Annotated in this window: 94 protein-coding genes, 4 pseudogenes and 1 CRISPR repeat array (1 of these 99 running past the window's edge); of the genes and pseudogenes, 47 read left to right on the forward strand and 51 right to left on the reverse strand. The window is 42.2% G+C overall.

Going from position 1 to position 115,343, the window contains the following annotated elements:
• Nucleotides 1-337 precede the first annotated feature (337 nt).
• Together V7L01_RS02915 and V7L01_RS02920 are read right to left on the reverse strand one after the other, a co-directional pair.
• Complete coding sequence (locus tag V7L01_RS02915) at nucleotides 338-2,674, reverse strand: response regulator (protein WP_335031760.1); 2,337 nt, start codon at nucleotides 2,672-2,674, stop codon at nucleotides 338-340.
• An 18-nt stretch (nucleotides 2,675-2,692) separates the two neighbouring features.
• Nucleotides 2,693-2,810 (reverse strand): annotated as a pseudogene (locus V7L01_RS02920) (transposase); the annotation flags it as partial.
• Nucleotides 2,811-2,859: 49 nt separating this feature from the next.
• On the opposite strand from V7L01_RS02920, the gene V7L01_RS02925 reads away from it, so the two are divergent.
• The 4 genes from V7L01_RS02925 (at nucleotide 2,860) to V7L01_RS02940 (ending at nucleotide 7,223) form a co-directional block, all read left to right on the forward strand.
• Nucleotides 2,860-3,021 carry a hypothetical protein gene (locus V7L01_RS02925; RefSeq protein ID WP_335031762.1) on the forward strand — a complete coding sequence of 54 codons (162 nt, stop codon included), beginning with the start codon at nucleotides 2,860-2,862 and terminating at the stop codon, nucleotides 3,019-3,021.
• Nucleotides 3,022-3,086: 65 nt separating this feature from the next.
• Nucleotides 3,087-3,896, forward strand: coding sequence for a tryptophan-rich sensory protein (locus V7L01_RS02930; RefSeq protein ID WP_335032164.1), 810 nt, complete (start codon nucleotides 3,087-3,089; stop codon nucleotides 3,894-3,896).
• Nucleotides 3,897-4,236: 340 nt separating this feature from the next.
• Complete coding sequence (locus V7L01_RS02935; protein ID WP_335031764.1) at nucleotides 4,237-4,413, forward strand: hypothetical protein; 177 nt, start codon at nucleotides 4,237-4,239, stop codon at nucleotides 4,411-4,413.
• Between the two features lie 41 nt (nucleotides 4,414-4,454).
• On the forward strand, nucleotides 4,455-7,223 hold the full coding sequence (locus V7L01_RS02940) for a TIGR02921 family PEP-CTERM protein (protein WP_335031766.1): 2,769 nt from the start codon (nucleotides 4,455-4,457) through the stop codon (nucleotides 7,221-7,223).
• Between the two features lie 405 nt (nucleotides 7,224-7,628).
• Here the strand turns inward: V7L01_RS02940 and V7L01_RS02945 are convergent, their stop codons facing one another.
• The 3 genes from V7L01_RS02945 to V7L01_RS02955 form a co-directional block, all read right to left on the reverse strand.
• Nucleotides 7,629-8,594, reverse strand: a complete 966-nt coding sequence (locus tag V7L01_RS02945) for an aldo/keto reductase (RefSeq protein ID WP_335031768.1) — start codon at nucleotides 8,592-8,594, stop codon at nucleotides 7,629-7,631.
• Between the two features lie 505 nt (nucleotides 8,595-9,099).
• Nucleotides 9,100-13,995 (reverse strand): non-ribosomal peptide synthetase, encoded by a 4,896-nt coding sequence (locus tag V7L01_RS02950; protein WP_335031769.1) that lies wholly within the window; start codon nucleotides 13,993-13,995, stop codon nucleotides 9,100-9,102.
• A 379-nt stretch (nucleotides 13,996-14,374) separates the two neighbouring features.
• Complete coding sequence (locus V7L01_RS02955; protein WP_335031771.1) at nucleotides 14,375-15,499, reverse strand: LLM class flavin-dependent oxidoreductase; 1,125 nt, start codon at nucleotides 15,497-15,499, stop codon at nucleotides 14,375-14,377.
• A 46-nt stretch (nucleotides 15,500-15,545) separates the two neighbouring features.
• Between V7L01_RS02955 and V7L01_RS02960 the strand changes: the two genes are divergently transcribed.
• The 4 genes from V7L01_RS02960 (at nucleotide 15,546) to V7L01_RS02975 (ending at nucleotide 19,586) form a co-directional block, all read left to right on the forward strand.
• Complete coding sequence (locus tag V7L01_RS02960; protein ID WP_335031773.1) at nucleotides 15,546-15,815, forward strand: hypothetical protein; 270 nt, start codon at nucleotides 15,546-15,548, stop codon at nucleotides 15,813-15,815.
• A gap of 69 nt (nucleotides 15,816-15,884) precedes the next feature.
• Nucleotides 15,885-16,334: a beta-lactamase hydrolase domain-containing protein gene (locus tag V7L01_RS02965; RefSeq protein WP_335031775.1), complete on the forward strand. Its 450-nt coding sequence runs from the start codon at nucleotides 15,885-15,887 to the stop codon at nucleotides 16,332-16,334.
• 63 nt (nucleotides 16,335-16,397) lie between these two features.
• Nucleotides 16,398-17,615, forward strand: coding sequence for a chromate efflux transporter (chrA, locus tag V7L01_RS02970; RefSeq protein ID WP_335031777.1), 1,218 nt, complete (start codon nucleotides 16,398-16,400; stop codon nucleotides 17,613-17,615).
• 753 nt (nucleotides 17,616-18,368) lie between these two features.
• Complete coding sequence (locus V7L01_RS02975) at nucleotides 18,369-19,586, forward strand: glutathione S-transferase family protein (protein ID WP_335031779.1); 1,218 nt, start codon at nucleotides 18,369-18,371, stop codon at nucleotides 19,584-19,586.
• Nucleotides 19,587-19,797: 211 nt separating this feature from the next.
• Here the strand turns inward: V7L01_RS02975 and V7L01_RS35305 are convergent.
• From V7L01_RS35305 to V7L01_RS02995, 5 genes and pseudogenes are all read right to left on the reverse strand, one after another.
• A pseudogene (locus V7L01_RS35305) lies at nucleotides 19,798-20,019 on the reverse strand (DUF3011 domain-containing protein); the annotation flags it as partial.
• Between the two features lie 328 nt (nucleotides 20,020-20,347).
• Nucleotides 20,348-20,668, reverse strand: a complete 321-nt coding sequence (locus tag V7L01_RS02980; RefSeq protein ID WP_335031780.1) for a hypothetical protein — start codon at nucleotides 20,666-20,668, stop codon at nucleotides 20,348-20,350.
• Between the two features lie 403 nt (nucleotides 20,669-21,071).
• Nucleotides 21,072-21,393: direct repeats of the CRISPR family, unit length 37 nt; unit sequence GTTTCAATCCCTAATAGGGATTTTAAGTAATTGCAAT.
• Nucleotides 21,394-21,870: 477 nt separating this feature from the next.
• Nucleotides 21,871-22,194 (reverse strand): hypothetical protein, encoded by a 324-nt coding sequence (locus tag V7L01_RS02985; RefSeq protein WP_094328612.1) that lies wholly within the window; start codon nucleotides 22,192-22,194, stop codon nucleotides 21,871-21,873.
• Between the two features lie 173 nt (nucleotides 22,195-22,367).
• On the reverse strand, nucleotides 22,368-22,547 hold the full coding sequence (locus tag V7L01_RS02990; RefSeq protein ID WP_012407782.1) for a chlorophyll a/b-binding protein: 180 nt from the start codon (nucleotides 22,545-22,547) through the stop codon (nucleotides 22,368-22,370).
• A gap of 228 nt (nucleotides 22,548-22,775) precedes the next feature.
• On the reverse strand, nucleotides 22,776-23,066 hold the full coding sequence (locus V7L01_RS02995; protein WP_335031782.1) for a hypothetical protein: 291 nt from the start codon (nucleotides 23,064-23,066) through the stop codon (nucleotides 22,776-22,778).
• Nucleotides 23,067-23,087: 21 nt separating this feature from the next.
• Here V7L01_RS02995 and V7L01_RS03000 point away from each other — a divergent pair, with 21 nt between their 5' ends.
• Nucleotides 23,088-23,294, forward strand: coding sequence for a GmrSD restriction endonuclease domain-containing protein (locus V7L01_RS03000; protein ID WP_442936931.1), 207 nt, complete (start codon nucleotides 23,088-23,090; stop codon nucleotides 23,292-23,294).
• Nucleotides 23,295-23,450: 156 nt separating this feature from the next.
• On the opposite strand, the gene V7L01_RS03005 is transcribed toward V7L01_RS03000, so the two are convergent.
• Nucleotides 23,451-25,934 (reverse strand): VIT domain-containing protein, encoded by a 2,484-nt coding sequence (locus V7L01_RS03005; protein WP_335031784.1) that lies wholly within the window; start codon nucleotides 25,932-25,934, stop codon nucleotides 23,451-23,453.
• A 325-nt stretch (nucleotides 25,935-26,259) separates the two neighbouring features.
• Between V7L01_RS03005 and V7L01_RS03010 the strand changes: the two genes are divergently transcribed.
• From V7L01_RS03010 to V7L01_RS03020, 3 genes are all read left to right on the forward strand, one after another.
• Nucleotides 26,260-27,420, forward strand: coding sequence for a hypothetical protein (locus tag V7L01_RS03010; RefSeq protein ID WP_335031786.1), 1,161 nt, complete (start codon nucleotides 26,260-26,262; stop codon nucleotides 27,418-27,420).
• A 67-nt stretch (nucleotides 27,421-27,487) separates the two neighbouring features.
• Entirely contained in the window at nucleotides 27,488-27,832 is a 345-nt protein-coding gene (locus V7L01_RS03015) for a hypothetical protein (protein ID WP_335032168.1), read from the forward strand.
• A gap of 5 nt (nucleotides 27,833-27,837) precedes the next feature.
• Nucleotides 27,838-29,358, forward strand: coding sequence for an NB-ARC domain-containing protein (locus V7L01_RS03020; RefSeq protein WP_335031788.1), 1,521 nt, complete (start codon nucleotides 27,838-27,840; stop codon nucleotides 29,356-29,358).
• Between the two features lie 375 nt (nucleotides 29,359-29,733).
• Here V7L01_RS03020 and V7L01_RS03025 read toward each other — a convergent pair whose 3' ends face one another.
• From V7L01_RS03025 to V7L01_RS03040, 4 genes are all read right to left on the reverse strand, one after another.
• Complete coding sequence (locus V7L01_RS03025) at nucleotides 29,734-31,320, reverse strand: alkaline phosphatase D family protein (protein WP_335031790.1); 1,587 nt, start codon at nucleotides 31,318-31,320, stop codon at nucleotides 29,734-29,736.
• 216 nt (nucleotides 31,321-31,536) lie between these two features.
• Nucleotides 31,537-32,094: a PEP-CTERM sorting domain-containing protein gene (locus V7L01_RS03030; RefSeq protein ID WP_335031792.1), complete on the reverse strand. Its 558-nt coding sequence runs from the start codon at nucleotides 32,092-32,094 to the stop codon at nucleotides 31,537-31,539.
• Nucleotides 32,095-32,703: 609 nt separating this feature from the next.
• A complete protein-coding gene (locus tag V7L01_RS03035; RefSeq protein WP_335031794.1) occupies nucleotides 32,704-36,006 on the reverse strand; it encodes a type 2 lanthipeptide synthetase LanM family protein in 3,303 nt (1,100 codons plus the stop codon).
• Between the two features lie 415 nt (nucleotides 36,007-36,421).
• Nucleotides 36,422-36,712 (reverse strand): Nif11-like leader peptide family RiPP precursor, encoded by a 291-nt coding sequence (locus V7L01_RS03040; RefSeq protein WP_335031796.1) that lies wholly within the window; start codon nucleotides 36,710-36,712, stop codon nucleotides 36,422-36,424.
• Nucleotides 36,713-37,067: 355 nt separating this feature from the next.
• Here V7L01_RS03040 and V7L01_RS03045 point away from each other — a divergent pair, with 355 nt between their 5' ends.
• Nucleotides 37,068-42,767 (forward strand): PAS domain S-box protein, encoded by a 5,700-nt coding sequence (locus V7L01_RS03045; RefSeq protein ID WP_335031798.1) that lies wholly within the window; start codon nucleotides 37,068-37,070, stop codon nucleotides 42,765-42,767.
• A gap of 240 nt (nucleotides 42,768-43,007) precedes the next feature.
• Here the strand turns inward: V7L01_RS03045 and V7L01_RS03050 are convergent, their stop codons facing one another.
• Entirely contained in the window at nucleotides 43,008-43,490 is a 483-nt protein-coding gene (locus V7L01_RS03050; RefSeq protein ID WP_335031800.1) for a hypothetical protein, read from the reverse strand.
• 110 nt (nucleotides 43,491-43,600) lie between these two features.
• The gene (locus tag V7L01_RS03055; RefSeq protein ID WP_335031802.1) at nucleotides 43,601-44,161 is read right to left on the reverse strand and encodes a hypothetical protein; all 561 of its coding nucleotides are present in this window, start codon (nucleotides 44,159-44,161) and stop codon (nucleotides 43,601-43,603) included.
• Nucleotides 44,162-44,539: 378 nt separating this feature from the next.
• Here V7L01_RS03055 and V7L01_RS03060 point away from each other — a divergent pair, with 378 nt between their 5' ends.
• From V7L01_RS03060 to V7L01_RS03090, 7 genes are all read left to right on the forward strand, one after another.
• Nucleotides 44,540-46,120, forward strand: a complete 1,581-nt coding sequence (locus V7L01_RS03060) for a hybrid sensor histidine kinase/response regulator (RefSeq protein WP_335031804.1) — start codon at nucleotides 44,540-44,542, stop codon at nucleotides 46,118-46,120.
• Between the two features lie 109 nt (nucleotides 46,121-46,229).
• Nucleotides 46,230-46,601: a response regulator gene (locus tag V7L01_RS03065; protein WP_335031806.1), complete on the forward strand. Its 372-nt coding sequence runs from the start codon at nucleotides 46,230-46,232 to the stop codon at nucleotides 46,599-46,601.
• A gap of 262 nt (nucleotides 46,602-46,863) precedes the next feature.
• Nucleotides 46,864-49,206 (forward strand): glycoside hydrolase family 31 protein, encoded by a 2,343-nt coding sequence (locus V7L01_RS03070; protein WP_335031808.1) that lies wholly within the window; start codon nucleotides 46,864-46,866, stop codon nucleotides 49,204-49,206.
• Between the two features lie 383 nt (nucleotides 49,207-49,589).
• Complete coding sequence (locus V7L01_RS03075; RefSeq protein WP_335031809.1) at nucleotides 49,590-50,939, forward strand: glutamine synthetase family protein; 1,350 nt, start codon at nucleotides 49,590-49,592, stop codon at nucleotides 50,937-50,939.
• 18 nt (nucleotides 50,940-50,957) lie between these two features.
• Nucleotides 50,958-52,085, forward strand: a complete 1,128-nt coding sequence (locus tag V7L01_RS03080) for an amidohydrolase family protein (RefSeq protein ID WP_335031811.1) — start codon at nucleotides 50,958-50,960, stop codon at nucleotides 52,083-52,085.
• A gap of 188 nt (nucleotides 52,086-52,273) precedes the next feature.
• On the forward strand, nucleotides 52,274-53,068 hold the full coding sequence (locus V7L01_RS03085; RefSeq protein WP_335031813.1) for a peroxiredoxin-like family protein: 795 nt from the start codon (nucleotides 52,274-52,276) through the stop codon (nucleotides 53,066-53,068).
• Nucleotides 53,069-53,218: 150 nt separating this feature from the next.
• Complete coding sequence (locus V7L01_RS03090; protein ID WP_335031815.1) at nucleotides 53,219-53,353, forward strand: hypothetical protein; 135 nt, start codon at nucleotides 53,219-53,221, stop codon at nucleotides 53,351-53,353.
• Here the strand turns inward: V7L01_RS03090 and V7L01_RS03095 are convergent.
• From V7L01_RS03095 to V7L01_RS03105, 3 genes and pseudogenes are all read right to left on the reverse strand, one after another.
• A complete protein-coding gene (locus tag V7L01_RS03095) occupies nucleotides 53,343-54,308 on the reverse strand; it encodes an ATP-grasp domain-containing protein (RefSeq protein WP_335031817.1) in 966 nt (321 codons plus the stop codon). The two genes, V7L01_RS03090 and V7L01_RS03095, sit on opposite strands and share 11 nt — an antisense overlap.
• 325 nt (nucleotides 54,309-54,633) lie before the next feature.
• Nucleotides 54,634-54,987, reverse strand: a complete 354-nt coding sequence (locus V7L01_RS03100; protein ID WP_335031819.1) for a hypothetical protein — start codon at nucleotides 54,985-54,987, stop codon at nucleotides 54,634-54,636.
• A gap of 156 nt (nucleotides 54,988-55,143) precedes the next feature.
• A pseudogene (locus V7L01_RS03105) lies at nucleotides 55,144-55,255 on the reverse strand (S-layer homology domain-containing protein); the annotation flags it as partial.
• Between the two features lie 468 nt (nucleotides 55,256-55,723).
• On the opposite strand from V7L01_RS03105, the gene V7L01_RS03110 reads away from it, so the two are divergent.
• Nucleotides 55,724-55,996 carry a GlsB/YeaQ/YmgE family stress response membrane protein gene (locus V7L01_RS03110; protein WP_069068080.1) on the forward strand — a complete coding sequence of 91 codons (273 nt, stop codon included), beginning with the start codon at nucleotides 55,724-55,726 and terminating at the stop codon, nucleotides 55,994-55,996.
• A gap of 160 nt (nucleotides 55,997-56,156) precedes the next feature.
• Here the strand turns inward: V7L01_RS03110 and V7L01_RS03115 are convergent, their stop codons facing one another.
• Nucleotides 56,157-56,324, reverse strand: a complete 168-nt coding sequence (locus V7L01_RS03115; protein ID WP_335031821.1) for a hypothetical protein — start codon at nucleotides 56,322-56,324, stop codon at nucleotides 56,157-56,159.
• 174 nt (nucleotides 56,325-56,498) lie between these two features.
• On the reverse strand, nucleotides 56,499-56,690 hold the full coding sequence (locus V7L01_RS03120; RefSeq protein WP_335031823.1) for a hypothetical protein: 192 nt from the start codon (nucleotides 56,688-56,690) through the stop codon (nucleotides 56,499-56,501).
• Between the two features lie 133 nt (nucleotides 56,691-56,823).
• On the opposite strand from V7L01_RS03120, the gene V7L01_RS03125 reads away from it, so the two are divergent.
• The 3 genes from V7L01_RS03125 to modA all read left to right on the forward strand — a co-directional run bounded on the left by V7L01_RS03125 (nucleotide 56,824) and on the right by modA (nucleotide 59,041).
• On the forward strand, nucleotides 56,824-57,189 hold the full coding sequence (locus V7L01_RS03125; protein WP_335031825.1) for a hypothetical protein: 366 nt from the start codon (nucleotides 56,824-56,826) through the stop codon (nucleotides 57,187-57,189).
• A gap of 160 nt (nucleotides 57,190-57,349) precedes the next feature.
• Nucleotides 57,350-58,153, forward strand: coding sequence for an oxidoreductase (locus V7L01_RS03130; RefSeq protein WP_335031827.1), 804 nt, complete (start codon nucleotides 57,350-57,352; stop codon nucleotides 58,151-58,153).
• A 93-nt stretch (nucleotides 58,154-58,246) separates the two neighbouring features.
• The gene (gene modA, locus V7L01_RS03135) at nucleotides 58,247-59,041 is read left to right on the forward strand and encodes a molybdate ABC transporter substrate-binding protein (RefSeq protein ID WP_335031829.1); all 795 of its coding nucleotides are present in this window, start codon (nucleotides 58,247-58,249) and stop codon (nucleotides 59,039-59,041) included.
• A 347-nt stretch (nucleotides 59,042-59,388) separates the two neighbouring features.
• Here the strand turns inward: modA and V7L01_RS03140 are convergent, their stop codons facing one another.
• The 3 genes from V7L01_RS03140 to V7L01_RS03150 form a co-directional block, all read right to left on the reverse strand.
• A complete protein-coding gene (locus V7L01_RS03140) occupies nucleotides 59,389-59,946 on the reverse strand; it encodes a peroxiredoxin (RefSeq protein WP_335031831.1) in 558 nt (185 codons plus the stop codon).
• A 57-nt stretch (nucleotides 59,947-60,003) separates the two neighbouring features.
• The gene (gene sipA / locus V7L01_RS03145) at nucleotides 60,004-60,246 is read right to left on the reverse strand and encodes a regulatory protein SipA (RefSeq protein WP_335031834.1); all 243 of its coding nucleotides are present in this window, start codon (nucleotides 60,244-60,246) and stop codon (nucleotides 60,004-60,006) included.
• A 365-nt stretch (nucleotides 60,247-60,611) separates the two neighbouring features.
• On the reverse strand, nucleotides 60,612-61,136 hold the full coding sequence (locus V7L01_RS03150) for a Spy/CpxP family protein refolding chaperone (RefSeq protein ID WP_335031836.1): 525 nt from the start codon (nucleotides 61,134-61,136) through the stop codon (nucleotides 60,612-60,614).
• Between the two features lie 372 nt (nucleotides 61,137-61,508).
• On the opposite strand from V7L01_RS03150, the gene V7L01_RS03155 reads away from it, so the two are divergent.
• Both V7L01_RS03155 and V7L01_RS03160 read left to right on the forward strand, forming a co-directional pair.
• The gene (locus tag V7L01_RS03155) at nucleotides 61,509-62,774 is read left to right on the forward strand and encodes a sensor histidine kinase (protein ID WP_335031837.1); all 1,266 of its coding nucleotides are present in this window, start codon (nucleotides 61,509-61,511) and stop codon (nucleotides 62,772-62,774) included.
• Nucleotides 62,774-63,436: a response regulator transcription factor gene (locus V7L01_RS03160; protein ID WP_335032170.1), complete on the forward strand. Its 663-nt coding sequence runs from the start codon at nucleotides 62,774-62,776 to the stop codon at nucleotides 63,434-63,436. The genes V7L01_RS03155 and V7L01_RS03160 overlap by 1 nt, the downstream gene beginning before the upstream one ends.
• Nucleotides 63,437-63,573: 137 nt before the next feature.
• Here V7L01_RS03160 and V7L01_RS03165 read toward each other — a convergent pair whose 3' ends face one another.
• Nucleotides 63,574-63,999 (reverse strand): nucleoside deaminase, encoded by a 426-nt coding sequence (locus V7L01_RS03165; RefSeq protein ID WP_335032172.1) that lies wholly within the window; start codon nucleotides 63,997-63,999, stop codon nucleotides 63,574-63,576.
• 88 nt (nucleotides 64,000-64,087) lie between these two features.
• On the opposite strand from V7L01_RS03165, the gene V7L01_RS03170 reads away from it, so the two are divergent.
• The 5 genes from V7L01_RS03170 to fghA all read left to right on the forward strand — a co-directional run bounded on the left by V7L01_RS03170 (nucleotide 64,088) and on the right by fghA (nucleotide 68,335).
• Entirely contained in the window at nucleotides 64,088-64,879 is a 792-nt protein-coding gene (locus V7L01_RS03170) for an ion transporter (RefSeq protein WP_335031839.1), read from the forward strand.
• A gap of 168 nt (nucleotides 64,880-65,047) precedes the next feature.
• Entirely contained in the window at nucleotides 65,048-66,034 is a 987-nt protein-coding gene (locus V7L01_RS03175; protein ID WP_335031841.1) for a TIGR04222 domain-containing membrane protein, read from the forward strand.
• 5 nt (nucleotides 66,035-66,039) lie between these two features.
• A complete protein-coding gene (locus tag V7L01_RS03180) occupies nucleotides 66,040-66,870 on the forward strand; it encodes a DUF692 domain-containing protein (protein ID WP_335031843.1) in 831 nt (276 codons plus the stop codon).
• Nucleotides 66,861-67,424 (forward strand): hypothetical protein, encoded by a 564-nt coding sequence (locus V7L01_RS03185; protein ID WP_335031845.1) that lies wholly within the window; start codon nucleotides 66,861-66,863, stop codon nucleotides 67,422-67,424. Before V7L01_RS03180 ends, V7L01_RS03185 begins: the two co-directional genes overlap by 10 nt.
• A 74-nt stretch (nucleotides 67,425-67,498) precedes the next feature.
• Nucleotides 67,499-68,335, forward strand: a complete 837-nt coding sequence (gene fghA, locus V7L01_RS03190; protein ID WP_335031848.1) for an S-formylglutathione hydrolase — start codon at nucleotides 67,499-67,501, stop codon at nucleotides 68,333-68,335.
• A gap of 124 nt (nucleotides 68,336-68,459) precedes the next feature.
• On the opposite strand, the gene V7L01_RS03195 is transcribed toward fghA, so the two are convergent.
• Nucleotides 68,460-69,599, reverse strand: a complete 1,140-nt coding sequence (locus tag V7L01_RS03195) for an aliphatic sulfonate ABC transporter substrate-binding protein (protein ID WP_335031850.1) — start codon at nucleotides 69,597-69,599, stop codon at nucleotides 68,460-68,462.
• A gap of 913 nt (nucleotides 69,600-70,512) precedes the next feature.
• Between V7L01_RS03195 and V7L01_RS03200 the strand changes: the two genes are divergently transcribed.
• The 4 genes from V7L01_RS03200 to V7L01_RS03215 all read left to right on the forward strand — a co-directional run bounded on the left by V7L01_RS03200 (nucleotide 70,513) and on the right by V7L01_RS03215 (nucleotide 71,914).
• Complete coding sequence (locus V7L01_RS03200; protein ID WP_335031852.1) at nucleotides 70,513-71,181, forward strand: cadmium resistance transporter; 669 nt, start codon at nucleotides 70,513-70,515, stop codon at nucleotides 71,179-71,181.
• Between the two features lie 201 nt (nucleotides 71,182-71,382).
• Nucleotides 71,383-71,613 (forward strand): addiction module protein, encoded by a 231-nt coding sequence (locus V7L01_RS03205; RefSeq protein WP_099103599.1) that lies wholly within the window; start codon nucleotides 71,383-71,385, stop codon nucleotides 71,611-71,613.
• Nucleotides 71,610-71,756, forward strand: a complete 147-nt coding sequence (locus tag V7L01_RS03210; protein ID WP_322738505.1) for a hypothetical protein — start codon at nucleotides 71,610-71,612, stop codon at nucleotides 71,754-71,756. The genes V7L01_RS03205 and V7L01_RS03210 overlap by 4 nt, the downstream gene beginning before the upstream one ends.
• Nucleotides 71,757-71,794: 38 nt before the next feature.
• Nucleotides 71,795-71,914: a hypothetical protein gene (locus tag V7L01_RS03215; protein ID WP_335032174.1), complete on the forward strand. Its 120-nt coding sequence runs from the start codon at nucleotides 71,795-71,797 to the stop codon at nucleotides 71,912-71,914.
• Here V7L01_RS03215 and V7L01_RS03220 read toward each other — a convergent pair.
• On the reverse strand, nucleotides 71,911-74,124 hold the full coding sequence (locus V7L01_RS03220; protein ID WP_335031854.1) for an FUSC family protein: 2,214 nt from the start codon (nucleotides 74,122-74,124) through the stop codon (nucleotides 71,911-71,913). The two genes, V7L01_RS03215 and V7L01_RS03220, sit on opposite strands and share 4 nt — an antisense overlap.
• A gap of 565 nt (nucleotides 74,125-74,689) precedes the next feature.
• On the opposite strand from V7L01_RS03220, the gene glgP reads away from it, so the two are divergent.
• The 3 genes from glgP (at nucleotide 74,690) to V7L01_RS03235 (ending at nucleotide 78,421) form a co-directional block, all read left to right on the forward strand.
• Nucleotides 74,690-76,903 carry an alpha-glucan family phosphorylase gene (gene glgP, locus V7L01_RS03225; RefSeq protein ID WP_335031856.1) on the forward strand — a complete coding sequence of 738 codons (2,214 nt, stop codon included), beginning with the start codon at nucleotides 74,690-74,692 and terminating at the stop codon, nucleotides 76,901-76,903.
• Between the two features lie 209 nt (nucleotides 76,904-77,112).
• Entirely contained in the window at nucleotides 77,113-77,517 is a 405-nt protein-coding gene (gene fosX / locus V7L01_RS03230; RefSeq protein WP_335031858.1) for a FosX/FosE/FosI family fosfomycin resistance hydrolase, read from the forward strand.
• Between the two features lie 127 nt (nucleotides 77,518-77,644).
• The gene (locus tag V7L01_RS03235; protein ID WP_335031860.1) at nucleotides 77,645-78,421 is read left to right on the forward strand and encodes a Uma2 family endonuclease; all 777 of its coding nucleotides are present in this window, start codon (nucleotides 77,645-77,647) and stop codon (nucleotides 78,419-78,421) included.
• Nucleotides 78,422-78,554: 133 nt separating this feature from the next.
• On the opposite strand, the gene V7L01_RS03240 is transcribed toward V7L01_RS03235, so the two are convergent.
• Nucleotides 78,555-80,180, reverse strand: coding sequence for a DUF1565 domain-containing protein (locus V7L01_RS03240; protein WP_335031862.1), 1,626 nt, complete (start codon nucleotides 80,178-80,180; stop codon nucleotides 78,555-78,557).
• A 520-nt stretch (nucleotides 80,181-80,700) separates the two neighbouring features.
• On the opposite strand from V7L01_RS03240, the gene V7L01_RS03245 reads away from it, so the two are divergent.
• Nucleotides 80,701-81,381, forward strand: coding sequence for an SDR family oxidoreductase (locus tag V7L01_RS03245; protein WP_335031864.1), 681 nt, complete (start codon nucleotides 80,701-80,703; stop codon nucleotides 81,379-81,381).
• Between the two features lie 54 nt (nucleotides 81,382-81,435).
• Here the strand turns inward: V7L01_RS03245 and V7L01_RS03250 are convergent, their stop codons facing one another.
• The 6 genes from V7L01_RS03250 to V7L01_RS03275 all read right to left on the reverse strand — a co-directional run bounded on the left by V7L01_RS03250 (nucleotide 81,436) and on the right by V7L01_RS03275 (nucleotide 87,707).
• Nucleotides 81,436-81,732 (reverse strand): hypothetical protein, encoded by a 297-nt coding sequence (locus V7L01_RS03250; protein WP_335031866.1) that lies wholly within the window; start codon nucleotides 81,730-81,732, stop codon nucleotides 81,436-81,438.
• Nucleotides 81,733-82,402: 670 nt separating this feature from the next.
• Nucleotides 82,403-84,784, reverse strand: coding sequence for a phosphoketolase family protein (locus V7L01_RS03255; protein WP_335031868.1), 2,382 nt, complete (start codon nucleotides 84,782-84,784; stop codon nucleotides 82,403-82,405).
• 186 nt (nucleotides 84,785-84,970) lie between these two features.
• The gene (locus V7L01_RS03260) at nucleotides 84,971-85,330 is read right to left on the reverse strand and encodes a type II toxin-antitoxin system PemK/MazF family toxin (protein ID WP_335031870.1); all 360 of its coding nucleotides are present in this window, start codon (nucleotides 85,328-85,330) and stop codon (nucleotides 84,971-84,973) included.
• The gene (locus tag V7L01_RS03265; protein WP_180277609.1) at nucleotides 85,330-85,584 is read right to left on the reverse strand and encodes a hypothetical protein; all 255 of its coding nucleotides are present in this window, start codon (nucleotides 85,582-85,584) and stop codon (nucleotides 85,330-85,332) included. Before V7L01_RS03265 ends, V7L01_RS03260 begins: the two co-directional genes overlap by 1 nt.
• Nucleotides 85,585-85,704: 120 nt before the next feature.
• Nucleotides 85,705-86,409 (reverse strand): ribosome maturation factor RimM, encoded by a 705-nt coding sequence (gene rimM, locus V7L01_RS03270; protein ID WP_335031872.1) that lies wholly within the window; start codon nucleotides 86,407-86,409, stop codon nucleotides 85,705-85,707.
• 14 nt (nucleotides 86,410-86,423) lie between these two features.
• A complete protein-coding gene (locus tag V7L01_RS03275; protein WP_335031874.1) occupies nucleotides 86,424-87,707 on the reverse strand; it encodes a valine--pyruvate transaminase in 1,284 nt (427 codons plus the stop codon).
• Nucleotides 87,708-87,994: 287 nt separating this feature from the next.
• Here V7L01_RS03275 and V7L01_RS03280 point away from each other — a divergent pair, with 287 nt between their 5' ends.
• Complete coding sequence (locus tag V7L01_RS03280) at nucleotides 87,995-89,104, forward strand: S-(hydroxymethyl)glutathione dehydrogenase/class III alcohol dehydrogenase (RefSeq protein ID WP_335031876.1); 1,110 nt, start codon at nucleotides 87,995-87,997, stop codon at nucleotides 89,102-89,104.
• A 114-nt stretch (nucleotides 89,105-89,218) separates the two neighbouring features.
• On the opposite strand, the pseudogene V7L01_RS03285 reads toward V7L01_RS03280, so the two are convergent.
• From V7L01_RS03285 to V7L01_RS03310, 6 genes and pseudogenes are all read right to left on the reverse strand, one after another.
• Nucleotides 89,219-90,088: pseudogene (locus V7L01_RS03285) on the reverse strand (IS630 family transposase).
• A gap of 272 nt (nucleotides 90,089-90,360) precedes the next feature.
• Entirely contained in the window at nucleotides 90,361-92,304 is a 1,944-nt protein-coding gene (locus tag V7L01_RS03290; protein WP_335031878.1) for an amino acid transporter, read from the reverse strand.
• A 422-nt stretch (nucleotides 92,305-92,726) separates the two neighbouring features.
• A complete protein-coding gene (locus V7L01_RS03295) occupies nucleotides 92,727-92,981 on the reverse strand; it encodes a hypothetical protein (protein ID WP_335031880.1) in 255 nt (84 codons plus the stop codon).
• The gene (locus tag V7L01_RS03300) at nucleotides 92,939-93,145 is read right to left on the reverse strand and encodes a hypothetical protein (RefSeq protein ID WP_335031882.1); all 207 of its coding nucleotides are present in this window, start codon (nucleotides 93,143-93,145) and stop codon (nucleotides 92,939-92,941) included. The genes V7L01_RS03295 and V7L01_RS03300 overlap by 43 nt, the downstream gene beginning before the upstream one ends.
• 76 nt (nucleotides 93,146-93,221) lie before the next feature.
• On the reverse strand, nucleotides 93,222-93,833 hold the full coding sequence (locus tag V7L01_RS03305; RefSeq protein WP_335031883.1) for a nucleotidyltransferase family protein: 612 nt from the start codon (nucleotides 93,831-93,833) through the stop codon (nucleotides 93,222-93,224).
• A gap of 456 nt (nucleotides 93,834-94,289) precedes the next feature.
• The gene (locus V7L01_RS03310) at nucleotides 94,290-95,828 is read right to left on the reverse strand and encodes a glycosyltransferase family 39 protein (RefSeq protein ID WP_335031885.1); all 1,539 of its coding nucleotides are present in this window, start codon (nucleotides 95,826-95,828) and stop codon (nucleotides 94,290-94,292) included.
• 241 nt (nucleotides 95,829-96,069) lie between these two features.
• Between V7L01_RS03310 and V7L01_RS03315 the strand changes: the two genes are divergently transcribed.
• The 5 genes from V7L01_RS03315 (at nucleotide 96,070) to recR (ending at nucleotide 100,238) form a co-directional block, all read left to right on the forward strand.
• Nucleotides 96,070-96,420, forward strand: a complete 351-nt coding sequence (locus tag V7L01_RS03315; RefSeq protein ID WP_335031887.1) for a histidine triad nucleotide-binding protein — start codon at nucleotides 96,070-96,072, stop codon at nucleotides 96,418-96,420.
• Nucleotides 96,421-96,595: 175 nt separating this feature from the next.
• Nucleotides 96,596-97,678 carry a photosystem II q(b) protein gene (psbA, locus tag V7L01_RS03320; protein WP_335031889.1) on the forward strand — a complete coding sequence of 361 codons (1,083 nt, stop codon included), beginning with the start codon at nucleotides 96,596-96,598 and terminating at the stop codon, nucleotides 97,676-97,678.
• Between the two features lie 191 nt (nucleotides 97,679-97,869).
• Entirely contained in the window at nucleotides 97,870-99,108 is a 1,239-nt protein-coding gene (locus V7L01_RS03325) for a tetratricopeptide repeat protein (RefSeq protein WP_335031891.1), read from the forward strand.
• 2 nt (nucleotides 99,109-99,110) lie between these two features.
• Entirely contained in the window at nucleotides 99,111-99,506 is a 396-nt protein-coding gene (locus V7L01_RS03330) for a hypothetical protein (protein WP_335031893.1), read from the forward strand.
• A 174-nt stretch (nucleotides 99,507-99,680) separates the two neighbouring features.
• Complete coding sequence (gene recR / locus V7L01_RS03335) at nucleotides 99,681-100,238, forward strand: recombination mediator RecR (RefSeq protein WP_335031895.1); 558 nt, start codon at nucleotides 99,681-99,683, stop codon at nucleotides 100,236-100,238.
• A gap of 220 nt (nucleotides 100,239-100,458) precedes the next feature.
• On the opposite strand, the gene V7L01_RS03340 is transcribed toward recR, so the two are convergent.
• Both V7L01_RS03340 and V7L01_RS03345 read right to left on the reverse strand, forming a co-directional pair.
• On the reverse strand, nucleotides 100,459-104,466 hold the full coding sequence (locus V7L01_RS03340; RefSeq protein WP_335031897.1) for a tetratricopeptide repeat protein: 4,008 nt from the start codon (nucleotides 104,464-104,466) through the stop codon (nucleotides 100,459-100,461).
• A gap of 198 nt (nucleotides 104,467-104,664) precedes the next feature.
• Nucleotides 104,665-105,363 (reverse strand): hypothetical protein, encoded by a 699-nt coding sequence (locus tag V7L01_RS03345; RefSeq protein ID WP_335031899.1) that lies wholly within the window; start codon nucleotides 105,361-105,363, stop codon nucleotides 104,665-104,667.
• Between the two features lie 487 nt (nucleotides 105,364-105,850).
• On the opposite strand from V7L01_RS03345, the gene dnaX reads away from it, so the two are divergent.
• Nucleotides 105,851-108,514: a DNA polymerase III subunit gamma/tau gene (dnaX, locus tag V7L01_RS03350; protein ID WP_335031901.1), complete on the forward strand. Its 2,664-nt coding sequence runs from the start codon at nucleotides 105,851-105,853 to the stop codon at nucleotides 108,512-108,514.
• A 66-nt stretch (nucleotides 108,515-108,580) separates the two neighbouring features.
• Here dnaX and V7L01_RS03355 read toward each other — a convergent pair whose 3' ends face one another.
• Together V7L01_RS03355 and V7L01_RS03360 are read right to left on the reverse strand one after the other, a co-directional pair.
• Nucleotides 108,581-109,987, reverse strand: coding sequence for a glycosyltransferase (locus V7L01_RS03355; RefSeq protein ID WP_335031903.1), 1,407 nt, complete (start codon nucleotides 109,985-109,987; stop codon nucleotides 108,581-108,583).
• A 203-nt stretch (nucleotides 109,988-110,190) separates the two neighbouring features.
• Complete coding sequence (locus tag V7L01_RS03360) at nucleotides 110,191-110,337, reverse strand: hypothetical protein (protein ID WP_335031904.1); 147 nt, start codon at nucleotides 110,335-110,337, stop codon at nucleotides 110,191-110,193.
• A 245-nt stretch (nucleotides 110,338-110,582) separates the two neighbouring features.
• On the opposite strand from V7L01_RS03360, the gene ebsA reads away from it, so the two are divergent.
• On the forward strand, nucleotides 110,583-110,957 hold the full coding sequence (gene ebsA / locus V7L01_RS03365; protein ID WP_322718600.1) for a type IV pilus biogenesis protein EbsA: 375 nt from the start codon (nucleotides 110,583-110,585) through the stop codon (nucleotides 110,955-110,957).
• Nucleotides 110,958-111,205: 248 nt separating this feature from the next.
• Here the strand turns inward: ebsA and V7L01_RS03370 are convergent, their stop codons facing one another.
• From V7L01_RS03370 to V7L01_RS03395, 6 genes are all read right to left on the reverse strand, one after another.
• Nucleotides 111,206-111,835, reverse strand: coding sequence for a PEP-CTERM sorting domain-containing protein (locus V7L01_RS03370; RefSeq protein ID WP_335031906.1), 630 nt, complete (start codon nucleotides 111,833-111,835; stop codon nucleotides 111,206-111,208).
• 424 nt (nucleotides 111,836-112,259) lie between these two features.
• Nucleotides 112,260-113,063 (reverse strand): PEP-CTERM sorting domain-containing protein, encoded by an 804-nt coding sequence (locus tag V7L01_RS03375; protein ID WP_335031908.1) that lies wholly within the window; start codon nucleotides 113,061-113,063, stop codon nucleotides 112,260-112,262.
• Between the two features lie 229 nt (nucleotides 113,064-113,292).
• Nucleotides 113,293-113,436: a hypothetical protein gene (locus V7L01_RS03380; RefSeq protein ID WP_335031910.1), complete on the reverse strand. Its 144-nt coding sequence runs from the start codon at nucleotides 113,434-113,436 to the stop codon at nucleotides 113,293-113,295.
• Nucleotides 113,437-113,440: 4 nt separating this feature from the next.
• The gene (locus tag V7L01_RS03385; RefSeq protein WP_335031912.1) at nucleotides 113,441-113,638 is read right to left on the reverse strand and encodes a DNA-binding protein; all 198 of its coding nucleotides are present in this window, start codon (nucleotides 113,636-113,638) and stop codon (nucleotides 113,441-113,443) included.
• 198 nt (nucleotides 113,639-113,836) lie between these two features.
• Nucleotides 113,837-114,469, reverse strand: a complete 633-nt coding sequence (locus V7L01_RS03390; protein WP_335031914.1) for an RloB family protein — start codon at nucleotides 114,467-114,469, stop codon at nucleotides 113,837-113,839.
• On the reverse strand, nucleotides 114,454-115,343 hold the 3' portion of the coding sequence (locus tag V7L01_RS03395) for an AAA family ATPase (RefSeq protein ID WP_335031916.1). Its footprint extends 427 nt past the window's final position; the window shows 890 of its 1,317 coding nt (coding positions 428-1,317); its start codon lies beyond the right edge, outside the window; its stop codon occupies nucleotides 114,454-114,456. Before V7L01_RS03395 ends, V7L01_RS03390 begins: the two co-directional genes overlap by 16 nt.

A 115,343-nucleotide genomic window follows, 5' to 3' on the forward strand; every position in this document is an offset into this window, starting at 1 on the left:
TGTTATTTCGGAGTACTCATTTGTTATTTCGGAGTACTCATTTGTTATTTCGGAGTACTCATTTGTTATTTCGGAGTACTCATTTGTTATTTCGGAGTACTCATTTGTTATTTCGGCGTACTGATTTGTTATTTCAGCATACTCATTTGTTATTTCGGAGTACTCATTTGTTATTTCAGCATACTCATTTGTTATTTCGGCGTGTCTATAACGCACTCTAATCAATACTTCTCGGTTTTTGGGGAAAAGGGTAAAGGGAAAAGGGAAAGAAAAAACCTTTCCTCTTTACCCCAAACCCGATTCCGAGTTAAAAATGCAAAACCCGATAAGTATTGCCTTAGTTCTGCTTTAGCATAGAATTAGCAACTTGGTATAAAGATTGGATGTTTAGTCCATCACTAGGATACTCAACCACAGCAAAATTACAAGTTGCCTGGAAGCGATCGCCATTGGGAGCTGTAAAGACTTGCTGGCGCAGCTTGGTTAAAATGTCACTGAGGCGATGCTGGACGACAAGCCGTTCTGTTTCAGTAAACCCAGAAACTCCTACCACAAATTCTCCATTACCCCAATAGCCCAATATTTCGCCACCGCGAAATGCCGATTGGAATAAACGACTCCATCGTTGCAATACTTGATTACCAGCCTCATGCCCATACTGGATATTAATTTGGCGTAAATCGCTGATATTCAAGATTGTTAAGCAAACCGATTGCTGATTTTTCTCGGCTTGAGCAATCAGATGCTGTAAATCGCGGCTAGACTGTAACTGATTTGCTAGTCCGGTTAAGGGATCTTTGGTAGAGAGCGACTGTAGTAGGCGGCTGCGTTCTAGGCGGTGGGCAATCCTTGCCAGCAATTCTGCCCCCACAACGGGTTTAACCACATAATCATCTCCCCCAGCAGCAAACACCTGCTGCACTGTTTCCATCTCCCGGCGAGCCGTCAGAAATACAATTGGCAATTCCTGCCATTGGGGATCTGTGCGAACTGCTTGGCAAAGTTCTATCCCACTGATTTGGGGCATTTCCACATCCAAAATCAACAAATCTGGTGCAGTAGATTGTAATACCTCCCAGAAACGTAGGGGATCGTCCAATCCGGTCATTCGCATTCCCCAAGGTTCTAACATTGGGCCTAATGCTGCTAAAATCAGTGGATCATCATCAACTACTAATACATTTACTGTTAAAGAACGGGTAAACTGCAATATTTGAGACGCAGTTTCCCAAACTTGACTTGCTGTGACAGGCTTGACGAGAAAACCCCGCGCCCCAGACTGAGCCAAAGTCACCCGATCCACTAGCCGATCGCTGACAGCCAGCGCCAGAACAGGTACAGCAGGGGTATGTGTTGCTAAGTCCAGCATTAGTGCCAAAGTTTCCTCTCGCTGCCCGATCTCATCTACATTCAGTACTACTAAATCTGGCGATGTGGTTTGCAAGAAGTTTTTTGCACCTTCTAAGGTTGTTATTTGCTGCCAACGCATTTCCGTAGAATATGCCAGTTGTTGCAATTGTGAACCCAGTTGTAAATCAGGATCAATTAGCAGTAACTTCGGGCTTATCTCTTCCCCAATCGAGGTAACAGTTTGATTAACTACCTTCGTTTGGTTTAACAAGTTGCCTAACTCTTGGATCAGCGATATTATCTGGTGTTTTTGGGCTGGTAATAACTCTCCATCTTTGTCTAAAATCTGTTCGATTTCCCGCGCTATTTGAGTTCCTGCTTCTTGCTCAAACATTCCCAAAACACCAGCTAGCTTGTGCGCTTCTCGTCCTGCCGATTCACGTAATCCTATAGTTAGCGTGCCGCTAGAGAGTTCTGTTGCTGCTTGTTGTAGTACCTCCATTCGCTGCGTCATTAGTCCCTGGTATTGGCTCCACAACCCGCTCATTGCTTGGTTAAATTGCTGTTCAACGGATGGGGAAATATCGGGTATGGAGGAATTTTGATCTGGATTTCTTTGAGTTATTTTTTCGCTATTTCTACTACTAGTAGCTTTTTGGGAGTTTAAGCGATATCCCAAACCATAAACGTTTTCAATCCAGTCTACGGCTCCAGCTACTTTTAACTTGTGTCGCAACCACTTAATATGGGACTTAACAGTTTCTTCTTGGGGTGGATCGTCAAAAGTCCAGAGATGTTCGATAATATCTCCCCGACTAAAAACCCGCAATGGATTCCGCAGTAATAACTCCAGCAGACTATATTCTTTGGGTGTTAAATCCAGAACTTGATTATCGTATGTTACCTCGCAAATACTTGGATCTAACCGCAATGCCCCAACTTCTAGCACTGGAGGACGGGGAGTATCGCCGCGACGTAACAAAGCGCGTACCCTTGCTTGGAGTTCTCCCAAATTTAAAGGTTTAATGAGATAATCATCTGCTCCAGCATCGAGTCCCCGAATGCGATCGCTAGTTTCATCTTTTGCTGTGATCAACAAAATAGGAGTGGAACAACCACTAGAACGTAAGCGCTGACATAAAGTAATGCCATCGAGTTTCGGCAGTCCAACATCTGTTAATATCAGGTCGTAGTTAGTACCTTGGGCATATTCCCAGCCAATTTGTCCATCTCGTGCAATTTCAACAGCATAGTGTTGTTGGGTAAGAGACTGCAACAAAACACTCGCTAAAACTTCGTCATCTTCGATCAGCAAGATTCTCATAGCAACTTACTCCACATAAAAGCCAAAGTACCAATGAAGGTGAATTTTTACCCCATTTGACTAATCCTTTAAAGACCTTGTGTCCGTGTACGCGACATCGATGACAAACTTCAATCGGGGTTGAGTCAATAAGACTATGTGAGTTCGACGGTTAGAAAAAGGCAAAAAGCTTGCTAGATATGAGCATGAGAAAGCCGGCAGGTATTGCGATGGCGCGAAGCGCCCGCCGGAGGCGATCGCTAAAATTGATTGAGAATCGGCAAAAAGGCACAAAAAAACACCGAGACTATAATATAGCAATCCTAAATCTGACTTTTCACGGCATGTGGAAAAGGAAACTCAGTTAGGTTTATATGCATCGCTCTTTTTCAGATGTAAGCTAAAAGCACAAAAGATTATGAGTGAACATCCTATGCAGCAGTCCACAAGAGGCAATTACCGGGATTTTTGGCGGCAACTTGTTACTTTGGCTGCAATTTTTGGTGCTTTCGTTATCAACGTAGTATCGAACGTTTTCCCGCTCAATGGACTCAGCATAGGGGAAATTTCCAATACTTTGTTTAAAAATGTCCTGATTATCCCTGCCAATTACGCCTTTGCTATCTGGGGGCTGATTTACCTTGGGTTGTTTGCTTTTGGAGTATACCAAGCTCTACCTGACCAACGAGATGAGCCTGATTTACGTAAGACAGGTTATCTGTTGGCGATCGCCTGTGTTGCTCAAAGTATTTGGGTGTATCTGTTTTTGTCTCGGCTTTTTGCTCTTTCTGTAATTGCAATGCTTTTGATTCTGTTGCCCCTAATTGGTGTTTATGTGCGGTTAGAAATTGGCAATAAGCGTGTACCTCGGCTGAAAAAATGGTGTGTTCACTTTCCGATTAGCATTTATCTGGGCTGGATTAGCGTGGCGACCATTGTCAACGTAGCGTGTGCCTTGTATTTTCACGGGTGGAACGGTTGGGGGATTTCTGCTGTAACATGGACTATCATCATGTTATTGGTAGCAACAGCAGTTGCAGCAGTTATAGTTATCCAGCGTCGAGACATCGCTTATACAGGAGTAATACTCTGGGCATTGGTGGCGATCGCTGCGCCAACGTCTGCGACGAACGCACTCAAGCACTCTGATAATTCAATGCTTAGAACTGCCGCGTTGGTTTTGGCAATTGTCCTGATTTTGACCGCTACGATTAACAGCTTACGCCCCCAACAAGAACATTGATATTGATGCGTGCCAGTGGTAGTTAGTTCTTAGAGAACACAACACTATTATTCGTTGGTTTGATGAAATTATTGCTTCCTTTTCACGAATGCCCAATACCGTAGCCAATTACCCAAACCATTGAATCCTCAAGATTGCCGAAAGCCCTGATGATGTGGGCTATTTGCGTTAAATTTTGTGCCAAGATTTCATTATCTAAGCAAATTGTTAGAAAAGCCAATGTTGAGGGAAAACTTAAAATAAGGAACTATGTTTAAAGTATTGATTAGTTTGTGACTAATTATTAAAAGTAAAAATAATTTATGAACATCTTAGAGATCGCAAAGAACGTGATAAGTTATTGTACTGGTATGTACATACTTTACTGCGGGGACAGTACACAGGTTCAACTGAGAGCATTCTGACCCAAGATTTACACGTATTGCAATCTCTAGATAACCCGCTTGACCAACTCTTCGCCAATTTACGACAAATTCGTGGTGAGTTAGAAATCAAATTTATTGACTTTCAAGGCTAGCGTATAGATGCAGAAACATCAATTTTAGGAGGAGTAAAGCTGTGAAATTGTTTTGGAATGCAAGTTATTACGGAATTTTTTGGATCTGGAACCTGACATTTTTAATGTTAGTTTACTTAGGGATATTACCATACGTAGGTGTGCCATTATTACAGGCAACTTTAAGAGGTGATATCCCAACTGAATTTTTCTTTACTCTAGTTACTTTAATTGCCATCCCCACAATTTCCAGTATTATCGGTGCCTGGAGGTTTATTAAACAACCTTTACAACTAATTCGCCTATTTTATGGTGTAGAAGCACCACTGTTGGTGTTGTGTTTGTTGCGGTTATTTGTGATTCGAGAACTGACATCGGCTAGTGGCCAAATTCTGATAACAGCGGGTATATGTATAGCTGCTTTTACTGGGGAATTATTTTGGGGTTATGCTTCCCGACGCAAAAGTGGTTTGCAATGGGTACAAATGTTAGCCCATACATTAATGCTGATATTTGGTATTTATGCAGGTGCAATGTTGTTATTTTATGCCTTGCCTTTAGCGGTATTTCTGTTGCAACAATTCATCAAATTTGCATGGGTACAACCATTATGGAGTATACTATATCACTCAGCTTTTGTGGGGGGGTTATTCCTGATTCTCATTTGGCTAGTTCTTGTCGGTTTTAGTGCCACATTGTTTGTTGCAATGCCATCAGCGTTAACAGCAATATATGTATATTCGGGAGCAAAAATTTTAAGATATTTTGCTTCAGAACATGGTAATAAGAAAACATTTGCTGGTGCTAGTGCAGTTGTTGTGGCGTTTGCTGTTACTTTTGTATCTTTACAACAACAACCCCAAGTATTAGCTTTTTCACTCTTAGCTAATGCACCTAAAAATGATAGCGATCGCCAAATGCTTGTAGCCAAGTCAGAACAAATCCGTACAGGATTAGTTAATGCTTATTTATCTTCTTACCGGTATCTTAGCAGCAAGCAAGAAAATAACCATATCAGTGCTATGTATCATCAGGTATTAGGCTTAGATAAATCGGCTGCTGATGGAGTGCAAGCAACTTATAACTTTCTGATGTCACCATTTTTATATAATGGTTCTGACAAAGATACTGTCAAGGCAGAGAAACTTTACGCCGATTTTTTTGATACACCTCTACAAAAAGCAGAAAAAACAGCGGTTAGTCACGCAGTACAATCTACTTTTAACGAACAAGAAGTTAAAGCAGGTTTATTAAATATCAACGAAAAAAAAGTTTTATTGGTATCACAAGAAGTCACAGTTAAAGAACATAACGATTGGGCTGATGTGGAATTGTACGAAGTTTATAAAAATCAAACACGAGAAGTTCAGGAAGTTTTTTACTCCTTTTCTTTGCCAGAAAGCGCTGTAATTACTGGCTTATGGTTGGGAGATACTAATAAATTAGACCAACGTTTCCCTTTTGTTGTCTCTTCTCGCGGTGCTGCCCAGAAAGTTTATAATTCTCAAGTTAGACGTTCGCGGCCTATAGATCCAGCTTTGTTGGAACAAGTAGGGCCGAGACATTATCGCTTACGGGCTTTTCCGATTCCTCCTAAAAATGTACAACAAATAGTAGGGCAACCACCACTTCCCACAGAAATGCACCTATGGTTGACTTACAAAGTGCTGGGACAAGACTTGGGTTGGGAAATGCCCGATTTAGGGGAAAGACGTAATATATTCTGGACTAATCAAACCAAGCGTATCCGCAACGGCAAAGAAATCGGTTTGAAAGCCGATGCTTGGTTAGAAAAATTCATCCCCGCGAGTGGAAAAATTCAGCCTGTATTACATGAAGTAAATTTAGAGGAAGGCTACAAAATATTAGCTAAACCCTTATCTCGTCAAGATTACACCTTACCCAAAGACCAACGAGTTGCTGTAGTTCTCGATACCTCTCGCAGCATGGGGCAACATATTAAAGAATTGGTGCAAACATTATCATGGTTGAAAAAACACGGCTTTGCAGATAATGATTTGACAAACAACGATGCAGATTTATATCTTAGTGTTTCTCCTGGCGCTGCACCCAAACGGTTAGACGATCTCCAGCAATTTCAACCGGAAAAAGTCGCCTTTTACGGCACAATTCAACCCCAAGAAATGCTGACACAGTTTAATAATTTGCGTGGAGATACAGTTTATGATGTCGTTTTGCTGTTGAGTGATGAAGGTAGTTATGAATTGTCGAAGAACAATAAAACTGTCCCGGATATGCCTGTACCTTTGTGGATGGTACATCTAGGTGGATTACCTGGGGCTTATAACGATGGCATCATTAAATTATTACAAGATAGCGGTGGTGGGGTTGGTGTTGATATTTCTGAGGTACTGCAACGAATTGCAACTAAATCAGTTTTAAGTGGCTCTGTTGTGAGTGTTGTTAATGGTTATGCTTGGTATCTGCAAACATTAGACACAGCAATTGCAACTAGCAACCCACAAGATGATTTATTGCCATTAGCAGCTAGACAATTAATTTTAGGGTTGAGTAAAAAAATTAAGTTAGATAACCTCAAAAGTTTGGATGCGATTCACGCCATAGCCAAAAAGTACAAGATTGTTAGTCCTTATTCTTCAATGTTGGTATTAGTCAACGATGAACAAAGACAGTTACTCAAAGAAGCAGAAGCCCAAAGCGATCGCTTTGACCGTAAAGTTGAGAATGGGAAGGAAAATCTCTCTAAACCCATTAATCCCTTGAAAGTTAGCGTACCTGAAGCATCAGGGGGATGGCTTTTAGGTGTGAGTGCGATCGCTCTATTCATCTTTGTGAAGCGTCGGCGTTAATTAATTACTCTTCTGGATTACACCATGAAATCATCTTACTGAATAAAAGTAATCCAGGGGCACGCCGTAAAACTCAGCGGCGCACTGAGCATATGTTGCTGGTGATAGTGTGCTCAGTGAGTTGGAAAGATGGAGATAAGGTAGGAATAATATCCGCGATCGCGCAGTCTTGAAAGCAATCGCAGAGATTATTGAGTCACTAAGGCTGGACGATAATTATTAAGCGGCCTCGGGCCAGAATCGCTACTGCTGGAGTTTACACTGATTCGACCGATAACGCCCGATGACGTTGAGTGTTGACTTCCGGATAGTGGTAAGCTAATCGGCATTTAAGTTGCATAAAAGCAGGGCTGAAGCCCTTACTACAAGCGAATTATTCTGGAAAAATGAATGACGATTAGCTTACTAGGTGTTTGAGGTACTGGCTTGATTGAGAAGGTCAATAGAATCTTGGTCGAGCTTTATATTGACAGCTTTGATGATATCGTTGAGTTGCTCAACCTTTGTTGCACTAACAATAGGAGCAGTAATGCTGGGATTAGCAATGAGCCACGCCAGAGAAACTTGGGTGGGAGTAGAATTATAAGTATTTGCCACCCGATCGATTGCCTTTAAAATTCGCAAGCCACGAGGGTTTAAATATCTTTTTACAGAATTACCACGAAGACTAATAGACAAATCTTTTTCTGAGCGATATTTACCAGAGAGAAAGCCACTGCACAGAGAGGAATAGCTAATTACACCAATTTCCTGTTCTTGGGAAATTTGTTGTAAATCTTGCTCATAACCATCTCGGTCATACAAATTATAACGAGGCTGAAGGCTTTCATAGCGAGGATAGCCATATTGGTGGCTAATTTCTAATGCCTGTGCCAAACGCTCTGCACTATAGTTTGAAGCACCAATTGCACGTACTTTTCCCTGACGAATCAATTCTCCGTAGGTTTCAAGAGTTTCTTCAAGCGGAGTGTTTTCATCATCGATATGCGATTGATACAGATCGATATAATCGGTTTGTAATCTCTGCAATGAGTCTTCAACAGCTTGTTGAATGTGTTTGCGAGAAAGCCCTTTGCCTTTAATACCCATGTCATTACCAACTTTAGTAGCAATCACCACTCGATCGCGGTTGCCACGCTGCTTAAGCCACTTCCCTAAGATGCTCTCCGATTCTCCACCCTGATTCCCAGTAACCCATTTGGAATAAACATCAGCAGTGTCAATAAAATTACCTCCAGCCGCTATAAAGTTATCTAAAATATCGAATGAAGTATTTTCATCAATAGTCCACCCAAACACGTTGCCACCAAAAGATAGTGGTGATACTTCTAGTTCTGAACGTCCAAGTTTACGCCTTTGTGTAATGGCCATGAGTTTTTTTTTAAGACAGCTTTAGAATTACTTGTGCTAATTCAAATTAAAAATCCAGTATACTATTAAAACTACTATAAGTTAATTGGCAAACCGTAGTTTAAGAAATAAACGTAGGCGATCGTGGAAAATCATTCCAAATCTAGGCTTCTTATCGTTGAGCGTTCTTAAGCATATTTGTTCTCAATGCTACCACCTATTTGGTCTGCGTTAAAAGTGTTGGCATTCACTGTGCTGTTAGACGAACTAGTGAGCGCCTTTTTTGTCCTGATTTCTCTCTCTTCATTGTCTGTCTAATTTGTCAACGCATAAGTTCTAATTCTTTCCAGGATTTAGTCGTGAAGTAGAAGTTCCGAAATTTTACATAACTAACCGCTTTCTAGCTTTAACTGAACCGTATTATCACTCTCCATAAATAGAAATTACGGAGAATGACAGAAAAGGGTTAATCTGACTAATCTTTGTTCCTTTGAGTCAGTTAGATAAAGGAATGTTAAGCTGAAAATTATAGCGCGAACATGTACTCCTGCCTTAAAGGTGGTGAATTTAAGAAACCACTACTAACGAAATATGACAAGTATTTATCTAGGAGTTTAACATCCATTGGTGGACAAACAATTGCAGAATCTGCCAATCCATTCAGGGTATTCTGATAGTCATAATCAACTGTATTTTGATACAACTCCATGATTGTCAAAGAATTTTGATAGACTTTTTCAGACATCATCGGTAAAAGCGGATGTAAAACATTTTCCTGAGAGTGCCTGAAATTTGCAATTAGCTCATCTTTCCACTGAGTATATGGTAACTTCTTGAGTTGATAACCATTAGAACAAATAAACTCAAAAAGCTCGATAAGTCCAATATTTTGGTCTGGTGGGGGTACTATATGGAAAGCCTTTCCTAGAGATTCTTGCTTTTTGGATAAATGGACAATTGCTCTGCTGGCGTAATCCACAGGAATCAATTCTTCTTTTTGATCTATGAGTTCTGGATAACTACCAAGCTGTATGCATCCTTTAATAATTCTCGGCACAAAAGCATCTTTTGTATGAGCAATACCTGTACCGCTATGTCCCATGAGAAATCCTGTTCTGTAGATGCTAACAGGTATTCCCCTAGACTTGGCAACCCATACAAGATTTTCGGCTACCCATTTGGTTTGAGCATAGCCAAGATCCAGAGCAACATAGTCTTTACAAAGCTCGATGTTGTCATCTTCGTAAACTACTTTTTGTCCTGTAAAATGGCTGATTGCACCAAAAACAGCAATGGTAGAAATGTAATGCATTGGTTTAATTTTGCCCATACAAGCTAATCTGAGAACTTCTTGAGTTCCGAGAACATTGGATTTCTTGATTGCAGAGTATGGTTTAGCAAAATTGACTTGGGCAGCACTGTGATAAATAGCATCAATTTGCAGAGCCAGCTTTTCAAACTGTTCGCTAGGAATACCCAAGTATGGCTGTTCTAAGTCTCCCGGAATCGCAATCACATGAGAGCTAAAATTTGGATGATGGAGGGAATATTTTTCTAGGTTTTGTTGAATCTTTTTTAACCCTTCATGCTCGTTCGTGGAACGCACTAGGCAGTATATTTTTGCTTGAGTTTGATGTAGCAGTTCATCAAGTAAAAAAGCCCCCAAAAAGCCTGTAGCTCCTGTGAGAAAAACATGACGCAATTCATTGATCTGAGCAACAGGCCTTCCTTGAGCATTGATGGCGGGATCGAGTACTACCTCAGATTTTAGATCGATCGCACTGCTTAAAGCAGAAACGCCATCTCGACGCACTGTCTCTATTACCTGAGCCAGCGCTTCTATAGTGGATTTTTCAAACAAGCTTTTTAGAGGTAAATCTACTTGAAAGGTTTCTCTCACAAAAAAAATCAACTGAGATGCTAGCAGAGAATTACCACCAAGCTCAAAGAAATTATCGTGAATCCCAACTTCTGCGATCGCCAGAACTCGGCTCCAAATTTCAGCCATTTGTGACTCAATCAGAGTACGAGGTGCGACAAATGCTGCTTCTAAATCGCTTCTATCCATTTTAGGCTCTGGTAGACTGCGAATATCTATATTGCCGTTATATATCTGCTTAGTTTGGCGATCGCCAGGGAATGTTAACAGGGGTAAGTTGGAAATTGTCTGGTCTGGGTTAGAGACAATACTCTGTACTAAAGTAGAAAAATTTTCCACCATCAGAGCGATCGTCTCAGCTTTAAATAGGTCAGTACTATATTCCAAGTTGCCCGATATCCCTGCTGCTGTCTCGCGCAGTTCGAGGTATAGATCGAACTTGGATGTCCCGTTATCAATTCCCAGATGGTTCATTGTCAATCCGGGAACAGTCAGCTTAGGCGCTGGGGTATTCTGAAGATTAAACATCACTGAAATCAGTGGATTTTGGTTCAAGCCCCGCTCGATCTGTAGAGCATCAACTAGCTTCTCAAACGGTAAGTCTTGGTGAGTATAACCTGATAAAGCTACTTCCCGGACTCGACCTAACAACTGCCGGAAACTTGGGGAGCCGGACAAGTTGGTTCGCAATACCAAAGTATTGAGCAAAAACCCAATTAGTCCTTCTAATTCAGAACGGTGGCGGTTGCTAATCGGAGCACCTACTAAAATGTCTTCTTGCCCTGTGTAGCGAAATAGGAGTGTCTGGAATGCTGCCAACAAGGTCATAAACAAGGTAGTACCTTCTTGGCGCGAGAGAACATTCAGGGCATCGGTTAGGGATTTGGGGATAACGACCGATTGACGCGCCCCTTGATATCTTGGCTCCAATGGTCGTGGATAATCGGTGGGCAATTCTAATATAGGTAGACTGCCGCTCAAATGTTGCTGCCAATAAGCAAGCTTATTATTTAAAATTTCACCTTGCAGCCACTGCCGTTGCCAAGCTGCAAAGTCAGCATACTGAATAGCTAAGTCAGGAAGGGGCGAAGGGTTGCCAGTGGAGAAAGCTTGATAGAGGACTGACAGTTCCTCGAACAAAAGATTTAAAGACCAATCATCACAAAGAATATGGTGTAGGTTGAGGAGGAATATATGTTCCTCTGAACTCAATTGCAGCAATGTTGTTCGCAGCAATGGCCCTTGAACTAAATCGAAAGGACGTTGGGCTTCTTCAAGGATGAGCTGGCGGACTTGAGATTCCCGATCGTCTGGAGACAGCCCTTGAAGGTTCACTACTAAAAGTTTGATGGGAAAAGTTGAGTGGATAACCTGTATGGGTTGTCCGTTCAAGCTCGAATATGTAGTTCGCAGGACTTCATGGCGGTTGATAATTTCATTCAAACTCTGTTCTAATATTGTGGCGTTGAGTACACCTCTGAGGCGAAAGGCTTCGGGAACGTTGTAAAAAGCATGATTGGGTACTAACTGGTCAAGAAACCACAACCTTTCTTGCCCAAACGAAAGCGGTAAATCGCGATCGCGCCCAATGGATTGTATTGGCACTACAGAACATCCGATGTCTTCCTGTTGTGCTTGTATAATGCTGTCAGCTATTTCAGAGATGGTGGGCGCTTCAAAGAAATGCCGCATTGGCAACTCAACCTGAAAGATATCGCGGATACGACAGAGGATCTGAAAGGCTAGTAAGGAATGTCCTCCCAACTCTAAGAAATTGTCATAAACGCCAATCTTTTTTAGACCCAATACATTAGACCAAATTTCTGCTACTTGTTCCTCAATCGGAGTGCGAGGAGCAACAAACTTCTCATTTGCATTTAAAGTTTGAAGGGGTGCTGGGAGCGCCTTACGATCGACTTTTCCGTTAGCTGTTAAGGGTAAAGCACTCAATTGCACAAAGCGAGAAGGGATCGCGTAGTCAGGCAATTTCTGTTTGAGAAAACGGCGTAAATTACCAACATTCGTGTCTGATGATTCGGGCTTGAGAACTACGTAAGCTACTAGGCGTTGGTCGCCAGGGGAAAATTCTTTAGCAATCACTACAGCTTCTTGCACATCAGGATGTTGCCACAGTGCAGTTTCAATTTCTCCTAGCTCAATACGGAAGCCGCGAATCTTTACTTGTTGGTCAATGCGCCCAATATACTCAATGTTGCCATCTGGTAAGTAACGAGCTAAGTCGCCTGTTTTATATAATTTACTCCCTCCTGCCTTGTCTACGACACGCTGCGCGATCTGCCTCCTGCCTCCTGCCGACGCTCGCGGACTTGCTAACGCTGCGCTATCCTCAAAAGGGTTGGGGATGAATCGCTGATCTGTCAGTTCTGGATGGTTGAGATAGCCTCTGGCTAGTCCCTCGCCGCCAATGTATAGTTCTCCAGAAACACCTGTGGGTACTATCTGCATTTGTTCGTCCAACAGAAGACAGTATGTGTTGGCGATCGCACGGCCAATGGTCACGATGCTGTCACCTTTCTTCACCAAGGCAAATGTAGAATAGGTTGTATCTTCCGTAGGGCCGTATAGATTAAAGACTTTTTGAATATTATCCAACGTATATATCTGCTGCACCAAACGATTTTGCAGAGGTTCACCTGCTAAGTTAACGATGCGAACAGAAGTGGGTATACCTTGAATTCTCAGTAACTCTGCGATCGCAGATGGCACTGTATTGATTAGAGTGACTTCTTGAGCGGCAAGTAAAGTAGGTAAATACAAGGCATTTTCTGCCAAAATTACCTTACCACCCCAACTGAGGGGAACAAATATTTCAAAAACTGAGAGATCGAAGCAAATAGATGTTGCAGCCAGTACTCCAGCTAGATCCTCTGTTGTAAAAACTTCTCTGGCCCAATGCAACAGAGCGACTGTGCTGTGATGTTCAATAGCTACCCCTTTCGGCTTACCAGTCGAACCGGAGGTGTAAATGACATAAGACAGGTTTTCATCTGTAACTATGCTGGTCAGATTCTCCTGACTTTGTTGAGTAATTGCCTCTTTATCGCTATCTAGACAAACTATATGGGCCTGATGCTCTGGCAGCTTTGAAAGTAGATGTTGTTGGGTCAGTAGTATTGGTAACTGTGAGTCCTCTAGGATTAAAGCTAGGCGCTCTGAAGGATAGGCTGGATCTAAGGGGACATAAGCTCCGCCTGCTTTCAGGATGGCTAATAGTCCAACAATCATTTCCAGCGATCGCTCCAGGCAAATGCCAACTAGAACCTCAGGTTTGACATTCAGGGTTTGTAGATAGTGCGCTAGTTGATTAGCTCGCTGGTTAAGTTCTTGGTAAGAAAGCTGCTTATCTTCAAAAATCACCGCAATTTGCTCAGGTGTTTTTTCTACTTGATATTCAAATAACTGATGAATACATATATTACTTACGTAAGCTGCTGGATTTTCATGCCATTCCAGAAGCAGTTGGTCTACTTCCATCTTGGGTAGACTGAGGTCTTGTTGAGAACTTTCAGTAGAATTTTTCATCGTACAATAGTATTTTTTGATACTTCAATTTTATTTATAAATACTTAAAATGGCAAGTCATAATGAAAAGTGTACAGTGACTGTTATTTGTCGTTATGACAAATTGTTGTTGCCAAAAAAGACTGTGCAGCAAGACCTTTAAAAACCCTAAAAAAGTAAGCTTGGCAAAATTATCCTGACTGGAATAATATTGAGCATTATTCGTTTCCGATCGGAAATGTTGAACAGTGATACAAAAATTTACATTCTAGTAATACTAACTCTAAAAAGCCTAAGTTAATTAACAAAAGATTATCTCCTCAAACCAATGAACATAATTGATTTTCTGACACATACAAGATTGAAAATAGCAGAATTTATCTAAGAGTGTATGTCCCTATTATGCGGGAGCCGACTTACTTCTCTGAAGATAGCCTTCTCTAACTAACGGTAAAACGTTTCGCCCCACATTTTCGCACTCTTCTAAATGGGGATACCCAGACAATATAAAAACTGTGATTCCCAAATCGATGTATTGTAAAAGACGCTCCGCTACTTGTTGATAGCTACCAACAATTGCCATTCCCGCACCACTCCGCACTACAGAAATACCAGCCCAAAGCAGTGGTTCAACATACCAATCTTCATCAGCATTGCCTCGTAATTCCCACTGTCGGCTTTGACCGACACTTTCCCGCTTAGTATTAGGAAATTCGGTGGCTCGTGCTTTAGCTAATACTTTTGGAGAAACTTTTGCCAGCATTTCCCTTGCTGTTTCTTTGGCTTGGACTTCAGTTGGCCGAGCAACAATATTAATCCTCAATCCATAACGCACCTCCTTTCTCCGTCCACAATTATTTACTAATTGCTGCATCTGGTTGATTCGGTCAGCAACTTGTTGCTGTGCTTCCCCCCACATCAGATAAACATCTGCAAATTCTGCACCTACTTGTTGAGCCATTTCACTCGCACCACCGAAATAAAATAGCGGCCCAGATGGTTGCAGAGGTAAGGTTTCTAACCGAGTTTGATGGAGTTGATAAAATTCTCCCTCATAGTCAAAGGGATTAGTAGTTGACCATAACTGCCGACAAATTTGCATAAATTCACGGGTACGACGATAGCGGCTATCATGACCTAAATAATCACCATACATCGCTTGTTCCGTTGGTCGTCCACCTGTGACAATGTTAAGCGAAAGGCGACCTTTACTGATGTTATCTAAGGTAACAGCCATCTTTGCCAATATTGGGGCCGAATAGAAACCTGGACGCACAGCTACCATTGCCCCAGCACTAATAGTGAGCGCTAAAACTGCTGTTGCTAAAGTCCAAGCCTCCATAATATGGTTGTTGAAACCCATACCAATTAGAACCTGCCGGAACCCAAATCGTTCTGCTGTTTTAAAAATCTCAACAGTATACTCAAGACTGGGAGGACGTTCCCAAACGGGCAAACCCAAGTAGAATCCATCACCAGATACCGGAGCACACCAGTTAAATTCCAGTCCCTGTTTTGCAAACATTCATGCAAATTTTAGATTGCGATTCAATTATGCAGCACAAGCAGGTATGATATCGTGTCCGGTTAAAGACTTATCATTAAGACCGCAAGGGGGCAGGGAGCAGGGAGCAGGGGGCAGGGAGCAGGGGGAGAAAGAGTTTTCAGATTTTTGCACAGATGCAGGAATCATATCAAGTCCGCTTAATCACTTACGATATGTCATTGCGAGTGGAACAGAGTGGAACGAAGCGATTACTTCACTCCGCGATCGCTGCCTTCATAACGAGAAGTATTTAGGCGGATATGATATAACATGGTGCGTTAGCCTCAAGCCGTAACGTACCCTACGAAAATTGCTCTATCAAATAAACTACGATAAAAACATCGAAATAGTGTAGTTAAAGATTATGAGTAACAATAAAAAAGTTAGTGATGACTTGAGCGCTGCTGGACAACCAACTTCTGAGGAGTTAAAACAGGCAGCCCAAGAGGGATTTAAGTCGGTGCTGAACCTGCGTTCTCCCGATGAAGCAGGTTTTCTCAGTGACGAACAGCAGCAAGCCGAAGCGGCTGGACTGCAATATGCCAATGTTCCATTAAAGCCTTCAGAACCAAATCAAGAGCTAACAAAGTTAGCAATTCAGGAGATTGAGAACTTACCCAAACCAATTTTAATTCACTGTGCTGCTGGAGCAAGGGCTGGTGGTATCGCCTTGATTGCCAATGCGATTAGCGAAGGTCTGACCTATGAGGAAATTAGTCAGAAAGCGCAAGAACTGGGTTTAAACTTAGAACAACCGCACCTCAAGCAATTCCTACTTGAGAAGTATATTGCTAAGGAAGCAGAAAAAAGTTAGTGATTTTGTGAGTCTAGAAGTGGTTGTTACTCTTGTTGCTTGAAAAAATATTGCCTAGCAAAAATGACTAACTCAGCATCAAGTCGTTTGGGCGAACTCGCCAACCTGTTTTTTAAACTGGGCGTCATCGGCTTTGGGGGCCCGGTTGCCCATATCGCGATGATTGAAGATGAAGTGGTTAAGCGGCGTCAGTGGTTGACAAGGGAGCATTTCCTAGATTTGCTGGGTGCAACTAACCTAATCCCTGGGCCAAATTCCACAGAAATGGCTATCCACATAGGATACATCTATGCAGGATGGCTGGGGCTGATTGTGTCAGGCGTCTGTTTTGTCTTACCTGCGGTTCTAATTACTGGTGGGTTTGCTTGGGTTTATGTTGCTTACGGCACTCTACCCCAAGTTGCTCCTTTACTTTATGGCATTAAACCGGCTGTTTTAGCAATCATCATCAATGCCCTCTGGGGCTTGGCAAAAAAGGCTGTGAAAACTCGCCAGTTGCTGGTAATTGCTTTGGCTGTGGCATTACTGACATTGTTATTCAAATTAAATGAAGTAATTGCCCTATTAATTGGGGGATTGCTGGGTATGCTTTGGTTACATTCTGGTGAGAAAAACGCCAAACCAGGAGATAAAGCCAATTTTCTGATTGCTAGTCTCAGCACAGGTGCGACTTTGAAGGCATCAGCGGCTGTTGCTGCATCGGTAGCGACTGTCTCTGCAATCAACGTTTCTTTATGGCAGTTGGGTTGGTTTTTTCTTAAAGTTGGGAGTGTCTTGTTTGGTGGTGGCTATCTTTTGGTGGCTTTTCTCCAAGGAGGATTAGTTCAAGAATACGGCTGGCTGACACAACAGCAGTTACTAGATGCGATCGCAATTGGTCAATTTACTCCTGGGCCAGTACTTTCCACTGCTACGTTTATTGGTTATATCATTGCCGGTATACCTGGCGCAATTGTTGCCACAATCGGAATTTTTCTACCTTCTTTTGTTTTCGTTGCTGCCCTGAATCCCCTAATTCCACGCTTACGGGCTTCTTCTTGGACTAGAGCATTTTTGGATGCTGTGAATGTTAGTGCTGTAGCGTTAATGGTTGTTACCACCCTGCAACTGGGGATAGCAACTTTAACATTACCACAAGCCCCGTTTGTAGATTTTCTCGGCTGTGCGATCGCGATCGTCTCAGCCATTTTAGCTATTCACTTCCGCATCAATGCTGCATGGCTAGTCTTTGGTAGCGCTTTAATTGGATGGGGTGCTTCACTCTTGGGCTACACTCGATGAAATTGCAAGTGCTGTAGATTTAGAGCAGCTATTAGCTTGACTTTAAACACCTTTTAGTTTAGGTGTATTTTTTTTACTAAAGCTTTGTATCGTCTCTATAAATCGAATTTATAGAGATTTTTCTGATTTTGCCGACTTAAACAAGTCAAAAATAGATATATTAAATCTTGCTTTCAAACTATTTTCATGTGATAATCACCACTAACACCTGTAAATCTATAGAATTACCGGAGTTAATAATACAACTTCAAGAAGTCAACTTTCTATCTGTTTAAAAGCTATAAACATACCAGTCTATAGCTTGAGGGCTGCTATCTTTAAAAAAAGTTTGCTACTTTGCGTTGTAGCAGACAGAGTTATTCACATCTGTGCATATTTTATAGCAATCCTATTTGAGTTGTGAAAAATATAGATTGGGAAACGAACCGCCAAGGACGCAAAGGAAAGAAAGAGATATAATTTTCACGAATAATTTAGGACTGCTATAGATTGGAGTTCTAAAGGTTAACAGTTAAATTTCTGGTGCCAAATTTTATCTATATTTCCATTCCATCATCTAAATTCCTATCCTTAAGAGTCAGAAACTTGTCTATGAAGTTCCAGTTATTTCGTCTCATACCAGCTTGTGGTCGAGCTAAAAAGCAACGTCATCCCAACGAGGATTGATGTGAAACCATTATGGGATGGCAGCTTTACGAATGCGATTAATAAATGCAAATAGTTGGAAAAGATTAACTTAAACTAAGGAGAAATATGTCAATTCAAGACACCGTATCTAACTGGGAGCAACTGTTAGAAATTGCCCAAAAAAATACCCCGGCTAGACGGGTGCGTAGACCAGGGCAATCTCCTTCTACTGCTCCCATCCCTAGTAGTCTTCATAAACTGCCGCCAGGTACAGAACCGCCAGTACTGCTATACCGTGATACTAACTCTTGGTGTCCATTTTGCGAACGGGTTTGGTTTGCTCTTGAAGAAAAAGAAATTCCCTTTGCAACAGAGTTTATCGATTTGACTAACAAGCCTAAATGGTATACAGATTTAGTTCCCACAACCCTTGTCCCCGCAGCTAAAATTGAGGGAAAGTTAGTCTATGAATCTAAAGACATTCTGTTAGAATTGGAAGAACGATTTGGCCCAACCTTACTTCCTGAAGACCCAGAGGAAAACGCCGTTGCGAGGCAGTGGCTTGACGAAGCTGAAACCAATGGTGTCAGAGATATTGCTTACAAATTTCTCAGACAAGCCCCTGAAGATCCTCATGAATTAGCAAGCTTACAGGCAGCTTTTGAAGCGAAATTAGACGAATTAGAGCAACTTCTTGGAAAGTATCCTGGCCCCTACTTTTTGTCAACCTTTAGCGTGGTAGATATTACCTATAGCCCTCATTTAGACCGCTTGGCGGCTAACTTACCCGTTTATCGGGGATATCACCTCAAGGGAAATCCCCGGTATCCTCGAATCAACGCTTGGTTTGAAGCACTCAAACAGCGTCCCGCCTATCACCGCGTCAAATCGGATGATACCACCAACAATTTACTCCTACGTCGGCGATGGGGCGTGACACCAATTGGCAATCCCTTGCCACCCGATGCAGCAGCTAGTCAAGAAATCCAATTTCGGGCAGAAGCGGCTGAGAGATTGACGGATAACCGAGAAGTTGCTTTAGGAGACATCCTGAAAAACTCCGGGGTACAAGCATTGGCAGTTAATGGAGATACAACAGCCGTTAAAGAAGCGGTTGATTTTCACCTCAGATTGCTGGCTGACTATCTGATTAATGGCAATGGCGCACCATTACCGTGGGGACGCGTAGGTGGCAAAGACAATGCCGATCCGATTGTGTCTGCGGTTGGAGCCATCACACTCGCCTATGTGAGAAATCGTATCTGTGCGCCACGAGACATGAGCGCTGGTGCAGCAACTGCATTCAGGGCAGCAGCAGATAAGGTGTTGGCATCTCTCTATTAGCGATCGCTCGTGACAGGTTAAAATCCTATTTCGCATGGTGGTAGTCTGGACAATTTTTAGCTACCACCAGTTTTTATCGGCACGATGACGCTAAGTACCCAATTTCCTATCTGTCATATCTATCGTTTCTATCATATCTGTCATATCTGTCGTTTCTGCGATCGCCAACAGAGAACTCGGCTCGGCAACCATTTCTCACCCAAATACGATTTCTCCTATAGCCCCAATTTCCTCTACAACTGGCGTTAGATAATTGCCTAACAAGCCTCACTCTACCTCTTGTAGGTATTGAACAAGTATTCCTCTGATTATTCTGGCTTGAACAACTGATTATCTCTTGGGCTGAAGCGGGAGCGGCAACGCCCAAAAGTGTACCGATAGTAACGCTGGCAACCATGAAGGTAGCAGCAACTATTGGAAGACGCATAACCATGTTAGACCTCTTCAAAAAGAAAAAATAAAAACTATAGTATATTCTAGCAAACTGTATTAAAAGCTAATTTTAAGATAAGATAAAATGCAAATTTTCTTTGCGATGTCAGCAGCATTAGATACAACGGTTTCCATCAAGCAAATAAGCAATACTGAAACTTGAATTTAGACTCTTGAAGTATTAAATTAGGCGAAAATCTGATTTTATAAATATGTTTAATAGCTTGATGAAAATAGTAATAACGGTATTGCTTTGAGCATATTTATGTCAATAAAAAAGGAGAGTATTGCTACTATCCTAAAAGTAATATCATCTAGAATTTATTTTCTTAGTGATTAAAGCGAGCTTGACGTTCGCGCAATTCACGAGCATGTCGTTCGCGGGCTTGACGTTCGCGCAATTCACGAGCATGTCGTTCGCGGGCTTGACGTTCACGCAATTCACGAGCGCGTTGTTCCCGGACTTGACGTTCGTGTGAGACTTTACTGTTATTAAAAGTTACAGTATTACGATTAAAGCGATCGTGCTCAGATTTAAATTCAGCGGCATTAGCATTTGGAGAAAGAGCAGCAATTGAAGCAGCAGTTAATAAGCTTCCAAGAAGAAAAGATTTAAAGCGGTTCATATATCTTTGTAACTTGCCTTGCATTACTGGATTTGTATAGCCTCAATCTAATCGAAATAATCAGGCACACGCCTGTGAAAAAAGTCATGTTTAAATAGGTACTTTTGTCACTAGTACTAAGATTTATACTTTATTTTTTAAATCGAATAATGGTTGAAATTTTACTTAAAATGCGTTATCCCCTCAGTATGCTTAGTAAAACTCAAGCCGGATTGCTATATTAGAGGTTATTCAATACAGTTCGCTTAAGGCAAGAGACGCGATAAATCGCCGTCTTTACAAGAATCAGTCCTTTGTAGAGACGGCGATTTATCGCGTCTTTGCTTTGCGATTAGCGGCGTGTCATCAAAAAACCTTATCCGAACCGTATTGAGAGGTTATTTTTTTTGGGTTTTACGGTGATGGACATCACGCGCCCGTCGCAGTTGTTTCAATCCCTAATAGGGATTTTAAGTAATTGCAATGATCGCGCCTGCAAGAGAAAGTTGCGAAGGATGCAGTTTCAATCCCTAATAGGGATTTTAAGTAATTGCAATCTACAAAATGGCAACCTTGGCAGTGATAAAGTGTTTCAATCCCTAATAGGGATTTTAAGTAATTGCAATTGGGTGGCAGTAAAACCTATTTCGTTTTTTGTCGTGTTTCAATCCCTAATAGGGATTTTAAGTAATTGCAATTCACGAATGAATCAAGGGAATTACTTGTAAGACTCGTTTCAATCCCTAATAGGGATTTTAAGTAATTGCAATCGCTGGCTTCTGAAAGCCTTGCCTTATTTGATTTTCAAGGTTCGGTTGCGCGAATGCAGAAATCATAACATGAGGAGTTGTAATTTGGCTAGAGGCAAATGGCTGAAAACTAGTCCCCATAAGGTGCGCGGATGGTTTAGAAATGCTAGCGCTCTCAAACTCTTGCATATAAGGCAATTCAGGCATTTTTGTAGCCATCCCCTCCTCAACACCTACCCATCCGCGCATTTAGCAAAAAAACTAATCTGATTGGAAAGCTGTTTACATTACAGCAGTTTGCAAGTAAGTGAAGTACAAAATGCAGGACTCACGCATCAGATATAAAGAGTTTCTACCTCTTGCCTCCAAATCCGTAGCTTTGTGCTTAATGCAAAAAAACTGCTGTTATAGATATCCTACTCGATTAGGTTAGCTGACTTAAGGGCGATGCCTGGTTTGGGCTACAGCTACGCAATACCAGCACCCCCATGACCAACTTTATTTGGCAACGTCTTCAAAGTCTGTTATCGCACAAGCAAACTCCCTAAAAGCTGTTTTAATTAGAACCTCTTTCGTTCCCCTTTCCAGCGAAGAATTGCGTATGAGGTCTGTTAATTCTATGAACAGTAGAGAAAACATAAAACGATCTTGACGGTCAACTTGTTTCAAGCAAGACGATATAAACTGATAAAGCTCTGTTTTTCTAGGTTTGGTTTGTTCTTCCCATATTTGTAACCCAAGCCGAAAAGTTCTCAAACGGATTTCATTACTGTTGAAGGACGCGTCTTTGTAGCGGACTGATACGCGTTGGGGTATTTCCATGAGTTTTAGCTATACATATTCAATGTAAAGTAATTATTCACTTATATTTTGGCTTAACCGGAAAAATCTGATATTTTGCACCAATCCCAACAACCGCCATCGCTTAGAAACGAATTACTTGCGTAGGCTGAGAGTTAAGGGGCGCACAGCCGTGCGCCCCTCCTAGCATTAATTTAGAGGATGCCCCAGAAATGGAGTAAGCCTTGACCAGAAAAAGCTTCAATCAAAATGGCAGATAGAAAACCAATCATCGCAAGACGACCGTTCCAATTTTCACTCTGAGGAGTGAAGCCAAAACGCACAGCATTAGGATCTTCTGAAACAATAGGCGCAGGATTCTTAAAACCTGTCATGAGTAAAACTCCAAAGTTCAAGTTTTGTAGCAGTTGTAACTGTCTGTAAAGTAATGTAACAGATGTTTAAAAAAATGCAACATTGAGTGAATAAAGAAAAGCTAAAGAAAAATCTGCTCGACATTCTTTCATTTCCATTCACCTTGTAGTGTAAAAGCTGCCCAATAATAAGGTGTGGCATATTTCTATCTGGACTGCCCGCAATGATGCTTGCTGTTGAGAATGCCATTAAGAAAGTGCTTTTTGCTGTTGCCCTAAATCTGAGTAGATTTTGCCAAGGTGAGCAACGGTGAAAGCTTCTGATGAGCGTAGGCTTTGCCCACTGTAGGTATCGCCCACCTTCCGATATAGTGAAAGTGCTTGTTCAAATTTTGCGATCGCCTGTAGCAAAGATTCTGCTGTTCCTTGCTCATATAGTTGCTTTCCTTGTTTATATGCAAGTTCAGCAGCAGCAAGAGTTGCATCATTTGTCTGCGTCATCTGTGCAATATTTACCGGATACTGCCTCGCAGTTGCCACATTTGATATCGCATAGGTAATTTGGCGTTACTCTCTCGAAACAAGAATGCTGAGGCGCAAAACTACGATTTTGATAAAAAGCAAGAAAAGTATTTTATTAGCAAAAAGGGTATTTCTCCTTTTGTGCTGACAACCCAAGTTTTACAACAATCTGAATGGACTCCAGCAGTTATCAAGCAGCGACAAGAAGATTGTTTGGAAAACCTGAGAAAAATATGGCGCCTGTAAGTGCGATCGCTAATGTTATAAGTTAGGTTGACGCTACCAAACGCAATATATATCTTCGATACGGTACGAAAAGGCATTTTAAAACCTATACCAAAAGAGCGATCGCCAACAGTCTACCGCAGGCGATCGCTTTGCACTATATTGATAAAGGAGCGATTACGGTTGAATCCGAAGTGTTAACAGCACAGTACTGGTGAGGGACTGGGAGGGTAGCCAAGCTAAAAGCGATCGCCTCATTAATTCAATCACTGTCTGTTCCTTCAGGGATGAAGCCTGCTCATCCAGTAGCAACTGTCTCACCCGTCCCTGGCTAAGTTGGAATTCAAATACCAAATCACCACCAAAACCTCTAGGGAGTTGAATTGATTGCAAGTATTGAGTCAGCAGAGAAATCATTTCCTGATTCAATCCCGTCAGGCTGACAACCTGTAAACGAGGCACAGAAGATTCTTCTTTGCGTAAAACTTTTAAATCTTCCAATTGTGGCATTGCTCTTTCGGGAACTGATAACAGGCTATCAAGATTACTAAAGCCATCATCATCTGCAAATCCGATTTCTGGCTCTGATGCTGGAATATCGAATTCCATCGCTAATGACTCCATTTCTTCAAACCGTTGTATCGGTTTTGCTGGTGCAGACATTGGGGATGGTGGTGGTAATACAGACATTGGAGATGGCAAGGGTGGTGCAGATTGTTTCTTCGCCTGCTGGCGACTGCTTACCATTCCACCCCCAGGAGCAGCACCAAAACTTAGGTTACTAAAAATACCTTCATGGCTGATTGCTTCAGGTATTTCTATAGGTACTTGCACAGATATATAATCTTGGTTGGGATTGACTCTGATATCATCGCTGACGGCAACAAAAGCGGTATATTGCGATAACAGTTGATAAGTCAGAGCCGTATCTGTCACTGCTTCCACACCTTTTTTTGTGTCTCCACTCACCATTTGATTCATTAAATCCTTGATGCGGGAACGTCCCCAAAGTTGAGCGATTGCAGGATTACCTGTTTGGGGAAAATTCAGGTGAAAACTGTGCTGATAACGCCTACCACCCGCAGCAATGCCAGTAACGTGCAACTTTCCAGAATGCGCGTCTGGTTTGCGTCCAAATAGCACTAAAGGTTGCTCTGCAAATAAATCTGGTGGTGTCGAGGGATACATGATTGGAGATTCTCCATCACCCTCCCATTGCAATTGAATGTTGGCGAGGACAGGATTATTGATTTGGCGGAAAAATTTTTCTACCACCTCATCTACAGGTTCATCGTGACGAATAATCCGAGCAATACCCCGTCCTAATTCTGCAATCCGATTGAGTAAGAAACGATTCACCGAACTACCTGCACCAAAGCTATGAAGGCGGGTTCCTGGCTGGAGACGCTGTTTAACTTCTGCTAAAATTTGGTTTTCGTTGCCGATATAACCATCAGTTAGTAAAACAATATTTCGCAAGCGTCCCGGATTTGTGGCTTTTAAATTTAAGACGGTGCGAATACCGCCTAACATCTCTGTTCCACCGCCAGCGTTTAAGCGATTGATATAGTTAATTGCTAATAACCGATTTGCAGAAGTATTGGGGAGAGGAACGGGTGAGAGTTGCTGTGTGGTATCGGAAAAATCAATAATGCTAAAGGTATCGTCGGGATTGAGTCCATTGATAAAACGACGCATCAATTCCTGACATTGCATCAGTGGTTCGCCACTTTGAGAACCGGAGGAGTCGATGAGAAACACCATATCTTTGGCGACAATCTCATCAGGACGATACTCAAAGGCGGGAATCAGGTATAACGCGAAGTGTCCACCCCGTTCATCAGCTTGAGTCAGCGTGGTTGTTTGGATGTTATTACTGGCAACTTGATAGCGTAAAATTAGGTCTTTGTTGGGTATGGTGTCTCCACCTCCTAATTTGACATTTACCAACTGTCCTTCACGGATGATTTGGATTTGGTGAGAGGGTGAGTTAATATCCTGAATCTCAACGCTAGCATTAATTTCTATGGTGACATTAATATCATGACTTGAGCGCATTCCTGCTGGCAAAATGGGAGCATTTAAGCGGGAAGCATCTGGAACTAAATCGGTATCTTGATTTTGAGTCATGGGTGCAATAGCTGAACCACCCCCGACTGCATCTTCTGCGATGGTGATTCCAGGAATGTAACGGGGGCCAACAACCATTGGGAAGACAAATTCGTAATTTCCCCCCTCAAATTTTAGGCTGTCGCTGTAGCGAATAATCACATCAATTTGTTCGCCTGGTTTGATGTTTGCCAGGGATTGGGTGAAAATATTGTCTCGTTCTTGTTCGAGGAGTCCGGCTGTCTGTCCTTGTTTTCTGGCTTGTTCGTAGATAGCTACAGCTTCTTGACGTTTTTTAATGCTGCCTTGAATTGTGCGATCGCCTATGCGAATCAGCATATCATCAACGGCGGCTTCATCGGGTAAGGGGAAAATATAAACGGCTTCTAGGGTTGTGGTAAAGGGATTTTCAAAGCTTTGGGTAACTTCCACCCGTGAGATATTACCAGCGATTTTGGCTTTTACTTCGGTGTGTTTGAGGGGAAAGGCAATCTGTTGGCTGGAGTTTTGCAGATATAAGCCAGTGGGTTGCTGTTCTAGGGTTTGAGTCATAATCTTTACCTGACGCTTTTGTTTGCTGTCTCTAGCGTAGGTGCGTTTTTCTGGGAAATATGCTCAGTTTTATGCTCAGTTATTGGCTCAGTGATGGGTTTAGTGCTAGATTAGGGCGAAAATCGATATTTGACTAGGAAATGTACTACTATCATGGTTGTAATATAAAATTACTATTTTATTGTTGAAAAAACTTCAAACCATAAGTTCCGTCTAACAACAACTTAAGCCTCAGTATATTTACCAAAAATAAAGCCTGATGCTAATATACTATTGATTTGTTAGTATATTGGTTCTTTAAGCCAGTAAGAACAAAACTTATAGCATGATTAATATCTTTTATTCTTGGCAATCCGACTTACCATCCTCTTCAAACCGCAACTTTATCGAATCTACTTTAAAAAAAGCTATCGAATCTCTTAAGAAAGGAAGTGAAGATATACGAATTGAGATGCGTGTAGATACTGCTACATCTGCACTGTCTGGTTCTCCAGATATTGCTGCTTCAATTTTTGATAAGATATCACACAGCCAAATATTTATATGTGATGTTAGCATAATCAATAAGTATCCATCTATGATAGATAAATTAATTAGATGGTTCACTAAACGCTCCACAAGACTCACACCAAATCCTAATGTATTGATCGAATTAGGCTATGCATCTCACAATCTTGGTTGGGACAGAGTAATTTGTGTTTTGAATACTGCACAGGGACGCGTCGAAGATTTACCATTTGACATTCGCAATAGACGAATGTGTACTTATTATTATCAAAACGATAGCGATAGCAATAGTAAAGAAAAAGTTAAAAAGCAGTTAGTGGGAACTTTTAAATCGGCTCTTATAGATATAATCGATAAATCAGAGAATGTTAGTAAAAATATCGAATTAGTCAATGTTATTATAGCTGAAAAATTTTGTGAGTCAGTTAACTATCTTGGATTTTTTCTCAATTATTTCCTTTCTGGTGAGTTAGGTGATGATCTTGCAGAAAAGGTAGTTAATAGTAGTATCTGCACCATAACAATGAGTTATGACGAGGCTTCTATCAACTCTATAGTTGATATTTTTGTGAATAAGAAATTGGAAGAAATATCGAATTGTGTCTCAAATTCAGGAGATAGACTATCTTGGGAAGAGTTTTTTATCTCAGCCTTGACAAGAATATACAAAGAATGTGAGAATCTTTTGCTAAAATATGGTGGCAAAGGCGATCATAATTTAATCTATAAATTAGAAAAAATTAAAGATTTTTCTAGTGGTATAGTAGCTGCTACAAACAGTAAAAATTCATCATATATGAAAGAAACATATTCTGATTATATGAGGCAAAAAGTATATGCAGAAGATTGGCTGAAGCCCTATTTTTTAGAGATCGTGGAACTTCGTATATTTGCAATTCAATATCTTGATTACTCTAATACTGATGTCAAAGTACAACCTAAAGTTTTGCCAGGTGAGAAATTGAAGAATCGGCAATAATAAACAAACAACAGAAATTGTAGCTTTTTAAAATTGGACAAATTAAAACAAGATAGTGGTAAATAAAATAAATTTAACCTACATAAAAGGAAACCTATTTCCAGTTATAAAAATAATATCAATAGTAGCGATCGCAACTGCAATAGGCTTAGAACTATGGAATATTCAAGCATTAACAACTAACAATCATCTACCTAGTATCTTAAATCCAGTTTTGATAATAGCTCACTTGGCATTGTCGGCTCATTTCGTTGAAGCAATAATTGCCGCTTGTTATGCACCTGCGAAAAACCATCAGCCAATCCAATATGGGATTTATACTTTTTTTGTGGGTACAATTGGTTTATTAGAATTGTTTGAAAATCATTCCCAGATTCCCGATTTATCTAAGAAGTTGGAATCTAAGCCATAGATGTTATGTCAAACTCGCTGAAAGCATCAACAGCAGGACTAGCAATTGTAGACAAATCCCGTCAACGTCTAGGTTGGACAAAAACTAGCACCGCGCGTTGGTGGCAAGATGCCCATACCTCTAGAGCTACTTTACGCCGATTTTGGCAAGGCGATCGCATTCAGCGAGAAATCTTCATCGCTATCTGTCAAGCTGTTGGTATTGTCAACTGGGAAGCGATCGCAGAATTATCCAATGCAGACTTAGAATATACTGTAGTTATCCCCACACCTTACTTAGATTGCAATGAAGCACCCGATGTCGAAAGCTTCTATGGACGAAATCAGGAATTGGCACAATTAGAAGAATGGCTCACCAGCCAAAACTGTAAATTAGTCACCATTAATGGTATTGCTGGTATTGGTAAAACCGCCCTAGCACTGGCTTTAGTAGACCGCATTCAGTCAAAATTTGATTGTTTAATTTGGAAGTCTCTGCAAACTTCCCCATCTCTCATTTCCCTACTTAATAGCCTACTAAACTCATTTGAGCAACGCGTTGTGCAGAATATTCAACAAGGTACGGCACAACTTATACAGCAGTTACAAAAACGTCACTGTCTGTTGATATTGGATGGATTAGAAGCTATTTTCTCGCACTCAGAAAACCTCAGCTATGGTCAATTTATCCAACAATTAAGTCGAGAACGGCATCAAAGTTGTATTCTGATTAGCAGCCGCGAACAACCAAAGAATATCGAAATTAATCCCAAAATATCTCGCTGTTTAAATCTCAAAGGCTTGCAAAAAATAGAGGCTGTAGAATTATTGCAATCAAGGGGATTTACAGGCAAAGAACTAGGCTTATCAGTATTAATTCAGCTTTATCGCGGTAATCCCTTGGCGCTGAAACTGGTAACACCCTTGATTCAGTCTGTATTTGGGGGGAATGTTGCTGCTTTTTTGAGTCAGCATACTTTAATTGTAGGCGATCGCTTGCGTGTAATTCTCAAACAGCAATTTGAGCAACTTTCCGGCTTAGAGCAAGATATTCTCTACTGGTTGGCTATTTGGCAAGAACCTGTCTCATTCTCTCGATTACAAACCCATCTGCTGATATCTGTTGACCCAGCAATGGTTTTAGAGGGCATTGTAGCCTTAGAAAGGCGATCGCTTTTAGAAAAATGGGTCAGCGATTATGAACCCTCATTTACATTGCAACCCCTAGTAATGAAAGTGGTTACAGATGAATTGGTAGAACATACCGCTCAAGAGATCGATCGAGTTGTGCAGAGTCATGATATTCGTCATTTTCAGATATTGCGAACCCATTGGTTGCTACGACCGGGTACTGACGATATTGCAGGCGATCGCATTTTAACTCAACTTTGGAAAAAGCTCTGGCACTTGTATGGTGCAACTCTTCCACAAATACTTAATCAGATTCTGTTGTTATTAAAGGGTCAATCGCCTTTAGCAATGGGTTACATTGGCGGCAATTTAGCCATCCTCTCAGGAATAGACTCCTTAGAGACTTCCGAAGATTGAAGGAGGCAGTAGGTTCCTCTTAGAACGGGTCTGAATCCCCTTCTCTACGAGACGCTGCGCGTAGCTTGCTTCCACGTTCGCGTAGCGTCCCGTAGGGAAGTGGCACGGCATTAGCAACGCTATGAGCGAGTCCGCCAGCGTCGGGCCAATACGGTTCGGTTAAGGCAAGAGACGCAATAAATCGCCGAATCAGTCCTTTGTAGAGACGGCGATTTATCGCGTCTTTACTTTACGATTAGCGGCGTGTCATCAAAAAACCTTATCCGAACCGTATTGAGCGTCGGGCAGTTTTCCTCCTGCCTTCCTTGATAAACACTAATGATTTACCTGTTTCTATCTATGATTGTCTGGTTGTGTTACCTGGGAATTAAACCATTAACCTTGTTGTATTCCTGGATTACCATCTTCAACCACAAATGAAGCCCGTTTACTAATCGTGCCATTTGGGGTTGTGACGTTTGACAAAACCAAATAGTCTGTCTTCCAAGTTGTAGGAGTCAGCCCACAGCGAACATACCCCCGTTGACCGTTGAAGAACTTAATGTGTGGGTTTTCAGGTAAGTAAGCTTGAACATTTGGGCTAGTATCTGCCCCATCTCCACCAGAGGTTATTGAGGTACAGACGAATTCACTGCCCACCGTAGCAGATTCTGGGTTATTAAAGTCAGCCTTTAAATTTATTGCCCAGTTGGAATGGATATCGCCTGTTAAGACTACTGGATTAGATGGTTTACGCTGTTCTAAGAAACGCATGAGGCGATCGCGCGAAGCCACATAACCATCCCACTTATCCATACTGTAGGTTTCGCCAGGCCCTGCTTTTGTGTCTATCTGAGCAACTATAACTTGCTGTGCCAAAACGTTCCACTTAGCCTGTGAGCGATCTAAACCATCATATAGCCAATCTTCCTGACGCTTACCAGTAATGGTTCCATTGGGATCTTCTCCACAAGGACGTTGTTTAGTACCATCACCACAGGGCTGATCGGTGCGATATTGACGGGTATCTAAGACATGGAAGGTGGCTAAGTTACCAAAGGAAAGCCGACGGTAAAGTTGCATATCGGGGCCAACGGGACGCGAAAAGGGGCGCAGTGGCATGTGTTCGTAGTAAGCCTGATAAGCAACAGCCCGCCGTTGGAGGAAGGTTGCCCGATCCTGATCTGGTTCAGTATCAATTTCTGAAATATCGTTGGCGTAGTTGTTTTCTACTTCGTGGTCATCCCAGGTAACAATCCAAGGAAATGCTGCATGGGCTGCTTGCAGATTGGTATCGGTTTTATAAAGGGCGTGACGGTTGCGGTAATCTTCTAAAGTCAAAATTTCTGTACTATTGTGCTTTCTGGGGCGATTGTTTGAGATTCCTCCTTCGTAGATGTAATCGCCAACATGCACTACTAGATCGAGGTCGTCTTGAGCTAAATATTTGTAAGCAGTATAGTACCCCTGCTCATAGTGTTGGCAAGAAACAAGGGCAAAGTTCAATTTGTTCAAATAGCTATTTGCTAAAGGTGCTGTCCGAGTGCGACCAATAGGGCTAGCATCTTGACCGACAAGGAACCGATACCAGTACCAAGTATCAGATTGCAATCCTTCTACTACAACTCGCACTGAGTGAGCTAATTCTGGGGTTGCAAGTACCGTACCTCTAGATACAATGCGCCTCATATCAGAATCAGTTGCTACTTCCCAGCGAATTGGCACATTCACAGGTGGCATTCCACCCCCCTCTAAGGGTTCAGGCGCGAGACGAGTCCAAATCACTACACTGGTGGAATCGGGATCGCCCGATGCGACACCCAAGGTAAAAGGATAATTGGAAAATCTGCTTGTGGCGATCGCTCTTTGATGAGAAAATTGGTTAGCGATCGCTAAACCAGATAATGCTCCTGCCCCAATAATTAAATTGCGTCGTTTCATTCGATTGTGCAGGAACTGCTCAAAATTCTGGTAATCTACCATTTTCTACTCCCGACTAACACGTAAGTTAAAGTACAGCAACAGCTAACACGAAGAAAGCAGGGTAATCGCAGGCAAACTTCCTAACTAATTCCCTTACCAAAATCAGGTTTTAATTCCCAAATTTTCGCTTAGTATCCATGTGTTAGATGTTGTTTTGCCATATAAAATCCTACTAATAAGAAATTAATCTTTGGCAAAGGAATCGTTAACATCAACTTAACCAAGGTTAGATTTTATTTTCATTGACGCTACCTTTCTGTTCATTATCCAGCCAAAACCACAAGCAAAGAGAGCGCCAACTAAAGGTGTAGGTTCAGGTACTTGTGTATACGAAACTTTCCCTGATATAGGTGCAGCATCTGGAGAAGTTCTAGAGAAAATTGTAAAATCCTCACCAATAATTTCGTAACTGATAGAACTAGAAGGATTAAATTTGTCGTTGAACAGATAATCTAATGCAAAAGATGTTTGTCCTGTTAAAGATGTAGTCGAAAAGACAAGAGGAAAATTTGGGTAATTGCTATCATCTTGTTTAGTGTAAACGTTAGAGTCACCGTCAAATTGGAAAGAGAAGGAATTAATGGTGGCTACGGGAATAACTTCATTGCTGAAAGTTGAGTCATCAAAGCTAAAAAAGCCATTACCCTTAGATAGCGGACTATCAACGGTGAAAGCGTAATTAATAATTGCAGCAGATACAGATTTTGCATCTACAGCAACAAAACCTAAACTAAGACTAGCAGCAGCAAGTACTAATTGTGGAACTAATTTCATCTGATTTTCCTCATCATAAACTGCTGTAAACAATGCACACCTAATAAAGGTCTAGAAATAGTTTTTCCTAAATTACTTTCCAAAATAGTATTTATCACTGATTAAGACAGCGAGCAAAACCAGTAATTTTTACCTATTTAAGAAAAACAAATAAGTCTCCAAGTAATTGGATTCAACCTATTTTATAATCAGGAGTTTAAGCAGACTTTAATCAAAGGTAAAAATAAAATAAATTGTCGGTTAACGAATTCTTTGTCGTGTTTCCAACTTAATCTCGTTCCAGCTTGCTTGGATGTAATTGCTGTATAAAATAATTTTTAGCCAAAGCTATGAAGGAAATACCAAAAATAAGCGACCCGAAGTCACAGCTACATAGACAAAACGGGAGCATCCCTCGTTGGCGAAAACATCAAATAGCGAGTGTTCCGTTGAGGTAGGCACAACGAACAGAAAGTACTGAATTAACGTTTTCAACTATCCTTAACTCAACCGTATTGGAATTAGTCTTAACCTGTAACATACCCTATTAACGTCTAGTGAGGTAATAGGGTATGAGTGGCCAAAACGATTTTTGCATATCACTTGGCACTCAGGATGCCAATAACAAGCTCAATCCCACAATAATATTGAAGGCAAGTTATTGTTAGCCAGACGCAGCAATTGATAACCAATTCCAGATATACCGGGTAAAAAGCCAGGATTAAATACAGAATTGGGTAAGTTGGGGAACAGTTGATAAGCTCCAGTTCGCTTGGCTCTAGCCACAACATTTGTTGCATTCTGGCGAGCAATTTGATGCCAATCAGGACGGGAACAGATTTTTGCACCGACTAACAGCACTTCCGCCCTACCAAAGTTACCACAGCATAAGTGATCGATCGCCTGTAAGCCAAAATTCTGAGTAGTTTGGAGAGCAATTTCAATTTCTTGTTGAATTTCCGGCGTTTCCACGATTCTCAAACTGCCTAAGCGTCCCAAACCAATGCCGGCTGCACCATGACACCACTTATTTGCAAAGTCAGGTTGTCCTGGTTGTCCCATTCTGCGGAAGTCGGGCCAGTTGGCGGTGGACTGGCAAAAGACGCTACGCTCATACTCAATTCCTGCTAAACCTGCTTCTAAGTACTTGCCCTCCAAGGTGGCGGCATAAAGTCTGAGTAAGGCATAGGAGATACCTGCGGCTCCATGAGAGAAGCCAGTTAAGGGCTTGTCCCAATAAGTATGCCAAGCTTTGGGCGCACCATTGTAGCTAACTTGACGGTTGATTAAATGTTGTCCACAGGCGATCGCTTTTTCTAAAACGGTTGCTTCTCCTGTGGCTTGATGCAGGGACAATAAACCTAAAATTGCCCCAGCTGCTCCGCTCATAATATCCAAGTGTTCGTCGGCAGCAATTAGTTCTGGTGTCATCAAATTGGCTAATACTTGAGCGTCTGACAACAGCGTTGCATCGTTGAGGAATTGACTAATTTTCACCAGGCTATAGATCGTTGACCCTAAACCTGTTGCACCCCCAACGCCCATGAAACGAGCCATGCGTTCCCAAGTTTCGGGATCGATGGTGTGGATTTGGCGACGCAGAGATTGTACTGTTCTAAATGCTAAATCGCGGTAACGGGAATCACCAGTTACTTGACTGAGTGCAGCTAAAAACAAAGCAACTCCAGAGCGTCCGTCAGAGAGACAATTGTTCAATACTTGCAGTTGATATCGTTCGGCGCGAGGCACAAAGTCTAAGCCAATCCAGTTAACGCTGCCATCAGAGTCAGAAATGGCTCTGGTTTCCAGTTGAGTGGCGATTTCCTTGGCTTCAGCAATCAATTGTTCTGAACTCAGCAACGGTAACGATTCGCCTTGCCATTGCCCACCTTGGCGGCTGGAGGTGGTTGCAATCTTGGCATCGAAAGAGCCTTGAATAATCGCTACTTGTCGAGCTAAGTCGGTTTCATCTAGAGATTGTAACTGGTTTAGCAAATCTTGATAACTGGATTGCTTGAAGTAGTTGGGAATGGAAGAAGAACCGTTTAAACTCAGTTCATCAACCACCGCGCTAGCCGTGAAGAAGGGAATATCTAATTGTTCCATCGCTCGAAGTTCTGCGCTCAAAACAGGAAAGGCGTTCGGTCTATTTTGAGCAACTAGAAAAGCACGGCTGAGAACATCGAGTTGAATGCTGTAATCTACCCCATGTTTGAGGTAATCGGGTGCTAAAGCTTTTTGGAGGATGATGCCATAGATGCGGGTGTTGCGGAAGATAAAGCGCACCTGCTGATTTTGCATAGCAGATAGCAAACTTTGGCGTGAAAGTAAGAAATCTTTGTGTGCCATCAAAAAGCGATACATCTGCTCAAACCCAGTGGTGATTTCTAGTTGATAATCGTTTGGAGACAGAGCCGTTTCACCCAAGAACGGCACATTTTTCCCAATCGGCAAGGTTACAGGTTCAGACAACAGGTGCATATTATCTGTATTAATGTTCTGCCAACGCGGCACTTTACGGGGAGATAGCCGGGGATCTGTGCTGCCTAGGCCGCTAATATCATAAGCGACACTGCGATCGCCACTAAAGTCCCAACGCGGTAAAAGTCCGGTGCGGAGTACGGAATCCCAAAATTGTTGTGTGGCGGTTGTTTCTAAATCTTGGGTAAGTGGTGAGTCTTCAATGAGATTCGGTTCGTGGTGCAGCAGCGTTTCCATGTCAATCAGCACCAGATGTTCGCCATTGGCAATTAAGTTTTCGTAATGGCAATCTGTGGCTCTGAGGGCGTAAAGTACACACAACAACATCCCAGAACGCTGATAGAATCGTTTCGCAGCTGCTTCATCAACACAAGGCAACTGTTCAACATGTTCTACCCAACCATAACCGTTGCGTTCAAGTACTTGAATGACTTTAAAATCTAAAAGATTGCTGTGTTGATTGCACCAATCCAAAAATTGGTTAAAGACAACTTCTAGTCCTAAATCTTTGGGTTTATAAACAAGTTTCAGTCCAGACTCAAAGGTGAGCAAAATCACCGTTTGTCCGCGTTTATGCGGGTCGGAAAGGGATGTTTTAATTTCAACAACTTTGTTTTGAGAAAATGGGGCGATCGCTTCATCAAAAGTTCGTTGAATATCTGTCTTATCTGCAACTAAACGTTCGAGAAATTCAGCAGTGAACTCAACCCAAAAATTGACTGCTGTTGCCACTAACCGACCGAGAACTGGATACTTCTGGAAGAAGGTCAGCATTCCATCTTCTAGGAGTTGCTTGACGAACTTGGTGTAGTGAGTGTTATTGTTTTCTGTTTCCAGTCCTAGTAAGCCGAGCAAGTTTTGACCAAAGGGACGCACCTGAGAAAATTCAAAATCTAATGTCTTAGTGCAAATTCCTGCTAATCGTTGCAGTAGACCGCGTTCTAGAGAACTGTAAGCGTTGTGGGAAAGAATCGATAAGGGAAGACATTCTTGGGTGAATTGACTGCCGCAGCGAGTCAGTAATTGCTGTCTGGCTACCAAGATAGCAGGCAAAAGGATATCTTCAAAGGCGATCGGATTTTGTGAATCGATTGGTAGAAATACTTCGGTTGCAGAATTGAATCCTGTAGCGGTTTGGATGATTTGCTGCAAGGTTTCTGCCCACTCAGGCAAAGGTCGATCGGCAAGTAACTCGATGGTTCCCAATTTGGAACTAACAGTATCGAGGTCTAGCCCTTCCCACTGTAAGCGTTTGTGCAACGTATCCAACTTACCTTCTGCTGCAACTTCGCACCAGCGATGTCTACGACGGTTAATTTCTTGTTCGTTGACTCGATCGACTGCAAATCTGCTTTCATCAAGACGTTCCCAGATAAAGCTAGCATTGGCAGCGATCGCCCTTAAATCATCTAATGTTTTCTGTGGGGATAAGCGAACAACTTGTTGAACCATAGCTGGATTTCTCATAGTGGGAAGTATTAATCGTTAAAAAGACAAAAAATTAGTTTCAAATTTATTGATTAGAAATATGAAAACAATAGACCTCTTGCAAAAGTTCCCTAACACCCCACCCCCAGCCCCTCCCCGCGTGCGGAGAGGGGAGACTTTGACGTAAGTCAAAGGCGGGGTGGGGTTCTTTTTTTGATTTATGCAAGAAGTCTAATCAAATTCCCTCTTTCCCTTGATTAAAAGAACAAAGAGGGAATTTGTTATGTAGCATGTCTTTGGGCGTTGAACCTCAGTATCAGGTATGGAAATTATCCAAATTAAAATATTGGAGATGTTGAATCTAAAAAGCTGTTTTAGAAAAGCAACCTGACCTGTGGTGGTTACAATGCCAAAGAGAAACAGAAGCTACATACCGTTTTTAGCAGCAGCCTGCGTGTCCGCCACCACAGCTAGCTGTATGACATAGCTTGGCTGCACTATCAGCCATCATTCCACCACTAACACTAAGTAATTCTTCTTCACTCAGTTCGTTGGAATCTACAAAGGTTAGTTCTGCCAGCATTTGAGAAATTGCTTCAACTGTGAAGTTATAACCTTTCTCTGCACTAGCGATCGCTATCACTTTGATGGCTTCTGCTTGGTTAGCTGCTGCTTTTATTTGCTGTTGTAATTGTGCGTTTTGTAGCAATTCTTTAATTTGGTGTAGCATACGTTTCTTCTCCGTTTTGGTTGACTTATTCATCCAGCAGAGATTGTGCGCTTATCTTGGGCGGTGTTCTCTGCTTTTCTGATTTGAATTTAGAAAGAAATAGGGGAGAACTAGGGGAGATAGTTACAATTGCGGAAAAATTTTTCTGCACGGATTAATTGGAGGATTGAGAATTAGGTATTAGTTATTTCTACTGCTGTCCTCTGGTTTTTATAATGTTAATATCTGCGTATTTGCCGTAATATTTAAAGCCAATATGTAGTTTTGCTGTAGTTAAATATCCTAACGCTCGACTAAAGATACAATCGCTATACAAAATTGATTTATTTATGTAGGAGATATTAAGGAGTTGGTGATGAGCGCTAAACAATTGGAGCAGGTGAAGCAATTGCAAGCTACCCTCACCAAAATGGAAGTAACATTAGGTGCGATCGCTGATGCTGTAGTCTGGGTAGGAGAAGACCGATGCATCCAATGGTGCAATCCTAGCTTTGAGCGTTTGGTAAATCAACTCCACAACACTGTCTATGGTGCGAAGTTAACTGACTTGCTACCCCTAGCACAAGCAGGACAATCAGTTGCTTTACCAGCCTATCCTGATTTGCGGATACTCAATGGTGAGTACGAAACAGCAAATTATCAGTTCCAGCAGGGTGAGCAGACTTTAACACTAGAAATTTCCGGTACCTGTACCGGACTTGACGATCGATGTGCAATACTGGTGATTCGGGATATCACGCTGGCGAAACAAACTCAAGAATCTTTGCAAGAGATTGAGGAGCGTTTGCAGACATTAATTAACGCTACACCTGATATTATCTGTTTAAAAGATGGCGAGGGAAAATGGTTACTATCAAACCAGGCTAACCTAGAATTTTTACAGCTAGAAGGCGTTAATTATCAAGGTAAAACAGACTCAGAATTAGCAGAATTTAGCAATTTTTATCACGATGCTTTGCTCAACTGCGACAAAACAGATGAACAAGCTTGGCAGTTGGGATGTGTGCATCGGGTAGAAGAAATTATACCTCGACCTGATGGGACGGTGAGCAGTGTAGATATGATTAAAGCTCCCCTATTTCACCAGGATGGTAGACGCAAAGCTCTGGTGGTTTTAGGGCGGGATTTGAGCGAACGCAAACAAACTCAAGTAGCTTTAGAAAACTCTTTGTCTCTGTTAAACGCGATCTTTGAATCGATTCAAGACGGTATCTTAGTAGTCGATAGCTTAAGTAATATCACTAGTTATAACCAAAAGTTCTTAGAAATGTGGTCAATTCCACCAGAACTTTTGACAGAACCAGATCATCCTCAACGGTTGGCGTATCTGGCAAACCAGCTAAAAGAACCGGATGTGTTTTTGCAACGAGTCCGAGAATTATACTCACAACCTGAAGTAGTTAGTTACGACTCATTAGAATTGCGCGATGGCAGAGTATTTGAGCGCTATTCCTGTCCTCAGCGTATCGGCGAACAGATTATTGGTAGAGTGTGGAGTTTCCGCGACATCACGCAACGCCAAAAAGCAGAAGAAGCACTGCGACAAAGTGAGCTACAATATCGCAGTATTTTTGAAGCAATCAATGATGGACTATTTATTACTGAAATAGAAACTGAAAAAGTCGCCGAAGTTAATCCTGCGGCTTGTCAAATGCACGGTTACTCTTATGAAGAATTTATCACGTTACATCCATCTACCTACATTCATCCAGACTCACATTCTGTTTTTTTAGACTTTCTTGAAACAACGCAATCTGGTGGGCAATTTTATGGGACAGCAGTTGATATTTGCAAAGATGGCACTTTGATAAATGTGGAAGTTAAAGGGACAACTTGCATTTACAACGGTAAGCCGCACGTTTTAGCAATAGTGCGCGATACTACTGCTCGCAAACGCACTGAGGAAGCCTTGCGTCAAAGCGAAGTTCAGTATCGGGATTTAGTACAAACAGCCAACTGCATCATTTTGCGTTGGGACGGGAACGGCGACATCATATTTTTAAATGATTACGGTCAAAGGATTTTTGGTTTCGATTTAGATGAAATTATCGGGCGTAATGTTATTGGCACAATTGTTCCAGAAACCGAAACTTCTGGACGCGACTTACAGATGTTAATGGTTGATATTTGTCAACACCCAGACAACTATTTATTCAACGAAAATGAAAACTTATGCCAAAATGGCGATCGCGTCTGGATAGTCTGGGCAAATAAACCTATTTTAGATGCACAAGGAAACTTAATCGAAATACTTTCAGTAGGTACTGATGCCACAGAACGCAAACGCGCCCAACAAGCCCTCCAGGAAAGTGAGTTAAAGTTCCGTACTATCATCGAAAATGCCAACGATCTGATATTTATCCTCTCGCCAGAGGGAATTTTTACTTATCACTCGCCGAATGTGACTGCAATTATGGGTTACAGCTTGGAAGAAATTGAAGGTCATTCGGTGGTGGAGTTTACCAAGCCGGAAGATTTGGCAATTAGCGTTGCCGCCTTACAAAGGGCTTTAACTGGCGAAAAGCTGACTGATATTGAGGTGCGATTGCGACACAAAGATAATAGCTGGCGATGGTTTAACTTTAACACTTCCACAATCAACACTCCCAACGGTGAAATTGCGATCGCTGGTGTGGGACGCGATATTACAGAACGCAAGCAAGCAGAAGAAGCTTTGCGTCGTAGTGAAATGAAATACCGCAACATCTTTGAAAATTCCCAAGTGGGAATTTTCCGCACCTGCCAAAAAGATGGATTGATTATCGATGCTAATCAACGCGGTGCCGAGATATTAGGTTTTACCTCTGCTGCTGACTTAATTGGCAAGTATTTCACAACTGACTTATATATCAATCCAGACGATCGCGTGCAGATGTTAGCAGAATTAAAAAAAGACGGTGAAGTTCGTAATTTTGAAATAGCACTGCGGCGGATCGATGGTTCGGTTGTTTGGTTACTGTTGTCACTCCGCCTCAACGTCGAAGAATCCTGTCTCGATTCTGTTTTTACAGATATTAGCGAACGGCAAGCCGCGCTGCGCGAACGCAAACAGCAAGAACAGGCTTTACGCTTAATTGTTGAGGGCACAGCAGCAAAAACAGGTGATGAATTTTTCAATTCCTGCGTTCGTTACCTTGCCGAAGTATTGCAAGTTCAATATGCCCTAGTTACTGAGTTTGGTGATGAGCCAAAAACTAGAGTCCGCACTTTGGCCTTTTGGTGTGCCGGGGCTATTAACGAGAACTTGGAATATGAATTGCAGGGAACTCCTTGCGAACATACCTTGCAAGGCAAGATGTGTCACTACCCCCAAGCAGTACAAACCACTTTTCCCGAAGATGCAGATTTAGTGAAGATGAATGCCGAGAGTTTTTTTGGCGTTCCTCTAACCAGTTCATCCGGCGAAATCATCGGACATCTAGCAGTGATAGATGTCAAACCAATGAAGCCCGATCCCGGACGAGAACTAATTATTAAAATCTTTGCTGCCCGTGCTGGTGCCGAACTGGAACGCAAACAAGCAGAAGCAGCCCTACAGCAAAGTGAGTTAAAGTTTCGCACTATCGTTGAAAAAGTCAATGATGTGCTGTTTGCCATCAGTTCTGATGGAGTTTTTAACTATATTTCCCCTAATATTTTGAATACCACCGGATTTGCCCCCAGCGAAATGGAAGGTAATTCCTTGGAATTCTTTACTCATCCTGATGATGTGCCCAAATGTCAAGAAGTAGCCCAAACTATCCTTGCAACAGGTGAGGGAATTTCCGGTACTGAGTACCGAGCTAAACATCGGACTAAAGGCTGGGTTTGGCTAACTTCTAATGCAGTCCGCACACAAGATGCTCAGGGTAACTTCCAGATTGTGGGTGTAGCTCGTGATATTAGCGATCGCAAACAAGCAGAAGCAGCTTTGCAACGTCGGACTCAAGCAGAAAGTCTACTCAGTAGCATTTCTCGCCAATTTATTGACCAAAATTTAGCAACAGCAATTAATTTTACACTGCGAGCGATCGCTCAGTTTATTAGTGCCGAACACAGCTGCATCTTTGAATTATCCGAAGATCAAAGGCGATTCGACCTCATTCATGAATGGTGCGGCGAAGGTGTCGAGCCATTGATTGATGTTGCCAAAGGATCGCCTGTGGAAAGCTTTCCCTATTTTTATACTCCGATTCTGCGTGGCAACCATATACAAATCCCTTGTGTGGCAGAATTGCCAGCTGATACAGCAGAGAGAAAGCTATTTGAGGGGATGTCGTTTCAGTCTGTAGTTGCCGTACCCATGCTTCACTCTGGCAAAGTAGTTGGATTTGTCGGTACAGCGATGATTCACTTGTGTAAAACCTGGAGTCAAGAGGATCTAAATCTATTAAAGCTGGTAGGTGAAATCATTGCGATCGGTCGAGCCAGACATCAAGCAGAAGAAGCGCTGAGAATTGCCAAAGAAGCCGCCGAAACTGCCAACCGAGCCAAAAGTGCTTTCCTGGCTAACATGAGTCACGAACTCCGCACGCCTCTGAATGCGATTCTGGGTTTTTCTCAGTTAATGGAACGAGATACTAGTCTCAACCCAAACCAACGTGAATCTTTAGCTACCATTAACCGCAGTGGCGAACACTTGCTCAACTTAATTAACGATGTCCTGGAAATGTCCAAAATTGAGGCTGGACAAATCATTTTCAACCCTGAAGACTTCGACCTTTATCTGCTGTTGCAAACCTTACAAGATATGTTCCAAGTGCGGGCACAGGCAAAGCAATTATTTCTCAAATTTGAAATGGCTGCCAATCTTCCCCGTTACATCCAAACAGATGAAGGTAAACTCCGCCAAGTTCTTATTAACCTTTTGGGTAACGCCGTAAAGTTTACTCAAACAGGGGGAGTCACGTTACGAGTGAGCTTAGGGAGTGAGGAGCAGGGGAGCGGGGGAGCAGGGGAGCAGGGGAGCAGGGGAGCAGGGGAGCAGGGGAGCGGGGGAGCAGGGGAGCAGGGGAGCAGGGGAGAAGTTGGAGTAAGTCTTTCCCCTCTGCCTCTCTGCCCCTCTGCCCCTCTGCCCCTCTGCCTCTCTGCCCCTCTGCCTCTCTGCCCCTCTGCCTCTCCCCCATCTCTTCACTTTGAAGTCGAAGATACTGGACGGGGAATAGCACCAGAAGAAATGAATAACCTGTTTCAGCCTTTTGTCCAGACGACAAGCGGTATCCAAACCAAGGAGGGAACTGGACTAGGGCTGACTATCAGTCGGCAATTTGTGCGGTTACTGGGGGGCGATATTCAGTTGACGAGTAGCGTTGGGCAAGGATCTATTTTTAGTTTTGACATCCAAGTGAATTTAGCCGCAGCTTTTAAAGCTGCACCAAAGTTGAGTAAGGGGCGTGTACTCAAACTGGCAGCAGACCAACCATCCTACCGGGTTCTGGTAGTGGATGACCGCAAAGAAAACCGCGATTTAATTGTGCAACTTCTTGGTAGTATTGGCTTTGAGATTAAGGCTGCGAATAATGGACAAGAAGCGATCGCTATTTGGCAAACCTGGCAACCTCACCTAATTTGGATGGATATGCGGATGCCTGTAATGAACGGTTACGATGCAACAAAAGAGATTAGAGCCAGGGAAAAAAATATAACTACAAATCACCGCACCGTAATTATTGCCTTAACTGCCAGTGCTTTTGAAGAACAACAAGCAAGTATCTTAGCCGCAGGTTGCGACGACTTGGTTCGTAAGCCATTCCGAGAGCAGGTGATTTTTGAAAAGATAGCTGAATATTTGCAGGTGCGTTATGTTTACGCAGAAGAAAGCCGTGAAGAAGCAACAGATAACAACCTAGAAAATATTCAATTTTCCATCTTGGATCTTCGCTCTGCAATTACTATTATGCCTAGTCAATGGGTAACAGAACTTAATCAAGCAGCCGTTGAAGTCGATGCTGAAAGGATTTTCCAACTAATTGAGCAAATTCCGCAAACTCATTCTGCTTTTGCAGAAAAATTGGCAAATTTAGTCCGCCGCTTCTGCTTCGATGAAATTATTGGTCTAACGGATGATAATTCGTAATTAATTAAGTTAGATTTAATTAGCGATCGCAATTTTAACTTTAAAACTTTTTTGGCAAATCAAAAGTAGAAATGGGAAAAAGTAATACCAATTGGAAAAAAGAATGCGACAAATAGACCATTTGTAGAGACGCGATTCATCGCGTCTTTACCCAAAGATGTGTTGCAATCATTAATTGAACTGGTATAAGCGTTTAATTTATATTGTTGCAGTCCCTACAAATTAAACGCTTAGAGTTGATTAATTTGTGGCTAAAGCTGGTTCTGCCAAAAAATATTTCAGATTTTCTTGCTGAGTGGCAAATTTCAAATACTGAGATGCCATTTCTGGTGTTAATAGTTCTATCATTAATCTATTTTCCACCCAGAACTCAATCACATCAAAGAAAGAATCGCGGTTACAGCGCACTACACGCCAACCTTCACGGACACCGATTTGTTCAATTTCTTTCTGACTAATAGGTACAGAAATAGCTGCATGAATATCTGTATACATAGATGTAATTGCAGTATGCACAAATACGCATTCTTCATCATTTTCACCAGGTTCAATTTGAGAGCCTAAAGGATAAAGTTCAATGGCTGTACCGTATTCATCAAAAGGTATAACCATATAGCTTCCTGGGTTAGGAGGAAAGGGAACAGCTTGCGCTTTTAAGATTTCTGCCAGAACTTGAGCAACATGGCTAGGATTTTTAACAGCAATTGAAATATGGTGAATCATGGGATAACCTCAGTTCGATATTTTGTAGATTAGAAAACAATCGGGGAGAACTAGGGGAAGCAAGGAAAGGTGGGGAGAGAAAAATGTTTAACTCTTGAATGCTTATTAGCTTATTGAAGTCGCCCGTAATGACTTCGACCCTTACCATCGGCAGTCTCAAGCACCAGAACTTGCTGCCCGTATTCGTTCGTCTCAACCGACCACTTGTAAGTCTCCGGCTTTGCTGTATTGTGGCTGGAATAGGTGCGCCCGCTATTGCAGATTTGCCCTTTGGATGTGCTGTCACTAGGTTGGAAAGTAAGGCGTTGACCCTCAATCTTAACTTTGCCTTTTTCCTCTATGAAGAGGTTAGACGCACAGTTGTAAGTGTTGATTTGAAGTAGCCTATTCCGCTTGTAATTTCCGTTAGATGCGAGTTGAAATTGATCGCTTGAACCATTTGGGGCTGCTGACTGCCCTGTGTAGCTGTCTTGGTATTGGATGGACGAGATTCGACCATACCGCCACTCGCCTTGGAGTTCGGTAGGCACTCCAGTGTCGTTTTTACCCGCCTGACTCGCGCTTGGGTAAAAAACAAGGCTCGCGGTGAGGCCCAAACTCAGGGCACTAGAAGCGAAAAGGCGGACAGCTTTTGGGATGGAATAGAGTTGGTTGTTTGTTGTTGGGTACATTTGGCTTTTGTAGAAATAGATTTATTTACCAACTAAAGCGATTTAGAACGCGAAGTTTTCGTGTTTATATATAGCCGTTAACAGTAGAGCGCACAGCTAGCTATGCACTGCATCCAAACGAAATGTTCCCGCAATAAATTGCAATCCATATTTGTTCAAAACAGATTGCACTTTTTCCATGTTTAACGATGAGCTATCTGCTACTTGACCCATTTCTTCTTTGATTTGATGTTTTTAAGATTAGAAATTAATCGGGGAGAACTAGGGGAGATAAATGGGTAATTGATATTTTTTTGTAACTGATTATTAAGACATGGAACTAAGGTTAAAATCTCTAGAAAGGATTAGTAGCCTATTCTGGCTAAAGCCGATATTGCCATGCCTAAAGAGCCACTCAACTTGCCAAAAGCAGACATACTGGTGATTGATGACACGCCAGAAAACCTGAACCTCCTATCTGCCATGCTGACGGAACAGGGATACAAAGTTCGCAGCGTAACTAAAGGTTCTACGGGGTTACGGGGAGCAAATGCAGTTCCCCCCGATCTGATTTTGTTGGATGTGAATATGCCGGAGATGAATGGTTATGAAGTCTGCCAACATCTGAAGGCAAGCGATCGCACCCGCGAAATTCCGGTAATTTTTATCAGCGCTTTGGGTGATGTGCTGGATAAAGTGAAGGCGTTTGCAGTTGGTGGAGTGGACTATATAACTAAGCCTTTTCAACTAGAAGAGGTTTTAGCACGAATTGAAAATCACTTGATGATTTGGAAACTGCAACAACAACTCCAAGCCCAAAATGAGCGGTTGCAGCAGGAAATTCACGACCGTGCCAAAGCAGAAGAGAAGTTTGCTAAAGTTTTTCGCTCTAGTCCCAACCCAATTGCGATCGCCACCATTTCAGAAGCACGCTTTATTGATGTCAATCCTAGTTTCTTGAAGATGAGCGGCTATTGTTTAGAGGAAGTGATTGGACACACTGTTACTGAACTTAATTTAGATAAGGATGCAGTAGCGATGTCTGACGACAAGCCGCGTAGCGTCTACGCCCAGACCATCCAACTTTTATCTGATACTGGGCCACTCTATAATCAGGAATTTGAATTTTCTACCAAGTCTGGAGAGGTCTTGACCATACTGCTATCTATGGAATTGATTGACCTGAGTGGGGTGCAATGCGCTTTATTGATTGCCAACGACATCACCGAACGTAAACGCTTGGAAAATGAGTTTATCTCTCTAGTTAGTCACGAATTACGTACACCTTTAACCTCTACAATGGGAGCGTTAGATTTGTTGGGTGCAGGACAATTAGGAACTCTAACTGAACAGGGACAAAAAGTTCTGAGCATTGCTACTACTAATACTGAACGGCTGATCCGATTGATAAATGATATTCTCGATTTAGAGCGGATGAAATCAGTCAAAATTTTCATGCAGCAGGTGAAGTGCAACGCTGCTGACCTGCTGATTATGGCAACAGAAACAATGCAGGCAATGGCAGATAAATTGCAAGTTAAACTGATTGTCCGCCCTCTAGCAATTGAACTTTGGGCAGACCCCGATCGCATACTACAAACTCTGACCAACTTAATAAGTAACGCTATCAAGTTTTCTGAACCAGGTGATTCCGTGTGGATAAGTGCCACACTCGCAGAACACAAGGATGTTGAATTGGGAGAAAATGACCATGCTTCAACACAAGGCACTCCATTACCCAGTTTCCTGCTGATTAGTATTCGAGATGAAGGGCGAGGAATTCCTAAAGATAAATTACAAATAATCTTCGAGCGCTTTCAGCAGGTAGATGCATCAGACTCCCGCAACAAAGGAGGAACAGGTTTAGGATTGCCTATTTGCCGAAATATTGTCCAGCAACATGACGGTAAAATCTGGGTTGAGAGCATTTTGGGTGAAGGTAGCACGTTTTATGTACTGTTACCTTTGGCAGCTTTCTAATAAATAGCTTCTAACTGCTTAATTCTCCCCTGCTTTTCCCCGATTTAGCTTTAAAATATCTCAAGAGCGATCGAGCAAATCAGCACGTACATTGTGCAAGAGTGTCATTATGAGCAAAAATATCTTGATTGTTGATGATGAAGAAGATGTGCGGGCGATCGCCAAGTTGGGATTAGAAATGGGTGCTGGTTGGAATGTTTTGACAGCTAGTTCTGGTCAAGAAGCCTTAAACGTAGCTGTTAACCATAAACTAGATGTCATCTTACTAGATATGATGATGCCTGATATGGATGGGCGTGCAACTCTGCAACAACTGAAAGCTAACCCCGCCACTAAAAAAATTCCAGTAATTTTATTAACAGCCAAATTTCAGCAATCGGATCGAGAGAGTTTTACTCATTTGGATGTTGCTGCTATTTTTGCCAAGCCTTTCCGTCCATTGAAACTGGCAGAGCAAATCAGTGAAGTACTGGGCACTTAGCCTGACTTTGATAAACGGTAAGGATATTGACTACTAAATCTAATCGCTGGCGAGGAGAGTAACCGCATACTGTCGCTGGACGTAGCAAGCATGAATAATGGGTGCAAATATTATACAAGTGTTAACCCAAAAACGATGTTTTCTGTAACAGTGTTTATCGCATTTTAAAGTTCAATCTGTGCTATGCCTAAAGATACAAGCTTTTTACCAGTAGTTTATGTGAATCTCAATTGGGAAAAGTAACTGTTTTTTAATCAGAGATATGCCGCAATACTTTGGACAACTGCACACAACCGAAGCGCCTTGGTCAACTCTTGGTGCAGTACAAGCAATACAACAGAATGGGCGGCATATTCTCTTCAAGTGCGGCGATCCCTGTCTGACCATTAGTGTCATAGCACCAAACTTAATTCGGGTACGGATGACACCAACAGGTGAATTTTTACCCAGGCGATCGTGGGCAGTGGCACAAGCGGATGAAGAATGGGCTGCTGTGCCGTTTGAGGTGCAAGAAAAAGCAGAGGCTATAGAAATTACAACTGAGCAATTGTGCATTGTCGTGTCCCGCAATCCCTGCCGTATCCAGTGCTTCGACTCAGCAGGACAGCCCTTTGCTCAAGATGCAGACTTAGGGATGGGATGGCGGACTGGTGCGATCGCTGGGTGGAAACGGATTGAGGCTGACGAACATTTCTATGGTTTTGGTGAACCCACTGGCTTGCTCGATCAGCGCTCAAAAGTGAAAACCAACTGGACATCTGATGCGCTCGATTACGGGATCATGACAGAGAGTATGTATCAGGCGATTCCCTTTTTTATGGCGTTGCGTCCTGGATTGGGGTACGGGCTTTTTTTCAATACTACCTTTTGGAGCCGCTTCGATCTGGGCGCACAGCAGCCTGGAGTCTGGCGGATGGAAACTCAGGGGAGTGAACTGGATTACTACATAATTTATGGGCCTGAACCTGCAAAAATTATCGAGACTTACACCCAGCTAACCGGAAGGATGCCCTTGCCACCCCGATGGTCATTAGGTTACCACCAGTGTCGTTGGAGTTACGAGTCACAAGATATAGTACGCAAACTGGCGCGTGAATTTCGTCAGCGCTGCATTCCCTGTGATGTTATCCATTTAGATATTGATTATATGAATGGCTACCGGGTTTTTACCTGGAGTCCGAAGCGATTTACTAATCCTCAAGAATTAATCCAAAATCTCAAGCAAGATGGCTTTAAAGTAGCGACGATTGTCGATCCGGGGGTCAAGTACGAGCCAGAAGCAAATTACAAAGTATTTGACGAGGGATTAAACAACGACTATTTTATCCGAAAAACTAATGGTCAGCTATTTCACGGCTATGTTTGGCCCGACAAAGCCGTATTTGCTGATTACCTGCGCCCTGAAGTTAGAGATTGGTGGGGAAGTTTACAGAACAGCCTCACCGACATGGGTGTTGCCGGCATCTGGAACGACATGAATGAACCCGCACTTGACGATCGCCCATTCGGCGACCCTGGTAATAAGATTTCGTTTCCCCTCGATGCACCGCAGGGGCCAAGCGACGAGAGAACTACCCACGCTGAAACTCATAACCTGTATGGGCTAATGATGGCACAAGCATCTTATCAGGGAGCTACAATATCTCGTCCAACAGAACGCTCCTTTGTGTTGACACGCGCTGGATACGCTGGCATTCAGCGTTGGTCAGCAGTATGGACAGGAGACAATCAATCCATGTGGGAACACCTGGAAATGTCCATACCGATGCTTTGCAACCTGGGTCTATCGGGCATTGCCTTTGTGGGTGCTGATATTGGGGGGTTTGCGGGGAACGCTACAGCTGAATTATTTGCTCGTTGGATGCAAGTAGGAATGCTTTACCCCTTAATGCGGGGACACTCAGCATTAACTACAGCACAACATGAGCCTTGGGTATTTGGCGATCGCGTCGAAAAAATTTGCCGCGAGTACATCGAACTCCGCTATCGATTATTGCCTTATGTTTACACCCTTTTCTGGGAAGCTGCAACCACTGGCTCACCAATTCTTCGCCCCCTGCTATATCATTTTCCCAATGACCCAATTACCTTTACTCTTGCTGACCAGGTAATGCTTGGCTCATCATTACTAGCAGCACCAATTTACCGTCCTGGTATTGAACACCGTGTCGTGTACTTGCCTGAAGGTTGCTGGTACGACTGGTGGAGTGGCGAGGCTTTTACAGGGCCAACTCACATCCTGGCACATGCCCCACTTGAACGAATGCCATTATATGTGCGTGCTGGCTCGATTATTCCGATGGCACCAGTAATGCAATATGTAGATGAACGTCCCATAGACCAGATGAGGCTTCGGATCTCGAAGGGTATAGGCGAGTTTACCCTTTATGAAGATGACGGTCATACTTTTGAGTACAAAACCGGAGCTTTTTGCACAACAACTTACCATGTTTATTCAAAAGGGCAACGAACCATTGTTGAGATTGGAGCAAGAGAAGGTGAGTTTTTACCTGCAACGCGTGAAACCATTGTGGAACTAATAGGTGTTGGCGAACAGAGCTTTTTCGATGATGGCACTGCAAATCAGTTCGAGTTTACTACTTAGTTGTGACTGAAAGATAGAAAAATAGTAGTTTAGATTACAAAATGAATAAGTGAAGTACCAGTAGTCTGGCAACCAAAGTTTGAAGGGTAAAGGAACGAACTGCGTTCGCGTTGGCGCAGCCTCTCGCCGAGAAGACGCGAAGTCCACAAAGGAAGAAGGAAAAAAGAGAAATTGAAGAATTATATCTACTCGTGAAAGTTGACTTGCCACAGAAGCAAAGGTGACACAAGGTAGAAAAGGGCGTTTGCAAACAGCCAAATAAATAAAAGCAACTTGCAGCTTTTTCTGAATGACGCTCGTTCCTCTCTACGAGACGCTGCGCTAACGCAATTACTGATTTTCCCCACCGCATCTAACCAATAACATGTACAAAATAACTAGCAATGGTTGAAAAAAATAACTTCAAAAAAATACGTAAATATTTAAAAGAAACTAATGTCAAATTCGTGCGAGTTCTTTGGTGCGATAATGCTAATATTATCCGTGGCAAAGCCGTACATGTTGGGATGCTAGCTCACTACTTTGAGCATGGGGTGGGAATTTCTGTAGGGCAGCAAGGAGTTCCTGTGATGTATGATGCAGTGGTGCCAGAAACTGATTTAGGGCCAGTAGGTGAAATTCGCCTAATACCAGATTGGTCTAGCCTAAAGCCTTTACCTTATGCACCTGGTCATGCTCGTGTTATGGGCAATATGGTCTTAGATGGTTCTGCTTGGTCATTATGCCCGCGAAATTTCTTGAGGCGGATGATTGCGGCAGCCGAATCTAATGGCTGGGAAGTGCGGGCAGCATTTGAAAATGAGTTTTACTTACTTCGGCAAACACCTGAAGGAATTATTCCAGGGGACTCCACAGTTTTTGCCTCAACTCAGGCAATGGATCTCAACCGAGAAGTAATTGATGCGATCGCAGATGCACTGATTGCTCAAGACATACCTGTAGAACAATATTATCCAGAATCTGGCCCCGGTCAGCAGGAAATTTCCATCCGCTATACCGATGCTTTGCAAGCAGCAGATTGGCAGATTGCTTTTCGAGAAACCGTCAGAGCGATCGCCTACAAGCACAACCTGACCGCTTCATTCTTACCCAAAATCTTCCCGGATGCAGCGGGTAGTGGTTGTCATATCCATCTGAGCCTTTGGCATGGTGAGAAAAACCTGCTACCCGACCCACAAGGAATGTGTGGTCTTTCTGAGGTGGCATTACAATTTATTGGTGGCATTCTGCACCATCTTCCGGCAATGATGGCACTAACTACCCCAACTACTAATTCTTACCGCCGCATTCTTCCTCATAGTTGGAGTGGTGCTTTTCGCTGTTGGGGATTAGATAATCGGGAGGCAGCCGTGAGAGTCCCCAGCGATCCTGGTTTGGGCTGTCCGAGCAACTTGGAATTGAAAACTGTGGATGCCTCAGCTAATCCTTACTTAGCAATGGGAGCAGTGATTGCCGCCGGACTTGATGGTGTACAACGCAGTCTAACACCTGGAAACCCGGTGAATCAAGACCCTGGATATTTATCAATTGAAGAACGCAACGCGAATCAAATAGACCGATTACCAGATAATTTGGGGCAAGCGATCGCTCACCTTCAGCAAGACGATATCCTATTAACAGCATTAAATCCCCAGTTAGCGAAAGCTTTTTTAGCAGTGCGTCAAGCAGAATGGCTTGCAATGAAAGATTGGGAATTAACGGCAGAAGTGAAAACTTTATTAGAGAAATACTAGCAATTTGATTACCTACTAATGAATCTAGCTGACATTCCTTTAATTGACCAACACGCCCACAACGTCTTAAGAGCAGAAGTTTTTGCCCAGTACCCTTACGCGAGTGCTTTCACTGAAGGTTCCGATCCAGAAATCATTAACTACCATGCCCGTCATACGTTCTTTTATCGGCGTAGCTTGCGCGAAATTGCAGCTTTATTAAACTGCGAAGCTGAAGAAGCAGCAATTTTGGCACGGCGGGAAAGTCTAGGGTTAGAAGAACTGACGCAGATTTATTTTCGGGCTGCTAACCTAGAAGCAATTTACTTAGATGATGGTTTGCAAGCAGAAACGATTCTTCCTATATCGTGGCATGAAAGGTTTATTCCTGTGCGAAGAATTCTGAGGTTAGAACTATTAGCAGAACAGCTAATTCCGCAATCAGAAGATTTTGCAACTTTTCTAACAAGATTCAACCGCGAACTAGATCCACCACCGTTTGGGGTGGTGGCTTTTAAAAGTATTGCTTGTTACCGGAGTGGCTTGGATATTCAACCTGTAGCCGAAGAGGTAGCTGCGGCTCAGTTTGCCCTACTCAAACAACAGCAAAATCAACCTCTACGACTGACTGATAAATTCCTGATTGATTTTCTGTTACAACAGGCGTTATTAGTCGCGGCGAAATATCGTCTACCAGTGCAATTACATACTGGCTATGGCGATCCTGATTTGGATTTACGATTGGCTAATCCCTTAAATCTGCGATATTTACTAGAGTTACCCCAGTTCCGCCATGTACCATTAGTATTACTACACGCTTCCTATCCTTACATGCAGCAGGCTGGTTATTTGGCTTCTGTATATCCCCAAGTTTATTTAGATTTCGGTTTGGCAGTACCTTTTTTGAGTGTATCCGGGATGCGGGAAGTAATCAGGCAGCTGTTAGAATTAACTCCCACGACTAAATTAATGTATTCTTCTGATGCCCACTCAATTCCAGAATTGTACTACTTGGGGGCAAAGTGGGGTCGCCAGCTTTTAGGGGAAGTGCTAGAGCAAGCAATTGCAGATTCTGATATTACTGTGGCTGAAGCAGAAGCGATCACTGTCGCAATTTTACGTGAAAATGCCTTAGTTCTCTACCAAATTGGCACACGAAATAGATAGTAGGCACTAGCATCTAGTATTTATTACTTAGCACTTTTTCAAGCCATTCGATAGTATTTAGTTTGATGATAGCGAACGCAGAAATATAGAAGAGCAATCTAGCGCTTGGTCAGGACGAGTATTAGATATGTCAGGGTTATTGCGCGAATCAATCTCAAATCTTATCTGAAGACTGTTGCCTCAACTACATGAATACTCAAACACGCTCCAATTGTCCAGATATTTACTCGATTTTGAGTCAAACTCAACGTTTGCGAGTTAGTGATGGAGAGATTAAACCCGTTTTAGATGGTTGCTCGAATACTTCAAAGTTGCTCGTACTTCTTTGGTCGCAGTTGGGAGATTTTGATAATTTAGAATACGCTTGGTGGCTGCGAAGAGAAAAAGAAGAGATTGAAGCAAGAGGAATCACAATTCGCGCTATTGGAATTGGAAACCGCAATTCTGGTGTCAAGTTTTGTGAATATACGGGATTTCCTCAAGAATGGTTGTTTGTAGATCCGATAGCTGAAATTCACGCTTTTTTAGGGCTTTATCGTGGTTTATCTATACAATTTCCCATGCTATCAACATCACAAAAAGCTTGGCTGAATTTAATGCTAATGTGTGCTGGGATTGGTAGTCCTGGAACTCTCAAGGAAGTTTTTCGGGGTTATAAAGGTGATTATAATGCTCCTCAGTTAATTACTGATGAGGAAGTTGTCAGGGATACACCTTTACCACCAATAAAAGGTTCGTTTTTCAAAGCTGCTGGAGGAAAAGGCTTTCAGCGTCCTTTTGAACTAGCAACCCTGCGCCTGCGAAACATGACCGAAGTTTTGAGCAACTGGAATATTTATGTCCCAGATTCATCTTATTTGACGCAACGGGGAGGAACTTTTCTATTTGATTCTCAAGGAAAATTAATTTACGAACATCGCGATCGCGGTATTCTTGGTTTTGCTGAAAACATGAGCAATCCCTTGTCTTTTTTATACAAGTAATTCATTGTCATTGAAAAAACGAGTACGGAATGCCATAAACTAGATACGAAGCGCACTCCCAAGGGGGCATAAGCCTGACGGCATGGCTACGCCTACCGCCAGCACCTACGGAAGGTGGAACGGGCGTTTTTTGAGGCAGGAAAAGCTTTGATGGAATTACGGAACCGCCGACTATACGATTCCACTCATCGCACTTTTGAAGAATATTGCCGCGATCGCTTTGGTTACAGCCGCCGACAACCTTACCTTTTGATGGACGCAGCTAACGGTTATTTTAACCTCTAGATACTTGCTTTGCTTCTTGATACAGAAATTCTACAAACGCTGAGGTTAAATCTAAACCACTAAGACCTTCACAAAAGAGGAATTGTCCTTGTTGGTTAATTTCAAGCCACACTGGATTTTTTCCTTCAGTTAGCTTTAAATCAACAATGCCCATTTTTAATCCCAATGTTTTAAGCACTTTCCGAAGGCATATTTTCACACTCTCTTCTAGATCGAAAAAGCTAAACGGAATATCGAGATTCTGCCGCCAGTCCAATTCCTCTGACTCGATTAACACTGCATAAATATTATCTCCAAAACAGTGCGCTCTCACATGCTGATGCCCAGGTATATATTCCTGATATATTGCTGGACATAGACGCAGTGAAGCATCCGACGCCAAATGTTCTTCCGTCAGCATTTTTGTAAATAAAGAAACTTGGCGAGTTCCTTTCACAGGTTTGACTATGACATTATTTTCTAGTTTTTCACAAAACTGTTTTATCTGTGTTGGGTTTTGGCTTACAAGAGTTTGCGGGATTTGGAAACCTGCACTTTGGGCGGCTCGTAGTTGAATTAGTTTGTTATCAGCTAAAAGAATTTTAGTTGGATCGTTCACCCAACTCCCTGAAAATTCGTTAAATAGTATTCCTAATAATGTTGTACTACAGTCATTATTAATTACATCTATATAAATCGAATCTGTAATGTGAGGCGGCATTTGTTGAGGAAAGTTGGTTCGTCTCCACCAGATAACGTCTAGATTGCTAACTTCTTGCAGTCCTAAATCTTTACTCGGTATTGTGGATCTTTTTTCCAAATTATTTATATTTGACCAGTTAAGTCCAGCACTATCGCAGAGTTTGTCAGCTTCAATCATGTAGCAAGTGACATCATCACGGCTCTCCAATGCCTTCTTGATAGCAAGTCCATGCATATCATGCTCAAATGTGATAATTGCTATATGTTTTTGCATTGTGATAGAAAATCTATATTTAGTAGTTAATTTGTATGTTTAGTCATGTAAATTTTGCTGGGGGAGCTTGTGCCAAACTCCCCTATTGCTGTTAGAAAATCTCAGGCTATGGGCGAGATTAGAGTATGATATTTATTGGTACAATGATTCCAGAGCAAGTCAGAGCCAATAATTTCCTCAGAAAAAAGATTGCTGAAATACCCGAAGGTTTCAAATGATTACACCCTAATATTATTCGGGCGTATTTTTGTTAATCAGCGATTATAAAGAAAATTTTTCGCTCTCAAATGTTTGAATCAAAGTACGTAATTAAATATCAAAATTTCTAATCATCACAATCGGATGCTCCTTGCCCAGAACTTGTACCACTATCACAGCCTCCGCTTTTTCTCAAGCTCAATTTATCCATACCAATATCTTTACTTAGACGAGCTTCATACTGTTGCAGTTTGTCTCCGGCGACAAACTCAGATGATGTAGGTTGAGATGTGAAGACTACGGGTTGTGCTGAATTCTGAGTTGCTGTTGCAATCCCAGCATTAGGAATGCTTGCAGCAAAACCAGTAGCTACAAGGCTCAAAGCTGTGAGAGCAACCTTTACTTTGGGTTGAGATATAAACACCACAGGTTGTGATGTTGTCAACATTTCCTTTGAATAAGAAATTTCTTTCTGTTCCATACTGTTTAGCTCCATGTTCTTACAAAAGTTATCTAATTAGGGGTAGTGAACCTTCCTAAATAAACTTACGTTTGAAATTTGATTTTTATGCAATCTTGGGTAAGACAGAGCAAAAGTACCGACTGGCTGACTAGCGCAAAAGATAGATATAACAGGAATAAGTTGATTTAGCCTCTCTAGGCACGTATTCAAGCCAGCAGCTTTCTTCATAGCGCGTAACTGGGCGCGAACCTCGATATGTGCCATCAGGATACCCAGATAGGCAACCTGCCTGGGAAACTGTGTTGTGCCCGTCGCTTGATGTTTGTGACAAAGTTTTTGATGGATAGAAAATAATTGTTACCAGTGCCAAGGTACTTGTAAGGGTGGCGAATGGGAGCAAGCCAGCAATTGATGACTTCTTTTACATTGGCCGCACCTACAAGCCATTTATTTCTTCACCTTATCAAATTAATATTCGGCTTTCAAACCTTAGCTTAATTCCTTAAGTAGATGAGAGAAATCATTAAAAATGCATATACTGCAATTATCAAGCAATGAATAAACGAAGCTCCTAGTTTTAGACCTACTAGGAGCTTTTTTATTTATTATCCATCTCAATCATGGGGTATATCAAGAGAAGTAATAGCATTCATCCTCAAGGCTATTAATAATTGGTTCTGTTGGGAGATTGAATGCCAATGTTTGGATTGCTATTGTTGATTTGTAAGTAAAAAACGTTTATCAAATTAAAACAATGAATATTCTTGCTTGGATTGTTTTAGGTCTAATTGCTGGTGCTATTGCAAAGGCTATCTACCCCGGTCATCAAGGCGGCGGAATTCTCGGAACAATCTTATTAGGAATTATCGGTGCTTTTGTTGGTGGTAGTTTGGGTGTATTCTTCAGTACAGGAACCTTGACATTGGCCGCCCCCACACTCAGCATTCCTGGGATTGCAGTAGCGGTTCTTGGCGCAATTGTCGCTGTTTTCTTGTGGAACTTGCTAAATCGTCGCAGTGCTGTGTAATCAATTAAATTGGAATTAATTAATAGTAAAAACAGGGAACTCATTGCGCTATATTTTCTCCCTGAACTTAAATTATTTGAATAGCGCCTGCCTGTATTTAGGTGGGCGCTATTCTTTTGTCAGAGTGCGATCGCCGAAGCACCCACAAAGTATAAATCCCCTAATTCAGCCAAAATCCACCTATTTTTCCATCTTTAAGGCTAAGTCTAGCTAAGACATCATCACCGCCATCAAAAAATGTCAGTTTCCATAAATAAACTTGATACCCTTGCTGCTTCAGATTTCCCAAGAAAACTGCTGAATACCCTTTTTTGATGCGAGGAGCCAACTGTCCACTAACTTATGTAAATGTTTGCTTTGTACATCTTCATTCTTGAAGGTTATGTTTTCTAAACTCAGCACTGCTGGGTCATTTCTTACTGCCTAGTCTAAACTCCAGCCAATAAGCATCTTAGCTACTTATTTCTCTACAGCACCCCTTGAGTGGCTGTTTACCTTCAGTTCATGGGGGCAGATGAGCAGTCATTCCCAAAGTTACGGTTTGATTGTTGGGATTGAGATATGTGCTGTTACTCTCAATAGAATGCCAAGCTAGGAAATTCAGAGATTGTAATGGTAACGCTAAAAATTTATGAAGGCTGTTGTGACTATTTGCCTCATAATAGATGTACATCATCTGGTTACTCGTCGTCATTAAGCATCTTCACATTTAATATAAGTACTTTCATTACTTTTGCTCCCTTCAAGGTTGTGAATTCTGAACTATATAGTTACTCAATTTAATTATTAAATAAAATTATTACCAATAGTCTAGGAAAAGCAAAGACGTGAACCGTTTCCAAAAGCTATCCTCAATTGTGTTCTTGCTATTAACCTTCATTTATCCACCTGCTTTGGTTGAAGCTAAGGATAATACTCTAAATAATGTTCTCAATCAACAGAGTCTTGATGCACAGACAAAATTAGTTGGAGAGCAAAGTGATGAGCTTTTGTTAGCTCATCGACGGAATCGACGACGTTATCATAGACGGCAACGGACTGGAAAATATTATTATCAACGCCAGCGGAATCGAGGACATTATTATAAACGACGCTATCGCTCTATACGTTATCACGGACAACGATATCGTCATGGAGAATGGGAACTTGTGCGCGATCGTCATGGACGATTAATGTATGATTGGCAGCGTTAATAGTAAACTTTAGGGGATGTTTTAAAAGTTACGCAAGCTATAACTTTGCTGTTCTGCACTAGCTTAAGTGCAGAACAGCAAAATTGATACAAAAAGCTTTTCTTTCTTGAGCTATAAAAAGTTATATGAAATCGTATTTATATTTTAAAAAGGAAAACAGATGACTAATAAAAAGGTCGTGCTAGTTACAGGAGCATCATCTGGATTTGGGCAGTTAACTGCTAAAAAGCTTGCTGCTGTTGGTTACTGGGTCTTCGGTACCAGTCGCAAGGAACATCCAGCATCAGTTGATGTGGAAATGTTGACGCTTGATGTTACCTCTGATTACTCAGTGCAATCATGTATCCAACAGTTGCTCACACGGACTAATCGCATTGATTTACTGATTAATAATGCTGGACAAATTCATGCCAGTATGCTGGAAGAAACTTCTTTAGAACAAGCTAAGGAAATCTTTGAAACCAACTTTTGGGGTGTTGTCCGCCTCACCAACGCCGTTTTACCAGTTATGAGACAGCAGCGTAGTGGGCATATTATCAATATCAGTTCAGTAGCGGGATTGATTGGCGCACCAGGTCAAGGTTTTTACAGTGCAAGTAAGTTTGCGCTCGAAGGTTATAGCGAAGCACTGAGCGTGGAACTAGACCCGTTCAATATTAAAGTGTCTTTAATTGAGCCTGGTTACTTTAAGACTAACTTCAACCATGCCATGTTACCACCCACCTTCAATTATGCTGATTACGACAATGTACGTGATGTGATTCGCTCAACTGTCAGTCAAGCAATTGCACAGGGCGACGATCCTAAAAAAGTTGCACAGACAATTGTCTTTGCTGCTCGTAGCCGTTCCCCACGATTACGATATCGTGTTGGTAATGAGGCACAATGGTTGCCTCGCTTGAAAGCAATATTGCCAGATAACTTGTTTCGATTTGGTGCCCGCAAGCGGTTGAACCTACCATAAATTTTTACCTATATAGTTGGTTAAAAGTTGGTATTTTTGGTATTATTTTACCTAGCTCAATTTTATGGAAGCAACCTTTCAACCGCCTTTTCTATGAAAAGAAGACAAATTTTTGGCTTTCTTGGTATAGTACTTGCTGGCTTGCTGCTAGCAATTGGTTTACGCTTAGTTACTCCTTCTCCTGTAATAGCACAGTCGAACACCAGCATACTCGTGTCCGCAGCTGCCAGCTTAAAAGATGCGCTGGAAGAAATTAAGCCACTGTACCAACAAAGTAAATCAAATATCAACATTAATTATAACTTTGGGGCTTCTGGTGCTTTGCAGCAACAGATTGAGCAAGGTGCGCCAGCGGATATCTTTATTTCTGCTGGCAAAAAGCAAGTGGATGCCTTAGAACAAAAAGGACTCTTGCTACCAGGTAGCCGTACTAACCTAGCAAATAACAGTCTAGTCTTGATTGTGGCTCAGGATGTTGTTGGCATTAGTAGCTTCTACAATTTAACAGATAGCAAGATTAAGAAAATTGCGATCGGTGAACCCAGGAGTGTACCCGCAGGGCAATATGGAGAGGAAGTCTTAAAGAATTTGAAACTTTACGATCGCCTGAAATCAAAATTGGTATTTGCTAACAATGTGCGTCAAGTTTTGGCAGCGGTAGAAAGTGGTAATGCCCAAGCGGGTTTAGTTTATGCGACTGATGCCAAAATCTCCAACAAGGTAAAAGTTGTAGTCACTGCTGACGAGAAGTTTCACTCACCAATTGTCTATCCAGTAGCAATAATTAAAAGCAGTAAAAATCCTTCTGCTGCCAAAGAATTTGTCCAGTTTATATCTGGCAGTCAAGCCAAGACCGTACTCAGAAAATATGGGTTTATTGTACCTTAAAAAAGAATGCAGATATACCGATTGTCAGGTGCATAAAGTACATATCAAAATCTAACCCTAACCCCCAGGGCTATTTCGTTCTATACATAAACCGCCCAGAACTAAAGTTCCGGGCTAATAGCCCAAGTCCACTTTAGTGGACTAAAAGCCTTTCTAGTCGTCTTTAGACGAATGAGTGCTATTAGCCTCAGAATTTATTCTGAGGTGGGCTAGATGAGAATGAAATAGCCCTGCCCTAACCCATCTCTTTAGTAAAGAGAGGGGAGATAAAGCACAGCTTTATCGGGGTGAGGTTAAGCTGTACTTCATTCTTATTAGCAAACGTTATAAAGTCTGTTAATTGAGGTCTAAGAAGTTGCGGACTGTAATTTTTCTAATCGTGCCAGCACTTCTGAACTATGAATGTTTGGGTTGACTTTGACAAAAGTTTCGCGCAAGACGCCCTGAGGATCGATGATAAAACTGTGGCGCATAGATAAGGAGCCGAGCCACGAACCGTAAGCTTTACTCACTGAACCATCAGTGTCAGCCAACAGGGGGAATTTTAGTCCCTCTGAATCACAAAATTTAGCGTGGGAATCAATGTCATCAGCGCTAACGCCAATAATCTGGGCGTCTTTTTCGAGGTATTGAGGTAAGTCTTGCTGAAAACGACGAGCTTCTATAGTACAACCAGAGGTGAAGTCTTTAGGATAAAAGTAGAGGACTAGCCACTTACCACGCAAGCTAGAGAGGGAAATTTTGCCATCGCCTGTATTGGTTGGCAAAGTAAACTCTGGTGCGGGTTGATTAATTGCAGGAAGTTTACCACCAAGAGCATTAGCAGCAGGGGTAAAATTCAGCCAGCTGATGACAGAAATACAGCTGGCAAATAATATGCTTAAAAAAGTGCGGCGGGAAATCATGGTGCAAACCAAAATCACAACTTTACACAAGTTTACAATTCTTGGTTGCGAGAAGTCTCACTCTAAGTCAGATTCGGGAGGGGTATCTGTGCTTTCGATGTATTGACTATCTAGGAGAAAGGCTCCCCTAGTAAAGCGAATGCCCCAATATCCACCGGGTCTGCGGTCAATGACTATACCCTCTTCGCCAATCTGAATCACATCGGGGGGGCGCAGCATCGGCATAGGTTCAGCAGTTTTGACATAGGCTGGTAGTGCCACAACACGGACTTTACTACCAATTGCGAATTCTTTGGACATCTTAATCAAGCTAGGAGTTTTAAATTAACTCATAACCCAAACTAGCTTGAAAGTCTACTAAATTGGGCATTGGGCAAAATACTGTCGTTAGCGGATAGCTATGGTTTAGCTCATACTGAGTAAAGAAATGAGATTCTCAACTCAGCACTCATGAGGGGCATGGCAATAAATAGGGAAAGGGAAAGGGGATAAAGTTTTGCCCCTTTCCGCATCTTCTGCAAGAAGTCTATTAATTTTTGATTATGGAAAACAATGCCTGGACATCAGTCAAGGGTGAGTACCATAGTAATTCTGGTTGCCATATCTTGGGATGAGATGGGCAACACTGCCCATCCCAGAATTATTTACTATTTTTTGAAAGATGATTATTGAGGATTGCCTTGTTGACGGCGTGAAGGAGCATTTTGACGGAATTGCTCTAGTTTTTGGCGCTGTTCGGGGGTAAAGACTGCTTGAATCTGTTGTTTTTCAGACTCCTTGATTTGTCGGATTTGGGTTTTTTGTGCTTCGCTCAGATTTAAGTCAGCAAAACCATCTTTTCGACCACCACGATGCTGTCCTGGTTGCCGTTGACCTTGACCTGTTTGCCCCTGAGCCTTACGCGCTTGCCACTCAGCCCGACGTGCTTGTTTTGCCGCCTCTAATTTTGCCTTTTGTTCTGGGGTGAAAACTGCTTCCATTTTGGTGCGGCTATCCCGGCGAATTGCTTGAATTTGAGTTTTTTGGGCATCTGTTAGACCCAACTCTTTCCAAGGGCCTCTTTCTTTTTGTGGAGTTTGTGCAAGTAGCACGGGTGAAGGAGAGGCTGTTTGAGCGTCAACAGCAAAGGAGGTTGCAGTTAAAGTTAAGGCGATCGCTCCAGCGACTAGTGATAATGCTTTGAGTTTCATGACTTGTCTGGTGGTTTTTCCTGGTTGGATGTCACCATCATAAGAACTTATCTTTAATAGTTACATGAGGAGAAAGTCATGGTTCTACCCATGACTTTAGTCATGATTGAATTTTGACAAACATGATTGACAATAAATAGTTAGGAGTAGAGAGGTAATTAATCGCATCTGTTATGCATAATGAAAATTTTGATTATGATTAATTTATAAATCCTGATTTAGCTTATTGCCTAAGTTTTTGTACTTTGGGCTGATTCTTACTTCTTCACTCAGCGAACAGTTTAAGCGGCGGAAGCCTCTGCTCAAATATTCGTAACTCCTAACTCCCAACTTCTAACTATTAACTCATTCATAACTGGAGCGAAACGACTGATGAGTCGTCCAATTCAAATTAAGAAACATCCTTTTCCGTCTCTGCTTTATCTAGAGTGGACACTACTAGCAATTACTGCATTGACAGCAGTTATACCACCTCCGTTAGCGAGATTTCGTCCTAAGTTTCCAGAACTATCAATTTGTGGCGTATTTCCAGACTTGTCAGTTTGTAGCATATTGCCAGAACTGTCAATTTATAGTCTGATTATTTTTGCGTTAATGGGCTTAAAATTACCTGCTAAAAATAATGCAAATAAAGTAATATACACAATTATTGAAATTTTATTGATTTTAATAACTGGACTTTTCGGTGAGAGATTTGCTCGGCTTTTTCCCTTTCTGTACATAATTCTAGTTACTCGTAGTTGTCTAATTTTTCAGTTACCTGGGCGTTTATTCGTTACAACTCTATCCTTTACATTGTTTCTAGTTACTACACAACTCAAATACCAGTTATTCAATTTTCAAGCATCACCACAAGCACAAGAACGATATCGATTTCTGATTTTGAATTCGTCGCTGGTATTTGGCTTAAGCTTAGTTTTTGTGTTGTTAATGATGAATGCAGTATTATCTGAACGGCACAGTCGAGAAAAGCTAGCGATCGCTAACGAAAAACTCGGTCAATATGTCATGCGAATTGAAAATCAAGCTACCTTAGAAGAACGTAACCGCATTGCTCGTGAGATTCATGATTCATTAGGTCACTCTCTGACTGCTTTAAATCTGCAATTAGAAACTGCTTTAAAACTCTGGCAATCTAACCCAGGTAAGGCTGAAACATTTCTAGCAACAGCAAAGGAGTTAGGTTCAAAAGCGCTAAAAGATGTCCGTCAATCTGTTTCTACTATGCGTTCTAATCCTTTACAAGAGCAATCTTTAGAAGGTGCGATCGCTAGTCTTTTAGAAAATTTTTATCGCTCAAATGGTATTTTACCAATTTATCAAATTAACCTTGAATATTCTCTGTCACCTGAAATCAATACGGCTATTTACCGCATTACTCAAGAATCATTGACTAATATATCTAAATATGCATATGCAACAGAGGTAAAATTGGAACTCACTACGACAAGAGGCAATTTACGGTTGATAGTTCAGGATAATGGTAAAGGTTTTGATTTAGGGCAAAATACTACTGGTTTTGGACTTCATAGTATGCGCGATCGCACTTTAGCGCTTGGAGGTGAGTTTAATATTAATAGCGCTCTTGGTTGTGGTTGCAAAATTACAGTTAATATTCCATTAACAAGGTTGACATGATGATTAAAGTGTTGCTGGTAGATGACCAAGGTTTAATTCGGCAAGGATTAAGAGCCTTATTGGAACTAGAACCAGATTTAGAGATAGTGGGAGAAGCAGAAAACGGCGAACAGGCGATTAATTTGGTTGCTGAATTTCAGCCAGATGTAGTATTACTAGATATCAGAATGCCAATTATGGATGGAGTTGCAGCCACGCGGGAGATTCAAAAACGTTTTCCCAAAACTAAGATTTTAGTACTGACGACTTTTGATGATGATGAATATGTGTCAGCAGCATTGCAAAATGGAGCAATGGGTTATTTATTGAAAGATACACCTTCAGAAGAATTAGCTGTTGCTATTCGTGCCGTTCATAAAGGATATACTCAATTAGGCCCAGGTATAGTTAAAAAGCTGTTAACTCAGTTTTCTAATGGTACACCAACCCAGTCATCGGCTGTACCATCTAGTTTAGGTGAACTCACTCCAAGAGAAAAAGAGGTTTTGCGGTTAATTGCTACAGGCGCTAGTAACCGAGAAATTGCTCAGAAACTCTACATTTCTGAGGGGACTGTGAAAAATCATGTTACAAATATTTTAAACAGGTTGAATTTGCGCGATCGCACTCAAGCTGCCATTTGGGCAAATACATATTTATCCTATTTGAATGAGCCAAGTTAAATAATTCGTAATTTTAACCTCTAGATTAGCTGTAGGGCATGTTAACGCTGAAAGTCCGGCAACCTTTTGGGGTTTTCGGTGCGTTACGGAAGCCGTAGCATACCTTACATTTACTGGTAAATTAAATTTTTTATAGCTTATTTAAACAACTCTAGACATTCATTTTTTAAAACGTTTTTTGTGACTTTAATATTCCTAAATGACTTAGCGATTACCTCTTCGCAAGATATACTAATTTGTGATTGATTTACAGCGATTAAATCTTGAATTGAAGCACCATATACAATTTCTGATAAACCGCTCCAAACACAAGCAGTTGCACACATCGGGCAAGGTTCGCCAGTTGTATATATGCTATAACCTTCTAAAGAAGGGTTTTTAAGTTTAGCTGTTAAACTACGAATGGCGTTAATTTCCGCATGGGCTGATGGATCGTTGTCTCTCCTCACAGTATTATGAGCTACTGCCATGACTTCGTTATCTTTAACGATCGCGGCACCGTAAGGCGCATCACCTTCTTTTGCTTCTGCCAATGCTAAACGCATAAAATCTTCTGGGTTCATATAAGCTGAGGTTAACATAAGGATAATGATTAATAATATCGTATTTCTAATGCTATAACTGGAAATTAAGATGTATTAATGGTCGAATATGTTACTGAGCAGACAAGAAACAGAATTTTACTTAAAAGACCTAGAAACACCAATAGGTAAAGCAATTAATTTAACGCTTGCTTCTTTGGTGCTAATATCATCGGGAATTTTTGTGGCAGAAACATATAATATTCCTGATTATATGCGGTTTGAGTTGAATGTAGCTGATACTGCGATCGTTATCATATTTGCGGTGGAATATTTACTCCGTCTCTGGAGTTCGGAAAATAAAATTAAGTATATTTTTAGCTTTTATTCGATAATTGACTTAATGGCGATTTTGCCATTTTTTCTAGGAATGGTGGATATTAGCTTTATCCGCCTACTGCGATGGTTTCGGATTTTACGATTAATTAGATTTATCGATAGAAAATTTTTATTCGCTACTATCAGTACCGAAGACGGGATGATTTTTACGCGAATATTATTTACATTATTTGCAATTGTTTTTATTTATTCTGGCTTAATTTATCAAGTCGAGCATCCGGTTAATGCTAAAAACTACGGTACATTTTTGGATGCCTTTTATTTTTCTGTTGTCACAATGACAACTGTGGGATTTGGCGATGTTATTCCAATTTCGGAATTAGGCCGCTTGCTAACAGTACTGATGATTTTTACAGGAATTGCGTTGATTCCTTGGCAAGTGGGGGATTTAATTAAGCGAGTGGTGAAAACTGCTAATCAGATAGAAACAGTTTGTTCGGGTTGTGGTTTGGCTTTTCATGATGTAGATGCTGGGTTTTGTAAAAGGTGCGGGACTAAGTTACCTAGTCGCAGGGTTGATTGAGAAAGTTAAGTCGTGGCGCTGACGAGGTGGAAATTTTAGTGTGTGCTACAATCTTGTGGTAAAGTAGATGACAAACCTGAGAAAGCCAAATGTTCTAAAAAACGCTGCAAACATTGAGTCATTTAATTTCTCTTACTTTCAATAATTCCCCGAAAAGGAGTAAAGGCAATGAATGCATTACTGCATAATCCAATTGCAGATATGTATGGGCCAGACTTTTTGCTGTTTTATTGCTCTGTCATTGTGATAACTTTGGTAGTCTGCTGGCGGTTAGTGCAAGATCCAAGCAAAAACCAGCCTCTACCGTTAATTCCTGCTGAACCAGATCCTTATGAAATCGCTTATTTGCGTTCTCAAGAAACAGGAATCGCCAATGTAGCGTTATTTGACTTGATTGTTCGGGGTTATTTGCAAGTCAACGAACAATCCATTAGCCAAGTACCAAATCATCCTGATGTATCTCAGCTAGAGCCAATAGAGCGCGAGGTATTTGATAAATTCTCTTCCTCCTCCACCACAGCTCAAACATCTGTTTGGTTAGCAACCCAGAGCATCCAGACATATAGCAATGCCTATGAAGAAAAACTACAAAATGAGCAACTGTTGTATGCTTCCCAGTGGCAAGAATGGAATATCAAAGTTGGCTTGATTGGGGCGATGATTATTTTCAGCTTGGGAGGCTATAAACTGCTCATAGCCTTGGGTAAGGGGCGCTATAACGCAGGTTTTTTAATCGCAATTGGTGTATTATCGATTATCTTTCTGCTGTGGTTTGTCAGCAGACATACGCATCTCAGTCATCGAGGAAAAATGTATCTGCAACAACTTCAAGAAACATTTACCCGATTGCAGCAGAAGGCAAAGTACGACATCCCTTCTGTATTTGACTACAACTTACTGGTAGCACTATTTGGCGTTGAGGCGCTGGCTAGAACCTCATACGACTCTTACTACAAAGCGTTTTTTCCGCCAATATTTTCTAGAACAGTAAGCAGGGGAAGCAGATCGTCTGATGGTTCGTGCAGCAGCAGTTCTGGCTGTAGCTCCTCGTGCAGTAGTAGCTCGTCTGATAGCTCATGTAGTAGCAGTTCATGTAGCAGCAGTTCCTGCGGTGGTGGTTGCGGTGGTGGCTGCGGTGGTTGTGGAGGAGGTTAAGAGCAATGTCTCATCTCCCTAGTTTAGGCGTGGGGTTGGGTTTCCGAGAACCGTTTAAAAGCGATATTTTTCTCAACCGTCAGCAGGTTGACTTTTTGGAAATTGTTGCCGAACACTATTTAGATGCATCTTGGCAAAAACAGCAGGAGTTAGAACTGCTTACTGCTCATTTCCCGATAATTCCCCACGCGATTAATCTTTCGTTAGGCAGTGCTGAAGGCTTGGATACAGATTATTTACGCAAACTTGCAGCACTAATTAAACAACTCAACCCGCCTTGGTGGAGTGAGCATATCTGCTTTACAAAAGCGGGTGGAGTTGATATCGGGCATTTGTCGCCGCTACCTTATACTCAAGAAGCTGTGGAAGTAATTTGTCGCAATATTGCCGAAGTGCGTCGCTGGGTTGATGTGCCACTGATTCTGGAAAATATCACTTACATGGTAAAGCTTCCAGGTGCAGAAATGACTGAAGCCCAGTTTTTAGCCGAGGTGGTAGAACGTTCTGATTGTGGACTGTTATTAGATATAACAAATCTCCACACTAATGCTGTGAACTACGGCTATGATGTCCATGACTTTTTGCAACAATTACCGTGCGATCGCATCGTACAATTACATTTTGTTGGTGGACATTGGCATGATGGTGTATTAATTGACAGCCATTCACAATCAACACCAGTGGAAGTATGGCAACTGATGGAGGAAGTTGTTGCCCGTGTTCCAGTTAAAGGGATTATTCTAGAACGGGATGAAAACTTGCCACCCTTTGCGGAATTGACAAAAGAACTGCAAAAAGCACGGGAAATTAGCAGGAGTTGTGGCACATGGGGTTAGCACAAACCCAACAAGTTTTAGCCCAACTATACACCAATACCGATTTCAGAGAGCGTTTCTTTGCTAATCCAGAAGCCGTTGGTGCAGAATTGGGGCTGAGTTGCGATGAAGCACAAAAGTTAGCTCAACTCTCAGCACAAGAGGTAAATATTTTTGCGAATTCTTTGAAGTGGAAACGGTTGGGAGAAGTACGCGAACTACTTCCACGCACTGCGCGGGCGTTGGGTAAAAATTTTACTGCCTTGTTTTGGCGATATGCCCAAACCCATTTACCAAAAGGAATTAAAAAACATAGGGAAGATGCGATCGCTTTTGCTAATTTTATCGCCATTGCTGAAGAGGAAAACCTAGATCCACCTTGGATTAGTGATTTGGTGCGCTACGAAAAAACATGGCTGTTGGCTTATGAACCTACTAGCCGCTTAATTGTGTGTTGGTTTCGTTATCCTGTTGGCATAGCCAATCTAGAGGGAATGAATCGCCAACCAACGATCGCAATTTGGTTTCGCTTATCAAAGCAATCGCAACTGCGGCATATTGTGCGCTCGCTATAGGGTGCTAATTAACAGGTAGTTCGCGGTAAAATAATCTTTCTTTGGCGATCGCTCAAGGATTGAAAATATAACCGATGTCTAACCTCAACCTCATTTCCGAATATAAAAGCTTTGGTGGCAAACTCGGCTTTTACAGTCATTTCTCCTCAACCTGTAACGGTGAAATGCGCTTTGCTGTCTATCAACCACCACAAGCAACTCAAAAACCTGTGCCGATTCTCTATTTCCTCTCTGGGTTAAGTTCCACAGAAGAGAATTTTATGGTAAAGGCAGGAGCGCAACGCTTTGCCGCCGAGTATGGTTTGATATTGGTTGCACCAGATACGAGTCCGCGTAATACTGGCATTCCAGGTGAGGATGATGACTGGGACTTTGGCACGGGTGCGGGTTTTTATGTTGATGCTACAGAAGAACCGTGGCGTCAACACTACCAAATGTATAGTTATGTAGTCCAGGAATTACCTGCTTTAATTACCGCAAATTTCCCAACGCAACCGGAGAAACAAGGCATTTTCGGTCATTCGATGGGGGGACATGGGGCGCTTGTCTGTGCTTTGAGAAACCCAGAACTCTACAAATCAGTATCAGCTTTTGCACCGATCGCTGCACCTATGCGTTGTCCTTGGGGTGAAAAGGCTTTCAGTGGTTATCTTGGTAGCAATCAAGAAAGTTGGCGTGCTTATGATGCTAGTGAATTAGTCAAGCAAGTAGGATATCACAGTCCAATTCTCATTGACCAAGGGACTGCGGATAAATTTTTAGCTGAACAATTACTGCCAGAGGTGTTTGAGCAAGCTTGTGCAGATGTTAACCAGCCGCTAAACTTGCGTTACCAAGAAGGCTATGACCACAGTTATCATTTCATCGCCAGTTTTATTGAAGATCATATCCGCCACCATGCGTTAGCGTAGCTTACCGTAGGTATCGCTTTATTAATGACAGCAGTTTTTATCTATTTAAACCCCATAGCTGTGTACCTCTGCGTTTAAAAACGTAACTATTTTAGGCAAAGCTGTATAAATTGTCAGTGTCAGATTAATAAGTCCAGTTTTGCTTAGTCTGCAAGCTATAGGTTCCATCTTTCACATTCACCCGCTCAGGAATCAGATTTAAATCTCTAAATATATTTGCCTGATGCTGTAGAGCAGTAAGCGATTGGTCGTCAATCGGGATGATGGCGCGTTCGGCACTACGTTGCTGTAAAGTTTCGACAATAGATGGATCGATTTCATGGTGTTCTGCCATTCGTTGAACGGCTTCTAATTCTTGTCTCTTAGCCCAAGCTCCAGCTTCGTTTACCTCTTCTAAAATCACCTTGAGCAGGTCGGGATAGTCGCGTACCAGTTCTGGAATCGCGTAGTAATAGGTCGGAACTTCCACAGAGGCTTTGTCACCAAATATGCTCTCTAAATCTGCAATCGATCGCCCTGGATAAGCGCTTCGGGCAAGAGTAGCGGTGTAGGGAACCCAAATCACCCAAGCATCGATTTCACCCCGGCGGAATCGGGGTAGCGCTTCCGGTTGTGTCAGATAAACTGGCTCAATATCACTAAAATCGAGGCCGACTTTTGCCAGCGATCGCACAAGTACATAATGGGCGCTTGAGCCTCTGTCAAAAGCGATCTTTTTACCCTTTAGATCGGCCAGCGTCTGAATCGGCGAATGTTCCGGTACTAGAATCGCTTGACCTTTAGGAGCGGTATATTTTTCCTTAGCCACCCGCACAAATACATGATCCGCCGCTTGCGAGAAGATGCTGGCCGTGCCGCCGCCACCGCAGAAGTCAATCGTCCCGTTGCTGAGTGCTTCTATCAGAGAAGAGGCTGATAAAAAGCTTGTCCAGGTTACACTCAGTCCATAAGGTCGCAAACGCGTTTCAAGCAAGCCTTGAGCGCGGAGAACTTCCAGATTTGTCATCCCCTCTGGATATCCTATTTTGAGTTGCTTGAGCCGCCGTGCTTGCTCTGCTAAGGGAGTATTGCTAGAGCGATCGGAACGGTTAGAAAACCAGCGATCCAAAACTACACAGAAAATTATGCCCCCCATAAACAGTCCCACAGTTTCCAGTAACTGGATTGTGGAGCTTTTAGGTAGTTTAAACTGATTCATGAGATTGGAAAGCTGATTGCCAGATTCAGAAGTGGCAAAAGCATGACTGTCAAAAACTATAGTCAAAACCAAAATCGAGACAAATCCGAGGCAAAATCGAACTGCAAACCTGTAGGTAGCCGAGCTACGAGTGGCTGATCTGAGCGACCGTAAGATGTTTTGACCTGTGCATCTACGCAAAAGGTCAATCAAACGGCTAATCATAATGACTCCTTTGTTGATGCTTGCAATGAATGGCGCGTTATATATGAGAATACAGCCAGAGGGTTAGATTTTTTGGGGCTATTTACTATATAAGTATCTAGGCATAAATAAATTTAAAGTTTGTAGTAAGGACTTTAGTCCTGATAATCCTTGCTCTGAGCGATAAATCGGTCACTACAAACTAGGAATTTATTTTATATTTAATTCAGGACTTACGCAAGAACTCTCTGAAACTCTTATTCCTTTGTGTCCTTTGCGTCCTTTGTGGTTCGTTTTATCATGGTTTTGCGTAAGTCCTATAATTATGTCTACCTACTTATGACTTACGCACTGTACAAATTAATCATGGTATGCATTTCCCAAAATAGGTTTTTTCAGGCTTTGATTTATCGTTTTTTGATGGTGAATACACCCACACTGTAGGGGGAAATTCATGAATTGCTCATACAGTGTGGTTTTTGAAATCATACCTATTTGGGATTTCTTGTCAATGCGTAATTACTATTATATATTATTAGGACTTACACAAATATTTTATATGTATAGGTTAAGGCATTTAAGAGAAGTGTAGCATAATGCACCATCGGCACTATGAGTGGTTTTGCTACGTAATTCCTGTATTATAACTAAGTTGAAGAAATGAGAAGTCGAGTCATACCCGATGCGCGAAACTCGCATTTTCATATTAATATTTCTCGCTCTTGTGAGGCTGATTACAAAGGTTGAGCGATCGCTAGTTTCGTTCATCAGATTAGGTGTTGAGTGAGGAATGGTGATGGACTGGTTAATTGCAACAATTAAGATTGGGCTAGCTACGGCTGTGGCGACAACGTTTGACGACAATATTTATCTAACTGCTTTCTTCAGTGAGGTTAATCGGACTTTTCGTCCTCAGCATGTTGTGGTTGGCGAAATTATCGGGTTCACGGTATTAGTGACAGTAAGTTTCCTTGGTTTTTTACTCGGTCTAGCAATTCCGTCAACTTGGACTGGTCTACTGGGGATTTTGCCGATACTCATTGGGTTGAACAATTTGTTCAACCTGAATAAGGATGATTCATCTGAAGATAAGTCAGCTAATCTGAAAAGAAACTCTAAATTTAAAGGATTTGATTCCAGAAAGCGATCGCTCTGGGACGTAATCCGCGATCGCCAAACCTATCGCGTCTCTGCGGTAACAATTTCTAACGGCGGCAATAATCTTGGGATCTATATACCCCTGTTTGCCAGCAGCAGCATTCAAAATCTAGCGGTGATTGTACCAGTTTGCTATTTCATTGTTTGCTGCTGGTTATTTATGTCTTATACTTTGACTCATCAACCCGGTATCGCCTTGGTACTCAGCCGTTATGCTGGCAAGATTTTCCCCTTCGTGCTGATGTGGCTAGGTTTTAGAATTTTGATGGACAGCGAATCCTATCGTCTTTTTCTACCGAACACTTGACTGCTATGACCACTTGTATTAAGGGACTTGCAAAAAATAAATTATCCCAAATTATTTATAGATTTGTAGGGGCGCAAGTCCTTGCGCCCCTACGACGGGATATTTTTTTAACTGGAAGTCCCTAATTGCTTACGTGCTGACAAAGCAGTTGCGATCGTAGAGTTGAACCTATAATTAGAATTATTGGGGAGACTCCAAAGCATGAGTGAAACTGCGGAAAAACTTAAACTTGAACTTTCTCAGCTTTCTGCAAAAGAACGTGCTGAAATTGCCTACTTTTTAATTCATTCTCTAGATGAGGGTATAGATGATAATCTAGAAACTGCTTGGGATACGGAATTAACCCAACGGTTGGAGGATATTAATCGCAAAACAGCTATTGGACAACCATCATCTCAAGTTTTTTCTGAGTTACGAGAAAAGTATTCGTGAAGTTTATTGTTATCCACACCGAAGCTCGAAAGGAGCTTGATGCTGCAATAGCTTACTATGAAGCTCAAAAAGTAGGCTTGGGACTAGATTTACTATCTGAAGTGGAAAAAGTTATTCTTAAAATTCAGCAAAACCCAATTTAGGAACCCCACACAAGATTGAAGGAATACGTCGTTATGCTATTCAACGTTTTCCCTATCTGATTTTTTATACGCTGCTTGAAGAAGTGATTTGGGTTATTGCGATCGCACATGGTAAACGCAAACCGAATTACTGGAAACAAAGAAATATTGAAATTTAATTAGCTAATGTTAGCCGTCCCATCGCTGAGTGGATAGCAGTCAACCGCCGAACTATCTGATCGATCTCCAAATCTAATATGCTGTAATCAATGACTGCCTGACGAATCGGTGTATGTCCTTGATTGATACCTAGCTCTTGTATACGGGCTGTACGCAGTGCTTGCAGGTGCGGTTGGATTTTTTGCAGCGTTGCTTCTAAGTTAGGTAAGGGCGGTGGGGGAATTTGCTGCTCTACTGAATCAGCTAACTGCTCTAACAGTAGCGAAACTTGGCCGACAAAGGTTTCTAATTCTGGGAGTGGCACAGTTCCTCGAAAATGTTCGAGATGTACTGCCAAAACTGTCACCGCACTAGTAAAACGTCCCATGTACGCTAGCAGCGTCATCACTGGTTCTACTAATTCTTTCGGTATTTGGGGTTCTCGCAGCAATCCTTGGAAAGAGGCTTGGGCATTGCCAATTGCCAGTCCAGTTTGTCGCCGTTGGCTGATAATGGTAGAGTCACGCTGCTTTGTCCCCTGGTAAACAGCCATCACATCCTGAAAGTATTTGTGACATTCTCGCAAAGCAGTGGCGAGTTGACTGGGTAAGCGATCGCGTTCCCGATTTGGCAATATAAAATAATGACTCGCAAAAGCTAGTCCTGCCCCAATTAATGTATTTAACACCCGAAAGCCAGCAAATTGCCAAGCAATCGGATGACCAATATCGATAATTAGTAAGACAAATATTGACAAGAAAATTACTGAATACCCATAGTTGACACCAATCAGGGAAATGCCAAAAAAGACTGTCAGCAAAATGATTATGTCTAATACAGGCTTACTCGTGATAGTTGCAACTATGACAGCTGCTAACACAGCTCCCAAGATAGTCCCGCCAACTCGCTGGAAAAACCGCTGGAAAGTTGCACCAAAGTTCGGTTTGAGGACTAGGATGATTGTCAGTGTCACCCAATAGCCCATTGGTAAATTGGTAATGCTATATATAATTACGCCCACAGCTAGACTCACAGCAATGCGGAGAGCGTGGCGAAAGATTGCTGAGTCTAAGGTGAGGTTTTCTTTGAGTAAATTTAAGAGCGATCGCTGTTCGTCTTCAACTACAAGAAGTGTATCTACATCGCGTTGACTCATCTTGCTGCGATCTGCTAGAGATTTAGCTGTCTGAGCCGTGTATTGCAATTGCTCGATCAGCTTTTTGAGCGTCAGCACCAGGTTAGTGAAAGCAACGAGGGTTGTATAGTCTGTCTCACTCCCAGCAATTGCTTTTCTTTGCAGATTTTCTTGTTCTTTGAGTGCCTCATAGATGCGCTTTAGATTTCCCAAATCGATGCTGGCAGGCTTGCGAGATATGACTTTCGCTATGGCTTGCAGAATGACTGATATTTGTTCGAGTGCATCGTCTACTAATTGCTGGACTGCGTGATATTGTTGTTGTTGGAAGTGAGTTTCGAGTAACTCTGTTAAAGCCATAACTGAGCCAAGCAAGCGATCGCCATCCTGAATTAGCACCAACAATTGCTCATCCATCCAACTCCGAGCCGGTTGTCCAATTCGGACTGTACCTAAAGTAATCCGTGCTGTCTCTAATGCCTGTCTAATTTCGAGAATATTTTCAGTAGTTGCCACCTTACCGAGAAATGCCTGAATGTAGTTGGAGATTGCACTGAAGCAGTTAGCCAAAGCTATCCGTAGTGGATCGTAAGGTCTAAAGGGCCACATTACTAAGGAAAGGAGCATCGCCCATCCACCTGCAATCAGACATAGCAGCGATCGCATAAGTGCGACTTCCAAGTTTCCAGGCTCTGCGATCGTGGAAATAAATGATATCCCTACCACCAAACCAACATTTGCACCAGCATTACCGTACAGCGACGCAAAACCTGAAGCAAGTCCCCAGAGAAATGTCAGCACTACGGCTAACGCTGGAATAGCGACTAAAGTTCCCAGAAATACTGAAACAGCCATTCCCAAAGTAGCCGCCGCCATCGCCTTAGCTTTGATATGGTAAGGGCCACCAACATTCGCTAAGTTGACAAAGTAAGCCATTAAACCAACAAACAATCCGCTCTCTCTTTGGTTGATGAGTTGCCCAATTAGCATGGGAACCCCCAACGCTAACACAGCTCGCAAGCCGTTGGATATTGCTGGTTTTCCTGGCTCTGACTGGAGCAGAAATCTAAGGAAATTACTTCGATTCAACTGCATTATTTTTGTTAACAAAACAAAATTTATATCTGGATTTTCTTAATATTTTGATATATTCAGATTTATTTTAATTCATAGTAGGCACGTAAGAGCTTTTCCAGAAACTGAATATTAGGATGCACATTTTGCCACTTTATAATTCATCCTTAATTCTTCGTTATACAAATATCAGATTTACCGATAACAACGGTAGAATTGCTGTGTTTGGCGTATAAAAAGCATTGTCTGGATGCAAATACCTTTAGTAAGAAGTGACTATATATCAAGACATTAGTTGCTGATTGCTAACATTTAAATAAATATTAACAACAAAACAAAAAAGTTAAAATAATGTCAACGAATTTGATAGAAAAAAATACCAAAATTGTCCAAAAGTAGGGATAATTTTGAGAAGACGAAAACAATAAAAACCATTTACTTGGATAAGGTTTGATGTCGATAAGCTGCTCTGACTTCAGGGGAGGATTCATAAATGAAGACTCCGGGTCATAAACCTGAAGAGAAATCGATTGCGAGCAGACGATCAGTGAAATAGAGAAATTAAGCGCAAGGACATAAATTGAGTATGGCTAATAGTAGTGCAATCACCGCAGCACGACACTTGAGTGAAAAGTTACCTTCACCGCTCAAGCGTTTGGCAGATTTGGCTTATAACTACTGGTGGAGTTGGAGTGGCGATCGCATTTCTTTATTCCAAAGTATTGATCCCCAAGAATGGGAACGCTGTGGACATAACCCAGTGGCGATTTTAGAGTCTGCAAGTTACGAGCGTTTGACCCAATTAGCAGAAGATCCATTTTACATAAAGCAGATATCCGCCCTAGCGCGTGAGTTTGACCAATACATCAACCAGCAAGATACTTGGGTAAGTCGAGTTGCACCGCAAGTATCCAGAGAGCGCCCCATTGCTTACTTCTGCGCTGAATTTGGTATCCATGAATCTCTACCTGTTTACTCTGGCGGCTTGGGAATTCTCGCCGGGGATCACCTAAAATCATCATCAGATTTGGGTGTGCCGTTGGTTGGTGTTGGCTTGTTGTATCGCCAAGGTTATTTTCGGCAACGCTTGAACCGCCAAGGTTGGCAAGAAGATTATTATATTGACAATCCCTTTGGACACATGCCCCTGGAATTAATTAAAAATGAGCAAGGGGAATCAGTCACTATCGAGTTACAAGTTCGCCAACGGGTTGTGAAAGTGCAAATCTGGCGAGTGCAAGTTGGACGAGTCACCTTATATTTATTAGATAGCGATCGCAACGATAACGATCCCATCGACCGTTGGCTGACGGGACACTTATACGGTGGTAACTTGGAAACCCGCATCGCCCAAGAAGTCGTTTTGGGAATTGGTGGTGTTCGCGCCCTAAACGCTTTGGGAATTGAACCTTCTGTTTATCACCTCAATGAAGGACACGCTGCATTTTGCACCTTGGAAATTGCCCGCTTAGAAATTGAGCGGACTGGTAAATCCTTCTATGACATCGAAGCCAAGGTGCGGAATAGTTGTGTATTCACCACCCATACGCCCGTTCCCGCCGGTCATGATGTCTTCTCCCCCGATTTAATCGATTCCTTCTTTGCCAGCTATTGGCCGCAATTGCGACTTTCCCGCGAACAATTTTTGGCACTGGGTGCAAGGCGATTGGGCGATCCTTGGGAACCCTTTGGAATGACCGTTTTGGCATTGCGGATGTCTCGTGCTTGTAATGGCGTGAGTGAATTGCACGGTCAAGTTTCCCGTAAAATGTGGACAGTTCTCTATCCGCAGCGATCGGAAGACAAAGTACCAATTGGTTACATTACCAATGGCGTTCATGCACCCACTTGGACTGCACCTTTGTTGGCCGACTTATATAACGAATATTTGGGAGAAGACTGGAAAACTCGCGCCGTCGATCCCAAGATGTGGGCTAAAGTTGACGACATTCCCGACGAGGAACTGTGGTCGCGGCATCTTATCCTCAAAGAAAGATTGATTGCTTTCACCCGTTATAAAGTGAAAAAATCACGGGAGTTACGTGGCGAAAATTTTGAACTCATTCAAGCAACTGAAAAACTACTCGATCCTAATGTGCTGACTATTGGATTTGCCAGACGCTTCAGCCCTTATAAACGCGGGGATCTGATTTTGCGCGATGCCCAACGCGCACTGAAGATTTTTGGAAATGCCCAACGTCCAGTACAAATTATCTTTGCAGGTAAAGCGCACCCAGCCGATGAAGAAGGGAAGCGGATTATCCAACGCTTGATGGAGTGGTGTCACAATTCCGGGATTATCAACCGAGTCGCTTTTATTGAAGATTACGACATTTACACTGGTCAAAAACTGGTGCAAGGTGTGGATGTTTGGCTGAATAATCCCCGTCGTCCCTTGGAAGCTTCTGGTACAAGTGGACAAAAAGTCTGCTTTAACGGCGGTCTGAATTGCAGTGTTTTGGATGGCTGGTGGTGCGAAGGATACCAAGCTGGGGCAGATGGCAAAGGAATTAACGGTTGGGCAATTGGTGAAGATGCGAATACTAGCGATCAAGAATTGCAAGATCGGATTGATTCGCGATCGCTTTATCAGCTCTTAGAAGAAGAAATTGTTCCTCTATACTATGACCAAGATGCTCAAGGGATTCCTCACCGTTGGGTGCAGATGATGAAAACGTCGATTAAAACAAATGCGCCATTATTCAACACTGACAGAATGATTGCCGACTACGTTTCACAAGTGTATGTCCCAGAGATTTCTAAGACTGTGGAACCGATTTTAGCTAAAGTTCTGCTTTAGAGAATTTGAAGTTTACTGGTTAAATAAAGGGGTGCGTTTTCTGCCCCTTTGTTTGTAATTAATGCTAACTTTTTGATAAAACTTTTACAAAAATCTGAAATATACAGGACTTACGCAAAATTATGAGAAAACGAACCGCGAAGGACACGAAGGGCACGAAGGTAAGAGGGTTTCAGAGAGTTATTGCGTAAGTCCTAATATAAAAACAAATGATTGAAGGAATTAGCCATATCACATTCATTGTCAGAGACTTAGAGAAAATGAAAAACTTCCTGACATTCATATTTGATGCTAAGGAAGTTTATTCTAGCGGCGAACAAACATTTTCCATATCAAAAGAAAAATTCTTCCTGATTAATGACCTATGGGTTGCGATTATGGACGGTGAGCCTTTATCAGATAAAACTTATAACCATGTGGCTTTTAAAATAACTGAACAAGACTACGAACTATATGCCGCTAGAATAAAAAGTCTTGGAGTAGAAGTAAATGAAGGTCGAAGCCGTGTGGAAGGAGAAGGACGTTCTTTGTATTTTTACGACTATGACAATCATTTATTTGAGCTACACACAGGAACTTTAAATCAGCGGCTAAAAAAGTATCTAGAACACTGATTTATTAATTGCAAAAAACAAGTTAATGTTACTATTTAGACAGAGATTTGCTAAATAATACTTGATGGCATCGCCTCCATAACCGTTCTAAAAGCGATAAGATCGAGAATAAATTCATGCTGTGTTTATGGCAACCCAACTTAGCCAAGCCAAATCACCAACAGAACTGGTAATCTCTTGGGAAGCCTTGCCCAAAGATTTTCAACTAGAGGATGAACCAGTGGAAAATACAGGTCAGCCACTTTTGGCTGGTGCTTTGCGTGAAAGCCTAGAAATCAGTGGATTCATCCAACCCCAGATGTTGATAGCTTCAAATTTTGGTCTTTGTGCAACGGTCAACGGGCAATTTATTGCCAAAGCACCTGACTGGGTTTATGTGCCGTCGGTTAATCAAGTTGTGAGTAATCGCAAAAGTTATACACCCAATTTAGAGGGAGATATTCCAGCGATCGCTATCGAATTTCTATCGGATACTGAGGGTGGAGAATATTCGGTAAAGCGAGCTTATCCACCAGGCAAATGGTTTTTCTACGAGCAAATTTTGCAAATTCCCATCTACATAATTTTTGAACCAAATGGCGGTTTATTAGAATATTATCAACTGGAAAATAAACGTTATGAGTTGAAGCAACCTGACGAAAACGGTCGTCATTGGATTGATGTAATGGGCTTATTTTTGGGAACTTGGCAAGGAACAAAAGAAGCGCGAACTGGTTATTGGTTACGCTGGTGGGATAAAGCTGGTAATTTGTTACCGTGGGCTGTGGAACAGATTGAACAAGAACGCCAACGCGCTGAACAAGAACGCCAACGTGCCGAACAAGAACGCCAGCAAAAAGAACGACTGATTGCTTATTTGCAATCTCAGGGTATTGACCCGAATAATTTACCCCCGTTCGAGTAGAAACTAAAAACTACCTTTTTGAAATTAAATATGAATTTGCCCTGCCTATAATTTAGAACCCTTTTTGTAAGGGCAAGTAATAAATTGCCCCTACAAAAATCATGCAATTTTGCAAAACAAATTATTTTACCAATTAAGCAGTCACAATATAAGGCGACTCAATCGCAGCTACACGGCCAGCATCCACCAAAGCTTGGTATACCATCACCGTTACCTCAGCGCGTGTAACATCGCGGGTAGGATTAAGTTGTTTGAGGTTTGGGTAATTGACGATAATCTCCTTGTCTATGGCTTTTACTACCTCATCCTTGGCATATTCAGGAATCTTTGCTTGGTCATCGAAAACTTTGATAGTTGCTGTACCATCACCAGATAACCCCAATCCATTTACTAAGGAGACAATCACTTGCACGCGCTGGATATTTTTGTTGGGGGCAAAGGTATTGTCAGGAAAACCAGAGAGAAATGAACCTTGATATGCCTGCTGAATTACCTTGGATGCCCAGAAGCCTGCTGGTACATCTTTGAAGTTGATCGCGGGGCGGTTTGGCGATGGGTTAAAAGCTTTTACTAGTAATGCGGCGTATTGCGCCCGTGTCATCGTAGCATCAGGTTTAAATGTGCGATCGGGAAAACCATTAACTATCCCCAATTTGACTAATTCCCGAATAAACCCACCAGCCCAATGATTCGCAATATCGGTTAATTCTATACTGGGCGTGGGTGTCGGAGTGGGTGTAGGCGTTGGAGTGGGTGTAGGCGTCGGGGTGGGTGTAGGCGTTGGGGTGGGTGTAGGCGTTGGAGTGGGTGTAGGCGTTGGAGTAGGTGTAGGCGTTGGAGTTGGCGTAGGTGTCGGAGTTGGCGTAGGTGTAGGTGTAGGTGTCGGAACGGAATTATCTGCAAACTCTACGTTTCCTGTAACTTTAGATGTATCTATTTTATTTCCCACAGAAACCAGCTTGTTGGAACTGGCATTTTGCAAATTAAACTTACCGTTATTGCGTAGAGTATTGCCACCTGGATTATTGGTACTGCCGATATCCGGTAGGGCGCTTCCAATTACTGTAATCCCATCATCAGTATTATTTTCACTAACATTATTACGTAATACGGGACGGGCACTACCAGAAATGACAATCCCAGAACGGTTTTCATAAATTCTGTTATCTCGAAGGATGGGTGATGCAGTATCACTAATGGCAATGCCAAAACCTGTTTTGAAGTAGGTATTATTTTCAATTTGACCTTTAGAATTTTTAGCGATCGCAATTCCATTAGCTGCATTCTCACTGAACACATTACCTAGAATCACTGGGTTAGCATCACCTGTAGCAAATACTCCCTCCCGCTTATTGTTGATGAAGGTGCTATTTGCAACAGTAGGGGCAGTTGATTCAATCCAGACACCACTACCACGGCTAGCCAAATTTGTTACAGTCACGCCCCTGAGTTGCGCTTTATCCAGCAGCACAAATGTGACATTCTGACCAGCAAAAGTACGGCTCAGGTAACTACCACTTCCTTCAATTAAAATACCATTGCCTTTATTGGCTTCATTACCCACCACTGTCACACCAGATGGAATCGTTAACGGAAAGACTTCACCGCTAGCAGCATTGTAATTACCATCTGCTAGTTGAATCTTGGTATCAACAGTAGCTACTTTCAGGGCTTGCGTAATAGTTTTGAAGGGGGCTTGTTGGCTACCTGGGTTGGTATTGCTGCCTGATACTGGATTTACGTAAAAAGTTTGAGCCATATTTATACTTTAATAAAATACATAGCTATCCTAGCGCTAACCATCAAAGTCGGTAGCGTTTGATGCATTAAGTAACTTTAAGTACTTCTCTCTGCAAAGTTAAAAAATTATGCAAATGCTTTTGGGTTTCACTAGTACTCGACTAGGGCGTGTTTTCAAACTACTCGTTTAGCCTTCTAATTTTTTAGATCCCCCTAAATCCCCTTTTTTAAGGGGGACTTGAAGAGATTTTTAGCCCCCCTTTTTAAGGGGGGTTGGGGGGATCTAAGACTTTTAAAACACGCCCTAGCCCAAAATTGCTAATTTCAACAAGTTATCTTAGCAAAGTGGTAGAAGTAGCGATCGCACTTGCTTCTTATTGACGTCCGCCTGCAATTTGCATAACGATCCTGGCAGTAGGGTTAAGAGAAGACGCAAAGCCGGGTTGTGCATTTGTTATTGGTTTACAATATCCAGGGGATTTGGTAAAAATAGCTCCCCACCAAAAGTTTGTTAATTATACGTTTAATAGCAGAAAAATATGACCAAGCTCATCTTAATTACAGGCATAAGCAAAGGTCTAGGTTATGCGATGACCGAGCGTTTTATTCAAGAGGGACATACTGTTATTGGTTGCGCTCGTTCATCAGATGCTATCCAGAAAATAAGCCAGAAGTTTAGTGCGCCCAACGATTTCACATCTGTAGACGTGGCAAATGAACAGCAAGTAAAAAAATGGGCAGAACATATACTTCACAAATATGAACCGCCAGATATAGTGATTAATAATGCGGCAATTACTAATTACCCAGCACCTTTGTGGGAAATACCATCCGAAGAATTTTCCGATCTAATAGATATCAATATCAAAGGAGTAGTGAATATAATTCGCCATTTCGTACCAGCAATGGTGAAAAACAAACGGGGTATTATTGTTAACTTTAGTTCTGGCTGGGGACGTTCTACTTCAGCCCAAGTTGCACCATACTGTGCTTCTAAGTGGGCAATAGAAGGATTAACTCGTTCTTTGGCACAAGAATTGCCGACTGGTATGGCAGCTATACCACTCAATCCAGGGATTATTCATACTGATATGCTCTCTATTAGCTTTGGAAAAGAAGCTGCTAATTATACACCCGTGTCCGATTGGGTATTGAAAGCTGTGCCATTTATTCTCAAGTTGAAACCCAAAGATAACGGGATTCCCTTGACTGTACATTAACGTGAGTTCGACAAGTCTATTTGACCTCTCCCCTAGCCCCTCTCCGTGTCGGAGCTACGGTGTACCGAATGTATCTGATTGTACACGGTCAGCGATGAAGAGCAAGCAACGAGCCAGTCGTCGCTCTATAGTGTGGAGGCTGTTGCAGGCGAATGTTTGTGTAACCTGAGCGAACAGCCGATGAGTGTAACCCAACAGCAAACTTTGAAGCTTTCCACCTCGGTTAAACTCGGCTTGGAGCAACTCTGTCTTCATCATCATAGAGCTGCCTGTAATCTGCACAAACGCAGTTGTATTTGTAGTGTTACTGCCCCAAATTACAGGAACACCTACCATGCCAGCATTGCTCACTATGCCAGCTTCGACAGTCGAGCCATCTTTCTGGGTACAGATTAAAGAAACTATTGACTGATGGGGAAAATAGACGTGTGTTATTGGTTCATTGGCTTTGTAGAGGATTTGCTTAACTGAACAGCTCGACTTGCTCTAGATAGGGAACTAAGCGTTGATATTCAGCCTCTGAAAGAGCAGCAAGGATCTGATTTTCTATTGGTAGATGAGGTTGGTTAGAAACTGACATGGAGAACCTACAAGTACAACTGTTCCTTGAAAAGCAACTGATGAACTTGAGAGATAGCCAGTAACTAGCCCCAATATGTCAAAAGGTGGTTTTATATCTAGAAGTTGTAAACTTCACAACTTAGAACGCTAGATTAAATCGGATTTTAAGAAAATTGTAATTCAGTACCGATTTCTTTCAGTATAGTCCTAAAAAACAAACAAAGAAGCAGGCAGAAGAGTTTCCCCTCTGCCTCTGTATCGAATGGCACTAAGAAAAGAGAAAATCGTTGAGGCAGCAGGGGTGCAGAGGAGCAGGGGAGAAAGAAGAAATTTTAGGCATTGCGTTCAGATATTTAGAAATTCCCCTCTGCCCCCCTGCTCCCGTGCCCCTCTGCAATCCCTACGCCGCTTACCTTTCAGCTTAACTTAGTGCCATTCGCCTCTGTATCCTCATTCCCTTTTAATAGGGCCACTTCCAATCGCGAATTTCCGGCACATCGTCGCCGTACTTATCAATGTAATGCTTGTGTTCAATCAGCTTATCTTGCATGTGCTGTTTGACATAAGCTGCCTTAGATCCTAGTTTGGGTACGCGATCGATTACATCAATTACTAAATGGAAGCGATCTAAATCGTTGAGAACAACCATGTCAAACGGGGTGGTGGTAGTTCCCTCTTCCTTGTAGCCACGCACATGGATGTTTTTATGATTAGTGTGGCGGTAGGTTAGGCGATGAATTAGCCAGGGATAGCCATGAAAGGCAAAGAGAACGGGTTTGTCGGTGGTGAAAATTGTGTCAAAATCTTTTTCACTCAAACCGTGGGGATGTTCGGTTTTTGGCTGGAGTGTCATCAAATCGACTACGTTCACTACCCGCACTTTTAAATCCGAGAAGTGCTGACGCAGGATATCTACAGCCGCCAACGTTTCTAAGGTGGGAACATCTCCAGCACAAGCCAGCACTACATCTGGATCGCCGCCTTCGTCGTTGCTAGCCCATTCCCAAATGCCGATGCCTTTGGTGCAGTGCTTAATGGCTGCATCTATGTTGAGATATTGCAATGCTGGCTGTTTTCCAGCAATGATGACGTTAACATAGTTGCGGCTTTTTAGACAATGGTCAGTTACCGACAGCAGAGTGTTGGCATCGGGGGGTAAATAGACGCGAACAATCTCGGCTTTTTTGTTAAGTACATGGTCGATAAAACCAGGGTCTTGGTGAGAGAAACCGTTATGGTCTTGTCGCCAAACGTGAGAGGTGAGTAGGTAATTGAGGGAAGCAATTGGTCTACGCCAGGGAATATGTCTGGTGGTTTTCAACCATTTGGCGTGTTGGTTGAACATGGAATCAATGATATGGATGAATGCTTCGTAGCAAGTGAAGAACCCGTGACGCCCGGTGAGGAGGTAGCCTTCTAACCATCCTTGGCAAGAAGTTTCGCTGAGAACTTCCATTACCCGACCATCGGGGGAAAGGTGGTCATCTTCGGGGTAAATCTCAGCTACGGAAACTCTGTCAGTAACTTCCAGTACAGGATCTAAACGATTCGATGCTAATTCGTCAGGGGCGAAGATACGGAAGTTGCGACTTTCTTGGTTAAGTCGCATGATATCCCGCAAGAATTTGCCGGTCACTTTGGTAGCTTCTGCGATCGCTTTCCCTGGTTCAGAGACATCTACAGCATAGTCTTGAAAATCGGGCATCTTCAGGTCATGCAGCAAAATACCGCCGTTAGCGTGGGGATTGTCACCCATGCGTCGATGCTTTTTGGGGGCGAGTTCTGCTAGTTCGGGAATCAGTTTACCGTTAGCGTCGAAGAGTTCTTCTGGTTTGTAACTCTTCATCCAATCTTCTAGAAGTCTCAGATGGTCTGGCTGTTTGGCGATGTTGCCAAAGGGAACTTGGTGCGATCGCCAAGAACCTTCAGTTTTTTTGCCATCCACTTCCTTGGGGCCTGTCCAACCTTTGGGGGTTCGCATGACAATCATCGGCCACTGAGGACGTTCCGTGAAACCATGTACGCGGGCTTCTCTTTGGATACTTTGAATTTCGGCGATCGCTGTTTCTAGAGTCGCCGCCATCTGCTGATGGACATCTGCGGGATCGTCACCTTCTACAAAGTATGGTTTGTAGCCGTAACCTACAAATAAACTCTCCAATTCATCATGGCTAATCCGTGACAGTGTAGTTGGGTTAGCAATTTTATACCCATTTAGGTGCAAAATGGGAAGCACAGCGCCATCACGTACAGGGTTAAGAAACTTGTTGGAATGCCAGCTAGTTGCTAAAGCACCTGTTTCGGCTTCACCGTCACCGACAACAGCAGCAACAATTAAGTCAGGGTTATCAAAGGCAGCACCATAAGCGTGAACGAGGGCATAACCTAATTCCCCGCCTTCGTGGATCGAACCAGGGGTTTCCGGTGCTACGTGACTGGGAATACCACCGGGGAAAGAGAACTGTTTGAAGAGTTTCTGAATTCCTTCAGCATCTTGGGAGATGTTGTGATAATACTCAGTGTAAGTGCCTTCTAAGTAAGTATTGGCTACTAATCCAGGGCCTCCATGACCGGGGCCAGCAATGTAGATTGTGTTGAGGTCATATTTTTTGATGACCCGATTCAGGTGAACATAGATTAAGTTCAGCCCTGGCGTTGTTCCCCAGTGCCCCAATAGTCTGGGTTTGACGTGTTCCAGCTTTAGGGGTTCTCTTAGTAACGGATTGTCGAGTAGATATATTTGCCCAACGGAAAGATAGTTAGCTGCACGCCAGTAGGCGTTTATCTTTTGTAATTCTTCATCAGTTAAAGGCTTTGTTTGTGGAGTCGTTGCTAATGTCATTATCGACACTCCATTCCAAAAGGTTTTTGATGGATTCATCCGTAAGCAATTTTACTTGTTTTCCAGATTATGGCCATCTACCCACGATAAATTTTTCCAGCCTTTGCTACTAAATTTCTTGGCTTTGGGCACAGGTTGGGAAACTATTTCTACGATGGATTACACCTATGCAATTGATTAATACTATCAATCGGCATTTTCTTCGTCATCATTATCTAGTTGTAAAGTGTAATCTAATGCCACTTTTAGCATTAATAAATAATTAGGAGAAAGACTTCCTAATTTTCGGATTAATCGCTGCTTATCGATAACAACTATTTGATAAGAAAGCACCACTGACTCTTGCGTTAAACCGCCTTCACCTGAAGGTATGACAATTGTACCTGGTATAATAGCGCGTCGCAGATTAGTGGTTAAAGGAACTACTACAGATGTTGTTGTAAACTGAGCTAGTCTATCTCGCTGAACAATAATAACTGGTCGGATACCTGCTTGCTCTGAACCTCGACTCGGATTCAAGTCAGCTAAATAAACATCTCCTCTCATCAAACTGCATCCTCTTGTTGAAGTTGAGAGAGATAATCAGTTAAAACGGATTCTGCAAAAGCTAAATCTTCATTAGCAAACTCAGTTTTTATTGCAGCAGCCTCAACATCAGAAATAGCATCCCAATGCTGAGTTAGTTTTTTTTTCTGGAGAGAGATAGCAAAATCTAATACTTCTTCTTGACTAGACTTGGGCAATTGGGACAATATTTCCAGTAGTTGCCTGTGAATAGTTGCTGTTGGTTTTTCTGGCATTGCCACATTTCCTAGATTAATAAATAAAGTATGTACTCTAATTTTCTCATGCTTTAAGCGTTGCTTTTACTTGAAGCATCCAGTACAGCGAAACTAGCTAGAGGCAGATCAAGGAATAACCTAATTATTAATTTCCAATAACCCTGGCGGTGGCGTGATTTCAATACGATTAGATTTCAAGTCTACTACTGGTGCGATCGCTTCCACAAATGGAATCAAAACAGTCTTTTGCTTTTTGTCAGTAGCAAATGATTCATGCAACTTTACTTCTAACAAATCATTGCCAGCGGGGATGATGTCTACCACCGTACCCACGAGTTCGCCAGATGCTTGCATGAAGACTTCCAAGCCAATCAAATCGAGGACATGATATTCATCTTCGCTTAATTGGGGGCGATCGCTTGCTGGCACCATTAACTTACAACCGCGCAATGCTTCCGCGCGATCGCAATTTTCCACGCCAGCTAATTTGATTACATACAAGTTTTTATTACTGATGTAACGTCCTGTTAATAATTCGATTGGTTGTGGTTCTATATCACCTGAACACAACAACCAACGTTTTCCTGGCACCTCAAATCTTTCGGGAAAGTCTGATACAGGATAAACCCGTAATTCTCCAGACAATCCTTGAGGGGCAACAATTTTACCAATTTCTAACCAATCATCGAGATTGGGGACTGGGGCCTGGGGATTGGGGACTGGGGGCTGGGGCCTGGGGATTGGGGATTGGGGATTGGACTTTTTTGATTTTCTTCCTCCTCTGCTCTTCTGCGCGTCTGCGCCTCTACTCCCGATCTCTTTGTTAGCTTCTTCGTGTTTCATTTCTATTTTCCCTATTAGGCAGTCACCACCGCACTTTTATAAGCTTCTTCAGCCACTTTTGCTAAACGTTGCATAGCAGTGACAATCTCCTCATCGCTGCCGGTGAGGCTGATGCGGAAACATTGGTGTTTGTGGGCCCACTCTTCCTCTAAACCGGGGAAGAAGCTACTTCCTGGGACAATAATCACACCTACTTGCTTAAGTTGCTGGTAAAATTCCCAGTCACTGATGGGTAAATCCTTTAACCACAACCAAGCAAAAATTGCCCCTTCACCGCGATGGAGGAACCAAGGTAAATCTTTGGGCATCGCTTGTTCTAAGCTGGTTTCTAAAACGCTAAACTTATTTTGGTAAAACGGACGGATGACAGTGTGAGAAATTTCCACTAAAGCGCCAGAGTTGATTGCAAGAGCTGCGATCGCTTGCCCGTAACGTGAAGAATGGAGACCAATATTTGCTTGGAAACACTCCAGCACTTCAATCCACTTTTGATCGCCAATGGCAATACCAACCCTTTCTCCTGGTAATCCCGCTTTCGATAAACTCATGCAGTGGAGGATGTTATCACCAAACACTGGTGTCATTTCGGTAAAGTTCAATGCTGGGAAGGGAGGCGCATAAGCTGAGTCAATTAACACGGGCAGATTGTAAGGTGCAGCCAGGGCAGCAATCTTTTTCACTTCATCCTCAGTGAGGACATTACCAGTGGGATTGCAAGGGCGAGAGAAGAGGATACAACCGGTATTTTCTGTAATCGACAGTTGGCTGAAGTCGGGGCGATATTTAAATCGGTGGGCGGCTTCATCAATATCGAGAGTTGGTTTGTAGGCAGTTAAGGCTTTTGGAACTAAGGAGAGTCCGCCGTAACCTGTGTAGTCAGGGCTGAGGGGCAAAACGATTTGTTTTAACTCGCCGCTAGGGGTGTAACCACCGTAGCTATTCACAGCGTAGAAGTAGAGGGTTTGACTACCGGGGGTGATAAGGATATTGCGTTCGCTCAAGTTTAACCCGTAGCGTTTGTTAAAGTCGTTAGCGATCGCTTCAACTAATGGTGCATAGCCCTGACTTGAGCCGTAGCGACAAACTACCTCACCATATTCTGGACTAGCCAAAAGCTGTGCAGTACAATCCCGCCATAATTGTTCTACTTCTGGCAAAATCAACGGATTACCAGCACTCAAATTAATAAACTGCTGCCCTGCACCCGCTCGTAATGTTTCGATAATATCCTTCATGATTGCTCTTACGCCAGTCAGGTTTGACATTTGAGCGCCAATTTGAGTTAGGGCAGGGTTCATAAGCTGTGACAAAATAATGTATTAATTAAGGAGTGGACAAATTATTTGGAGGTTGCTGCTGACATCAAGTTTACATCGTTGTCAAAACAGCTGTTGCCGCCTTTAACCAATCTAGCTAGAGAATGATATTTTAACAAAGTAATATTTATCGTTATAGCGGCGATCGTCCTTAGTAAATACGATGAAGTGATACAAGAGTGTATCATGCGTTGAATATGTTTAAGTGAAAGAATCCCTATGTTTCAGCACTGGGGAGAACGTCAAATAACTATATAGGAGGGCTGACGTTGCAAGTTAAAGCAGCAGTAGCTTACAGCGCAGGTAAGCCGTTGACAATTGAAACCGTGCAATTATCGGGGCCACAAGCTGGCGAAGTGTTAGTTGAGGTTAAAGCAAGCGGGGTTTGCCATACCGATGCCTTTACCCTATCTGGTGACGATCCCGAAGGTTTGTTTCCGGCAATTTTGGGACATGAAGGTGCTGGTGTGGTAGTGGAAATAGGTGCTGGTGTCAGCAGTCTCAAACCAGGGGATCGTGTAATTCCCCTATACACTCCCGAATGCCGCCAGTGCGAATATTGTTTGAGTTTCAAAACAAATCTTTGTCAAGCCATTCGCTTAACTCAAGGACGCGGTGTTATGCCCGATGGCACTAGTCGCTTTAGCATTGATGGGCAAATGATTCATCATTATATGGGTACATCCACTTTTGCTAACTATACGGTGCTGCCAGAAATCGCCCTGGCAAAAATTCGGGAAGACGCTCCATTTGATAAGGTTTGTTACATTGGCTGTGGTGTGACGACTGGTGTTGGTGCAGTCATCAATACTGCCAAGGTGGAACCGGGAGCAAATGTTGTGGTTTTCGGCTTGGGTGGTATTGGTTTAAATGTCATCCAAGCGGCGCGGATGGTAGGGGCAAATATGATTGTCGGTGTAGATATCAATCCCAGCAAACGCGCTTTAGCAGAAAAGTTTGGCATGACACATTTTGTTAATCCCCAGGAAGTAGAAGGTGATTTAGTTCCCTATCTGGTTGATTTAACAAAAGGCGGTGCTGATTACAGTTTTGAATGTATCGGTAATGTCAAAATTATGCGTCAAGCATTAGAATGCTGCCATAAAGGTTGGGGTGTCAGTGTGATTATTGGTGTTGCTGGTGCTGGACAAGAAATCAGTACTCGTCCTTTTCAATTAGTAACTGGGCGCGTTTGGAAAGGTTCAGCATTCGGTGGCGCGAGAGGACGTACAGATGTGCCGAAAATTGTTGATTGGTATATGGAAGGTAAGATCAATATTGATGATTTGATTACCCATGTAATGCCCATTGAGCAAATTAATGATGCTTTTGAATTGATGCATAAAGGTGAATCCATCCGCAGCGTAGTAACTTTTTAGTTGTTAGATACAAAGCTTTTTCTCAAAACACAATTAACTGTAAGAGCGCTCAGATGTAATAATCAGAAATAGCTGGTAGTGGTGTAATAGTTTTGATCCAACTGATTTATTTATTCACATCGCATCTCGTAAACAATCAAACTGCTCCAGTTTTTTGCGGATTCGACTTTTTAACCAAGACCAGCATTTTTCAATCTTGTTAAGGTCTGGAGAATAAGGTGGTAGGTACAGCAGTTCACATCCCGCATCCTGGAGCAGTTGTTGAATCCGACCACCTTTGTGGAATGTGGCATTATCCATTACCACAACCTGTCCCGGTTCGAGTGTTGGAAGCAAACAAGCTACAAGCCAAATCTCAAATACTGTTCGGTTACACGCACCCTCAACTGTGAATGGAGCGATTAGATTTTGGTTACACAGCGCGGCAATTATGTTCACCCGACCTTCACGACGACCTGACTTAAGTGCATGGAAACGCTGTCCTCTTGAGTTCCAACCATAATCATACTGGTCTCGGTTATCCATTCCAGACTCATCAAGGTAGACGAGCTTTTCTAAGGGTAGAGTAGACAACTGCGTTACGAATGCCTGTGGTTTGGCTTCATCGCGCTCGCGGTAGCCATAAGTTTTTTTTTCGAGTGAAACCAATTTTCTTCAGGGACCGTGAGATTGTGCGTAAGCGAAGCTCGCCGCAGGCATCGCTAATTTGTCCTTGCCAAAGTGAGGCCATCTCGACTTGGGTTTTATCCCCATGAGATGAAGCAAATTCACGGAATTTTTCCCAATCAGTGATTTTATGACCATTACCGGGAGGCTTATTGGGCAAGGCTTGGAAGTCGCCGATTTCGCCTTGCCGCTTCAGCCATAAGTCTATGGTATTGCGACTAATATTGAACAGAAGACAAGATCGCTTTTCTTCAAACCATCTAACTCTATGGCTTGGATAACCTTTTGACGAAGGTCGTAACTGTAGGGTTTGGGCATATCTATAGCGATCGCGCTTTGCAGGAAAAGAAAAGATACTACTTCTAGTCTATCCCCAAACCGCCTTGGCGGTTGCTATATATGTCATTGAGTCAATCTCCTGAAGGCAGGCTTGTTTTGATTATAATTTATATCATTTTACGAAATACCTAGTTGAGATATATAGGTAGGCGCGTACAGCTGATTCATGTATTGCCAAGATTTCTGGAAACAGTATTAAAACTAAATCTCCACGCGCCTTTGCCTCCTCTTCAATTATCCATGATGCTTACTCAACCCCCGACATGAACGCCAGGACGCCTGTGGGGATCTTTTTCAGCCCGACGGAGTACTTCACGGGTGACCACAGCAATATCGCCCTCCCCAAACAAGATAAAACGCAGTAAGTATTGTATGGGGTTGCCCTCAACCCAACCGAAGTAAGCATGGGGAATTTTATTTGTTTGGTCGCGAATATAGAGTAGTAAAGCCGCGATCGCATTTGGTACTGCTGCACTCTCAGCCCGTAGGATGCGGTAATCACCAACTTGCACCCCTTTTACTTTGATGATATCCGCAAATTCCGAAGCATCGGATACCTTAATTTCTAGAAACAGAATAGGATCGTTGGGCGGAATATGGTTGTCCTCGCGTACCTCTTTCTCTTTCATAAAATACTCTAGGACATCGCCCGTATTCAATCGATTAGCAATCAGTCGTATTGCTCCTTGGCTCTCTTCGGCAAGGAATTGGCGAGCAAGTTCGTCAACTTCAATCCGTTCTGCTCGTAGTTCTGTTGAACGCCAAACACGAGAAACCAATGAGGTAAAAATGATCGCACCGATGAAGAAACCAGCGATCCTAATTCCCTCTGGTCTTTCGATGATATTAACAACAGTGGTATATACAAACAACAGTGTGATAATGGCAAAGACGAGTCTTGACCGCTTCTGTCTGTGACGGTGGGCTGATAGGGTGACGGCAAAGGCAGCGGAGGTGATCAACACCAGCACACCAGTTGCGTAAGCCCCACCTTGGGCTTCGACATTTGCCCGAAAGATAATTGTGACAACAAAAGCGATCGTTGTGTAAACTAACACTAAAGGTCGCGTTACTCGTGCCCAATTGGGTGCCATACCATAGCGTGGTAGGTAGCGGGGCACGATATTCAGCAGCCCTGCCATTGCAGATGCACCTGCAAACCACAAAATAGAAATAGTACTTAGATCGTAAATTGTGCCAAAGGCATTGCCTAAATACAGGTGTGCTAAATAAGCAAGGGCCCGTCCGTTGGCTTTGCCCCCAGATACAAATTCTGCGGCTGGAATCAGTAGAGTAGTTATAAAGCTGGTGGTAAGCAAGAAGAAGCTCATAATCAGAGCAGCACTGGTGAGCAGCTTGCGTGTATTCCGAATCCGCCCTTTGCAATGGTGCTGGGTGTTGCTGCTCCCTTTTACCAGGGGCATAACGGTTACGCCAGTCTCAAAACCTGACAATCCCAGCGCTAGCTTGGGAAATATCAAAAGAGCGATGCCGATTAATATCAAAGGGTTGGAATGGCGTGCAAAAAGTGCAGTCTGCCAGTTAGCGATCGCTTCAGGGTGAGTTAGGATCTGATACAGACCGACGTTAACGACAATGAAGTTTAACAGCAGATAAACTCCCACCAAAACGACTGCAATACCAATTGCTTCTCGGAAACCTCTCAAGAAAACTCCACCTAGTAATGCAACTAAGATGAGAGTGATAGCGATCGTTTGATTGTGAAGCCAATTTGGAGCCAGCGGATTTTCGATGATATGGGCTGTAGCATCAGCAGCCGATAGGGTAATGGTAATAATAAAGTCGGTTGCCACAAAACCGAGTAAGCACAGCACAAGTAATTTGCCTTGCCACCAAGGGAGCAAACGCTCTAACATTGCGATCGAACCTTCCCCATTAGGGCTTTCAGCAGCAATGCGTCGATAGATTGGCAATGCGCCAAAGAGCGTCAGCAAAACTAGAATTAAGGTAGCTAGAGGAGAAAGAGCGCCAGCTGCCAGTGCTGCAATACCAGGTTGATATCCAAGGGTTGAGAAATAATCTACACCAGTCAAGCACATAACCTGCCACCAAGAATGCTGGCGATGTGGTTCTTGCTTGCGGTAAGGTTTTTCCTTCTCTCGTCGGTCTTCTTCAAGCAACCAGTCGATTAACTGTTTGCTGAGGCGTTTTGTTGAAACAATTGATTTAGCCATCAAATACGGTTGTGTTGCAAAAGTTGGCTTTGTGATATTTTTAAGCCTTTGTGGTTTATTAAAATTTTCAACTACAAAGATATAGCATTATTATTGTATGTTAAGCATCCTGTCCAATTTACAAAATATATACTAGCTGTTCGTAACCATCTGGCGTATGAAGATGAATTGCAGGTTTTGGTATCGGAAGAATCAATCCTGCAACCGTATATTTTTGGTTTAATGCTTTCCCACCCCTATCACCTTTAAGCTACATCAGTAAAAAAAGGCGCTGCTAAATCAGGTAGGTACGCAATTAACAAATCTGCCCTAACACTAGTTGGTAAATCTAAAGAAAATCTGAGCAGATACGGAAAATTAGAATTTTCTCAAAAACTCGTAACTTTTGGCCGTACATAAGCGCGAAAATTGTTTTAATTTTATTACCCAGCTTCAACTGAACCCAGCGCCGCCTTCAGGGTATGCCAAGCCAAAGTTACACACTTAACCCACATCGGATATTGGGAAACACCTTGGATAATATTGAGCTTCTGCAACGGCGGCTCAAACTGGGTATGTTCCGTTACCATCTCGCGGAACCATTCTACGATTAACAGCGCTTGTACGATCCTTTTACCTTTGATAGCGATCGCCATTAAGAGGTTGTTTGAAAAGTAGTTGGCTGTAATTTTAGGCACTTATTGATTTTATCAAGCGTCAGCGTCAGTTCAACCATGTCACCGCAACAGGGTTTTTCTCCTTGGTGTTGACGGTGTACTGGGTTAGTTTTGCCTTTGTTTTCTGGTTTTTTAGTGAGTGTCAAAGTTACTTGTTGCTGAACTTGGCTTTGGTTAGTTGTCATAGTAAATTCAATATTCAAAAAAAAATAAATTTATTAACTCTTGTATTTTTGGGTTTTATATTGTTCAATTTAAAATCTAAAATCCTTCTACCTCTTGTTGTAATAGCAACTGCTCGTAGTCGTCTGGAGTATCAATATCAATCGCAGCTTCTGGTATTGCAACAAGCAATCTTGTATCCGTATATTTTTGGATTAATGCTTTCGCGCCTTTTGCACCTTCAAGCTGCATCAGTTCTGGAAAAAGAGCATTGCTAAACAGGGCAGGTACACCTACAGTTTCGTTATATTTGGAAGCAATAATTATTTTTTGTGTGTCTTGGTAACATTGAATCAGTTGATTAAAAACTTGAGGATAAACTAGCGGTTGATCTGCAAGTGAAACGATCGCTGCATCAAGTTTAGAGTTAGTAGCAAGTAACGCATTAATACCAACGCGGATAGAAGAAGACATTCCCTCTTGCCATTGGGAATTCTCGACAATTTGTACTGGCTTTGGCATTAGTTCCGGCTTAATTTCTTCTATATAAGCTCCCAGCACTACTATAATAGGTTGGCAAAAAGAAGCTAAAGCAACTTCTACCGCATGAAGTATTAAGCTGCGTCCTTGATAGGAAAGCAGTTGTTTTGGTCTTCCCATACGGGTTGCGGCTCCAGCCGCGAGGATAATTAAACCAACATTAAATATCATGACAAGTTTATTCGTAATATTAGTACGATCGGCTTAAACAGGGGATAGATACAGTAGTTGAACATTCCCATGATAATGCCGCTGATGAATTGCGATCGCACTGTTTTCTGATTTAAAACTCGTCCGTTAGAGAGCACTACCGTATACCAGGTGAAGCGCACTTGTACAAACTGAGTGCCAAAGCCATGTTTGGAATACTTTTGTTATCGAACTAAGGGACTCCCAAATAAAAAATATACAACTATTTATTGTGGGGTGGGCATCTTGCCCGCCCATAGTCAAAGGCGGGCAAGATGCCCAGCCCACAAGATTGAATAATTTATTTATTGGAAGTCCCTAATTGGGATTTATGCTCGACTTCCACTTTCTCTAGATGGTAGGGAGCCAGCATATCTGCGTAGATTTCGCCTTTTGCTGATTCGTTTTTAAGAAATAGCCGCTCGTTGGCGCTTTTTTCTACTTCTTCCTTGTGAATCGATATATTTTCATATAAGGCCAATCAGCCTCATCCTGCAAGTTATATAAATCACTCATTTCTTTTTTGAAAACATCTTTAAGTTTCCAATTAAATTCACGGTTAACTATCAAAAATACTGTATCTGCATTTTTAGTCATTATACTAACTTTTTCTGCAAGATTTTTTCCATTTACCGTTTTGAGAATATATTCTGGTGCATATATAGTCGATGAATCTCCGTAATATTGTAGTAATCTAGGCTGTCCAAATAACAATACAGATTTTGCAGATTTATTTCGATTTTGTAGAAGGTAGCGAACAGCCGAGCGGTAATCATCTTTTGCATAGGCTGGATTTGAATAGTATTGAAAATTTGAATAAACATTCATAATTAGCAAAGAAACAGTAGCTAACTTGGTAACTTTAGGCAGTAGAGAACGTTTATTATTACGCTGGTAATTATGTAAAAATGCTGATGGAATCAGAATTGCAACTGGTATACATAGATAAAAAGAGTGGCGCGGTAACCAATTAATTTTAGTCGCCAGGGCAAACAGAAAAGCTAGTAAAAACGATGTAACCAAAAGTGATGTAAAAAAGTAATCAGCCCGTTGATATCTTTTTCTCTTGCGCTGTCTTAATAAACTTTTTACTAAAGCTATGAAAATAACAGTAATAACAATAGTAAATATTAGAAAATGAGGCCAATAGCCAAGTAAAATTCTTATTTTTTGATCGTCGCGTAATTTCTCCAGTGGCGGGCCATAAGATGTCCCGACTAATATACCGTAGATCACAAACATCATGTTTTGAACTATCGGTAATCCAGTACGAGTAACTACAGTAGCTGTCGGATCGGATGCAGCTGGTGAAGACAAGTAGAACCAAATCATTGGGGAAGAAAAAACTACCGGAGGTATCCACCATTTGATCCATTCTTTGAAATTTTTATAAACAATAAGATGAGAGAAACTAAGGGCTGAACTAAAAATGATTGTCACAATACTGCCAAAACTCCCTATGGCAGTAAAGATCCCAAAAAGCAATTGTGGAATAATTTTATTACTCTTAACTTCACTGATTGAAAAACTAAATAAATATATTTGAAGCGAGGCTATAAATATTAATAATGCGTAAGGTCTGGCATCTTGGCTGTAGAATACGCTGAAAGAACTAACTGCTAGGATCGCGGACGACCATAAAGCATGTTTTTTTCCATAAACACGTAGGCTAGTAAAAAATATGGCAATTACTGAGCCGACTCCTAGCCAAGCTGAGAGCGATCGAATGGCAAATTCACTATCTCCAAAAACCGAACGCCAATAGAACAAAACCAAATAATAAAGCGGTTGGTATTTGTCACCAGCTTCTCGATTTACAATTCTGAAGAGATTTTCTTGAACGCTTGCACCATCAGATAAAGCTAGACTCCAGCCTTCATCAAACCAAAGACTTTGATTCTGTAACAAACAAAAACGCAAAAAGATGCTAACTATGATAATTATAAAAATAATAAAATAGTATTTTGACTGTTTCATCTAGATATCCAAAACACTCTTACACAAGGTATGCAATTTTCTAATCATGAAAATTCCAGCCTTTACCACCCTAGATTCGAGTGAAAGAATGTAATTATTATCTCTATGACTGGGGTGGGATGAATTTTCTCTATGGAAAACTTTATCACAGCAAGGAGTATTTTGTTGTGTACATTATCAAGTCACTACAATAAACACAATAAACCTTTAAAATCTCTAGCAGATGAGTAGGTAGATTGGCATGAGTGAAGCGACAGAAACGATTTTCAGCAAAATCATTAGTCGGGAAATTCCCGCTGATATTGTTTATGAGGATAATTTAGCCCTAGCGTTCAAAGACATCCACCCCCAAGCGCCCGTTCACATCGTCGTTATTCCCAAAAAACCCATTCCGACACTGGCTGATGCTGAATCTGAGGATCATGCTCTGTTGGGGCATCTTTTGTTAACCGTCAAACGTGTTGCAGAAGTTGCTGGACTGAAAAACGGTTATCGAGTTGTCATCAACACTGGTGATGATGGTGGTCAAACAGTCTACCACTTACATATACATATTTTGGGAGGACGGCAGTTAAACTGGCCCCCTGGTTGATAAAACCCGATGAATTGTGTCTCTAGACGCGATTCATCACCAAAAAAAATCACTGTCATAATCAATAGTTATGTAATATTTCTTTACAAATCTCAATTTTGCTTCTAATGTAGTAGGCATAGGTAAGCAAATTTGCTTATCCAAATCATAAATAACTAACCGCACTTATAAAACCATGACAGCAACCTTACAACAGCGCTCAAGCGCCAATGTATGGGATCGATTCTGCGAATGGATCACCAGCACCAACAACCGCATCTACATCGGTTGGTTCGGCGTAGTCATGATCCCAACTCTGCTAGCTGCTACCGCTTGCTTCGTAATCGCCTTCATCGCCGCACCTCCAGTAGACATTGATGGAATCCGCGAACCAGTAGCAGGTTCATTAATCTACGGAAACAACATCATTTCCGGCGCAGTAGTACCTTCCTCCAACGCAATCGGCTTGCACTTCTACCCAATTTGGGAAGCAGCATCTCTTGATGAGTGGTTGTACAACGGCGGCCCTTACCAATTGGTAATTTTCCACTTCCTGATTGGCATTTTCTGCTACATGGGTCGTGAGTGGGAACTATCCTACCGCTTAGGTATGCGTCCTTGGATTGCTATAGCATACAGCGCACCAGTTGCAGCAGCAAGCGCAGTATTCTTGGTATACCCCATCGGACAAGGTTCCTTCTCTGATGGTATGCCCTTGGGTATCTCAGGAACATTCAACTTCATGATCGTGTTCCAAGCAGAACACAACATCTTGATGCACCCCTTCCACCAATTAGGTGTAGCTGGTGTATTCGGCGGAAGCTTGTTCTCTGCAATGCACGGTTCGCTAGTAACTTCTTCACTAGTTCGTGAAACCACCGAAACCGAGTCCCTTAACTACGGTTACAAATTCGGTCAAGAAGAAGAAACCTACAACATCGTTGCGGCTCACGGCTACTTCGGTCGTCTAATCTTCCAATACGCTTCTTTCAACAACAGCCGTTCGCTGCACTTCTTCCTCGCAGCATGGCCTGTAATCGGAATCTGGTTCACCGCCTTGGGTGTAAGCACAATGGCGTTCAACTTGAACGGTTTCAACTTCAACCAATCAATCATTGATTCTCAAGGTCGCGTTATCAGCACTTGGGCAGATGTAATCAACCGCGCTAACCTGGGTATGGAAGTAATGCACGAGCGTAACGCTCACAACTTCCCCTTAGATTTGGCTGCTGGTGATGTTGCTCCTGTTGCTCTTACCGCTCCTGCTATCAACGGTTAATTCTGAAGCATTAACTAAATAATAAAGCGCTCTCCCAAATTGGGAGGGCGCTTTTTAGTTTGAATTGTAATTCTAAAGATAAACAGCGCCTTCCTTTGGAAAGCGTTTTTCTTTTATTGGGACTTGTGCATAAATTCATATTTGTCCACTGTATAAATAATAAAGATTACCAGATAAATAGGAGCGCAGAAATGACCGTCTCTGACTTAGTTAGTGCTGTTAAACAATATGAGCTGACGCTCACAGCACTCGAAGCAGCAGCGACGACGCATCCATCGCCACAGCAAGTTATAGACGTTCTGATGGCACGGGATGAAGTTTACGCAGTACGGACTGCTAAAACTCAAACCGATAAAGAAAGTTTGATGATGGTCATTTCACTGGATGAGCGCTTAAAAAAACAAAGCGAGTTAATTACCAAGCTCGTTAAACTAGCTGACTGGCGTGCTATTGTGCATCCACCAGTAGAAGCTTGGTGGTGGTTTCTGGAACCTCCTACAAACCAATGGGACAAATTTGATTGGCTGTGGAGTGCTGGGAGTGTGACGTTGCTCACAGCTAGCCTCAGCTTAGTGGTTGATATTTCCTCGCGCTTTTTGACTGGTGTGCCAGATACGCTGGGAGCCTTTACAATCACAACTCAGAGCGTGTTAACTCTTTTGGCTGCTGGAGGTGCATTGACAAAAACTGGACAGGAAGCAATTGAGCGCCTTCTTATCAGCCTCAATATTCCAAAGCATTTCCAGAATGAAGTTAAGTTTGGTTTTACGTTACTGCTATTTTTGTGTCTATTTAGCATTCGTTTTTATTTGCCGAAGATTGCTATTTTTTACTATAACCAAGGGGAAAAAGACTATAAGGCAAATCGATTAGCCAGCGCTCAGTCAAATTACAACAGAGCAATCAAACTTAACCCAGACGATCTGAAAACTCACCATAGATTAGGACAACTTTACGAAAGACTGCAAGATTTTGATCGTGCCCGCGCTGAATATCAAATTGCTGTACAGGGCGATTTCGGAAAAGGATATAACAACCTAGCTCGCTTGTATATTCTGGACAAAAAATATCCCGCAGCGATCGCCTTGCTTAAAGAAGCTCAACTACGAACAAAAGACAATCAAGACAAGGAGTTACAGTATGGTCTGCTCAAAAATCTAGGTTGGGCACTACTGGAGCAAAAACGCTACGTAGATGCGGAGAACAACCTTCAAGAAGCTATTAACTTGACAAGCGATCGCGCACCTGCTTACTGTCTGATGGCACAAATCAGGGAACGCCAGAATGACAAGAAAAAAGCGGTTTTAGAGTGGGAAAAATGCCTTGCGTATGCTTTTGAGTACAATCCTGATGAGGATGCATGGATTAGTATGGCACAACAATGTTTGAAAGTTAAACAGTGTTTGGAAACTAAAAAAGGAGATGATTAATAATGCAACGCAAATTCTATATTTTGAAGATTTTAACCCTAATACTTGCAATTTCTGTGTGGTGGATGAGTGGAAATTTAAATATAACTGCAATGCAGGCGTTTGCAGTATCCAGCCAAAACATCGGGCGAATCATCAGTATTAATAATGGTACTGTAGAGCGTAAGCAACCAGGTGATATTAAGTGGCAAAAAGTTGGAACTAATACAATCCTAAACTTTGGCGATTTACTCAGGGCAACATCAAATCGAGGAAAAAAGGTAGCAGTTAAAATTAGCTGTACTAATACTTTATTACCCCCTTGGATTTTATCTGGTGAGAATCTTGCAGTAGGCGTAGCTAATAAATGTCTACCTCCAGGTATTGACACAAGCCCCCAAATACCCATAGATTTTTGACCCAAACTTCGGAAAAAACATAGATTAAAGAAAGTAAACCACTAGTTAAGCCGTATTCGCCTGCTTCTATTTACCTTCGATATTGTCCTAAAAATGTCATCATAGTTAAAGTAAAAGCATTCTGGAGACAAGACAACGGTTTACGCACGCCCTTTAGCACGGTTAATTGAGCAATTGCAACGCTTGCCGGGAGTTGGCCCCAAATCTGCCCAACGGCTAGCTTTGCATATTTTGAAGCGACCAGAAGCAGAAGTAGAAGCTTTGGCACAAGCGCTGATTGAGGCAAAAAAACAGATAGGTTTGTGTTCTGTTTGCTTTCACTTATCTGCTGAACCTGTTTGTGAAATCTGCCGCAATGCCAACCGTGACAATAGCACCATCTGTGTCGTAGCAGATCCTCGCGATGTAATTGCGCTGGAAAAAACCCGCGAGTACAAAGGCAAATATCACGTTTTGGGTGGGGTGATTTCGCCAATCGATGGAATTGGGCCAGAACAGTTGAATATTTTGGCTTTGCAGCGGCGGGTGAATCAGCAAAAACCCCAAGAAGTGATTCTCGCAATTAGTCCGAGTGTAGAAGGGGAGACAACAACACTATATATCGGTCAGCTACTGAAACCATTTACCAAGGTGACGCGGATTGCCTTTGGTTTGCCTGTAGGTGGTGATTTGGAGTACGCAGACGAAGTGACTTTGGCAAGGGCATTGGAAGGACGCCGGGAGTTAGATTAGGCTTAATTATTTCCACCCTTTAGTGTTAGTGACTCGATTTGGTATTTTAGATAAGAATTCAGTACTCAGGAGTCAGAAGTCAGAATTTATAGAAGGTTTGATATCACAAGTAGATTCAAAAGTAAAGTAAGCTAGCCCCTGATTTTTCCACTATTCTGACTTCTGAATTATTCCGTTTTTAGATTGACCTTATGAATTATTTTGACTAAATTTCAAAAGCTTAATTCGGCTTACCTGTAATCGTGAATGCTGCCCAGTAGTAAGGATGATTATAAAGATTTTTATCTGATGCCATTTTACTATTTCTATATAGCTGTGTCGCTAAATAAGTTTGAATTCGTACTTCTTCAGGATGCAGATTATTTAAGACATCTTCATACCATTTTGTCAGTTCTCCAGCAGTTAGTTCTTTCAGCCATCGTGTTGCTTCAGCTAAGGCAGTAACTGCTGATTTATTGGGCTGCAATCGTCGGTAAAACTCTATCATCACCAAGGCACTAGCCGAAGATTCTACACTCCAGAGAGTACTCACTACATGAGGAACGCCCTGAATCACAAGACCAGTGACTAAACTCACATATTCACTGCTGATAGTGTAGTTGCTAGTACTTAAATTTTCACAGGCAGAGAGGGTAATAAGGTTGTAACTTGCTAGACTATGTTGGCAGATTTCATCTAAAGTAAGTTTGTCTTCACCTGCTAATGCTAATTCTGACTTTTTGGGTTCAGCCAAATTATTAGTGGCACGACCCGTAAAATGAAAGATGTTGTAATTATCAAAAAAGGCATTTTCAACAATATTTTTTGTAGCTTCTGACCCCTGAATCCGTTGGATATTATTGAACATCTGGCTAACAATTTCAGACTCAAGTTTGGCAAATTTTAGTGTAGGATAACCTGTAGTTTCAGGATGTTCAACACTGAGCAATAACTTATTTTGCCACTGCCAAATATCCTCAGTTCTTATTGATAAACCTATTTGGGCACTAGGTAGATAGGTAACGGTGAAATTTGATTCCACATTCGGCAACTCTTCTTGCGATGGGGAAGAAAGATGGAAAAGTGTATGAATGGGCAATCTGTACAAGTCACGATGAGGAATTAAAACCAGTTGAGTGATGCCTTCGAGTTCCTGTGCAATTGTGGAAATATTCAGGATTTCATAAAGTTGCAACAGCTTCTGTTCCATATCAACTCGCCAAGAATGCTGGCTTTTACTTTCTTTGCCTTGGGCTGTGCTGCGATATTCTTGGTATTGTTGATGCCAATCTTCTAGCCAACTTTCAAATTCAATTAGGCGTTGCACTGCTTCAGGTAGAGGCAATTCATTTAGACGAATAGCGTCTTCTCCTAAAGGTATTGCCCCAGCATCTTGCATGGGTGTAAACAGGAGGATGGGTGATGGCGCTTGGTCTTTGAGTATGAAAGTATGTAGGGCGACTGGACTAATATGCCAGTAAATAATTGCTGTTGTCGGATTGAATAGTTGTTGAATTGCGCCATAATAAGGCGAGTAAATATTATCATTCCAGCCATAAAGCAGCCAGTTTAAACAAGCATTTTTGCCTTGTTCGGCTATTTCCCAGGCTTCAACTAAATCACCAGACTCTACTGCTAAATCAACTGCCAATTGATCGAAGCCTGCAAATTTTAGAGCTAGCTGTTTTTTACTTTCGTCTGAGCGAGTTTCTTCACTCAATAATTGTCGCAATAAATCTGTACCGCGTTGCAGCAATTCTTGAACTTGTGTTGTTTGTCCCAAACCCATCAGGACTTTGCTTAGAGATTGCAAAACCTCTAGGTGCAGCAGGGGAAAATATTCTAGTGTCAGGGTTAATAACGCCTGATGGTACTCAGATGCGGCTTTGCGCCAATAATCGCGGGGATTGGGATGTTTTTTGCCTTGGTCATAGTAAGTATTAGCGATCGCAAAATGCAATCTACCCCAACCTTCTGGATGGGTATCTGTCCGCAAATGCTTTAACCCTTCTTCGTAGCTGGCTAATTTCCCCTCGTAACTACTCTGTTGTAAGGCGGGATTTGTCGCTGTTAGACTACTCGATAAATTCAGCAATGCGTCAGAATTTACTAAATTACCGATCGCAGTTCCCCGACCAATCCAAGCTTCCCAATAATCTTGTTTTATTTGCAAAGCGTTATCATAACAGGCGATCGCTTCGGCAAATTGTTCTAAATAAAACAGTGCTACTGCCTGATTATACCAAGCTAAGTGGAAGTCGGGTTTAATGGCGATCGCTTGCCGATAGGAGGCGATCGCTTCTTGGCGGCGTCCTAGATTGTCTAAGGCTATACCTCGGTTGTACCAAGCTAAATAGAAGTCGGCTTGAACTGAAAGTGCTCTGTCCCAGGAGGCGATCGCTTCTGACCACTTTCCTAAATTAAACAGCACTACACCCCGGTCTATCCAAACTTCGTGATATTCTGAGTCGATTTCTAGCGCTCTGTCGTAAGATATAATCGCCTCTGCAAATTGTTCGCCTACAGCTAGTGCTATGCCTCGGTGATACCAATTTTCCTGGTCTTCTGGTTCCAGATGCAGCGCTCGGTCGTAACTAGCAATAGCTTCCGGTAGCCAACCTAATTTCAGCAGTGCTAAACCCCGGCTAGACCAAGCTTCTTGGTAGTCTGGTTTTATTTCTATAGCTTTGTCAAAAGAAGCGATCGCTTCTTCAAAGTATCCTAATTCTCCGAGAGTTCCACCCCGGTTGTACCAAGCTTTGTAGAAGTCGGGTTTCAATTCTGTGGCTGTTTCGTAAGATGCGATCGCTTCATCAAAACGTTCTAAATGGAACAGCGTCAAGCCTCGGTTAAACCAATATTCTGAGAATTCTGGTTGAAGTTCGATGGCTTGGTCATAAGATGCGATCGCGCCTAACAAATCACCTGTTTTAGCTTGGCTTAGACCCTGGTAAAACCATGCTTGAGCCGTAGTAATCGGATTATCGCTATATCGCTCAATAATACCGGGGGAATTACTGCTTTGAACTGCCAAGTTAGAAGCAAGTTGCTGGACTAAATTGGTACTTTGATCCAATCTCACCCACAACTCATCTAGGGTATAAGCCACATTTGGCTCTAAATTCGTCAAAGTGTTATCCCAGGTTTCCTCTGAGGAAGAGGTTGTTAATTCAGTTCTTTGTCTAGTGGAAAGGAGATTTGTTGGTGTTTTAGTTGGAGTAACTTCCTCTTTATCGTCGAAGCTGACTTCGGCTAATGAGGTGATTGAATCTTCCGCTGCTGGGAGAGGCAGATTTTCCAAGATTGTGGTTTGGGCATCTTCCCTTTCATACTCCAATACCAGTTCCTCTAAATTCTCGGTCAATCTTTCCTCATCAGAGGCGTTTTGGGGTACTGACGTTATTGGTTCGACATCTTGTACATCATATTCCCATAACTGTTCGCCTAAGCTACGGATTAGCTCTTGTCCAGGGGAAGTTGGGAGAATTTCTTCATCGGTTGTAGTTTCTACGACATCTGGCTCATCATACTCCCATAACTGTTCGCCTAAATTGCGGATCAGTTCTTGCCCAGGAGTAATTTCTACGATCTCTGGCTCATCATACTGCCATAGCTGTTCGCCCAAATCGGCGTTCGGTTCTTGCCCAGGAGTAATTTCTATGACATCTGGTCGATCGTATTCCCATAGCTGTTCGCCCAAATCGGCGTTCGGTTCTTGCCCAGGAGCAGTTTCTATGACATCTGGTCGATCGTATTCCCATAACTGTTCGCCCAAATCGGCGATTGGTTCTTGCCCAGAAGTAGTTTCTCCGCTATCTTGCGCCTGATTCTCCTCATACTCTATCTGTGTGGGTGAGTTTTGCATCAGCCGGATGCCAATGTCATAAGCAACATCTCCAATTCTGCCTACACCAAGTTCCCCCAATTGCACCATCTGTGTTGCTAAAAGAGGATTCGGTGTAGGTGAAGCTAGCAAGCTTTCGCCAAACATCACCAACCAATCTATCCAGCGTTCAGCCGAAATCCGATTTTCGACTCGTTGCAGATACCTCAATGCCCACTGTCGTCCTCGTGCTTGATGCACGCCTTCTAACAATTGGATAAACAATTGTTCCAGATCCGCATTGGTTAGTTCTGGTAGTACCTCCACCAGATTTTGTCCTCTCGCACCCTTGAGAGAACTTCTCTGCTTACTTTCAATGAGGCGCTTTAAAAACCTTTTAAGCGACTGCGATATCCGCCTGAGCATCTGCCACACTCTTGGATTTTGTTTTTCTAGATTGTAGCCATCGTTGTGTTAAAAAAATCATCAATTACGTAAAAATCCATTAGATTCGGACAGCGCTTCCGTAGCAAGTTAGCAAAAAATATACAAAACTTCAAGAGCATAGCATTACAACGTTACAATTTCCAAATTAAACTGTTGAATTTTGGCTCTAGGAAGCAGTTAATTTTCTGTTTGCTCTGTAGTCGATTGACCGACAGGGTATAATTGATTAATCAATGCCTGCACAAGCACTTGTGGATCGTCTGTCTCAACGGCAAGCTGTTGAGCAATCTGCTGGCGTAAGTTTTCATCCTCCTGCAACATCACAAACAACTCTTCTAGGGTGACGGTTTGGTATTCTCCCTCTGGGGGATTCTCTGGGGCATCTGCTGACTCGGATACTGGGGTAGTTGGCTCTGAGGGCAAAGTCGTGCCGATCGCATCTGGCCCTTCATATTCCCAAATTGGTTCGCCTTGATTGCGTGTCAACAGCTGCATCCCAATACTATAGGCAACATCTCCGATTTCTCCAATGCCCAACTCACCCAGTTGCACTAACCGCGCTGCTATTTCATTATTGGGTGTAGGTGATGCGAGCAATCTGTCGCCAAACCGCCCCAACCACTCAACCCAGCGTTCAGTTGGGATACGATGTTCAATATTATACAGCCACTTCCTTGCCCATGCTTCCCCTCGTGCTTGATGTACTCCTTGCAAGAGTTCGTTGAAGAGAAATTCCAGATCCGTATCGCTTAAGGGTGGTGCTGGTTCTTTTTGCATATTCCCCTTAGATTTTGAGGCAGTCTGTTTTCCACCAAACAAGCTCTGAAAAAGCTTTTTGAGCCATTGAAATAGCCGCTTGAGCATCTGCTGCACCATCGAGTTTTGCTTATCCTAAAATTGTAGCGATCGCACTGGACTATGGGGTTAGTTGAGTCAATAAAACGTATAGTCATTAGTCATTAGTCATTAGTCATTAGTCATTAGTCATTAGTCATTAGTCATTAGTCATTAGTCATTGAGGATTAAGCATTGCTTATTTCTTCCCCTGCCTCCCCTGCCTCCCCTGCCTCCCCTGCTCCCCCTGCCTCCCCTGCTTCCCCTGCCTCCTCATCCCCCACCTCCTTCTTAGAACAAATGTACTAAATGATATGCTATAATTCCGATACGTTGATGTTGAAATCATAGTAGAGGATAAGCTCTGGTTACTTGCTTTCCTGAGTGCCAAAATTTACGGCATTAGTTGAGTGCAAGAGCTATGGCAACATCGATAAATAAAGCAGGTACGAGAGTTTAAAATAATTGAATCCTAAACTCGACTCGGTGCTACTAATTAACGTTGAAAGGCATTGAAGTCTATTTTTCCATGTCTTACGAACCCCTGCACCATAAATATCGCCCCAAAAGTTTTGCTGAACTGGTGGGACAAGAGGCGATCGCTACTACCCTCACGAACGCGATCGGCACATCCAAAATCGCCCCCGCCTATTTATTCACTGGGCCTAGAGGTACGGGGAAAACTTCTAGTGCCCGGATTCTGGCCAAATCCCTCAATTGTCTCAAAAGTGACAAGCCCACTGCTGAACCCTGCGGGGTGTGTGAGGTTTGTCAGGGGATCGCTAAAGGCTACGCCTTAGATGTAATTGAAATCGATGCCGCTAGCAACACTGGTGTCGATAATATCCGCGAGTTGATTGAAAAAGCCCAGTTTGCTCCTGTGCAGTGTCGCTACAAGGTTTATGTAATCGATGAGTGCTTAACTGGAGATTCTCTGGTTTTGACTGATGAGGGACTTCAAAGAATTGACGATCCCAAAATTAAAGACGAGAAGGTTCTGAGTTACAACGACTCATTAGATAAGTGGGAATTCAAGAAAGTTGTCAGGTGGTTAGATCGAGGAGAACGGCAAACCCTGGTTATCAAGACAACTAACCGAGAAATTAGATGTACGGATAATCATTTAATTAGGACAAACCAGGGATGGCTACCAGCAAAGGACGTAAAAGAAGGAATGAAGATACTATCCCCTGTAAATGTGGATGCGGCATCCTCATTTACAAATTTGGTATCGACGGACGTACCCGGAGATTTGTCAGCGGACACCAGTTTAAAGGCAATACATCTGGGCAAAAATCATACGACCTGGAATCTATCCTTAAACAATATTCCATCCGCTCGATGGATTACAAGTTTGGAGAGAGTCGAATCTGTTTACCTCGCTGGGGTTGAGCGAGTTTATGACATTGAAGTAGCAGATAATCATAACTTTGTGGCAAATATGCTCTTGGTGCATAATTGTCACATGCTCAGTACTCAGGCATTCAATGCGCTACTTAAGACGCTAGAAGAACCACCGAGACACGTAGTTTTTGTATTGGCGACAACAGACCCGCAACGGGTGTTACCAACAATTATTTCACGCTGTCAAAGGTTTGATTTTAGACGCATTCAGTTAGAAGCAATGGTCAAGCATTTAAGTGCGATCGCATCTAAAGAAAATATTCATATTTCACCCGACGCTGTAACCCTGGTAGGCCAACTTGCTCAAGGAGGGTTGCGAGATGCCGAAAGCTTGCTCGACCAATTGGGTTTATTAGCGGGTGAAGTAACACCGGATAGAGTTTGGGATTTGGTTGGTACGGTAAGCGAACAGGACTTGCTAGCGCTTCTAAATGCGATCGCTCAAGATAAACCCGAAGCCGTTCTGGACTGTACCCACTACATTTTAGATCGTGGTCGAGAACCGCTAACTCTTTTGCAAAATCTCGCCGCCTTCTACCGCGATTTACTCATTGCCAAAACTGCACCCAATCGCCACGATTTGGTTGCTTGTACTCAACAAACCTGGACAGCGCTGGTTGAGTTTGCTCAATACTTCGATATGAGCGTAATTTTGGCAGGACAAAAACACTTGCGAGAAGCTGAAGTGCAAATCAAAAACAGCACTCAGCCGCGTTTGTGGCTGGAGGTAACATTATTAGGATTGTTACCCAGTGCAACAAATATTCAACCACAAGCGCCAAGTGTTGCGCCGCGAGTTATCACACCTGCTGTATCTCCAAGCTATCCTCCAGCAGTTGCCCAAAATCACCCAGTCTCTTCTGTACCTCTAGCTGAACCGCAAAAAAATCATAATTCTGCATCTCCCGATCGCCTAGCGACTGCCCAAAATCAGCCCGTCACTTCATCTCCCCCAGCTGAACGACAAACAAATCACAATTCTGTTGCTAACTCAGTTTCACCACCAACCCCAGAACCTGTATCTGTACCCGTATCACCTGCGAACCTTGAACCAGTAACTTCAGAAATTGTTGGGGAAGAAGAAGCTGTTGGGGAAGCAGAATATGACTTAACTCAAGTTTGGCAACAGGTGCTAGCTAACCTCCAGCCAAAATCAAGGCAAGAAATGCTGCGTCAAATGAGCCAACTCACAGAGTTCGACGGTGTTGTGGCTCGAATTGCTATCAAACAGGCATGGTATGACAAAGGGAAATCTTATCTACCGATGATTACGGCAGCTTTCCAGCAGACTTTCCAGCGTGAAATCCAGATAAATATAGAAAAAGGAACTTCTTCAAACTCTACCTCAGCCAAAAAAAATCCTCCCCCAAAAGACTCTACTCGCTCTCAGCAACCACCAACTCCCAGTTATAACCAGCAAATTCCGTCTCCAGCGCCAGCACCACAGGCAAGCAATCCACCACCAGCAACGACACCAGCACCACTAAAAACTGAGCCGACGGTAAGGAATGGAAATGGGACAAATGGAAATGGGGTAAATGGAAATGGGACAAATGGAAATGGGGCAAATAGAAACGGGGTAAATGGAAATGGGATGCAAACTTTGCCTCCACCGCCAAAACAAACACCCGCACCTGATTGGGAACCTGACGAAGTAGCGATCGCAGCTCAACGTGTAGTAGAGTTTTTCAACGGACAAATTATCCGTTTTGCAGATGATTTCCCAGAATTCTCCGATTCTCCAACTACACCTGAGTGGGTAGAGGAAGCAGATGTGGATGATGAATAAAAAAATGCAAAATTATTTTTGGTAATTTTGCATTTTGAATTTTAAATTTTGAATTCCCCAAAGGGACTATTCCGCATTTCCCGTATGCAAGGTTTTCACCCACTTCAGGCGCTTAGGTCTTACCGACATGCGGGCAGTAGTACTGCTCATGACGACTAACCAGTGCAACATATATAAACTGCCACGCAAGGTTTGCACCAGCATCAGAAAATATGTAGAAAGTTGGAATTTCTGATCTTGACGTATGCGCCTTAAACCTGTATACATCCCGACCATCGACATAGTAACGGACAAGCCTGTGATGGGACTTAACATTGGTGGACGATGACGAGCGATCGCCATTAACAAATCTGGGACTGTTGCTGTGGGTAAGATATACATAATCAGCATAAAAATCAGCAAATCCCAGCTTTTACGGACTCCCATGCGGTTTTTGAGAATTAAATCCCAATAATCCAGATAGCGTTGATAACCGCCTTCTGCCCAACGGTTGCGCTGATGCCAAAGTGCGATCGCGCTTGTGACTCCTTCTTCTTGCACCGCAGGATGGAAAACACACTCAATATCCCATTTATCCAAATGTAAACGGATTGTCAAATCCAAATCATCGGTAATGGTTTCCTCATTCCAGCCACCACAGCTTTCCAAGGCTGAACGCCGGACAAATTGACCATTGCCCCGCAGTTCGCCAATCCCACCAAGGGCAGTCCGCTGTTGCTGAAACCAGGTATCAAGGGCCATTTCAGCCATTTGACCCTTAGTCCAAAAGTTTGCTTTAGCGTTGGCGATCGCTTTTCGCACCTGCACCGCCCCCACCTTTTCTCTTTGAAATAAAGGTACTACCTGTTGCAGCAAGTCTGGTGTCACTTGGGCATCAGCATCAAATACTGCTATAATGTCGCCCTTTGTCAGCGGCAATACCTGATTCAATGCGCCCGATTTGCCACCACTAGCTTCTGCTGAACGTCTTAGTACTTTCAGTTGCTCGTGTTTTTGTTGGAGTTCTGCTAATAAACGTGGCGTGCTATCACTGCTGCGATCGTCAATAATCCATACTTCGTACTGCCCACCTGGATATTCCAGATTACAAAGATTTTTGACTAATTTAGCAATTACCGCTTCCTCATTTTTCGCAGCCACTAGCACAGATACAGAGGGTAAATCTCCCTGTATTTCTTTTGGAAAGCGACGGGATTTAGTAAACACTACCACCAAGGCATGAAATCCTAGAATGGTGGTCAGTCCTAGAATAAATATGGAAGCCCAAGAAACTAAATGTAGAGCGATCGTGCCACTCCAGACGATAGTCAAGACTAGAGCTGCTTTGCCTCTACGACCTTGAAACCGGGATGTTAAAGACACAGGATCTGTCTCTAACACTGACTCCTCATCTACTGATAGGTCAGATAACAAGGAGTTGAGCGGATCGAGCTCTTGATAAGAATCTTCTTCGGGCCAGGAATTCGCTGGCATAGGTTAGGTTGCTTGATTCAAAAACCACTATTTGTCTACAGTTAGTAATTTTACGGACAAATATCCCTAAGCTACTTTTCCCGATATTAATCGGAATGGGCAAACTGCAATACCCGCTATCCCTAAGCCAAAAGCCGCTGGGACTACCTTTGTTGTCACCGCCACTGTGCGTAATTACCTCATATTAACCGCCTTTACTACTCTTAGACAGAGGCTTGATTCCTTTGATAGCCACTTGGGCAGGAAGCTTGTAGAGCGGCGCTTTCTCCAATGAGAATTCCGGTTTGGGCAAAGTAATAGCAAGGTAGCAGCAGCTCGTTGTTGGGAGAAACAGCAATAATAACATCCACAACTTTACAGTGGGGATTTTTAGTGTTATTGTCCCCAATTTCGATAAAAGTTAATGCAGAATTATTCTAACCGAAATTTTAATATTTCTTAGCAGTAACTTCATTTTTGGACATGGGGCAGAACAGGCAGAGGGGTGCACACTGCTTCCCTGCTCCCCACTATGTGCTTTAGACACATCTTTTGGGAATACTACCAATAGCCACTAATACACCCAGTTGCCAACTAACTTGAGGGAAATTTAACAATGTCTATTGACCAACTCCAGCCTGCCACTCAACAACAAGCCAGTGTTTATTTACCTTACGTTCAGGGCACTAAGCGGAATTTCTTGCCTTATGCCATTAGCCTCTATCAAAAAGGGGTTTTGGAGGGACACCGGAAGATAGAAGCCAGCGAACATGTCCCCTTTGTCGCCTCCTGGAATGTTGCTACTTTACCCTCAGACTTAACCCGTTGCCGAATCCAGTTTGATGGCAATGCTGACCTGAGTTACGAACTGATGATGGCTAGTTTCGAGTTTATTAATTTTTTAATTGAACTTATGGACAACTATAAACGTCATCGCGCAACCGATTTTTCACAACCGTTTTACCGCAAACTGCTTCGTATAGACGAATGATTAAACTCAGCCGGACTTTTGTAAGTTCGGCTGCGAGCAAGGCGATTTTGTGAGGTCGGATCAAAAACCAGCGATGCCTACGGCGGGCTACGCCTGACTTTATAAGTTTAAGGTTTATACGGTTCGGAAAAGAGAAAGTTATCTGTTGAGGTGAGCAGGGGAGGCAGGGGAGAAAGAATTTAGGCTAATTTCTCAAACCCTTAAACCCTTGCTATTAAAGAATTTTTATACTTTTAGATGAGTTTGCCCTAGATTTTCTTTGGCTTCCTTGAGAAGAATGCAACTCTGTTGCTGCTGAGTGCTACACCCAACATACCAACTACCAGAGTTCCCAAAACAGTTGTCGGTTCAGGAACCGCAGATACTTTAATCTGATTTGTACTCGAATCGAGTAATTGACTATTGTCTGCTGTAATATTTTGGTAAAGATAAGAGGTCGCTCCTGGAGAGATGAAGATACGGCCGGGAGCCTCAACATTGCTGAGAAAAACATCACCTATGCCACTACCTGTGCCTGCATCAAAAGCCCCAAACAAATTGCCTGTAGTCGTGTCAAAGTTAAATTCAAAAAACTGATTGCTTGATACACCATTAACAACTTCGTTGTTAGTTGCAATCAACTCCTGTGATGGATTGAAAAAAGAAACAAATAGTGACTGCAAGGCTTTTGTAGCTCCCGCACCACTTTCGGAAATTATGGCTGGGGTAGTTGTTTCATCGTAGCTGAACGAGCCAGAAGCCGAATAACCAGCATCACCCTTCCAGTTAAATGTTAAATCAGCAGCTTGAGCCAGATTAGTAGAAGCAATGATAGAAGTCGCACAGAATGCTAAATTAGCCACACCGCAGGTAGCGGCTAGGGCGAAAAAGTTTTTCATTGATTAAATAGCCTCCTATTGACAAATTACTGCAAGTGAGTTCACTCGTGTGCCACGCCAGTAAGAGCCGAATTTCCGATCGAGAAATCAAAAACTGCCAAAATCGTAGATTGAATCCAAATTGCAGCAGTTAAAGAACATAATCTCTTGTATCGAGAGATTATATACCAGAATAATTCACAAATTCTCAAAAAAATCACAAATAGACTACTTGTCGTCGAACTCAGGTTAAATCTGACTTTTGCTGTTAACCCTCTCTACGAGACGCAAGTCGAGCTAGGAAGATGTTTAGAAAGCCTAATTTATTACTTACCTGGGTGACTAAAAATCGTGACTACACGAGACTGCAAATCCTTGATTTTGTATTAGTCCACGGAGGTGGACTTTGCTTGTGTAGTAGGCGACTTCTAGTCGCCCAATAGTTTTAAAACATCTTTTTAGGGCAGATGTCTTTTCTTCTTTTCAAAAAGATACCAAAACCAGCTACCATCAAGGTTCCGAGAAGGCTGGTGGGTTCTGGAATAGAAGTTTCATTGATAGGTACTTTGATTCTTAAATTCGCTAAGGGAACGTTAGCTAGAGTCAAGGATGTTACAGTTGGCAAACCTGGGATATCGGACTGAAAATCAAAGACTGTGGGAGTTAAACTACCATTGCGATCGCTATATCGCTGCCCATATCCACTCACTTCAAAAGTACCTTGATACACCTTTCCGGTATCTGGGTCAGTGACATTACCAGTGTAGAAGGCTTTTATGAAATTAAATTCATCCTGAACTACTCCTTGAAATGTGGTTCCTGGTAATTGTCCTTGGTATTTATAGGGTGTCAACTCACCACCAGAGAGAATCGGCGATGTCAGAACACCATTGAACGAGACAAAAGGAATACCTTTAAAGTCAACAAAATAATGCAGACTTCCATCAGAGCGTGTTTCTACCTGTAAATAGTCTGACTGGTATACAGGAACATAATTAGGATTATTATTAGTGCCTAAGTTCCGGTAATAAGTTCCAGTGTCATCCGTATCAATACGAGTAATACTGTTATTGAAATTGGGATTATTTCTGGGAAGTTCGATAGTTCCTGATAATGTGCCAGTGCTTTGAATTGTGATGAATTGAGCGGCAATTGCACTCGATCCGCTTAAACCGATGAGTGTTGCTGCTAAACAACTGCCGCCAACAATTGCACAACCTAGCTTAATCCCTGATGAACTCACTTTCATTAACAATTTGCTCCTGGAATTGCCGATAGTAAACACACCTAATCTGCTGAGATTCATTTCAAATGTTTCTCAAGCATGATTTATTATTCCCAAGCTTCTAATGAAAATTTCATCGGCAACAAAAAGCCTTATCAATCGCTATCTTTATTATTGCGAGCGCGGAGCGTATCGGAGATAATCGCCTCCCTACCCAATTTAAATTTCGTTTTATTATGAGAAAATGTTTAATTTAAATTGTTCTCAGTTTTAGCCTGAGCCACTCCGTAAATTCTTCACACCCTAAATCACCAGCCGCTAACAGCAGGACAACCCGCTCCTGTTCTTCGATCAAAGCATCAATTTCCATCCCATTTAAAACAAGAAATATTTCCAACGTATCATGCTAAACGTCGGTACAATTCGGCATTTTTCTTCAGCACATAGTTGGCTGCTTGAGCAAACTCGCTCGTCGGCTGACTGAGCCAGTCTTCTATCCTGACACGTAATAAATCTTCAAGCGAGACACCACTCTCTTGTGCTAATACTTGCAGCTTCTGAAATTGTTCGTCGGAAATGTCAATCGTGATGGAAGCCACAACCTTTACTCCTTAAATGCTAGAAAAGTATAGTATTACTGGTATTTTAGTTCTTTTCTTAAGATGCGATCGCTATCTTTAGTGTTGCTTGTATAGATGCAAAGCGATTTGTCGTCAAACATCGCTTCCCAGCATTTTAAGTTTTTATGACAAGGAATAATTAGATAAAGCTGATTAAAATAATTTAAAGTAATTTCTCTAACTATTCTTTAAACTTAATAAAATACTAATCAGTTTAGGCAAGCCACTACAGCAGGGATTTGAATGTTCAGATAATTCATTACGTTCTATCTGCTTTGCCATCTTCTCAGCACGCTGGATCGCTTGTTCAGTTAATGATTTCAATGGTTTTGGATACAAGCACATTGATTTATCGTAGTCGGGTATATGCTTGTTGAGCAAATTAACTAACCTATCACGAGTGATTTGTGCAAAATGGTCTTGAAAGTGAATTAAATACCAGAGTTCAAAACAAGGATTGGTAATTGCCAGATTAATCTTTTGGCTTGTAGCTCGATTTATTGCACTTTGCCAATTTGTCAGACTTTTTTCAATATGCTCATCTCCATCGAAAACAGCCCAAGCCTCATCTTCTTTACTCCACTGCTGGTTATCTTTTCTCTGCTGTCGTTCTTCGATGAGTCTTTCAATAATGCTACGTGGATCAGTTTTGTTTTGATGAGGCAATACAATAATATCTAAAGTTGATGAACGTAATTCATTGCGGATACTATTGAAATAAATTGGTTCTGTTTTACTTCCTTCACAAGCAATTAGGATTTTCTGAGCAATATTTCTGCTAGGTGGGCGGCGATTTAACTTTCTTGGCACTGCTCATCACCCTGTAAAATCATTTCTTCTTCAGATGGGAGAAACGGAACGGCCCCAAAACGACCATCTAAATAAGCTTTATCAATCGCCAAATCATTTCGCACATGGAAATCAGTTAGAGGATACAATTCAGTGCTTTGATCGGGGCGCTTTTGTGTAAACCAAATTTGATCGCGGCGTAACAAGTTATTTCTTTGTAACGTGTTATCATGACTTGTCAAAATCAGTTGAGCATTTCTGGGATTAGTTTTAGGATTTTGAAATATTTTGATAATAGTTTTTACAATATTAGGATGAATATTTGTGCCTAATTCATCAACAATTATCAATCCGCCTATGTTCAAAGCGGCTACTACCCGGAATGCTAAGTAAAATAAACGTTGAGTACCAAGAGACTCTTCATCGAAAAGCCACTGTATTTCGTTACCATCATTAGTATTATGTACAGCATATATATTATAGTCAACCTGAGCATCAGATTTCTTTTTTAACTCTATCCTAGACAGTCCAGTGTCAAATTTTTGTACAATATTTAATGCTTGTTTAAGTAATTCATTGAATACATAAATGTTAGCATCTTGTATAACCGTAATCGAAACATGATCGAAATCTTCACTTCCTAAGCTAATTCCGCGCCATCCAGTTGCTAACCAGTTTAGAAAGGACTCAATTATATTTACTTTTAATTTTAACAATGTACTAATAAATAGTTCATTTTCTCTAATACTATCCTGAAGTTGATTATGTGCTCCAGCAAAATCCTCACCAGTTTTCCATATAAATTTTTTGTTTATTTCATCCCATTGGCGATGAAATAAACGACGAGTTCGTTTAGTTGTGTTTAAAGCATAGTCTAAGTTTTCTGAGATAATAT

Source organism: Nostoc sp. (assembly GCF_036917095.1).
GTDB lineage: Bacteria > Cyanobacteriota > Cyanobacteriia > Cyanobacteriales > Nostocaceae > Nostoc.

Coding starts and splice junctions, on each gene's coding strand:
- V7L01_RS03240 (WP_335031862.1), bottom strand. CDS start 80,180: ATGGCTCAAACTTTTTACGTAAATCCAGTATCAGGCAGCAATACCAAC.
- V7L01_RS03090 (WP_335031815.1), top strand. CDS start 53,219: ATGGAATTACGGAACCGCCGACTATACGATTCCACTCATCGCACTTTT.
- V7L01_RS03110 (WP_069068080.1), top strand. CDS start 55,724: ATGAATATTCTTGCTTGGATTGTTTTAGGTCTAATTGCTGGTGCTATT.
- V7L01_RS03305 (WP_335031883.1), bottom strand. CDS start 93,833: ATGATATTTAATGTTGGTTTAATTATCCTCGCGGCTGGAGCCGCAACC.
- V7L01_RS03050 (WP_335031800.1), bottom strand. CDS start 43,490: ATGATTCACCATATTTCAATTGCTGTTAAAAATCCTAGCCATGTTGCT.
- V7L01_RS03045 (WP_335031798.1), top strand. CDS start 37,068: ATGAGCGCTAAACAATTGGAGCAGGTGAAGCAATTGCAAGCTACCCTC.
- V7L01_RS03085 (WP_335031813.1), top strand. CDS start 52,274: ATGAATACTCAAACACGCTCCAATTGTCCAGATATTTACTCGATTTTG.
- V7L01_RS03245 (WP_335031864.1), top strand. CDS start 80,701: ATGACCAAGCTCATCTTAATTACAGGCATAAGCAAAGGTCTAGGTTAT.
- V7L01_RS03300 (WP_335031882.1), bottom strand. CDS start 93,145: ATGACAACTAACCAAAGCCAAGTTCAGCAACAAGTAACTTTGACACTC.
- V7L01_RS03165 (WP_335032172.1), bottom strand. CDS start 63,999: ATGAACCCAGAAGATTTTATGCGTTTAGCATTGGCAGAAGCAAAAGAA.
- V7L01_RS03310 (WP_335031885.1), bottom strand. CDS start 95,828: ATGAAACAGTCAAAATACTATTTTATTATTTTTATAATTATCATAGTT.
- V7L01_RS03220 (WP_335031854.1), bottom strand. CDS start 74,124: ATGCAGTTGAATCGAAGTAATTTCCTTAGATTTCTGCTCCAGTCAGAG.
- V7L01_RS03290 (WP_335031878.1), bottom strand. CDS start 92,304: ATGGCTAAATCAATTGTTTCAACAAAACGCCTCAGCAAACAGTTAATC.
- V7L01_RS03155 (WP_335031837.1), top strand. CDS start 61,509: ATGAGTCGTCCAATTCAAATTAAGAAACATCCTTTTCCGTCTCTGCTT.
- V7L01_RS03060 (WP_335031804.1), top strand. CDS start 44,540: ATGCCTAAAGAGCCACTCAACTTGCCAAAAGCAGACATACTGGTGATT.
- V7L01_RS02950 (WP_335031769.1), bottom strand. CDS start 13,995: ATGAAAAATTCTACTGAAAGTTCTCAACAAGACCTCAGTCTACCCAAG.
- V7L01_RS03180 (WP_335031843.1), top strand. CDS start 66,040: ATGTCTCATCTCCCTAGTTTAGGCGTGGGGTTGGGTTTCCGAGAACCG.
- fghA (WP_335031848.1), top strand. CDS start 67,499: ATGTCTAACCTCAACCTCATTTCCGAATATAAAAGCTTTGGTGGCAAA.
- V7L01_RS03340 (WP_335031897.1), bottom strand. CDS start 104,466: ATGCTCAGGCGGATATCGCAGTCGCTTAAAAGGTTTTTAAAGCGCCTC.
- V7L01_RS03255 (WP_335031868.1), bottom strand. CDS start 84,784: ATGACATTAGCAACGACTCCACAAACAAAGCCTTTAACTGATGAAGAA.
- V7L01_RS02980 (WP_335031780.1), bottom strand. CDS start 20,668: ATGCAAGGCAAGTTACAAAGATATATGAACCGCTTTAAATCTTTTCTT.
- V7L01_RS03100 (WP_335031819.1), bottom strand. CDS start 54,987: ATGGAACAGAAAGAAATTTCTTATTCAAAGGAAATGTTGACAACATCA.
- V7L01_RS02990 (WP_012407782.1), bottom strand. CDS start 22,547: ATGACAGGTTTTAAGAATCCTGCGCCTATTGTTTCAGAAGATCCTAAT.
- V7L01_RS03065 (WP_335031806.1), top strand. CDS start 46,230: ATGAGCAAAAATATCTTGATTGTTGATGATGAAGAAGATGTGCGGGCG.
- V7L01_RS03185 (WP_335031845.1), top strand. CDS start 66,861: ATGGGGTTAGCACAAACCCAACAAGTTTTAGCCCAACTATACACCAAT.
- V7L01_RS02965 (WP_335031775.1), top strand. CDS start 15,885: ATGAGTAACAATAAAAAAGTTAGTGATGACTTGAGCGCTGCTGGACAA.
- V7L01_RS03355 (WP_335031903.1), bottom strand. CDS start 109,987: ATGCCAGCGAATTCCTGGCCCGAAGAAGATTCTTATCAAGAGCTCGAT.
- sipA (WP_335031834.1), bottom strand. CDS start 60,246: ATGTCCAAAGAATTCGCAATTGGTAGTAAAGTCCGTGTTGTGGCACTA.
- chrA (WP_335031777.1), top strand. CDS start 16,398: ATGACTAACTCAGCATCAAGTCGTTTGGGCGAACTCGCCAACCTGTTT.
- V7L01_RS03030 (WP_335031792.1), bottom strand. CDS start 32,094: ATGAAATTAGTTCCACAATTAGTACTTGCTGCTGCTAGTCTTAGTTTA.
- V7L01_RS03130 (WP_335031827.1), top strand. CDS start 57,350: ATGACTAATAAAAAGGTCGTGCTAGTTACAGGAGCATCATCTGGATTT.
- V7L01_RS03330 (WP_335031893.1), top strand. CDS start 99,111: ATGCAACGCAAATTCTATATTTTGAAGATTTTAACCCTAATACTTGCA.
- V7L01_RS03160 (WP_335032170.1), top strand. CDS start 62,774: ATGATTAAAGTGTTGCTGGTAGATGACCAAGGTTTAATTCGGCAAGGA.
- V7L01_RS03075 (WP_335031809.1), top strand. CDS start 49,590: ATGGTTGAAAAAAATAACTTCAAAAAAATACGTAAATATTTAAAAGAA.
- V7L01_RS03005 (WP_335031784.1), bottom strand. CDS start 25,934: ATGACTCAAACCCTAGAACAGCAACCCACTGGCTTATATCTGCAAAAC.
- V7L01_RS03345 (WP_335031899.1), bottom strand. CDS start 105,363: ATGGTGCAGCAGATGCTCAAGCGGCTATTTCAATGGCTCAAAAAGCTT.
- V7L01_RS03175 (WP_335031841.1), top strand. CDS start 65,048: ATGAATGCATTACTGCATAATCCAATTGCAGATATGTATGGGCCAGAC.
- V7L01_RS03020 (WP_335031788.1), top strand. CDS start 27,838: ATGTCAAACTCGCTGAAAGCATCAACAGCAGGACTAGCAATTGTAGAC.
- V7L01_RS03040 (WP_335031796.1), bottom strand. CDS start 36,712: ATGCTACACCAAATTAAAGAATTGCTACAAAACGCACAATTACAACAG.
- V7L01_RS03260 (WP_335031870.1), bottom strand. CDS start 85,330: ATGAGAGGAGATGTTTATTTAGCTGACTTGAATCCGAGTCGAGGTTCA.
- V7L01_RS03370 (WP_335031906.1), bottom strand. CDS start 111,835: ATGAAAAACTTTTTCGCCCTAGCCGCTACCTGCGGTGTGGCTAATTTA.
- V7L01_RS03070 (WP_335031808.1), top strand. CDS start 46,864: ATGCCGCAATACTTTGGACAACTGCACACAACCGAAGCGCCTTGGTCA.
- glgP (WP_335031856.1), top strand. CDS start 74,690: ATGGCTAATAGTAGTGCAATCACCGCAGCACGACACTTGAGTGAAAAG.
- fosX (WP_335031858.1), top strand. CDS start 77,113: ATGATTGAAGGAATTAGCCATATCACATTCATTGTCAGAGACTTAGAG.
- V7L01_RS03265 (WP_180277609.1), bottom strand. CDS start 85,584: ATGCCAGAAAAACCAACAGCAACTATTCACAGGCAACTACTGGAAATA.
- V7L01_RS03315 (WP_335031887.1), top strand. CDS start 96,070: ATGAGTGAAGCGACAGAAACGATTTTCAGCAAAATCATTAGTCGGGAA.
- V7L01_RS02930 (WP_335032164.1), top strand. CDS start 3,087: ATGCAGCAGTCCACAAGAGGCAATTACCGGGATTTTTGGCGGCAACTT.
- V7L01_RS02915 (WP_335031760.1), bottom strand. CDS start 2,674: ATGAGAATCTTGCTGATCGAAGATGACGAAGTTTTAGCGAGTGTTTTG.
- V7L01_RS02960 (WP_335031773.1), top strand. CDS start 15,546: ATGATATCGTGTCCGGTTAAAGACTTATCATTAAGACCGCAAGGGGGC.
- V7L01_RS03025 (WP_335031790.1), bottom strand. CDS start 31,320: ATGGTAGATTACCAGAATTTTGAGCAGTTCCTGCACAATCGAATGAAA.
- V7L01_RS03080 (WP_335031811.1), top strand. CDS start 50,958: ATGAATCTAGCTGACATTCCTTTAATTGACCAACACGCCCACAACGTC.
- V7L01_RS03275 (WP_335031874.1), bottom strand. CDS start 87,707: ATGAACCCTGCCCTAACTCAAATTGGCGCTCAAATGTCAAACCTGACT.
- V7L01_RS02925 (WP_335031762.1), top strand. CDS start 2,860: ATGAGAAAGCCGGCAGGTATTGCGATGGCGCGAAGCGCCCGCCGGAGG.
- V7L01_RS03140 (WP_335031831.1), bottom strand. CDS start 59,946: ATGATTTCCCGCCGCACTTTTTTAAGCATATTATTTGCCAGCTGTATT.
- V7L01_RS03325 (WP_335031891.1), top strand. CDS start 97,870: ATGACCGTCTCTGACTTAGTTAGTGCTGTTAAACAATATGAGCTGACG.
- V7L01_RS03010 (WP_335031786.1), top strand. CDS start 26,260: ATGATTAATATCTTTTATTCTTGGCAATCCGACTTACCATCCTCTTCA.
- V7L01_RS03055 (WP_335031802.1), bottom strand. CDS start 44,161: ATGTACCCAACAACAAACAACCAACTCTATTCCATCCCAAAAGCTGTC.
- modA (WP_335031829.1), top strand. CDS start 58,247: ATGAAAAGAAGACAAATTTTTGGCTTTCTTGGTATAGTACTTGCTGGC.
- V7L01_RS03205 (WP_099103599.1), top strand. CDS start 71,383: ATGAGTGAAACTGCGGAAAAACTTAAACTTGAACTTTCTCAGCTTTCT.
- psbA (WP_335031889.1), top strand. CDS start 96,596: ATGACAGCAACCTTACAACAGCGCTCAAGCGCCAATGTATGGGATCGA.
- V7L01_RS02975 (WP_335031779.1), top strand. CDS start 18,369: ATGTCAATTCAAGACACCGTATCTAACTGGGAGCAACTGTTAGAAATT.
- V7L01_RS03235 (WP_335031860.1), top strand. CDS start 77,645: ATGGCAACCCAACTTAGCCAAGCCAAATCACCAACAGAACTGGTAATC.
- dnaX (WP_335031901.1), top strand. CDS start 105,851: ATGTCTTACGAACCCCTGCACCATAAATATCGCCCCAAAAGTTTTGCT.
- V7L01_RS02955 (WP_335031771.1), bottom strand. CDS start 15,499: ATGTTTGCAAAACAGGGACTGGAATTTAACTGGTGTGCTCCGGTATCT.
- rimM (WP_335031872.1), bottom strand. CDS start 86,409: ATGAAACACGAAGAAGCTAACAAAGAGATCGGGAGTAGAGGCGCAGAC.
- V7L01_RS03035 (WP_335031794.1), bottom strand. CDS start 36,006: ATGGTTCAACAAGTTGTTCGCTTATCCCCACAGAAAACATTAGATGAT.
- V7L01_RS02985 (WP_094328612.1), bottom strand. CDS start 22,194: ATGGAAATACCCCAACGCGTATCAGTCCGCTACAAAGACGCGTCCTTC.
- V7L01_RS02945 (WP_335031768.1), bottom strand. CDS start 8,594: ATGGCCATTACACAAAGGCGTAAACTTGGACGTTCAGAACTAGAAGTA.
- V7L01_RS03095 (WP_335031817.1), bottom strand. CDS start 54,308: ATGCAAAAACATATAGCAATTATCACATTTGAGCATGATATGCATGGA.
- V7L01_RS03170 (WP_335031839.1), top strand. CDS start 64,088: ATGTTACTGAGCAGACAAGAAACAGAATTTTACTTAAAAGACCTAGAA.
- ebsA (WP_322718600.1), top strand. CDS start 110,583: ATGTCTATTGACCAACTCCAGCCTGCCACTCAACAACAAGCCAGTGTT.
- V7L01_RS03120 (WP_335031823.1), bottom strand. CDS start 56,690: ATGACGACGAGTAACCAGATGATGTACATCTATTATGAGGCAAATAGT.
- V7L01_RS03375 (WP_335031908.1), bottom strand. CDS start 113,063: ATGAAAGTGAGTTCATCAGGGATTAAGCTAGGTTGTGCAATTGTTGGC.
- V7L01_RS03200 (WP_335031852.1), top strand. CDS start 70,513: ATGGACTGGTTAATTGCAACAATTAAGATTGGGCTAGCTACGGCTGTG.
- V7L01_RS03150 (WP_335031836.1), bottom strand. CDS start 61,136: ATGAAACTCAAAGCATTATCACTAGTCGCTGGAGCGATCGCCTTAACT.